This window comes from Streptococcus mitis (assembly GCF_016658865.1).
GTDB classification, from domain to species: Bacteria; Bacillota; Bacilli; order Lactobacillales; family Streptococcaceae; genus Streptococcus; species Streptococcus mitis_BT.
In genome coordinates this window covers 1816618-1930209 of the sequence record NZ_CP067992.1, presented here as the reverse complement: position 1 = coordinate 1930209, position 113592 = coordinate 1816618, and the positions used below count along the sequence as shown (strand labels likewise).

Below are 113592 nucleotides of genomic sequence, written 5' to 3'. Positions count from 1 at the left end.
ATGCCTATGTTGCAGGACGTTACGGTTCATGGTCAGCTGCTAAAAACTTCTGGCTTAACAACGGCTGGTATTAAGAAATAGAAAAAGAGCCTTTGATGGCTCTTTTTGTGTGCTTTTATTTGATAAAAGAAAACTTTTAAATAGTAGTAATAAAAGATTGCTTACGGCTGACGAGATTCTGGAGTTTCTCCAGCTGAATTAGTGCGATTATTACTGTTAGTATCGGGAATCTCAGCATTATTACTATTATTGGTATTCGTATCTCCTTGGGCTCCTGCAGTATCAGTAGCTTGATCTCGTGTATTGACAGCAGTGTTTCCCCCACTTCTAGCACCATCAGATGAATATTGCTCGCTTGCAGGTGCTTGTGAATTATATCTGTTCCCATTTGACTCAGTATAGCTTGGAGTGTAGCTACCTACTTCTGAAGAATAGCTTTCTCTTCCCTCAACGTTACTAGTCGTTTCTGTTTCTTTTTTATTAGACTTCTGCTCTTCTTCTTTTTTGGTCAAGACTTCAACTTGCTTTTGGAATTTTGAAATCAGTTCTTGAATGGGTTTTATTTTTTCATCAATAGTAGCTTGTTCGCTTGTGGAGTTGACACTTTTAATAATTTCTAGTATTTTTTGTAAGGAAGTGATGGCTGTTTCAAGTGTTTGTTTATCTTCAAACTGGCTATCGGATTCCTTTATATCCAATTTTAAAGCTTTTTCAGTATAATGATTAGTGATTTTATCGGCCGTAGAAGTAAGAAAATCTGCTAATGTCTTTTTGCCTTCATCAGAGGTTGGCTTTAATTCTTGAATTTTTTTCCAATCCTCTATAATCGTTTCAGAATCAATATTGAAGTTTTTAATAGCATTTTTTACTTGTTCGATATCTTGTCCATTCTTATGTTGTTTGCTGAGAGCGATATTTCCTCTCTCTGCTTGGATATGTTCTTGATGAATGACTAAACCTATTAAAAGTCCAAGACCTACAACAATAATGATAGTAAAAATAGTATTTTTTGATGTTAGAATATCTTTGTAGTTTTTCACAATCGTACTACGTACATGGATGGTAGTATCTTAAAGGGATCATGTACGACTTCCTCCTCATTACAGTATATCATTTTTAGCTTATTTTATAAATAAGTTTATAAGTAGAATCGAGATTTAACTGTTCATTGCCCTTTTTTAATTATTTTTCTGTTTCTATCAAATAGAATATCAGATTATCAGCCTCTTCCTTGTCTTCTCTAACCAAGCATGTTATAATGAATACTGCTCAAGCGACCTTCAATCGTTGAAGCACACACGACCTTCAATCGTGAATAAACGAATAGATGGGAGACTTACCATGAGTGATAACTCTAAAACACGTGTTGTCGTGGGGATGAGTGGTGGTGTTGATTCGTCGGTGACGGCTCTCTTGCTCAAGGAGCAGGGCTACGATGTGATCGGTATCTTCATGAAGAACTGGGATGACACAGATGAAAACGGCGTCTGTACGGCGACCGAAGATTATAAGGATGTGGCTGCGGTGGCAGACCAGATCGGCATTCCCTACTACTCTGTCAATTTTGAAAAAGAGTACTGGGACCGTGTCTTTGAGTATTTCTTAGCAGAATACCGTGCAGGGCGCACGCCAAATCCAGATGTTATGTGCAACAAGGAAATCAAGTTCAAGGCCTTTTTGGACTATGCCATGACCTTGGGTGCAGACTATGTAGCGACTGGGCATTATGCTCGAGTGGCGCGTGATGAGGATGGCACTGTTCACATGCTTCGTGGTGTGGACAATGGCAAGGATCAGACCTATTTCCTCAGCCAACTTTCGCAAGAACAACTCCAAAAAACTATGTTCCCTCTGGGGCATTTGGAAAAGCCTGAAGTTCGCAGACTAGCAGAAGAAGCAGGACTCGCGACTGCTAAGAAGAAAGACTCGACAGGGATTTGCTTTATCGGAGAAAAGAACTTTAAAAACTTCCTCAGCAACTACCTACCAGCTCAGCCTGGTCGCATGATGACTGTGGATGGTCGCGATATGGGCGAGCATGCAGGCCTTATGTACTATACAATCGGTCAGCGTGGCGGACTTGGTATCGGTGGACAACACGGCGGTGACAATGCCCCTTGGTTCGTTGTTGGAAAAGACCTAAGCAAGAATATCCTCTATGTCGGTCAAGGATTCTACCATGATTCGCTCATGTCAACAAGCCTTGAGGCCAGTCAAGTCCACTTTACTCGTGAAATGCCAGAAGAGTTTACGCTGGAATGTACGGCTAAATTCCGCTACCGTCAGCCTGATTCTAAGGTGACAGTACATGTCAAAGGAGACAAGGCAGAGGTCATCTTTGAGGAGCCGCAACGTGCGATTACACCAGGACAGGCAGTTGTCTTTTACGATGGCGATGAGTGTCTAGGTGGAGGTTTGATTGACAATGCTTACCGCGATGGACAAGTTTGTCAGTACATTTAGATTGACAAATTTTCTCAATTTGCTACAATAATAAAAGCAATAGAAATGATGGTCAAAGCTCATGGATGTTGCAGGCTTTTTGTCCTGCACTTCTTTGGAGTTTTGACTGTTTTTGTGTCGTTTAAGGGAAAGGATAAAAATGACTCAACAAGACTTTCGGACAAAAGTGGGAAATACAGTTTTTGGTGTTCGGGCGACAGCCCTGATTCTCCAAAATCGTAAGCTCCTAGTCACCAAAGATAAGGGCAAGTATTACACTATCGGCGGTGCGATTCAAGTCAATGAAAGCACGGAAGACGCGGTAGTTCGTGAAGTGAGGGAAGAACTGGGTGTCAAAGCTCAAGCTGGGCAGCTAGCTTTCGTGGTTGAAAATCGTTTTGAACAGGACGGTATTTCCTATCACAACATTGAGTTTCATTATCTGGTGGACTTGCTTGAGGATGCGCCTTTGACCATGCAGGAAGATGAGACAAGGCAGCCTTGTGAGTGGATTGACTTGGATAAGCTTGAGGATATCCAGCTAGTTCCAGCCTTTTTAAAAACAGCCCTACCAACTTGGGACGGCCAACTAAGACACATTCATCTTGAGGAATAGGAGAGAAAATGATGGTTAAGCTTATTGCCCATGTACTTGTTCATAGTGGTGATGATTATTTGCTTATTCAGCGTTCGGAAATTAAAAGAGGACAACCCAACGTTTATCCAACTTACTGGGATATTCCTGGTGGTGGGGTTGAAAAGGGTGAACTTCCGCGAGATGGTGCTCTTAGAGAATGCATTGAAGAAGCGGGAGTTAGGCTAGATAGCAGTTCGCTCAAACTTCTTCACGAAGATAGTCAACTGGATACCTCTAAGGATACGGTCTTTACTCGCTTAGTTTATAAAGCAGAGTGGGTTGGGGAGAAGCCAATTATCAGATTAGATCCTGAAGAGCATACACATTTTAAATGGGTTACTATGGATCAAGCTCTAGAGGAGGAGAAGTTAGTTCCTTATTTGCGAGAAATTTTTGAAAGGTTAAGAAATGACATATAATTTTACTGAAGAATACGATATTATTGTAATCGGTGCGGGACACGCTGGGGTAGAAGCATCCCTAGCTGCTAGTCGTATGGGTTGTAAGGTCTTGCTTGCGACTATCAACATTGAAATGCTGGCTTTCATGCCTTGTAACCCCTCTATCGGTGGTTCTGCCAAGGGTATCGTTGTGCGTGAAGTTGATGCCCTCGGTGGCGAGATGGCCAAAACCATTGATAAGACTTACATCCAGATGAAGATGCTTAACACAGGGAAGGGGCCAGCTGTCCGTGCCCTTCGTGCGCAAGCTGACAAAGAGCTTTACTCTAAGGAAATGCGCAAGACAGTTGAAAACCAAGAAAATCTGACACTTCGTCAGACCATGATTGATGAGATTTTGGTGGAAGATGGCAAGGTTGTCGGTGTTCGTACAGCAACCCATCAAGAGTATGCTGCAAAGGCTGTTATTGTGACGACAGGGACAGCCCTCCGTGGGGAAATTATCATCGGAGACCTCAAGTACTCATCAGGTCCTAACCACAGTCTAGCTTCGATTAACCTTGCTGACAATCTCAAGGAATTGGGCCTCGAAATTGGTCGTTTTAAGACAGGAACTCCTCCACGTGTCAAGGCTTCTTCTATCAACTACGACGTGACAGAAATTCAGCCAGGAGACGAAGCACCTAATCACTTCTCATACACTTCACGTGATGAGGATTATGTCAAAGATCAAGTGCCATGCTGGTTGACTTATACCAATGGTACCAGTCATGAAATTATCCAAAATAACCTCCACCGTGCGCCTATGTTTACAGGTGTGGTCAAGGGAGTGGGACCTCGTTACTGTCCATCAATTGAGGACAAGATTGTGCGCTTTGCAGACAAGGAACGTCATCAACTCTTCCTTGAGCCAGAAGGTCGCAATACAGAGGAAGTCTATGTTCAAGGACTTTCAACCAGTCTGCCTGAGGATGTGCAACGTGAACTTGTTCATTCTATCAAAGGTTTGGAAAATGCAGAGATGATGCGAACAGGTTATGCCATTGAGTATGATATGGTCTTGCCTCATCAGTTGCGTGCGACACTGGAAACCAAGAAAATCTCAGGACTTTTCACTGCTGGTCAGACAAATGGAACGTCAGGTTACGAAGAAGCTGCTGGGCAAGGGATTATCGCGGGTATCAATGCCGCTCTGAAAATCCAAGGTAAACCTGAGTTGATTCTAAAACGAAGTGACGGTTATATCGGGGTCATGATTGACGATTTGGTGACCAAGGGAACCATTGAACCTTACCGTCTCTTGACCAGTCGTGCTGAATACCGTCTCATTCTTCGTCATGACAATGCCGATATGCGTTTGACAGAGATGGGACGCGAGATTGGCCTTGTGGATGATGAACGATGGGCTCGCTTTGAAATCAAGAAAAATCAGTTTGATAATGAGATGAAGCGCCTAGACAGTATTAAACTCAAGCCAGTCAAGGAAACCAATGCTAAGGTTGAAGAGATGGGCTTCAAGCCGTTGACAGATGCAGTGACAGCCAAGGAATTCCTTCGTCGTCCAGAAGTTTCTTACCAAGATGTGGTGGCCTTCATCGGGCCAGCTGCAGAGGACTTGGATGACAAGATTATCGAATTGATTGAAACAGAAATCAAGTATGAAGGCTATATTTCCAAAGCCATGGATCAGGTTGCCAAGATGAAGCGCATGGAAGAAAAACGTATTCCAGCTAATATTGACTGGGATGATATTGATTCTATCGCAACAGAAGCCCGTCAGAAGTTCAAACTGATCAATCCAGAAACCATCGGCCAAGCCAGCCGTATTTCGGGAGTAAACCCAGCAGATATTTCTATTTTGATGGTGTATCTTGAAGGTAAAAATCGTAGTATTTCTAAAAATCAAGAAAAGAAAGCATAGAGAAAAACAGCTCCGAGGACGGGGCTGTTTTATAATTTATTCTTCATCTGGTGTGAGGATCATTGGAATAATGATTGGTTCACGTTCTGTATTTTCATAGAGGAAGGGGCGAATGGCGTTGACAATGGCACCATTGACAGATTGCACGCTAGCATCCTTATTTTTTAGTGCGATACGAATTGCATTGAAGAGGATGCGTTGGCTTTGGCGAATCAAGTCACCAGATTCTCTCATGTAGACAAAGCCTCGGCTGAGGATATCTGGACCAGACAGAATCATCTGCGACTTGAAGTCAACAGTTGCGACTGCTAGAACGACACCGTCTTCAGATAAATCACGACGGTCTTTGAGGACAGCAGCGCCGATTTCACCGATACGATTTCCATCGACATAGATGTCTTGGGCGTTGAAATGACCTGCGATACGAGCTGAGTCAGCAGTAAGGGCAAGCACATCACCATTGCTCATGATAAAGATATTGTCCTTCTCAACACCAGTATCCACCGCAAGTCCAGCATGGACTTTTTGCATGCGGTATTCACCGTGGACAGGCATGAAGTATTTTGGCTTAATCAAGCGGAGCATAAGTTTTTGCTCTTGCTGACCACCGTGTCCAGATGTATGGATATTGTTCACTTTACCGTGGATAACTTCGACACCAGCCTCAGAAATGATATTAATCAACTTGTTGACGCTAGTGGTGTTTCCAGGGATTGGACTAGAAGAGAAGATAACCGTATCACCGGGTTGGAGTTGTACCTGACGGTGGGTTCCGTTGGCGATACGAGAGAGAGCTGCCATTGGCTCACCCTGACTACCTGTACAGAGAATCAGAACTTCGCCTGCAGGGTAGTCTTTGATTTCATTTGGCTCGATAAAGGTTCCCTTAGGAGCTTTGATGTAACCAAGGTCGATACCGTTGACAATGGCCTTTTCCATAGAACGACCAAAGACTGCAATCTTGCGTCCAGTCTTAACAGCAGCTTCAGTTGCTTGTTGGAGACGGAAGATATTTGAGGCAAAGGATGCAAAGATGATACGTCCTTCGATGCCTTGGATAATCTTCATGATGGACTGACCAACGACTTTTTCAGAGTTGGTAAAGGTTGGCACTTCCGCATTTGTCGAGTCCGAGAGAAGACAAAGCACGCCTTCTTCACCAAGAGCTGCCATACGGTGCAAGTCCGCAGGTTCTCCCACTGGAGTGAAGTCGAACTTGAAGTCACCCGTACAAACGATTTTCCCTTGAGGAGTATGAATAACAATTCCCAAAGGCTCTGGAATAGAGTGAGTGGTTCTAAAGAAAGTTGCCTTAAGATTTTTAAAGGTCAACTCAGTGTTGTGGTTGATTTCGTAAAGTTTGGCGTTGCGCAAGAGGCCATGTTCTTCGAGTTTTCCACGGATTAAAGCCAAGGCAAGCGGTCCAGCATAGATAGGGACATTTGCTTGCTTGAGCAGGAATGGAATCCCACCGATGTGGTCCTCGTGTCCGTGTGTGATCAAAACAGCCTTGACGCGGTCGATATTGTCTACGATGTAAGAATAATCAGGAATGACATAGTCGATACCCAGCAAGTCATCTTCTGGGAATTTAATCCCAGCATCGACGATGATAATCTCATCTTGGTATTCAATTCCGTAAGTGTTTTTCCCGATTTCTCCCAGACCACCGATGGCAAAAACGCCGACTTCTTCAGGTTTAAGAGTATAGGCCATATTAGAACTCCGTGATTTCGAAGGCGCCAGTTTCTTTTTCGTAATCTAGCAATTTGTCAGACAAGAGTTCGATATACTCGATATTGTACTCTGGGCGATTTTCTTCGACAAGTTGGCGAGCAGCGATACGGCCCTCAAGTTCTGAGCTGGCATCGATGTCTAGGTAAAGTGCGCGTGTTGTTTCACGACGTGGGCTACGTTCTTTTGTTTCTTGATAAAAAACTTTGTAAATCATATAGTTCCTTTCTATTTACAGGTCAGCTTATTCCAAACTTTTAGCATAGATTTGCTTGATTTCATTCCATTTTGTGTCTAGATTGACCTTGATTCGTTACAATTATTTCAATTATACCACAAAATGAAAAATTAGTAAAAGACGGAAACGAGAAAGTCGTGAGGGGAAGAGGGAGCAAAAGATAGATAGGATTCGTTCGGAGAGCGTTTAGGTGTTATAATTAAAGGGGGAATCTATGGAGATAGTAGATTTAAGGAAGAATACAGTTTTAGTTTCATTAATTGTTGGAGTAGATGGTTGGGACAGAATGATATCTTTGAAAAAAGAAAAAGCTCTTGAGAAATCTCAAGAGCAAATAAAAAGACTGAGACAAAACTCGGGGATTTTCCTGGAGCAGTCCAGGTGGCAGCACCTCTACCTGAAGCAAATGCATCGCAACCTTTGAATGACTTGTCACCAAATCAAACTCGATCTCAGCCTTTACTTAATTCTATCATCTATGAGGCTAAGAAGTCAATCTATAAGTATAACGATGTAGAAATAGCAAGATGGAGTGGAGTGCTTACTAAAAGGCAAGCACTTAATTTAAGAGTAAGCAAAAAGAGAGGACCAATGGTAGTCAGGGGTCTTTACAGCTCAAAGCTGAAGGCAGTCCCACACCCGTACCAGAAGTTGGTACCTTTGAACGCTCTGTTACCAGTCGCCCTACGTTATCCTCTCAATATTTATATTTTACTATAACTTACTGAGGGAATCAACCTTAAAAGCATCAAAAAGCTCCTGACCGAAGTCAAGAGCCATCTAACACTGGGGGCGAACTAATCAATCGCAATTCCAGTTCTTTAGAAACCAAAGTTTCAGGGATAGCACCGCAACCCGAAGAGTCAACGACTCAACCTGATTTTCCTACCAGTGTTGAATTACATTTTAACATTGATAGACCAACATAGTCAACAGTTTATATAAAAATAGGAATACCAAAAGTAGGATTAAGAATGTTTAGTTTGTTTGAATTTGCGATAGGGTTGGCCTCTTGGTGTTTATAGTCTTTGTAGCCTGTGTCTAAGGAGGAATGCTCTGTTTGTATATCTGGGACACCGCAAAAAAAATTCCTTTAGAAGCTTGCTTTTGTGACGCTCTATTCAATTTTTATCCTCCTTGTAACCTATGTAGTTTGGTTGGTATTTTACTTTGGATTAAATGCTTAGATTCCCTACTACTAGTAGGGAATTTTTGTTTGAAGATAAAGAAAATTCCCATGCGTTTGCTTTTGTAGTATAATAGTAAGCAGACAAAAAGATAGGAATGTGTTATGAAAGTATTAGCTTTTGATACGTCCAGCAAGGCTCTTTCTCTCGCTATTTTAGAGAACAAGCAGGTTCTTGCCGAGACGACTATTAATATTAAGAAGAATCACAGTATTACCCTCATGCCTGCCATCAATTTTTTGATGGAGAGTTTGGATTGGACACCCAAGGATTTAGACCGAATCGTGGTGGCGGAAGGACCAGGTAGCTACACAGGTTTGCGAATTGCGGTAGCAACTGCCAAGACCTTAGCTCACACTCTGAACATCGAGTTGGTTGGTATGTCGAGTCTCTTGGCTCTGGTGCCATACCAACAAGAAGGCTTGTTCGTCCCCTTGATGGATGCGCGTCGCAACAATGTTTACGCAGGATTTTATGAAAATGCCAAACCTGTCATGCCAGAAGCGCACCTATCTTTTGAAGAGGTATTAGAAAAAGTCAAGGGTGCTAGTCAGGTAACCTTTGTCGGAGAAGTTGCCCCCTTTGTGGAGCAGATTCAAGAGCATTTACCAAGGACTAATTTCAAAGAAACCTTGCCTAATGCAGCCAATCTTGCTCTTTTGGCCTGGGATAAGGAAGCAGACTCCTTGCATGATTTTGTACCGAATTACCTCAAACGAGTCGAGGCTGAGGAAAACTGGCTCAAAAACCACACCGAGTCTGGAGAATCTTACATTAAACGCCTATGATAGAAATCAAACGAATCCAACAGCAGTCTGACTTGGCTCAAGACATCTACGCTGTCATGGCAGCTGTTTACCCAGTCAGTCCTTGGACGCTGGAGCAAATCCAAGCAGACCTGGCTCAAGACCAGACTTGGTATGTTCTGGCTTATGATGAGGCAGAAGTGATTGGCTTTCTAGCCGTGCAGGAGAATCTTTTTGAAGCAGAAGTCCTGCAAATTGCTGTTAAAGGAGCCTATCAGGGTCAGGGTATTGCCTCGGCCTTGTTTGCTCAATTGCCGACAGACAAGGAGATTTTCCTAGAAGTCAGAAAGTCAAACCAACGAGCGCAAGCATTTTACAAGAAAGAAAAGATGGCAGTCATCGCTGAGCGAAAGGCCTACTACCATGATCCAGTCGAGGACGCCATCATCATGAAGAGAGAAATAGATGAAGGATAGATATATTTTAGCATTTGAGACATCCTGTGATGAGACCAGTGTCGCTGTACTGAAAAACGACGATGAGCTCTTGTCCAATGTCATTGCTAGTCAAATTGAGAGTCATAAACGTTTTGGGGGCGTAGTGCCAGAAGTAGCTAGTCGTCACCATGTAGAGGTCATTACAGCCTGTATTGAGGAAGCGCTAGCAGAAGCAGGGATTACGGAAGATGACGTGACAGCTGTTGCAGTTACCTATGGACCTGGCTTGGTCGGGGCCTTGCTAGTTGGTTTGTCAGCTGCCAAGGCCTTTGCTTGGGCACATGGACTTCCGCTGATTCCCGTTAACCACATGGCTGGCCACCTCATGGCAGCTCAAAGTGTAGAGTCTTTGGAGTTTCCCTTGCTAGCTCTCTTGGTCAGTGGCGGTCACACAGAGTTGGTCTATGTTTCTGAGGCTGGTGATTACAAGATTGTTGGGGAAACACGAGATGATGCGGTTGGTGAGGCTTATGATAAGGTTGGTCGCGTCATGGGCTTGACCTATCCAGCCGGTCGTGAGATTGACGAGTTGGCTCATCAGGGGCAGGATATTTACGATTTCCCACGTGCCATGATTAAGGAAGATAATCTGGAGTTCTCCTTCTCAGGTTTGAAATCTGCCTTTATTAACCTTCACCACAATGCCGAGCAAAAGGGAGAAAGCTTGTCAACAGAGGATTTGTGTGCGTCCTTCCAAGCTGCAGTCATGGATATTCTCATGGCAAAAACCAAGAAAGCCCTGGAGAAATATCCTGTTAAAACCCTAGTTGTGGCTGGTGGCGTGGCAGCCAATAAAGGTCTCAGAGAACGCCTAGCAGCCGAAATCACAGATGTCAAGGTTATCATCCCACCCCTACGCCTCTGCGGAGACAATGCAGGAATGATTGCCTATGCCAGCGTCAGCGAGTGGAACAAGGAGAACTTTGCAGGCTTAGACCTCAATGCCAAACCAAGCCTCGCTTTTGATACCATGGAATAAAATGGAGTCTGTCTGATTACAATCAGCAGACTTTTTTCTCTTTCCTGAATGTGTTATAATAGTCCATGCTGTGGCTGGAGCCTTTTCAGCCTACTTATACTCTTCGAAAATCTCTTCAAACCGCGTCAGCTTCTATCTGCAACCTCAAAACATGTTTTGAGCAACCTGCGGCTAGCTTCCTAGTTTGCTCTTTGATTTTCATTGAGTATTATTAAGACAATATGAGGAGAAAGATGAAAGAAAAAGGATTTTGGGAGGGGGCGCAGGCAGCCATGCCAACGGCCCTTGGTTATATCAGTATCGGACTGGCCTGTGGAATTATTGGTGCGCCTTATGTGACACCTGTTGAGATGGGTTTGATGAGCCTCTTTGTTTATGCTGGGAGTGCCCAGTTTGCCATGTTAGCCTTGATTGCAGTTCAGGCGCCTGTGGCAGCTATTGCTATGACGGTTTTTCTAATCAATTTACGTCTCTTTTTGCTGAGCTTGCATGCATCGACCTATTTCCGTCATACCAGTCTCTGGCAAAATATCGGTATGTCTAGTCTCTTGACAGATGAGACTTACGGCGTTTTGATGGGCGAATTGGCCCATACAGACAAGGTCAATCCGATGTGGATGCACGGAAACAATCTCAACAGTTATGTGGCTTGGTTTGTCGGGACAGTGGTTGGAACGGCTCTGGGTGGCTTGCTACCAAATCCAGAAATCTTTGGTTTGGACTTTGCTTTGGTTGGGATGTTCATCGGGATTTTTGCTTCGCAATTCCAGATTATGCAAAGACGGATTCCTGTCCGCAATCTGCTTATTATTCTAGCAGTTGTTGCGGTGTCCTTCTTTTTACTCTTGACAGTGGTGTCTCAGTCTCTAGCTGTTCTGTTTGCGACGCTACTTGGTTGTAGCATGGGGGTGGTTTTAGATGGTCAGTAAGTATCTTTTATTAGCAGTTATTTTCTCTGGCTTGGTGACGTGGATTCCCCGTATGATTCCCTTCATCTTGGTCAAGTATAAGGGCCTGCCTGCAATCGTTGAGCGCTTTTTGAAGTTCTTGCCTGTTTCTATTATCTTTGCCTTGATTCTGTCAAGCGTAGTGACAGGAAAAGTTGGGAGTTTGCCTCAAATCAAGTGGCTGGACTTCTTAGCAGTCTTTCCAACAGCTTGGGTAGCCTTTCGCTACCGCAATCTAGTTGGAACGGTTCTCTTTGGAGTGGTCTTGATTGCAGTATTGCGTTTGGTCTTTTAAATTGGCCATAAAGAAAACCTATCACAGAGATAAATATCATATAATGGCATAATTACTTTTTTTCTGATAAGATAATAAGGTATTCTATTTTGGAGGAAATGAAATGAAAAAAATCGTTAAATACTCATCTCTTGCTGCTCTAGGGCTTGTTGCTGCAGGTGTACTAGCAGCTTGCTCAGGTGGTGCTAAGAAAGAAGGAGAAGCAGCTAGCAAGAAAGAAATTATCGTTGCAACTAATGCTACACCAAAACCATTCAACTATGAAGAAAATGGCGAATTGACTGGTTACGAAATTGAAGTGGTTCGCGCTATCTTTAAAGACTCTGACAAGTATGATGTCAAGTTTGAGAAGACAGAGTGGTCAGGAGTCTTTGCAGGACTTGATGCCGACCGTTACAATATGGCTGTTAGCAACATCAGCTACACTAAAGAACGTGCTGAAAAATACCTTTATGCAGCTCCAACTGCTAAAAACCCTAACGTTCTTGTAGTGAAAAAAGATGACCCTAGCATCAAATCGCTTGATGATATCGGTGGAAAATCAACAGAAGTTGTTCAAGGGACAACTTCTGCTAAACAGCTAGAAGACTACAACAAACAACATTCAGATAATCCAACTGTCCTAAAGTATACTAAAGCAGACTTCCAACAAATCATGGGACGCTTGAGCGATGGCCAGTTTGACTACAAGATTTTTGATAAAATCGGTGTTGAAACAGTCATCAAGGACCAAGGTTTGGACAACTTGAAAGTGATCGAACTTCCAAGCGACCAACAACCTTATGTTTACCCACTTCTTGCTAAAGGTCAAGATGAGTTGAAAACATTTGTAGACAAACGTATCCAAGAACTCTACAAAGACGGAACTCTTGAAAAATTGTCTAAACAATTCTTTGGAGACACTTATCTACCAGCAGAAGCTGATATTAAATAATTTTTTGAAATCATCCATTCTGCATAAGGTGGATGATTTCTCAGTTTTTAGGGATATAGTTTTAAACTATATATCTGACTACATAATAACAATTTGTGAAATCAAACAAATTGTGAGATACTAGTACGGTATTATTTTTAAGGAGAAAGAATCATGAAAATTAAAAAATGGCTTGGTGTAGCAGCCCTTGCTACAGTCGCAGGTTTGGCTCTTGCAGCTTGCGGAAATTCAGAAAAGAAAGCAGACAATGCAACAACTATCAAAATCGCAACTGTTAACCGTAGCGGTTCTGAAGAAAAACGTTGGGACAAAATCCAAGAATTGGTTAAAAAAGACGGTATCACTTTGGAATTTACAGAGTTCACAGACTACTCACAACCAAATAAGGCAACTGCTGATGGCGAAGTAGACTTGAACGCTTTCCAACACTATAACTTCTTGAACAACTGGAACAAAGAAAACGGGAAAGACCTTGTAGCGATTGCAGATACTTACATCTCTCCAATCCGCCTTTACTCAGGTTTGAATGGAAGTGACAACAAGTACACTAAAGTAGAAGACATCCCAGCAAACGGAGAAATCGCTGTACCGAACGATGCTACAAACGAAAGCCGTGCGCTTTACTTGCTTCAATCAGCTGGCTTGATTAAATTGGATGTTTCTGGAACTGCTCTTGCAACAGTTGCTAACATCAAAGAAAATCCAAAGAACTTGAAAATCACTGAATTGGATGCTAGCCAAACAGCTCGTTCATTGTCATCAGTTGACGCTGCCGTTGTAAACAATACCTTCGTTACAGAAGCAAAATTGGACTACAAGAAAGCACTTTTCAAAGAACAAGCTGATGAAAACTCAAAACAATGGTACAACATCATCGTTGCGAAAAAAGATTGGGAAACATCACCTAAGGCTGATGCTATCAAGAAAGTCATCGCAGCTTACCACACAGATGAAGTGAAAAAAGTTATCGAAGAAACATCAGACGGTTTGGATCAACCAGTTTGGTAATAAGAAACAGGGAGGTGGGAGAGAGAATTCCACCTCTTGCTTTTGTATAGAGCATGGATTGTCAGGAAGAGTAGTTCATAGAAAGGTAGAGAGAATATGGTTTTTCCTAGCGAACAAGAACAGATTGAAAAATTTGAAAAGGATCATGTAGCCCAGCATTATTTTGAGGTTTTGCGTACCTTGATTTCTAAGAAATCAGTCTTTGCCCAGCAGGTTGGACTTAAGGAAGTCGCAAACTATCTGGGCGAGATTTTCAAGCGTGTTGGGGCTGAAGTGGAGATTGATGAGACTTATACGGCGCCCTTTGTCATGGCGCATTTCAAGAGTTCACGTCCAGATGCCAAGACCTTGATTTTCTATAACCACTATGACACTGTGCCAGCGGATGGGGATCAGGTCTGGACAGAGGATCCTTTTACGCTTTCGGTGCGTAATGGCTTCATGTATGGGCGTGGGGTTGACGACGACAAGGGTCATATCACAGCTCGTTTGAGTGCTTTGAGAAAATACATGCAGCACCATGATGACCTGCCTGTCAATATCAGTTTTATCATGGAAGGAGCGGAGGAATCGGCTTCAACAGACCTAGATAAGTATCTGGAAAAATATGCGGACAAACTCCGTGGCGCAGATTTGTTGGTCTGGGAACAAGGGACCAAGAATGCCTTGGAGCAGTTAGAAATTTCTGGTGGAAACAAGGGGATCGTGACCTTTGATGCCAAGGTAAAAAGTGCGGATGTGGATATCCACTCTAGTTATGGAGGAGTTGTGGAATCAGCTCCTTGGTACCTCCTTCAAGCCCTACAGTCCCTTCGTGCCGCAGATGGCCGTATCTTGGTTGAAGGTTTGTACGAAGAAGTACAAGAGCCGAATGAACGAGAATTAGCCTTGGTGGATGCCTATGCTCAACGAAATCCTGGGGAAATCAGCCAGATTTATGGCTTGGAATTGCCTCTCTTACAAGAGAACCGTGTAGCCTTTCTAAAACGTTTCTTTTTTGAGCCAGCTCTTAATATCGAAGGGATTCAGTCAGGTTATCAAGGGCAAGGAGTCAAAACGATTTTGCCAGCAGAAGCTAGTGCTAAGCTAGAGGTTCGTTTGGTTCCTGGCCTAGAACCGCATGATGTTCTGGAAAAAATTCGGAAACAGCTAGACAAAAATGGCTTTGATAAGGTAGAATTATACTATACCTTGGGAGAGATGAGCTATCGAAGCGATATGAGCGCGCCAGCCATTCTCAATGTAATCGAGTTGGCCAAGAAATTCTATCCACAGGGCGTTTCAGTCTTGCCGACAACAGCAGGGACAGGGCCTATGCATACGGTTTTTGATGCCCTAGAGGTACCAATGGTGGCCTTCGGTCTAGGAAATGCTAATAGTCGAGACCACGGTGGGGATGAAAATGTGCGAATCGCCGATTATTACACCCATATTGAATTAGTAGAGGAGCTGATTAGAAGCTATGAGTAGAGATATTATCAAGTTAGATCAGATCGATGTGACTTTTCACCAAAAGAAGAGAACCATCACAGCGGTCAAGGATGTGACCATTCACATCCAAGAAGGGGATATCTACGGAATCGTTGGATATTCTGGAGCAGGGAAATCAACCCTTGTACGGGTGATTAATCTCTTGCAAAAACCATCTGTAGGGAAAATTACCATTGACGACGATGTGATTTTTGATGGCAAGGTGACCTTGACGGCCGAGCAGTTGCGTCGTAAACGTCAAGATATCGGAATGATTTTCCAGCATTTTAACCTGATGAGTCAGAAGACTGCAGAGGAGAATGTAGCCTTTGCCCTTAAACATTCTGGACTCAGCAAGGAAGAAAAGAAGGCTAAAGTAGCTAAGTTGTTGGACTTGGTTGGCTTGGCAGACCGTGCTGAAAACTACCCTTCACAACTATCTGGAGGGCAAAAACAGCGTGTGGCCATTGCGCGTGCCTTGGCAAATGATCCAAAAATCTTGATTTCAGACGAGTCAACTTCTGCCCTTGACCCTAAGACAACCAAGCAGATTTTGGCCTTGTTGCAAGATTTGAACCAAAAATTAGGCTTAACTGTTGTCTTGATTACGCATGAAATGCAGATTGTCAAAGACATTGCTAACCGTGTGGCAGTTATGCAGGATGGGCATTTGATTGAGGAGGGTAGTGTTCTTGAAATCTTCTCAGACCCTAAACAATCTTTGACTCAAGACTTTATCTCAACAGCTACAGGTATTGACGAAGCCATGGTCAAAATCGAGAAGCAAGAAATCGTGCAACATCTGTCAGAAAACAGTCTCTTGGTGCAGCTCAAGTATGCGGGTGCTTCAACAGACGAGCCACTTTTGAATGAATTGTATAAGCATTATCAAGTAACGGCTAATATCCTCTATGGGAATATCGAAATCCTCGATGGTACTCCTGTTGGAGAATTGGTGGTGGTCTTGTCAGGTGAAAAAGCAGCGCTAGCAGGTGCCCAAGAAGCCATTCGTCAGGCTGGCGTGCAGCTAAAAGTATTGAAGGGAGGACAGTAAGATGGAATCATTGATTCAAACCTATTTGCCAAATGTCTATAAAATGGGCTGGGCTGGTCAAGCAGGCTGGGGGACAGCCATCTATCTAACCCTCTATATGACAGTTCTTTCTTTCATCATCGGAGGGTTCTTGGGGCTAGTGGCAGGTCTTTTCCTTGTTTTGACAGCGCCAGGTGGTGTCTTGGAAAATAAGGTCGTTTTCTGGATTTTAGATAAGATTACCTCTATTTTCCGTGCGGTACCATTTATCATTCTCTTGGCAGTCTTGTCACCCTTCTCCCATCTAATTGTAGGGACAAGCATTGGTCCAAATGCGGCTATCGTACCGCTATCTTTTGCAGTCTTTGCCTTCTTTGCCCGTCAAGTACAGGTGGTATTGGCTGAGCTAGATGGTGGTGTCATTGAGGCAGCTCAAGCTAGTGGAGCGACCTTCTGGGACATCGTAGGAGTTTACCTATCCGAAGGTCTTCCAGATTTGATCCGTGTGACGACTGTAACCTTGATTTCACTAGTCGGTGAAACAGCCATGGCGGGTGCGGTTGGAGCAGGTGGTATTGGTAACGTAGCCATTGCTTATGGATTTAACCGCTACAATCACGATGTGACCATCTTGGCAACCATCGTTATCATTTTGATTATCTTTGCAATCCAATTCTTGGGAGATTTCTTGACTAAGAAATTGAGCCATAAATAAAAAAGAGCTAGGCCATCTGTACATCAATTCATAGGAGTTGTCGTTATAGTCAAGACTTAAAATTCTCTGTACTAGCTGCTATCAACCGTTACTTTTAAGAGTAAGAGAGTTAAGAATTGTGGGGAGTCAATATGCAAAATCTGGGAGAAGTTTTTAAAGAATTGAGAAAGAGTCGGAATGTATCTCTACAGGAGGCGACGGGAGGAGAGTTTACTTATTCCATGCTAAGCAAATTTGAGCGTGGAGAAGCAGACTTATCATCTATGAAATTGATTGCTGCCTTAGATAATATCCACTCTGATTTGAATGAATTTATGTACTTGGTACGTGGTTTTTCTCAGAAAAAGATTTTGGCTTTTCAAGAAAATCTCTGGGAACTATATGATAGAGAAGGGATTGATTCTCTACACTCCTTGTATGAAGAGACGACTCAAAAGTATAGATTAAGTGGTGAAAAGAGCTATCTTTTACAAATGATTCGTATCAAAAGCCTTCTTGTGTTTTTTGCTTCAGAAATAAGGGCAACGGATGAAGAACTGACTTTTCTCTATGACTATTTTTTTACTATTGATATCTGGGGAAATTATGAATTAGAACTATTTTCAACTATTTCTACTTTGTTTCCTCTGCCCCTCTATTTTAAATATTCTAGGGAGATGTTACAAAAGACAGATTTATTAGGCTCTTTACCTAGTAACAAAGTTGGTATTGACACCATTTTAATTAATGGACTCTTTAAAGCGATAGAGGAAAAGGATAAATTAAAAGCAGACTATTTTGTTTTTCAGATTGAAAAACGAGAATTGCCAGAATCTCAAGCTTATCTTAAAATCATTTATATGATTGCTAAAGGGTATTATGATACTATTTTTAATGTAAAAAATAAGGGTCTTGAAAAAATCCAGAGAGGCATTGCAATCTTACAAGATTTAGAATATGTAGATGGTGCAAGATATTATGAAAACTATTTTGCAAATCAGCTCTCAAATGAAGATTTGTAATATATTCTCATTACATCGATTGACGAAAAATAAATAGGCTTGTAGGTGGATTGATAATTAGTAGTTTCTAGGCTCTAGAGTTTCTATTTGCAGAAAAAATATATTACAAAAAAGTGGGGAGTCCCGCTTTTTTTGTTAGACTGGTTTCAATGAAATACTCTTTGAAATGTGAGAAAGGCCTGTTATGAAACTGTTCTTAAACCACCATTTATTTAGGATACTTACCTTATCAAGGTTTTTGAGCTCAAGTGGAGCTTATATTTATAATCTGGTATTTATCGTTTATGCTGCGAGTCTACCCTTTAAAAATATAGCAGTATTTATGGCTAACATGATTACGATTTTACCTTTCCTATTTACTTTTTATGTTGGGATTAAGGCTGATCATACTCGGAATAAAGCAGGGACAATTATCTGGGTTGGTTGTGTGCAAAGTCTACTATTTCTTTTGATTGCTAGTGTGATTCATGACCAGAACTTCGTAACGTTTGCTTTTATCTGTATGGTTAATATCTGTTCGGATATTTTATCAGATTATACAGCAGGCCTTCGTATGCCGATTATCCAGCATAATATTTCGGAAGATAAGCTCTATGAAGCTTATTCCTTTACTCAGTTTGTTTCCTATTTATCAAATCTAGGAGGTCAAGCCTTAGGAGTGTGGTTACTCACAACAAGCCACCAAAATTTTTCTTTTGTTGCAATTGTGAATGCTGGCTTCTTTTTACTATCTTCTCTTATTTTGTTCAAAAATAGAAGAGAATTGACGTATTTGTCTGTAACGGTAGAGAATGAGTCGATTAGTTTACTTCAACAAGTTAAGGCAATCTATGCGGACATGGATGATATCTTTAGGCAGAGAGAAAGTAAATCATTGCTTAAAATAATCCTTGTCATTTTGGTAATGAATACTTTGGGAGGAGCTGTTGGAGGTATTTATCACTTTTACTTATTAGACCATACTATCTATCATCTCAGTTATGCTCAAGCCCTATTTTTAATTGAATGTGTTAGCTTGGGAGGAGCTATTCTTGGTAGCTTAACTCCCCATGATTATTTTGGGAAATGGTCTTTTTCAAGCTTGTTATCACTCAATGCAATTCTGTTTGTCTTGCTTGCTACTGCTAATATTTTAGATTTTTCTCCTCTAGTAGGTATTGCCTGCTTAGCCTTTGTCATGTATTTGATGTCGAAATCAATGCCTAAATTAGATGCTCTGTTATTGTCTAATTTGAGTGCGGATGTATTAGCTAGAAGTAATAATCTCTTGAGTATGATTTTTTCCCTAACATTACCCTTGGGGATATCTGTATTTTCCTTCTTAGCTTTACAAGATATCAGGCTTTGTTGGTGGGTGTTTTTGGTAGTGAGTGTGATAGGGTTGATTTTATCACTAGAAAAAAGAAGTTTTTCGGGTAAAAAATTTTAACCTAGGAAAATCAGGCTTACTAGAAGGTCTTCCAGATTTGATCCGTGTGACGACTGTGACCTTGATTTCCCTTGTTGGGGAAACAGCCATGGCCGGTGCGGTTGGAGCTGGTGGTATCGGTAACGTGGCCATCGCTTATGGATTTAACCGCTACAATCATGATGTGACTATCTTGGCAACCATCATTATCATTTTGATTATCTTTGCAATCCAATTCTTGGGAGATTTCTTGACCAAGAAATTGAGCCATAAATAAAAAAGAGCCGTGTGGCTCTTTTTTAGTAATCAGATTTTCTGTGCCAATTTTTTACTCAATGCTTGTCCAATCAAGGCACCCACTAGGGCTCCGATGACAATACTTGCGATAAATAGAAGGATGGTTCCAGGGTTTGGCGCAACCATGATACGGTCGATATATTCTTGGGATTTTCCTCTTGCTAGGAGGGTAGCCATATAGGCTTTGGGTGCAATCCACATGATTAGAATTGGTCCTGATGTGCTAAAGGCAAAGAGTATGAAAGAAAGGAAATTCTTAGTTTGGTCCTTGTATTTTCCGAGGTTAGCTACTGCATCTGCTAGCAGGCCACAGATAATTCCAGGAAGGAAGGCACCGGCACCGTGTTTAGTTCCCAAGAAAAAGAGGGCGATGACAAGGCCGATAGTGGTAATGGCTCCAAAGCGCGGAACTTTTGCGACTAGGATCATATAGACGCTACCGCCGACAAGGGCAGTAAAGGCAGGCGCATAAAACATGTTTCCAGCTTGGTCAAAGAAATTGCCCAAAAGGACACCAATCCCCATGGAGAGGAAGTAAAGAACTGCAAAAAGCAGTGTAGTTAAGATAGATTTCTTCATGAATTGTCTCCTGATAATTTTTTCACAATTCTCATTTTACCATGGTTTGGTGGGATTGTAAATGGATAGTCTATGTTTTTGAAAACGCTTGAAATATGATATAATAGTTTCATAGTTATTTTTAGGAGGATATCATGGGGAGATTTTTAGACTTTGTCTTTAATCGTTTCTTTTTAGGGATGATTGCGACAGCCTTCTTTTGGCTATTAACTTTAGCAGGAGGGATTATCCTTGGTCTAGCGCCGGCTAGTGCCACCTTGATGAGCCTATATGCAGAACATGGTTATAGCTTTCGGGAATACAGTTTGAAGGAGGCGTGGTCTCTTTATAAGCAAAATTTCGTCTCAAGCAACCTGATTTTCTATAGCTTTTTAGGAGTGGATTTGGTTTTGGTCTATGGCCTGTATCTCTTGGTGCAATTGCCTCATCAGACTATTATTCATTTGATTGCGACCTTTTTGAATGTCCTAGTAGTTGCCCTGATCTTTTTGGCTTATACAGTATCTTTGAAATTACAAGTTTATTTTGACTTGTCCTATCGAAATAGTCTCAAACTATCCTTGATTGGCATCTTTATGAGTCTAGCAGCTGTGGCTAAGGTTCTTCTTGGAACTGTGCTACTTGTGGCAATTGGTTACTATATGCCTGCTCTTCTCTTCTTTGTAGGAATTGGGATGTGGCATTTCTTTATCAGTGATATGTTGGAACCGGTCTATGAAAGTATCCATGAAAAATTGGCGACAAAATAGAATGAAGCAGTTTTGGCTACATACGCTTCTGCGAACCTACAGTTCAGTTATGATCATTATTATTGCAAGTTTTGCAATCTTACTCTCATACGCTGATTGGGATTCACGGGAAAAGGAAGCTCAAAGAGTGGCCCAGCGTGTAACCACTCGAACAGTCGATGAGGTGGAGTATTATTATCGGGAGTCAGCCCAACTGGCGCAAGATTTAGTAGCCAATCAAGACCGTATACAAGGGGTTTATAAGTACTTTAGTCTATCAACATCTGAGTATTTTTATTGGCTGTTGGAGCATCAAGCGGCTTCTTCAATTTCTATTTCGCTGTATGAAAATATCGATGATCTTTATGTACAAAATGACTATATAACGGGTGTTGCAATCGTCTTACAGGATTTCAAAGATGTTTACGTGTCAACAAGGGATAAAAGAAGTGGGCATGTCTTGCCTGCTGAGGCTTTTAAACCGGAGGCCAATAGCTTTGGGATACCTGTTCTAGACCCGGCAACGGATCAATCTATAGGAGTGATATACATCTCCTTGGATCCAGAAGTTTTATATCATGCCATTGACAATACTCGAGGTCATATCCCGATGGCTGTGACTGTGACATCGCCTTTTGATACGGAGATTTTTCATATTGGTGAGAGGGTCAATAGGGAGCATGAGAACTGGTTTGTTGGTATGACTTCTCATGGATATCAGGTTCAGGTGGCAGTTCCTAAAAACTTTGTATTACAAGGAACAGTTGCCAGCTCTGCTTTGATTGTGGGCTTGAGTCTTCTCTTTATTGTCATTCTCTATCTGACTTTGAGGCAGACCTTTGCCAATTATCAAAAGCAGGTAGTGGATTTGGTGGATTCCATCCATGCTATTGCCCAAGGACAAGAAGGTCTTCGCATTGATACGCTTGAAAAGGATCAGGAATTGCTCCTAATCGCGGAGACGACCAATGATATGTTGGATCGATTAGAAAAGAATATACATGATATTTATCAGTTAGAGCTTAGTCAAAAAGATGCCAATATGCGGGCCTTGCAGGCGCAAATCAACCCTCACTTCATGTACAATACTCTGGAGTTCTTGCGCATGTATGCAGTTATGCAAAGTCAAGATGAGTTGGCAGATATCATTTATGAGTTCAGTAGCCTGTTGCGTAACAATATTTCCGACGAAAGAGAAACACTCCTCAAACAGGAATTAGAATTTTGCCGTAAATACAGCTATCTCTGCATGGTTCGCTATCCCAAGTCCATTGCCTATGGTTTCAAGATAGATCCAGAGTTAGAGAATATGAAGATTCCCAAGTTTACCTTGCAACCGCTAGTAGAAAATTATTTCGCGCATGGTGTTGACCACAGACGGACAGATAATGTGATTAGCATCAAGGCGCTTAAACAGGCTGGTTTTGTAGAAATTTTGGTGGTAGATAATGGCCGTGGAATGTCGACTGAAAAGCTGGTCGATATCCGAGAAAAGTTAAGGCAGAGACATTTTGAACACCAAGCCAGTTATAGTGAACAAAAGCAGTCTATCGGGATTGTCAATGTCCATGAGCGTTTTGTGCTCTATTTTGGGGATCGCTATGCCATTACTATAGAGTCTGCAGAACAAGCAGGTGTTCAGTATCGTATTACAATTCAAGATGAGTAGAAAGGGAGAAAATGTATAAAGTATTATTAGTAGATGATGAGTACATGGTGGCAGAAGGTCTGAAGCGTTTGATTCCCTTTGATAAGTGGGATATGGAGGTCGTCGCAACAGCCAGTCATGCCGATGAAGCCCTAGAATATGTGCAGGAAAATCCAGTAGATGTGATCATTTCCGATGTCAATATGCCCGACAAAACAGGGCTTGATATGATTCGGGAGATGAAAGAAATCTTACCAGATGCTGCCTATATCCTGCTCTCAGGTTATCAGGAGTTTGATTATGTAAAAAGAGCAATGAACCTTAGTGTGGTGGACTATCTGGTCAAACCTGTTGATAAGGTAGAGCTGGGAAATCTGCTGGAAAAGATTGCAGATCAGCTTGGCGAGAGAGGAAAGAAAAGTCAGACCCTCAGTCAAGATTTAGATGAGGCTGGATTTGTTAGTTATTTAGGGGATAAGGAGAATTGGTGGATAGGCCTATCCAAGGAAAAACAAGGTTCCTTCACCATTCCCTACTATGTCTTGGGTCAAGACTGGCAGATTTTCATTTCTGACCAACCCCTAGATGGTTTAGTCGTTACACCCTTTGAAGCCCCTTATCAAGAACACTTTGAACGCTGGAAGCTGAATGCTGAGAAAGCCCTCTTTTACGGTTCTGTAAATCTAAAACAGTCTGAGAGTCTCTTTGCCTATTACGAACCGATTTATAGGGTTATCATTCAGGGAAATCTCAATCAAATCGTAGAAGAGTTAAATCTCTTGGAGAAGGTGGTTCTTGAAAATACACCGCGTGTTCCGATTACCAAACAGCTTTTTATCCAGTTTGTTATGGATGTCTTTCATTTATTTGAACATCTCAAGGCTGATGATTTGACGGATATTGTCAAAACGATTCATGCTATTCAAACCTTCGATGAATTGGTTCCTTATATCAAGGAAACTCTGACTCGATTCTTTGGACAATATCGGATGAATGAAAATGTGGTTAGTGTGCTAGAAGTCATTGGGCGTGATTATCAGAAAGAACTTTCTCTCAAGGATATCAGTAAGGATCTCTTTATCAATCCTGTTTATCTGGGACAGTTGATTAAGCGTGAAACCAATTCGACCTTCGCAGAGTTACTAAATAAACAACGCATTAAGGCTGCCCAGCAGCTCTTGCTTTCAACTAGTGACAGTATTGAAGATATTTGTTATGCTGTTGGTTACAGTAATGTTGGATATTTCTATAAAGTGTTCCGAAAATTGTGCGGAAAATCGCCAAAAGCCTACCGAAAACAGGTGGAAACCACACTATAATATTTGTATCCCTTTACAAAAAGTGCTATAATATCGATAATAATATCAGGAGGTTCTATTATGAAAAAGAAACCAATCTATCTATGGGTATTACTGATTTTTTCAGCCTTACTCTCAGCAATGTCACTATTTGGAATCATATCTCCAGTACCTACTGCGGAGGGTATGAACAATCTAGAAACATCAGCATCAGGTGTTAATGCTACTTATGCTAAGGAGCTCGTTGCTTACACCATTAAGGTATCGGAGCATGGTCATTCTATCTTCAACATTCTCTTGGTTGTTTTATCTGTTATTCTGGTGGTTGTGTCTTTGGTTTTCCTTGTTCGTAAAAACATCCAATTGGCTAACTACACTTATCTTGCTTATGTCTTCGTTGCCATCGTTGGTTCTATCTACAACTTTATCGGCGTTCAGGATGCGGTTTTACTTTTTACAGACCCTAACATCCGTATGGGAGCGGAGCTTGGTGCCAAAGGTTCTGCTATTTTTGGGATCGTACTCAATGTTATCTTCCTAGCAATTGTCTTCTATAAAATGTGGCGTCAGCAAAAAGAATTGACAGAAACTCAAGAAGAGGAAGAACTTGCCTAAGAGTTGACAAAGCATAACTATCAAGATACAATCTTGGTAGTTATTTTTTATGATTTAAAAAAAGGAGGAGAACATGAAAAAAGTTTCCTTGGTCTACATCAGTCTGAGCGGAAATACGGAGAGTTTTGTGACGCGCTTGAAAGACTATCTCTTGTCCCAGTACGAGGGAATTGAGGTTCAAAAGATTCATATCAAGGATTTGGTCAAAGAAGGCCAAGATTTCTATGAAATGGACCATCCCTATGTTGCTTTTTTGCCGACTTACCTAGAAGGTGGGAATGGCGTGGATAACGGAGATGTCGAGATTTTGACGACACCAGTGGGAGATTTTATCGCCTATGGTGACAATGCTAGTAAGTGTTTTGGTGTGGTTGGTTCAGGAAATCGTAACTTTAATAACCAATACTGCCTGACAGCCAAGCAATATAGTCAACGTTTTGGCTTCCCTGTATTGGCTGATTTTGAAATGCGAGGTATGCTGGGAGATATCAAACGTGTCGCAGCTATTATCGCAGATTTGTATGAATTGGAAAGTTAAGCTGAAACCAATCTTTCAATCATTAGAAGAAAGAACTTATTATATCCCCCTCTATAGCAGAGATGAAAATTACCTACAAAATTTTTAATATAAATGTTATTTGCTATAGTTGGAAGATAAAAATTATGCCCTAAAAAAACCGAGAAGCTTTCTTCTCGGTTTTTGATTATTTCAATTGATCTGTAATGTCTTTTGATAGCAACATTCCTAGATGATAAGTTTTATTGATGTAAGCAATGACATCATTGATGTTTTCAGTCGTGTGAATTTTCTCTTTGATGTCAGACCTAAATGTTTCATCCTTTAAAAGTTGTTCTTGGTAGAGTTTTTGCAGTCTCTCCTTCTCGTACTTATTAAGCAGAAAAAGGAAAACCAAGCTAATCACAACGAGGATATAAGCATATTGGCTCATAGGATATCTCCCTGTATGATAAAGAAGTAGTAGTGAGTAGATTGAATTAGTGAGGCGCCTAACCAAATCACCATAGTTACGACGTCATGGCTCCTAAATCGATTATATTTAGGGGCTATGACTAGTGAAGCAGTTAGCTAGTCCGCATATAAGCGGCTAGCGTTTAACAATTAGGAACTTTAGTTCCAATAAATTTAAGATTACGACGTTTTAGGACATAAATCGATCATATTTATGTCTTAAAACTAGTGAAGCACCTAGCCAAATACCTGATAGGATTTGGCATTCGTTACTTAGACTACTTTACAATAAAGTGATTAAAAGATTACGACATGAGCCTAACCAAATCGATATTATTTGGTTAGGTGAATTAGTGAAGCAGTTAGCTAGTCCGCATATAAGCGTCTAGCAATTAGGAGCTTTAGTTCCAATAACTTTAAGGTTACGACGTTTTAGGACATAAATCGATCATATTTATGTCCTAAAACTAGTGAAGCGCCTAGCCAAAGTCCGAATAGGATTTGGCGTTAGTTACTTAGATTGCTCCGCAATCAAGTAACTTTGGCGATTTACATCTTCTCTGGCGCTTCTACTCCAAGCAAGCGAAGGGCTTCTTTGAGAACGACTGCTGTTGCATAGCTAAGGGCTAGACGGCTGTCGCGTTCTGAGCTTTCATCCAAGATGCGCGTATGTGCATAGTATTTGTTAAAGGCTTGAGCCAGGCTAATTGCAAATTTAGCAATGATAGAAGGCTCAAAGTTATCCGCAGCACGGTTGATAATACGTGGGAAGTCTTGGATGAGTTTGATGATTTCCCAGCTTTCAGCATCATTCAAGCTATAGTTGCCAGTTGTTTCTGGTTTGAAGTCTGCTTTGCGCAAGATAGATTGGATACGAGCGTAAGCGTATTGAACGTAAGGTCCAGTTTCACCCTCGAAGGATACCATAGCCTCTAAGTCGAAGTCGTATCCATTTGTACGGTCGGTCTTGAGGTCATAGAATTTAATGGCTCCAACTCCAACAGCATGTGCTACTTGGTTTTTATTTTCAAGTTCAGGATTTTTAGCTTCGATTTGGGCCTTAGCGCGACTAACAGCCTCTGCAACTGTAGGCTCTAGCAAGATAACATTTCCTTTACGAGTAGAAAGTTTTTTCCCTTCTTTTGTAACCAAACCAAAAGGAACGTGAGTGATGTCGTCACTCCAGTCGTAGCCCATCTCTTGTAAGACAGCCTTGAGTTGTTTAAAGTGGGCGGATTGCTCTTGACCAACGACGTAGATAGATTTGGCGAATTGGTATTCGTTTTTACGGTAAAGGGCTGCAGCCAAGTCACGTGTGATATAGAGAGTTGCACCATCAGATTTCTTGATAAGGGCTGGATGTTCAATTCCATATTTCTCAAGATTCACAACTTGGGCACCTTCTGATTCAACAAGTAGTCCTTTTTCAGAAAGAATGTCTACAACTGCATCCATCTTATCGTTGTAGAAGGCTTCTCCGTTGTAGCTGTCAAATTCAACCTTCAGTTCATTGTAAAGGCGGTTAAATTCCACTAAACTTTCATCACGGAACCATTGCCAAAGAGCGAGAGCTTCCTCGTCTCCATTTTCAAGTTTACGGAACCATTCGCGTGCTTCTTCATCCAAGCTAGGGTCATTTTCAGCTTCAGCGTTGATACGGACATAGAGTTTAAGAAGTTCATCAATTGGATGAGCCTTTACAGCTTCCTCGTCACCCCATTTTTTATAGGCAACAATCAACATCCCAAACTGTTTACCCCAGTCTCCCAAATGGTTGACTTTGACCGTTTGATAACCGATTTTTTGGAAAATATGTGATAAGCTATCTCCGATAACAGTCGAGCGTAGGTGACCAATAGAAAATGGTTTAGCGATATTGGGACTAGACATGTCGATAACAACATTTTCTTGTTTGCCAATAGTTTGGTCAGCATAGTGTTCTTTTTGAGTGATAACAGTTTGCAATACTTGAGCAGAAATGGCATTTTTATCAAGGAAAAAGTTGACGTAAGGTCCTGTTGCAACAACTTTTTCAAAGGCTTGGCTGTTAATTTTTTCAGCCAGTTCAGCCGCAATCATTTGAGGTGCTTTACGTTCGACTTTTGCAAGAGAAAAAGCAGGGAAAGCGATGTCTCCCATTTCTGAGTTTTTAGGGGTTTCCAGTAAATTTAAAATAGCCTCTTGGTCTAGGCTATCAATGACGCTAGCCAACTCGCTAGCAATCAATTCTTTTGTATTCATTAAGAGCTCCTTTTTGGACTTTTCTACTATTTTATCACAATTTTAAAGAAAGAAGAAAAAATTTTTGAAATCTCCTATTTTTTTGGTATAATATAGTTATAAAATTAGTTATAAATATGCATATAAGAGGATTTTATGAGAAAAAGAGATCGTCATCAGTTAATAAAAAAAATGATTACTGAGGAGAAATTAAGTACACAAAAAGAAATTCAAGATCGGTTGGAGGCGCACAATGTTTTTGTAACGCAGACAACCCTGTCTCGTGATTTGCGCGAAATCGGCTTGACCAAGGTCAAGAAAAATGATATGGTGTATTATGTACTAGCAAATGAGACAGAAAAGATTGATTTGGTTGAGTTTTTGTCTCATCATTTAGAAGGTGTTGCAAGAGCAGAGTTTACCTTGGTGCTTCATACCAAATTGGGAGAAGCCTCTGTTTTGGCAAATATTGTAGATGCAAACAAGGATGAATGGATTTTAGGAACAGTTGCTGGTGCCAATACCTTATTGGTCATTTGTCGAGATCAGCACGTTGCCAAACTCATGGAAGATCGTTTGCTAGATTTGATGAAAGATAAGTAAGGTCTTGGGAGTTGCTCTCAAGACTTATTTTTGACAAGGAGAGACGGAAAATGGCGACAGAAAAGCTATCACCCGGCATGCAACAGTATGTGGATATTAAAAAGCAATATCCAGATGCTTTTTTGCTCTTTCGGATGGGTGATTTTTATGAATTGTTTTATGAGGATGCGGTCAATGCTGCGCAGATTCTGGAAATTTCCTTAACGAGTCGCAACAAGAATGCGGATAACCCGATTCCTATGGCGGGGGTTCCTTATCATTCTGCCCAACAGTACATCGATGTCTTGATTGAGCAGGGCTATAAGGTAGCCATTGCTGAACAGATGGAAGATCCTAAACAAGCAGTTGGGGTTGTAAAACGAGAGGTTGTTCAGGTTATTACGCCAGGGACAGTAGTCGATAGCAGTAAGCCGGATAGTCAGAATAATTTTTTGGTTGCCATAGACCGCGAAGGCAATCAATTCGGCCTAGCTTATATGGACCTGGTGACGGGTGACTTTTATGTGACAGGTCTTTTGGATTTTACGCTTGTTTGTGGGGAAATCCGCAATCTCAAGGCTCGAGAAGTGGTGCTGGGTTATGACTTGTCTGAGGAAGAGGAACAAATTCTCAGTCGTCAGATGAATCTGGTGCTTTCCTATGAAAAAGAAGGCTTTGAGGACCTTCATTTACTGGATTCACGATTGGCAACTGTGGAGCAAGCGGCCTCTAGTAAGCTCCTCCAGTATGTCCATCGAACCCAGATGAGGGAATTGAACCACCTCAAGCCTGTTATCCGCTATGAAATCAAAGATTACTTGCAGATGGATTATGCGACCAAGGCTAGTCTGGATCTGGTTGAGAATGCTCGGTCAGGCAAGAAGCAAGGCAGTCTTTTCTGGCTTTTGGATGAAACCAAAACAGCTATGGGTATGCGGCTCTTGCGTTCTTGGATTCATCGTCCTTTGATTGATAAGGAACGAATCGTCCAACGCCAAGAAGTGGTGCAGGTCTTTCTCGACCATTTCTTTGAGCGTAGTGATTTGACAGACAGTCTCAAGGGAGTTTATGATATCGAACGCTTGGCTAGTCGGGTTTCTTTTGGCAAAACCAATCCCAAGGATCTCTTGCAGTTGGCGACCACCTTGTCCAGTGTGCCACGGATTCGTGCGATTTTAGAAGGGATGGAGCAACCTGCTCTGGCTTATCTTATCGAACAATTAGATGGAATCCCTGAGTTGGAGAGTTTGATTAGCGCAGCGATTGCTCCTGAAGCTCCTCATGTGATTACGGAAGGTGGCATTATCCGCACTGGATTTGATGAAACCTTAGACAAGTACCGTCGTGTGCTCAGAGAAGGGACTGGTTGGATTGCTGAGATTGAGGCTAAGGAACGCGAAAACTCTGGTATCAGCACGCTTAAGATTGACTACAATAAAAAGGATGGCTACTATTTCCATGTAACCAATTCACAACTGGGAAATGTGCCAGCTCACTTTTTCCGCAAGGCAACGCTGAAAAACTCGGAACGTTTTGGAACTGAGGAATTAGCGCGTATCGAGGGAGATATGCTGGAGGCGCGTGAGAAGTCAGCCAACCTAGAGTATGAAATCTTTATGCGTATCCGTGAGGAAGTCAGCAAGTACATTCAGCGTTTGCAGGCTCTAGCTCAAGGGATTGCGACAGTTGATGTCTTACAAAGCTTGGCAGTTGTAGCTGAAACCCAGCATTTGATTCGACCAGAGTTCGGAGACGATTCGCAGATCGATATCCAGAAAGGGCGCCATGCTGTCGTTGAAAAGGTTATGGGGGCTCAGACCTATATTCCAAATACGATTCAGATGGCAGAAGATAGCAGTATTCAACTGATTACAGGGCCAAACATGAGTGGGAAGTCAACCTACATGCGTCAGTTAGCCATGACGGCGGTGATGGCCCAGCTGGGTTCTTATGTGCCAGCAGAAAGCGCCCATTTGCCGATTTTTGATGCGATTTTTACCCGTATCGGAGCAGCCGATGATTTGGTTTCAGGTCAGTCAACCTTTATGGTGGAGATGATGGAGGCCAACAATGCCATTTCGCATGCGACTAAGAATTCTTTGATTCTCTTTGATGAGTTAGGTCGGGGAACTGCTACTTATGACGGGATGGCTATTGCACAGTCCATTATTGAATACATCCATGAGCATATCGGAGCCAAGACTCTCTTTGCGACCCACTACCATGAGTTGACCAGTCTAGAGTCTAGCTTGGAACACTTGGTCAATGTCCACGTGGCAACCTTGGAGCAGGATGGGCAGGTTACCTTCCTTCACAAGATTGAACCAGGTCCAGCTGATAAGTCCTATGGTATCCATGTTGCCAAGATTGCTGGTTTGCCAGCAGACCTTTTAACAAGGGCGGATAAGATTTTGACCCAACTGGAGAGTCAGGGGACAGAAAGTCCTGCTCCAATGAGGCAAACAAGTGCTGTCACTGAACAGATTTCACTCTTTGATACGGCAGAAGAGCATCCTGTCCTAGCAGAATTGTCTAAACTGGATGTTTACAATATGACACCTATGCAGGCTATGAATGTCTTGGTTGAGTTAAAACAAAAACTATAAAAATAATCCCACTCATGCATTTGTGAGTGGGATTATTGCTATTACTTTCTATGCTCCAAGAGTTGATTGATGTGGTCTACTTTTCTAGCTTCTCTTTTATAGGAAATGGTCCAAATGATGAGATAGACAATCGCAAACTCGATAATGAGCTGGAGATAGAAGATCCAGTGGAAGGGAAACCAACCAGCCAGAGTTGCTAGTGGGACAAAGCCAGCCAGCATAAGGAAGAAATGAGTCAGAGTGGCACGGAGCATGCTCCAGTCACGGCTGAATAATCGCTTGCCAAAGTTGAATAGAATACCAATGGCTGCCCAGATCAGTGTACAGTAGAGCAAGACCAAGGCACCGTGAACCTGATGTTGAAGCATGACTTGTCCGACTAGAGATTCAGGGCTAAGTGGGGCATAAGTACTCGGTGCATAAATGAGTGAAAAGATGATAGAGAGGATGAGGCCGATGAGGACACCAGCAGCTGCGTCGTGAAAGATTTGTTTTTTCATAGTTCTAATTTCTCCTTGATGGTTTTTAGGTAACGGCGTGAAGAGTAGGTGAAGCTTTCATTCTTCAAGAAAATTTCAACTAGACCGTTGGGGGTGAGCTTGAGGTGAGAGATGGAGTCGATATTGATGATTTCTGACTGGGAAATTTGGATAAAATTGCTTGGCAAGAGTTCAAGAACCTGATAGAGCCGTAAATCAACGCTGTATGTCTGAGATGCAGTTTCTGCTAGAACCTTTCGATTTTCTATATAGAAGCGCTGAATCTTGCCAATTTCAACTAGATAGACCTGATCTTCGATTTTCCCTTTGATTTTTTCTTTTTGATCCAGATTTTCTGCGAACTCGATGACTTTTTGGACTTTTTCGGTCTCTTGAGGTGCTTGGACAATCAGTTTTTCCTCCTCGTAAGACTCGCTAATCTGTAGTTCTACTTTCATAAATTTCTCTCCTTTTCAGTTATACAAGGTTGTGATCACTTCCTGTATATCTTTATTAAACACTATTTTATAGCCTATGGCAAGGGACTTTGTCTATGTGGGAGGATTTGGCTTCTATATGGTGGAGCTTTTCTGTCCTGTCTGAAATATGGTATAATAGCACTATCAATTTCTAGGAAAACAGATACAGAAAGGGGCTGAAAGATGTCTCATATTATTGAATTACCAGAGGTGCTGGCAAACCAGATTGCGGCTGGAGAGGTTATCGAGCGTCCAGCTAGCGTTGTTAAGGAGCTGGTAGAAAATGCCATTGACGCGGGTTCTAGTCAGATTATCATTGAGATTGAGGAAGCTGGTCTCAAGAAGATTCAAATCACAGATAATGGTCATGGAATTGCCCACGATGAGGTGGAGTTAGCCCTTCGTCGTCATGCGACCAGTAAGATAAAAAATCAAGCGGATCTTTTTCGGATTCGTACTTTGGGTTTTCGTGGTGAAGCCCTGCCCTCTATCGCATCCGTCAGCGTTTTAACTCTTTTGACAGCAGTTGAGGGCGCAAGTCACGGGACCAAGCTGGTCGCGCGTGGGGGAGAAGTAGAGGAAATCATCCCAGCGACCAGTCCTGTGGGAACCAAGGTTTGTGTGGAGGACCTTTTTTTCAACACGCCTGCCCGCCTCAAGTATATGAAGAGCCAGCAAGCAGAGTTGTCTCATATCATTGATATTGTCAACCGTCTGGGTTTGGCCCATCCTGAGATTTCTTTTAGTTTGATTAGTGATGGTAAGGAAATGACACGAACAGCGGGAACAGGTCAATTGCGCCAAGCTATCGCAGGGATTTACGGTTTGGTGAGTGCCAAGAAGATGATTGAAATTGAGAATTCTGACCTTGATTTCGAAATTTCTGGCTTTGTATCCTTGCCTGAGTTAACTAGAGCCAATCGTAATTATATCAGTCTCTTCATCAATGGCCGTTATATCAAGAACTTCCTACTCAATCGTGCTATTTTGGATGGTTACGGAAGCAAGCTCATGGTAGGCCGTTTTCCGCTGGCTGTCATTCACATCCATATCGATCCTTATCTAGCGGATGTCAATGTGCATCCAACCAAGCAAGAGGTGCGGATTTCCAAGGAAAAAGAACTGATGACCCTGGTTTCAGAAGCAATTGCAAATAGTCTCAAGGAACAAACCTTGATTCCAGATGCCTTGGAAAATCTTGCCAAATCGACTGTGCGCAATCGTGAGAAGGTGGAGCAGACCATTCTCCCGCTTAAAGAAAATACCCTCTACTATGAGAAAAGTGAGCCGACAAGACCTAGTCAAGCTGAGGTGGCTGATTATCAGGTTGAATTAACTGATGAAGGACAGGATTTAACCCTGTTTGCCAAAGAAACCTTGGACCAATTGACTAAGCCAGCAAAATTGCATTTTGCAGAGAGAAAACCTGCTAACTATGACCAATTAGACCATCCAGAGTTAGATCTAGCTAGCCTCGATAAGGCTTATGATAAGCTAGAGCGAGAAGAATCTTCAAGTTTCCCAGAGTTGGAATTTTTCGGGCAAATGCACGGGACTTATCTCTTTGCCCAAGGACGAGATGGGCTCTACATCATAGACCAACATGCAGCTCAGGAACGGGTCAAGTATGAGGAATATCGTGAAAGCATTGGCAATGTTGACCAGAGCCAGCAGCAACTCCTAGTGCCCTATATCTTTGAATTTCCAGCGGATGATGCCCTTCGTCTCAAGGAAAGAATGCCTCTTTTAGAGGAAGTTGGGGTCTTTCTAGCAGAGTACGGGGAAAATCAATTCATCCTACGTGAACATCCTATTTGGATGGCAGAGGAGGAAATCGAGTCAGGCATCTATGAAATGTGCGACATGCTCCTCTTGACCAAGGAGGTTTCTATCAAGAAATACCGTGCAGAGTTGGCTATTATGATGTCCTGCAAACGGTCTATCAAGGCCAACCATCGTATTGACGATCATTCGGCTAGACAGCTTCTTTATCAACTTTCTAAATGTGACAATCCCTATAACTGTCCTCACGGACGTCCTGTTTTGGTGCATTTTACCAAGTCAGATATGGAAAAGATGTTCCGACGCATTCAGGAAAATCATACCAGTCTTCGTGAGTTGGGGAAATATTAAACGAATACGCTTTGAAAATCTCTTCAAACTAGGTCAGCTCTATCTGCAATATCAAAGCTGTGCTTTGAGAAACCTGCGGCTAGCTTTCTAGTTTGCTTTTGATTTTCATTGAGCACAAAAGGAAAACTATGTACGAATATTTAAAAGGAATCATTACTAAAATCACTGCTAAATACATTGTTCTTGAAGTCAACGGTATCGGTTATATCCTGCATGTGGCCAATCCCTATGCCTACTCAGGACAAGTCAACCAAGAAGCTCAGATTTATGTGCATCAGGTCGTGCGTGAGGATGCTCAGCTGCTTTATGGATTTCGCTCAGAAGATGAGAAGAAGCTCTTTCTCAGTCTGATTTCGGTCTCTGGGATTGGTCCGGTGTCAGCTCTTGCTATTATCGCTGCCGATGACAATGCTGGTTTGGTTCAAGCCATCGAAACCAAGAACATCACCTACTTGACCAAGTTCCCTAAAATTGGCAAGAAAACAGCCCAGCAGATGGTGCTGGACTTGGAAGGCAAGGTAGTAGTTGCTGGAGATGACCTTCCTGCTAAGGTGGCAGTGCAAGCTAGCGCTGAAAACCAAGAATTGGAAGAAGCTATGGAAGCCATGTTGGCACTGGGCTACAAGGCAACTGAGCTTAAGAAAATCAAGAAATTCTTTGAAGGAACGACAGATACAGCTGAGAACTATATCAAGTCAGCCCTTAAAATGTTAGTCAAATAGGAGCAGAGCATGACAAAACGTTGTTCGTGGGTCAAGATGACCAATCCTCTCTATATCGCCTATCATGATGAGGAGTGGGGCCAGCCCCTCCATGATGACCAAGCATTGTTTGAGTTATTGTGCATGGAAACCTATCAGGCAGGCCTGTCTTGGGAAACGGTGCTCAACAAACGCCAAGCTTTCCGAGAAGCATTTCATGGCTATCAAATTCAAGCGGTGGTAGACATGACCGACACCGAGTTGGAGGCCTTGCTGGAGAATTCAGCCATCATTCGGAATAGAGCCAAGATTTTTGCTACACGCGCTAACGCCAAAGCATTTTTACGACTACAGGAAGAATATGGCTCTTTTGATGCCTATCTTTGGTCTTTTGTTGAGGGGAAAACTATCGTGAACGATGTTCCCGATTACCGCCAAGCCCCTGCTAAAACAACTTTGTCTGAAAAATTAGCCAAAGACCTCAAAAAACGAGGTTTCAAGTTCACAGGCCCAGTCGCTGTCTTGTCTTTTCTACAAGCAGCAGGGCTAGTTGATGACCATGAGAATGATTGTGAGTGGAAAAGCGGTCACTAGTGTGTACAGGTAACTAGCATATCTGAGAATATAGAAAAAAGCTGAGAAATTCTTCCCAGCTTTTTATATATACTAGTATATTTGTTAGAGTGAAGTCAGAAAAGTGATTCCACCTAAAATAACACCAGCTGAATTTGGAATGATTAGTATCCAATCCTTCTTAGGTTCCTTTGTCCATCCATAAATAACCCAGATTAAGCAAGATATTGCAGCTGATAAAGGTTGAAATGGTTGAGCTTTATTTCCTTGTAAATTAGCGATAATTTGAGGTATGTAGGCAATAAATACTATAATTCCAATAAAGGCACCAATAGAACCTACGATTCGATTAATTTTTTGTTTTGTCATATACACCTCCTTCAAAAGGATACCATAGAAATTAGCGAAATGCAATAAATTCAGATACAAATTGTAACGAAAACCAATACAAAAGCACAAAAATAGAGAAACTATTTATTTTTTGTTATAGTCAAAGCGAATGATTTGCTCCTTTGCATCTACAGAGGCGTGAACGCCAAAGGGAACAATGGCTCTTGGAGTTGCGTGGCCGACATTCAGATTATAGACAATCGGGATATTGCTGTCAATGATATCCAATAGTGCCTCTTTATAGTCGTCATAGAAAGTTTCATCCATAGGTTTCCCGACCAAGAGTCCGCTGATGACCTCGAATATTCCAGTTTCCTTTAAAGTCTGCAACATCTTTTTGAAATCTTCTGGCTCAGGCTTTTCTTCGCTTGTTTCTAGCAAGAGGATTTTTCCTTCCCAGTCTGACAAGTCAGGGAAAAGTTTGTACTCATGGCAGAGGTTCGTGCTATCTGCGTATCGAGAATTGTCAAAGATATCGTAGAGAGATTCGAGGCAACCACCGAGGATTTCTCCATCGAACTGGGCATTTCCTTGCAACAGCTCAAAACCAGTATTTTCATGACTGACACGAGGTGTTCCTAGAGCCTTGGGACTGAAGTCGGTTCGTTCCTCATACCAAACGTGACTAGGGCGGATTTCTGAGATTCTTCCAGTCTCAATCAATTCTTTAAAGTAGTGAAAGCTATAGGGCAACATCTCCTTGTCCAATTCACAAATGTCTGCTAAAAAGGATTGACCATAAAAAGTTTTAACACCTAGTTTATGCAACATGAGATGGTTCATGGTTGTATCTGAGAAACCAAGAAAAATCTTTTGTTTGATAGCTTTTTCTAGTTGGTCATTTTCAAAAAGGTAGGGCAACAAACGATAGGTATCATCCCCACCGATGGCACATAGGATCATTTCGATGCTATCATCAGAAAAGGCCTGCATCAAATCCTCTGCACGCGCTTCGGGATGGTCCTTGATAAAGTCTAAGCCTTTTAACGAATGGGGCAAAAAGATAGGATTAAGTCCCAGATCCTTGAGACGTTGGACACCCAAGTCCACTTCGTGTTTGACAAAATTCTCTCCGAGAATGCCACTAGACAAACTAACAATACCAATAGTAGAAACCATATCTCATCCTCCTAGAAATAGATTGAGCCTATTTTATCACAAAAGATAAGAGAAAGCTATGTGGGATTTCAGAGGAATACTTTTAAATCAGGAAAGTAGTAAAAAGCAACCGCACCTGCAGTTGCTTTTATCGGCTCTTTGTCAACTGTAGTGGGTTGAAGAAAAGCTAAGATCTAGAAAGGACGGATTTCGTCCTTTCTTTTTTGATATTGAGAGCGATAAAAATCCGTTTTTTGAAGTTTTCAAAGTTCCGAAAACCAAATGCATTTCGTTTGATAAGTTTAATGAGATTATTAGTCGCTTCTAATTTGGCATTAGAATAAGGTAGTTGAAGAGCATTGACAATCTTTTCTTTGTCCTTGAGGAAGGTTTTAAAGACAGTGTGAAAAAGAGGATGAACCTGCTTTAGATTGTCCTCAATAAGTCCGAAGAATTTGTCAGGTTCCTTGTTCTGGAAGTGAAAAAGTAAGAGCTGATAGAGATTGTAGTGGTGTTTCAAGTCTTCTGAATAGCTCAAAAGCTTATCTAGAATCTCTTTGTTGGTTAGATGCATGCGAAAAGTAGGGCGATAGAAACGTTTATCACTCAATTTACGACTATCCTGTTGAATGAGCTTCCAGTAACGCTTGATAGCCTTGTATTCATGGGATTTTCGCTCAAACTGATTCATAATTTGGACACGCACACGACTCATAGCACGGCTGAGATGTTGGGCAATGTGAAAGCGGTCGAGAACGATTTTAGCGTTAGGAAAAAGTTTTCTGGAAATATCGTAGTAGGGGCTAAACATATCCATAGTAATGATTTTCACCTGACAACGAACGGCTCTATCGTAGCGCAGAAAGTGATTTCGGATGATAGCTTGTGTTCTGCCTTCAAGAACAGTGATAATGTTGAGATTATCAAAATCTTGCGCAATGAAACTCATCTTTCCCTTAGTGAAGGCATACTCGTCCCAAGACATAATCTCAGGAAGACGAGAAAAATCATGCTTAAAGTTGAAATCATTGAGCTTTCGAATGACAGTTGAAGTTGAAATGGAAAGCTGATGGGCAATATCGGTCATAGAAGTTTTTTCAATCAGCTTTTGAGCAATTTTTTGGTTGATGATACGAGGGATTTGATGATTTTTCTTTATTAGAGGAGTCTCAGCGACCGCTATTTTCGAGCACTGATAGCACTTAAAACGGCGTTTTCTAAGGAGGATTCTAGTAGGCATACCAGTCGTTTCGAGGTAAGGAATCTTAGACGGTTTTTGAAAATCATATTTCTTCATTTGACTTCCACACTCAGGACAAGATGGAGAGTCGTAGTCCAGTTTAGCGATGATTTCTTTGTGAGTATCCCTATTGATGATATCCATAAATTGGATATTAGGGTCTTTGATATCGAGCAGTTTTGTGATAAAATGTAATTGTTCCATATGATTCTTTCTAATGAGTTGTTTTGTCGCTTTTCATTATAGGTCATATGGGACTTTTTTTCTACACAAAAATAGGCTCCATAATATCTATAGAGGATTTACCCACTACAAATATTATAGAGCCCTTTTATCATTCTCTTAATAGCGTGTTGGTCCTGCACTTGCGCTGCGGATGTTCAAGCGTTTCTTGAGATAGAAGCGAAGGGCGAGGAGGACTGCTCCGATAATAGCTAGTGGCAATGGAGCAAGTACTGGGTTAAGGCTAGCTGGTAGGAAGCTTGTTGCAAAGAAAACAAGCAACCAAAGGAACATAGAAGCTAGGATAACCAGTACAGATTTCCAGAAAGGTGGACGTTGACTGCGGTCCATATCTGGTCCATAGTATTGGTAAACAAAGTAGTACATCAAGTAAAAGGCAAATCCACCAACCAGTCCAACCAATAGGAGGGTAATCAAACCGTAACCGATAGCCTGATCTGCTGAGAAGAAGGTTGTAAGGGCGCTGACGAGGGCAAAGAGACTAGTGATGAAAAGGGCTGAGTCCATAATCATGAGTTTTGGATCATCATTTTCTTTTGGATGCTCTTTTTCATATTGCTCTTTGACAGTGAAACTATGAGCCCAATGAGTCGGTGCGCCATAGAGGGAACGAGCAGTCGTACCCTTGGCTTGCTCTTCAAGGATTTGGGGAATAACTTCCTCAAAAATAGCCTTAATTTCAGCATCTGTTTTCCCATCTTTAATGAATTGTTGGGTAGCGATATGGACAAACTCTTGGTTTTTCTTGGTTAATTTTTGTAGATCAATCTGAGACATAGGAACTCCTCTTAGAACCATTTTTTATGGATGAGATAGAGAGTGAGCGAGACACTCATAGCAAAGGCGATAAAGACGATTAACCAGAAGGCATTTGGCTCGCCGTTTAGGGGGATTTCATTATCCTTAAAGTTCATCCCGTAGGCAGAGAAGACCATGGTTGGGATGGACATGACGATGGTCACAAGGGCCAAGGTTTTCATAATGTTGTTCTGGTTGTTGGAAATGATAGAGGCAAAGGTCTCTGTCATGGAATGAAGGACATTTCCGTAAATGTCTGCCATCTCGATGGCCTGTTGGGTTTCAATCAGGGTATCTTCAAGCAGGTCTTCGTCCTCAAGGTATTTTTTGATATTGCTGGTTGAGCTGGTCAATTTCTTAATCACACGCTCGTTTGTTTTGAGGGAGGCCTTGAAATAGACGATGGTTTTTTCCAATTCCATGAGCTCAATCAATTCTTCATTACGAGTTGATTGATGCAGTTGACTTTCGATTTGCTCACTCTTACGGTCGATTGAACGAAGGGCTGTTAGGTAAAGCTCTGCATTGCGATAGAGAATCTGGAAGATAAAACGCGAACGCATGAAAGTATAAAAATTACGCAATCGACGGTTGATAAAGACATCGAGGACTGGTAGAGGTTCCAAACACGTAGTGATAATGGTTTCCTCGGTGATGATAATACCAAGCGGGATGGTTACGTAGTAGGTGCGGTTATTTCTTTCTTCTGTGACCGGCACGTCTACGATAATCAGGGTGTACTCGTCTTCAATGGTAATACGAGACATTTCTTCCGCATCGAGCGGTGCTCGAAGGTCAGCAATATCGATATCGAAGGCATTAGCGATTTCGAGTGATTCATTTTGAGTCGGATTGACGAGATTGATCCAAGTACCCGGTTCAAGCGTATCGATCTCTTTAAATTCAGTTGTTGTAGAGAGAAAAACTTGTTTCATATCCCTTATCCTTTCTCATTTTTCAGATTTTTTCACACCGTACTATTATACTACAAAATCGGCCTTTTTCAAAATAAATCTAACAAAAATCCTGTTGCTATTGGATTTTTACTTTGTCTTGAAACGTTGATTTTTGAATTTGCTCCCCTTTTTGCTCCCCCTATAGTGCTTTTAGTGCAGTTTCGTAGAATGATACTGCTTTTTTTGCGTTCTCTTTTGAGAGGTGACTATATATATCCATGGTCATTGATAAAGTGGAATGACCTAGGCGGTACTGGAGTTCCTTGTATGGTATTCCAGAGTTAAGCAAGAGACTAGCGTGAGTGTGACGGAATCCGTGAAAGCCAATGTTAGGAACGTCAGCACGCTTAAAATGTGTTTGCAATCTTCTTTTAAGTCTTGAACTGCTAGGATACTCATGAATGAAATCAGAAAATACTACACTTTCACGTTGCCCTATCTTCCAAGCCTCTTTAGTTTGGCGTAGTTTGTACTGCTTCAGCATGCTAACAGTCGCTTGATCTATATCTATATCCCGATAACTAGCTTTAGATTTTGGGCTATTGATTTCTAAATCCCGATTTAGTGTTTTGGTAATATGCACAACGGCATTATCTAAGTCTATATCAGACCAGGAAAGAGCTAAAGCTTCATTGATACGGCAACCAGTAGCCAATAGGAACTTATAGAGTGTTGTCTCATAGTAGTAACGATATCTATCGCTATCTAAATTATCGAGATAACCAAGAAACTTTTTTAGTTCTTGATTTTCAAAGTGTTTTACCTTTTGGCGCTTCGCTTTCTGAGTGTTACGAGGTAAAACAACATCACGCGCAGGATTGGACGGTATAGCTTGCATGGTTACGCCATACTGTAAGATACGTTTGTTTAAAGCGTGTATCTTGTCATAATGTAGAAAAGCCCCTTTTTCCCCTCTATTAGTCTTGTCAGCAAGTTCGTTGATAATTGACTGGATAAGTGGAGTAGTGAGCTTATCGAGCTTGTAAGCCCCAAAAATAGGCAATATATGATTATCAATTAGCTTTCTAACATTGCCTTGAGTGTTTGGCTTAACCGTATTCTTATAACTTTCTAACCAGAGATTGGCTAATTCTTGATAGTTTTTTATGGTGCTAGCCTTTTGTCTAGTGGATCCTGCTTTTTGAAAAGCAATTTTTTCTTGAGTAGCTTTCTGCTTAACTTCCTTTTGTGTCCGCCCTGTTACCTTAGTTTTAACTTTCTTTCCTGTTACTTGGTCAATTCCTAGATATACATTAGCACGATAGACTTTACTACCGTCTTTTTTTATAACTTCAGTTATTTTCATGATGATAAACCTTTCTAAAATACATCAGCAGGCAAGCTATTATTAAAAGGGTTTTATATCATGCTAGGGCTTCACAGATTGCCCTGTATTCGATTGTTTTGTGTAAGGTTATAATTTATATAAGCAAAGACTAAAGTATTGTTACGAGCTTAATTATTTCTTTTTCAAATTATCTAAGTTAAATAATTTAACAGTTAGATCATGAATAACTTCTTTTTGGTCATCTTCTAAAGCTAAGAACTTATATATTGTTTCCATTTCTTTATAATTAAAACTAAGTAAACCCAAGAACTCCATTAAACTACTAGATAAGGCTTCACCATATGTTGTTTTGATTTTCTCTAATGGTAATTCTCCAAACTGTGAAACTACACTGCTAACCTTCCAAGCTTTATCAACTGGGTAATTTTCATGAGTTTTTTTTACTAGTTCTTGAGTATCTCTAAAATCACTATACCCCAGCAGATATCCAACGCTTACCCCGAAGAAGTCAGCTAGTTGCTGGGATTTTTCTGGTTTGATTTGGCTTTCTCCGTTTTCCCATCGTGATAGAGTCTTTTCTGATATACTCATTTCTTTTGCTATTTCCTTTTGAGATAGCTTTTTTTCTTTACGTAGCTTTTTCAATCTATTCATTTATATCAACACCTTTCAAACGTATTATATCATTCTTTTTCTCAAAACGGACAAAAAAAGTCCAATTAAATAAAAAATATCCTTGACAAAGACAAAAAATGTCTGTATAATCAAAATAAATCAGACAAAAAATGTCTGTTAAAATCTCCAGCACAACACTTTTCAATCTATTCTGCTGGAGATAGCTTTTAAAGATAATAGAAGGAGGTAAGACATTTGAAAAATAATATGCGTGTTATTTTAGCAAAGCAACGTAAAAAAACTGCTGATGTTGCAGAGGCTACGGGAATTTCAAAAAGCACATTGACTGCTTTGTACTATGAACGTGCAAAGAATCCAAGTCTTGATACGTTAAAAAAAGTATCTAGTTACTTGGGCGTTACGCTGGATGAATTTCTAGATACGAAAGAATAGAAAGGAGCGAACCTATCGCAATACTACACTACATTTACAGATTTCTTAAGTGGTGCTTTACCACTGGGGATTGAACTACTCGGAAGAAATTTCCGGCCAGAATAGAAAGGAGCTATCAGGAAATTAAGTTCACAGTATTCAGAAATAAAAAAACACGCCATAGCCATAGAAGCGCGTGAGAACAACAAAAAAAGGCTTAGCAATAACCACACCGCAAAGCCTTTCACACTAACACTAAAACGAATTTAACAAAGCAGGCAAGCTATTATTAAAAGGGTTTTAGTAAAGATTTATACCTAGATTATAGCATATCTGGGGCAATTTGACCATACGGAGAGCGCTAACTCTTTAAACTGGTACTTTCTCACGCTTTTAATTTGGCGACCGAGAGCGTGAGGCTACGAGCAAGAAACAATGTATAAGAAACAACCATTAAAAATCCCCACGCTCAAATTTTGGTCGAGGAGAGTGTGAGGAAATCATGTATAGTAAACGACAATTAAAAAGCCATCAGGGCAATTACACAACAAAGAAATAGAGGTAAAAAACATGGATACATTTTTAAAAGATTTTGGAAATGAGTTGCAACTCATTGAGGAAAAGCTGGAAATTTTATCAGAGTGGCATAAGTCTAAGAATCATATTGGAGCAACGGAAATTGCTGAAGATTGTAATTCAGTAATCAGTCAGCTATGGGTAAGGTTTTATAAATTATCTGAAGCGTACAAGAAGCAAGAAGCGAGCCATAAAGAGTTTTTCAATGCGAATGTTGAGAACTTACTTGGAGAATTAAAAAAATATGACGATGAATGTGTAACCAGACACGGTAAAGCCCCTGACTGGTTGCTATTCAATCTATTAGACCAAGTTGTAAAAGAGAATAAATTAAGCAATGGTATCATTCACAAGACCGCTTCAACATGGACATATTTACGGGATTTAGTAATTGATGATTTAGATAAAAGAGGGCTATTAAAATGACACTGGACCTAGACAACATGACACAAGCAGAATTTGATGAACAAATGGCTGAAATCAAGGAGAGGAATCCGAACCTCTTCCAGTTTATTGCTGATTTTGTAGATAGAAAGGTAAGCACCGAAGAGGTGGACGAGTTCCTGAAGATGGAGCGAACTGATCAAGTGGACTATATCAAGAATTACAAAGCGAGGGCATGACATGAATGAATTAGATTTAACCAATACACAGGCGGTAATCTTTATGGTGGTATTGATTGGCTTACTGCTTTATATAAACCACCGAGACCGCAAAAAAAGCGCCCAATTTGAGCGAGAAAGCCAACAGACGATAGAAACACCTATAGAAACACCTAGCGAGGATTTAAACCCTGATTATGGGCGATATATCCAGCTTGCAGGGGTAAGAGTTTACGGAGGCACTGAATGAGTCTATCAGAGAATGACAAACGAGTATTAAGACTAATCAAGGTAGGGGCTGAGAACTCTATAACAGGGGCAGAAATCAGCCTGACAACCAAGCTAACAGAAAGAACCGTGCAAGATATTATCAGCCGACTAATCACGCGCCATAGCGTTCCTATTGTTGGGGTTCGACACGGAACATTTAGAGGATATTTTATCCCTGCTAACAAAGAGGAGTTACTGGACGGAGCAAAAGCATTCTATAACCAAGTACAGGAAGAACAGAAACGCCTAACTGTCCTTTTAAATGCTGATTTAGAGAGCTACAAAGAAACCTTGAAGGAGGTGGGCGGATATGTTTAGCCTAAGCCGAGAAAGTGAGCAAGACCTAGCGCATGGCATTCTGGAGGTAGTGGAAAGATACCTGGAAGCGCGTGATAGACTCAAACCACGACTGACAGGGTTAATCTCAGCCCAGGAAGTCATGGATGAGTTAGATATAAAATATATGACACTCCAAAAATGGGAAAAAGCAGGGCTAAGACGGTATCAGCCGCCCCTAGAAGATACTAGGAAAATCTATTATAGAATTTCTGACTTGATGAAGTTTATGGGGGTGGAGAATGGCTAGCTTTGAAAGATTCCCAGGACAGAGAAGATCCGTTCGGACTACCAACGGCTACACTTGGAAAAATAGACAACTAACTCTTGAGCAACGTAAAGAGTTACAACAATTAAAGAAACTGAAAAAGAAACGATTGAAAAGCCAGAAAGGATAACTAATGACAGAAATAAAAAAACTTGGACAAGTTCCTGCTGAGACAATAGGGCCATCTGCTAGCATTTTGACAGGATTGTTGAGACGCGGGCAAGTATTGGGCATAACGGCACCAAGAAGATCCTTAAAGACTAGTGTAGTTATTTCTCTAGCCCTATCTTTAGCTCAGGGGAGTAATTGGTTAGAGTGGAAGAGCAAAAGAGCTTTCAACGTTTTGTATATCAATACGAATCATAAAGAAAACGACTGTTTTAGTAAGTTCATGCAGATTGCCCAACTTTTAGAAGTTGAGCAAAAAGATCTTGACAATATTTCTATCTTAACTCTTCCAAAGTCAACGGCCTTAGAAGATTTGGCCAAGGTTGTAAAAGATAAAGTACCAAACAATGTTTTTCAAGTGGTTATTATTGATAGTATTGATAATTTAAAATTACCACAGTTTGGGGGCTCCTTAGGGGATTATTTACAACAGATTAACCAACACGTAGGCGGTGGCCTGATCTATACACAAAGTCATAGAGATAGACCGAAAGGGACTACGGAAAGTTCAGACTTTGCGCAGTGGTCAGAGTCTCTAGCTCATTGCGATAGCTTGTTAGAATTTTTCAAGATGGAATTAGATCCCGAATTGTTACGCCTAGAGAGATTAGAAGCTGTCTGGGATTTGGCCAAGAATGTAATGACTACGCACAATAAAAGATATTTTCAGCTAAATGTAACAAATGACTATATCAATTTCAAAAACAAGAGAGCAACAAGCGAGGATTTACGAAACCATATAGAGGTAGCGCTGGAACATTTACCTACTGAACAAACGCGAGAAATTCTACAAAATTTTGATAACATAGATTTGCCATTAAAAACACGAACTTATTGGAGACTTGAAGCGGTCACCTCGGAAGTTGATTATGACGGGGAGAAAAATTTTCTTTTCTACTATCCACAGTTGATAAACGATAAGGAGAAAATATTAGCTTACCACGAACCAGGAATACCATTACCAAAGGATATTAAAGAAAAGGTGTGGGCTAATGAAGAAATTAGAGAAAGAGCGACGAATAAATTAAAATCTATGATAGCAGACTTTGAACAGGTAAATAATAGATTACCAAGAAAATCAGAGCTTTCACGTTTCGCAAAAATTAGTAGACCTAGCTTAGATAAACTAATTGAGGAATCTGATAATAATGTGGTGGTTATAGATGGATTGATACAAGAAAACCCAACTTATTAACAATTCAAAATGTGTAAAGACTTGTAAATTTTACAATGTAAAGACTTGTAAAAAGTTGTAAAAAAAGTGTAAAAATTTTACAAGATTTTACACCTTTACAAACGTAAAATTTACAACTCTTTACAACTCGGTGTAAAAGATGTAAAATAGCGTTTTTTTACATTTGTAAACTAATAAATAATACCTTTAAATCATTGGTTTTATGGGGTTTGTTGGAATATGCAAAGACTTGTAAAGCGTTGTAAAATTTTACAATGTAAACAGGGACAAAATCAGGGACACGACTAGAATAGCCTAGCGTCAATTCTAGTTTGTCCAAGTGTCCGTGAATTGTGGAAGTAAGAACAGGTACAGGAACAGGGGCGATTGAGCTACGCCCCCTGTAACCCTGTCCTTCAACACTTCCACGGTGCGCGGGTGTAACTTGTAAAGAAATGGAGTAGGTAACTAGTGGTAAAGAAGAGATTAAAAAAACGAGTTATCCAGGATAAGCACTTTTTAGCATTCAAGACAATGCCCTACATGGAAAATATTGGAGAAGTTATTAAGTGGACTGGTGATAACGAACCGATGAGGTATATTTTTGATAAAGCAAGAAAATATCTAGTGTTCGATAAGCTAACCTGTACATGGCAAGGTATGAACTTTGGAAATCCATCTAGGGAATTGCTGTCTAAAACTCCACGATTAAGGCATAGCACAAAAAGGATATACGAGAAGATGGAGGAAAGAAAGTTGGATCTTCTTTCACCACAAGATGGAGAATCTGCTTCTTATATTTCTGACTGGGAAACTTTTAAAAACAGTGAGCTTATTCAGACTTTGAAGCATGAAGACCAACTACTAAAACATTTTGTAATTATAGCCATACAACAGGGATATATTATCCACGATGAACGTAAAAAACTTGTGGGGATTGACTATCGGAGTATAAAAAAAGGAGGAAAAACAACATGAAAATTAAACTATTTTATCAGAAATACAAGCAAAGCCTAGAGGATTTTGAAAGCCAGGTAAATGGTTTTATGGCAGGCGTTGAAGTTATTGACGTGAAATATACAGAGGCAACAGTGGGGAATAGTGAGGATATGGATACACTAACCAGTATGATGGTTCTATACAAATAGCATGAGAGGCTAAACATGGAAATACAAGAAGGCTTTATTTATTTCAAAAGTTATGGTATAATAAAACTGTTAGAGGTTCCAAGGTTTGGGAGTATCACGCTTAAAATACAAGACGGCGAGATTGTCTCCAGCGTGGAATCTAAAACAACAATATTTAAAAAGAATACTGACTGAAAAAATCAGAGGTATAGCATAAAGTAGAGTAATCTATTTTGGCTATGCCTCTTTTGTTTTTGGAAAGATTGGAGGAAAAAGAAATGCCAACATTGCAAGAAGTCAAAAACCAGATGGACAAAGTACGGACTCAATTAGAGATTTTTGATCGCTTTGATGAGGAAATCAAGAAAACCGAAAAAGAAGTTGAGGCTATTAAATCTAAGAAAGCTGAGTTACAAACTTTTGAAGATTTTAAGGCAGTCAATTCTAAAGAGAAATATATTGCCGATATGAAAGAGCAAAGAACAAAACTCGAAAAAGAACGGATTAACTCAATCGTAGCAGACGCTAGAAAAATCAATGCGTTAGGTTATTTAGAAACAGCATTAGAGCAAGATGAAACAGTGAAACGCCAACGTCAAGAAATCAAACAGAAATCTATTGAGCTTCTGGAGTTGATTGCGAATTATAACGAAAACTACAAAAATACTGCTAAGAGATTGGCGGATGAGGTAAGAGAAACAGGTATCGAAGAGTTATTTGACCGCCTGAATACATCTCCAGAATATAGCGGAGTAAGTAAGCCTTACATTTACAGTGGTGTAGCTGGTTATATGGGAAGTCAATACCGCTATTTAGATCCAAAAGATGATTTAGCGTATTTTGTGAATCGCATCAATTTATTCGAAGGAGAACAATAATGAAAGATGAATATAAACAACTATTTCAAGAAATCGAAGAAGAGAAGAGACAAGCTGACTTACTGCAGGGGCTTGCCAAGAACGTAGAAAGTATTTCAAAATCTTATGAAGAGGAAGCTGTAACCCTTGAAGAGTTTAAAGCTATGGGCTACGAGCGCAGACGTGAACTATATGAGAAGGATAAAGCCCTATATGATAAGCTGCTGGGCAAAGAAAAACGTGGTTTATTAGGTTTGTGATGTGGAGGGGAGCAATCCCCTTTTTTTACATAAATCAGACAGAATTACACACGAGGTAGGGGAATGGTTAGAAGTTTAAAAGCAAGACTAGAAAAGATAAAGGAACACGCATCTCAGACGGAATACGCTACACAAGATGAGTGTATGTCTCTATATGTGGATTGTCTGAGATTAGCTTTTCAAGACAACGGACTGGATATAAACATGGATGATTATATCCCTAGAAAATTTAGTGACGTCAAATCTTCAGATTATAAACGAGCAAAAGAAAAAATAGACGAACTTAAAAGCAAGGTTAAAGAAAGCGAGGTGACTAGTATTTGACAGAATTAAGTAGAAAAAAAGAAATATTTATGGCCAATTATCTCATGACTGGGAATGTAAAAAAAGCTAGTGAATTAAGTGAGATCACTAGAAAGACGGCTTACAATTACTTGAACGATGCAACCTTTAAGAGAATTTACCGTGAAAGACGTAGCGAACAACTAAAGGAGTCTACTACGCTGTTACAGAATGCAAGCGTTGAGGCAGTCAATGTATTAAGGGAAATCATGCTTGATAAGACAGTAAGCCCGTATGCGAGACAACAGAGCGCCCAGAGCATTCTAAACATGGCTTATAAGGCAGTTGAAATGGTTGAGGTAGTGGAGCAATTAGAAGTGTTAGAGGCGAAGATACTAGATGAAGGCGATTAAAAACCGTTTAAATAGGTTGAATAAGTTAGCGGTGGTTGATGAAGTTGATACCGTGTTTTTGACGCAGATTGATACTGGACATTTTGAGGTAAGATATAGGATAGGTGGGAAAAATCCTAAAGATATTATAGAAGTCTATCCGACAAAAGAAGAAGCAGAAAAAGCTATCTCAGAAATTAGAAATACAAAAGGATTGCGGATATTCTGGGATAATATAGGTTTTTGTGATGATTAGCGCTTGTCAGTTATCAATCAGATAAGGAGAGTATCCTTGAACGCCGAGAAAACGAAAAAAAGCCAGCACAACTGACTCCTTTGTGATATGTCTGATAAAAACATTATATCATAAAGGAGCGAACTAATGGAACTGGATAAGTTTAAAACGATGATGAACGTAAGAGAGCGGATGACTTACTTTCTGAGATTCCAGAGGATGGCAGGGAGTGAAAACCAAGTTACGATAGATGAAGAGGCTTGGAAACTTGTCTTACCTGATCAGTGGAATTTGACTAGCAAGCATGAAAAAGCAATCCGTGAGGGGTTGGAAATATTCGCCCAAGACATCAATGGCATAGAGAACAAGCGAGCCAGAAAATACTTTATTATCCATTATTGCTACATGAGGAAGAAAACAGTAAGCGAATGTTTAGAAATTGCTGGGACAAAATCCACTAGCTACCACCGATACAAACAGATAGCCGTCTTAAACTTTGCGAGAATCCACCAGAACGGAGAGCTAGAAGCATATAAGTAGGCAAATGTAGGCTGAGGCTTCATATTCGCCCCCCTATTTCGCTTTGTTTTGGGGTAGACAAAACACCATGGATAAACTAGAAGCCTTTGGAAACGATTCAGGGGGCTTTTGTGGTTGAAAAGGATTAGAAAAGGTGTATAATATAGATAAAGAATAGAAGTAGAGAAATATCGGGAACTACGCCCCCTTTGGGTATCTGAAAAGCGGGGAATTCCCGTCCCGCCTATTCCAGCACCTAGAGAAATCTAAGTGCTTTTTATTTCTTTTACGAATAATAAAGTAGGAGGAAGGAAAATGAAGATTTTAAATATTGAACTTACGAGAATTGAAGAAACTAAACTAGTTTTTGAACATTAGGTAAACGTGACTTATAGTTTACCGATACTAAAGAATGTATACAATCTTAAGTTATTACTCCTATTAGATTTTAAGGTAGAAGATAAAGAGTTACTAGATTACTTAGTATCAACTTGGAAGTATCGTGATCTAGTGCTTCACTTAGTAGAGATACATAAGACAGAAAATTTAAAAAAAAATAGAATTAAACATATTATACTTAACAAGTATGGTATAATAAGAATAATAAAACAATGGAGGTGGCTGTGATGAATATGGAAAAATTTGCAAATCACATTATTGCAGTTGCTAAAGAAAATAAATTACCAATTACTAATCTTCAACTGCAAAAAATTATGTATTTCGCTTTTAAACTAGCAAAAGAAGATGAGATTATTGAAGAATCATTTCTGAGAGAAATGTATGATCAACCTTTTGAGGTTTGGCAGTATGGGCCAGTTGTTCGTGAGCAATATTTGAGGTTTAGAAGGTTTTCATCAGAGATTATTATTGGACATTTTGAAAAATCGCCTTCTTTGAGACTATTAGATCAAATAATCATAGAGTTGTTGAAGACAGATGTATTTACTTTAATTGATATTAGCCACCGTATTCCGTTCTGGTCTATGAACAGTGATAAAATTTGTGGATATACTAGTACAGTAAAATATCGATTTGAGGATATTTAATTATGACTCAATTAGAAAAAAGTTTTACGGGATTAGAGAAAAGTCTCTCAGGAGAACAGCAAGATTTTATTGATTATTTCTCAGAGTTTTTAAAAAAAGCTCCAGATTTTAATTTAAAAACAACAGCAGATGATGATTCTCTAAATACAATTACAAAAAGAATATTATCTAAGGTAAATCAGCCTGGAAGAAAAAAACAGGGCTACGGAACGAAAGAAATAAAAGACGATTTAAGATTATTAATTGAAATTGCAAAAGCGGACGAACTTTACAGGGTTGGTTATGCTGAAATAACTAAAGCTGTTTTGGAAGTAGATAAAAACAGAAAAGATATTCCTGATAAATTGGGCGATTTTTTAGAAGCTATAAAAAACGAATATCTTGATCTTCTAAGAGAATTTAAAGCGTCTATCTCGTCTAAAGCTCAATTATCTCTTATGGATAGCTATCAACAAAAAGCTATTATTTGTGTTGGAAAAGCAATAGAGCATGCTCGATTAGCTCATATTCAATACGATAGTTTGTATTTAGAAACACAAACTAAACTTTCTGGCATACAGAAAAGTTTAAAAGAAGCAGATGAAAAATTAAAAGAAGCAGATGAAAAATTAAATGATTACCAAACCGAAATAGATAGGCTTTCAAAAAAGCAGACGTCTATGTATACAGATTTTATAGCTATTTTAGGTGTTTTCTCAGCTTTTGTATTTGTGATGTTCGGTGGTTTTGATTCATTAGCTAAGATATTAGAAGGGTTACAAAATAAGGATGTATCAATTTGTAAGATATTGCTTATCTCTTCTATTTTAATTAGTTTTTTAATAACAATTCTCTATTCTTTAATGTATTGGGTTTCAGTTATTATTGAGAAACCTATCTTACAAAAAAGTTGTAAGTGTGAGAATGTTTGTTGGAATCTTAAACATCTTTGTGAAAGGCATAGATTCTATTTAACCGTAATGATCGTCTGTGCAATTGTATTTAGTTTTTCACTTCTATGTATTAAGTAGAACTATCTAAAAAATATTATTTCATCTTATATTATTAAGTGTCAAAAAAGCACGTTTGACCGTGCTAGTTTCTTGCCTGCTGAACTCGTCAAATTTTAGCCCTTTTGTGGGGCTTTTTTGCTCCCCTTTTTGCGTACTTTGGGGGAGCAAGTAGTAAAAAGTAATGTTAGTGTTTTTTGTTCAAAAGCGCGTGATATAAGGGTTAGGAAGCCCTAAGGAAACATAAAATAAGAAGTTTTTTATTATACTACAAATTCATCCTTTTGGGTAATAGAATCTCACTTTTTTTGGTATAATGGTAAGCAATAATGGACTAGAAAGAACAAAGATGCAAGATAAAATTGTCATTCATGGGGCGCGTGCCCATAATTTAAAAAATATTGATGTGGAGATTCCACGAGACAAGCTGGTTGTAGTGACTGGTTTGTCAGGTTCAGGGAAATCCAGTCTGGCCTTTGATACCCTCTATGCGGAGGGTCAACGTCGCTATGTGGAGAGTTTGTCAGCCTACGCTCGTCAATTCTTGGGGAATATGGAGAAGCCTGATGTAGATGCTATTGATGGTCTCAGCCCAGCTATTTCCATCGACCAGAAAACGACTAGTAAAAATCCTCGCTCGACGGTGGGAACAACGACTGAAATCAATGACTATCTGCGTCTCCTCTACGCGCGTGTGGGGACGCCTTACTGTATCAACGGGCATGGAGCTATCAAGGCTTCTTCTGTGGAGCAAATTGTGGATAAGGTTTTGGAATTGCCAGAACGCCAGCGCTTGCAGATTTTGGCCCCTGTCATCCGCAAGAAAAAAGGCCGACATAAGAGTGTTATCGAGAAGGTTCAGAAAGATGGTTATGTTCGTGTCCGTGTGGATGGGGAAGTCTATGATGTGACCGAAGTGCCAGAGTTATCTAAGAGCAAGCAACACAATATTGATGTCGTGGTTGATCGTATTGTTATCAAGGAGGGCATTCGTAGTCGTCTCTTTGATTCCATTGAGGCTGCCCTTCGTATTGCAGAAGGTTATGTCATTATCGACACTATGGACGACTCTGAGTTGTTGTTCTCTGAGCATTATGCCTGTCCAGTTTGTGGCTTTACTGTTCCAGAGTTAGAGCCACGTCTCTTCTCTTTCAATGCTCCTTTTGGCTCTTGTAGTGAGTGTGACGGCTTGGGTATCAAGTTGGAGGTGGATACTGATTTGGTAGTGCCAGATGCCAGCAAAACCTTACGTGAGGGAGCGCTAGCACCTTGGAATCCTATCTCATCAAACTATTATCCAAACATGCTAGAGCAGGCTATGACAGCCTTTGGAGTGGATATGGATAAGCCTTTTGAGGACTTGTCAGAAGAAGATAAGAACTTGATTCTCTACGGCTCAGATGGCAAGGAATTCCATTTCCACTATGAAAATGAATTTGGTGGTGTACGCGATATCGATATTCCTTTTGAGGGAGTTGTCAATAATATCAAACGTCGCTACCATGAAACTAATAGTGACTACACCCGCACCCAGATGCGCCTTTACATGAATGAGCTGACTTGCGGAACCTGTCATGGTTATCGTCTCAATGACCAGGCCTTGTCTGTCCGTGTGGGTGGCGAGCAAGGACCACATATCGGAGAAATCTCAGACCTGTCTATCGCTGATCATTTGGAATTAGTCAGTCAGTTGACTCTTTCTGAAAATGAAGCCATCATCGCTCGTCCTATTCTCAAGGAAATCAAGGACCGTTTGACCTTCCTTAATAACGTGGGTCTTAACTATCTGACTCTGTCTCGTTCAGCAGGAACCCTTTCAGGTGGGGAAAGTCAACGTATTCGCTTGGCAACCCAGATTGGTTCTAACCTATCAGGTGTCCTCTATATCCTAGATGAGCCGTCAATCGGTCTTCACCAGAGGGACAATGACCGTTTGATTGCCAGTCTCAAAAAGATGCGTGATTTGGGCAATACTCTCATAGTAGTGGAACATGACGAAGATACCATGCGTGAGGCGGATTATCTGATTGACGTTGGTCCCGGTGCCGGTGTTTTTGGTGGGGAAATTGTTGCGGCAGGTACGCCTAAACAGGTAGCTCGTAACAGTAAGTCTATCACAGGCCAGTACTTGTCAGGAAAACGTGCCATTCCAGTGCCAGAAGATCGCCGTACCGGAAATGGTCGTTTTATCGAAGTGACAGGAGCGCGTGAGAACAATTTGCAAAATGTCACAGCTCGCTTCCCACTAGGAAAATTCATCGCAGTGACAGGTGTATCAGGTTCAGGAAAATCGACCCTAATCAATAGCATTCTCAAAAAAGCCATTGTCCAGAAGCTCAACCGTAATTCAGACAAACCTGGTAAATTTAAGACTATTACAGGGATTGAGCATGTAGACCGCTTGATTGACATTGACCAAAGTCCTATCGGACGAACGCCGAGGTCCAACCCTGCTACCTATACAGGAGTCTTTGACGATATACGTGACCTGTTTGCTCAGACTAATGAAGCCAAGATTCGAGGCTACAAGAAGGGGCGTTTCAGTTTCAACGTCAAGGGTGGTCGCTGTGAAGCCTGCTCAGGTGACGGGATTATCAAGATTGAGATGCACTTCTTGCCAGATGTATACGTGGCTTGTGAAGTATGCCATGGCACCCGCTACAACAGTGAAACCCTAGAAGTTCACTACAAGGAAAAGAATATCTCGCAGGTCTTGGATATGACGGTTAATGATGCGGTGGAATTCTTCCAACACATTCCAAAGATTCAACGCAAACTTCAGACCATCAAGGATGTGGGGCTAGGCTATGTGACACTAGGACAACCAGCTACTACCCTTTCTGGAGGAGAAGCTCAGCGTATGAAGCTGGCTAGTGAACTCCACAAACGCTCGACAGGTAAGTCATTCTACATTCTGGATGAGCCGACGACAGGTCTTCATACCGAGGATATCGCTCGCTTGCTTAAAGTCTTGGCTCGCTTTGTAGACGATGGCAATACAGTCCTTGTTATCGAGCACAATCTAGACGTTATCAAGACAGCAGACCATATTATTGACTTGGGACCTGAGGGCGGTGTCGGTGGTGGAACCATCATCGCGACAGGAACTCCAGAAGAAGTAGCGGCCAACGAAGCCAGCTACACAGGACACTATTTGAAAGGAAAGTTACATCATGAATAAACGCGTACAAGCATTTCTGGCTAAAATGCAAGAAAAAGAACTAGATGGCATTATCATCAATAACCTTAAAAACGTCTATTATTTGACGGGTTTTTGGGGCTCAAACGGAACAGTCTTCATCAGCCGTGACCGACAGGTCTTGGTGACAGACTCTCGCTATATCATTGCAGCTAAGCAAGAAACCAGTGGTTTTGAGATTGTGGCTGACCGTGATGAATTGGCTGTCATTGCCGGAATTGTTAAGGATATGGGCTTGTCTCGTATCGGTTTTGAAGATGAGATTTCGGTCTCTTATTATCACCGTATGCAGGCAGCCTTTGAAGGGTTTGACTTGCTTCCACAAACTCAGTTTGTTGAAGGTCTTCGTATGATTAAGGATGAAGCGGAGATTGCAGCTATTCGCAAGGCTTGTTCTATCTCAGACCAAGCTTTCCGCGATGCGCTTGACTTTATTAAGCCAGGAAAGACTGAAATTGAGATTGCCAACTTCCTTGACTTCCGTATGCGTGAGTTGGGAGCATCTGGCTTATCTTTTGACACTATCTTAGCTAGCGGAATCAACTCTTCTAAGCCCCATGCCCATCCAATGCACAAACCAGTGGAGCTGGGAGAAGCCATTACCATGGATTTCGGATGTCTTTATGACCACTATGTCAGTGATATGACACGGACTATCTATCTGGGGCATGTCAGCGACGAGCAGGCGGAGATTTACAATACGGTTCTCAAAGCCAACCAAGCCTTGATTGATCAGGCTAAGGCTGGCTTAGGTTTCCGTGACTTTGACAAAATTCCTCGTGATATTATCATCGAGGCAGGCTATGGCGACTACTTTACCCACGGTATTGGACACGGTATTGGACTGGATATACATGAAGAGCCTTACTTTAGCCAAACTTCTACAGAAACTATTAAGGCAGGTATGGCCTTAACCGATGAACCAGGTATCTATATCGAAGGTAAATATGGAGTTCGTATCGAGGATGATATCCTGATTACAGAGACCGGTTGTGAATTATTGACCCTAGCTCCAAAAGAGTTGATAGTTATTTAAGAGTTAAACAACTCAAATGATTGACTTTTAAATTTTAAAGGTTTATACTGAAAAACGAAAACGGTAGGTGAGGCTACCATAGGGATACGGATGACTACCGCAAAGCAGTGGAGACACTACTCGTTGGTCAACAGTCCTGGTCGCGAAGGCCAAGACTAAGCTCATTACATTGCCCTATGGAGTTAAAGCTTGAACGAAAAACAGATAATTAGTTTTTTAATCCTGCCATTTTATGGTGGGATTTTCTACTGTTTAAATCAAAGAAAGGAGACAGACGATGCAAATTGACGATCATCCGGAACCGCACATACACAGCCAATCGCTGATTTGTGTCGTTCTGCCCTTATAAAGTGATTGGTCTCTGTGTATGAAACACATCATTCATACAGATAGGAGAAACCAATGAAAACTACAAAAGAAAGATTAGCAACAGCTATTCATACATCTTTAAACGAAACTCTCTCTTTTTATAAGACAAGTCTAACAGGCTTGACTGAGGAGCAGGTGGAGAAAAATCGTGACCTATATGGCGAAAATACCATCACAAAGGGTCAAGAAGACAGTATCCTCAAAAAGATTTACGAATCCATTATCAATCCTTTTACGATTATCTTACTGGTCATCGCCGTGATTTCCTTGGTGACCAATGTCTGGTTGGCAAAACCAGGTCAAGAAGATCCGACAACTTCCATTATCATCGTTGTCCTAGTCCTCATTTCTGGTGGCATACGCTTTGTCCAAGAACTCCGTAGTGATAAGGCTGCGACTAATCTATCAAAAATGATTGTCAACACAGCGACTGTCATTCGTCAAGGAGAAATCCAAGAAGTACCTATCGATGATTTGGTAGTAGGTGATGTGGTTAAATTAAGCGCTGGAGACATGATTCCAGCAGATCTTCTTTTATTTGAGTCGCGCGATTTCTTTGTACAACAGTCGGGCTTGACAGGTGAAAGTGAATCGGTTGAAAAATTGTCCTTGACCAAGGCAACAGTTCAGCAATCTGATAGTCTGCTAGAAGCCGAATCCTTGGCCTTTATGGGAACCAATGTCTTATCTGGTAGTGCCAAGGCTGTGGTTTTAGCAGTTGGTGATGATACCATGATGGGGGCCATTGAACAGACTTTGAACACCTATGACGAGCCTACTTCGTTTGAGCGGGAGATGAATAGTATTTCGTGGCTCTTGATTCGTTTGATGTTGGTCATGGTGCCCATCGTTTTCTTGTCCAATGGTTTAACAGATGGCGACTGGTTGGAAGCTGGCGTATTTGCTTTGAGTGTTGGTGTTGGATTGACACCTGAGATGCTTCCTATGATTATCACGGCTAGTCTAGCAAAAGGCTCCATCATTATGGCCAAGGAAAAAGTGGTTATCAAGAAACTCAATGCTATACAGGACTTAGGGGCGATTGATATCTTGTGTACAGATAAGACAGGAACTCTAACCCAAGACGAAATCGTTCTAGAATATCCCTTGGACATCCACGGACGCTTGGATTTGACCGTCTTGAGACGAGCTTATCTCAATTCTTATTTTCAAACGGGCCTGAAAAATTTGATGGACAGAGCCATCATCAAACGGACTGAAAAGGAAGCAAAAGAACACGCCCTCTTGCAAAATCTGGCTCAAACCTTTCAAAAAATAGATGAATTGCCCTTTGATTTTGAACGTAGACGGATGAGTGTCATCGTCAAGGATGAGAACGAAGTGGTTAGTTTAGTGACCAAGGGTGCCCTAGAGGAAATGTTGACGATTTCCAGTCATGCGGAATACCAAGGAGTGATTACCCCCTTGACAGATTCTATTAGAGAGGAAATATTAGCAGAAGTCAGACAACTCAATCAACAAGGTTTGCGTGTCTTGGGAGTGGCTTATAAGTCAGGTTTGAGGGAAGATCATGCCTATACAGTTGATGACGAAGGGGATATGATTCTAACTGGTTATTTAGCCTTCCTAGATCCTCCTAAACCATCTGCAGCACCAGCAATTAAGGCTTTGTTAGAACATGGAGTTCAAACAAAGATTTTAACGGGAGACAACGAAAAGGTTACCCAAGCAGTCTGTGAAAAGGTTGGTTTGGATATCAATCAGATGCTGTTAGGATCTGAAATTGACCAGATGAGTAATCAAGAATTGGCTCAAGCCGTGGAGGAGGTAACCGTCTTTGCCAAACTTTCTCCTGACCAAAAAGCACGAATTATTTTGCAATTTAAGGCTAATGGTCATGCTGTTGGCTATATGGGAGATGGAATCAATGATGCTCCTTCTATGAAAGTTGCAGATGTGGGGATTTCTGTTGACACAGCGGTAGATATTGCCAAAGAAACAGCTGATGTTATCCTACTTGATAAGGATCTCATGGTGCTTGAAAAAGGACTGGTTGAAGGTCGTAAGGTCTATGCCAATATGACCAAATATATCAAAATGACAGTGAGTTCTAATTTTGGAAATATCTTATCCCTATTGGTCTCTGGAATCTTTTTGCCATTTTTACCAATGGCACCAGTCCATTTGATTATCCTAAATCTAGTCTATGATTTGTCTTGTATTGCCTTGCCTTTTGACAAGGTGGATAAAGATTTTTTGAGAAATCCGCATACCTGGGAAGCTAAGTCCATCACACGTTTCATGGTTTGGATGGGGCCTATCTCTTCTGCCTTTGATATTTTGACCTTCAGTTTGCTTTATTTTATCATTGTACCCATGACAACAGGTCAAGCTTATGTTCATGGAGCGGAGTCTGCCGTAGGATTTATTGTCTTGTTTCAGACAGGTTGGTTTATCGAGTCCATGTGGTCACAGACCATGGTTATCCATATGCTGCGTTCAGCCAAAATTCCCTTTTTACAAAGTCGTCCAGCTTGGCTAGTCCTTGTGACAACCTTATTGGCTGCAGCCTTTGTGACCTTCCTTCCCTATAGTCCACTCGCAATCCTACTTCATCTAACTCCTTTAAAACCGATTTATTTCATCTTTTTACTTTTCATCATTATTTTGTATATGATTAGCGTGACAATTGTGAAAAAAATCTATATCAAAAAATATCAAGAATGGCTGTAAATTTCATTTTGTCAAGAAAAAAGTACGAAAATGACGAAAAAAGTTAAAAAAATTTAAAAATAGGTCGCAAGTCGGATGTTTTTTATGGTATAATAGACTAAACTGATAGTAACATGTAGCGAAAGGGGTAGGTACATGATTAAAATTTATACAGTCTCAAGTTGTACTAGCTGTAAAAAAGCAAAAACCTGGCTCAATGCCCACCAGTTAAGTTATAAAGAACAAAACCTTGGTAAAGAAGGAATTACGAGAGAAGAATTACTGGATATTCTAACCAAAACAGATAACGGAATAGCCAGCATTGTTTCGTCTAAAAATCGCTATGCCAAAGCCCTTGGAGTGGATATTGAAGATTTGAGTGTCAATGAAGTCCTCAATCTGATTATGGAAACACCGAGAATTTTAAAGAGCCCAATCCTTGTAGATGAAAAACGCCTACAAGTTGGCTATAAGGAAGACGATATTCGTGCCTTCCTACCACGCTCTGTCCGTAATGTAGAAAATGCAGAAGCACGTTTGCGTGCGGCTCTATAAACATCAAGGCTGGGAGCAACTCCCAGTCTTATTCTATTTGAATTTCAAAAAGAAAGAAGAAAGAAATGAAAAAAATAGTTCTTGTTAGTCTAGCTTTCCTTTTTGTCCTGGTTGGTTGCGGACAGAAAAAAGAAACTGGAACAGCTACAAAAACAGAAAAGGATACGCTTCAGTCGGCATTGCCAGTTATTGAAAATGCCGAGAAGAATACAGTTGTGACCAAGACTTTGGTCTTGCCAAAGTCAGATGATGGCAGTCAGCAGATTCAAACGGTCACGTATAAAGGAAAACAATTTTTAAGTTTGACTATTATTCAAAAAAGACCAGTTACCGATGAATTGAAGACTTTTGTAACTGAGCATGGTGTAGAGGCTACTCAAAAAGCCCTCATTGAAGCTGAAGGTAAAGATACCTCAATTCAGGAAGCACGCAAGTTGCCAGGTTTTACGCTTGAGACGAAGCTACTAAGTGAAACAGAAATTCAAACAACAACTACTTATGATTTTCAGGTTTTAGATGTAAAAAAAGCTTCACAGGTTGAATATCTAAAGAATATTGGCTTGGAAAATCTTTTGAAAAATGAACCAAGCAAATATATTTCAGATAGATTGGCAAATGGTGCGACAGAACAATAGAAAATCCAAATAAATAGACTGCCTGAATTGTAGAAGGTAAGGAATTATGCTATAATGGTACTATTCTAAGGAAAGAGGGTGTTAGAATGGGATTTACTGAAGAAACAGTACGTTTTAAATTGGACGATTCCAATAAAAAAGAAATTAGCGAAACTTTGACTGATGTCTATGCTTCGTTGAACGATAAGGGCTACAACCCAATTAACCAAATCGTAGGTTACGTATTGAGTGGAGACCCTGCCTACGTTCCTCGTTATAATAATGCACGAAATCAAATCCGTAAGTATGAGCGTGATGAAATCGTTGAGGAATTAGTCCGCTACTACCTTAAAGGACAAGGAGTCGATCTATAACCTATGAGAATTATGGGATTGGACGTCGGTTCAAAAACGGTAGGGGTGGCCATCAGCGATCCGCTCGGTTTTACAGCTCAAGGACTTGAAATCATCCAAATCAATGAGGAGCAAGGCCAGTTTGGTTTTGACCGCGTTCAGGAATTGGTTGATACTTACAAGGTGGAACGATTTGTAGTGGGCTTGCCTAAAAACATGAACAATACAAGTGGACCGCGCGTGGAAGCTAGTCAAGCCTACGGAGCAAAGCTGGAAGAGCTTTTTGGTTTACCAGTAGACTATCAAGATGAACGCTTGACAACAGTTGCCGCAGAGCGCATGTTGATCGAGCAAGCAGATATTAGCCGCAACAAGCGCAAGAAAGTCATTGATAAGTTAGCAGCTCAGCTGATTTTACAAAATTATTTAGATAGAAAATTTTAATATAAAGGAGAGGCTATGTCACACGATCATAACCACGACCACGAAGAACGTGAATTAATTACACTAGTAGATGAGCAAGGAAATGAAACCTTGTTTGAAATCATTTTGGAGATTGACGGAAAAGAAGAATTTGGCAAAAACTATGCTTTTCTAGAACCAGTTAACGCAGAAGAAGACGAAGACGGACAAGTTGAAATCCTAGCTTGCTCATTCATCAAAAACGAAGATGGAACAGAAGACGAATGGCAATTAGTCCCAGAAGACTCAGAAGACGAATGGAACATGCTTGAAGAAGTCTTCAATAGTTTTGAGGAGGAGTGATACAGTCTGGGAGACTGTATCAGCCCAACTCCCAGAAATTGGAAGAGTTGGAACATCTGGGGAGAATTTTTACCCCAGATTAACATTCATAGGAGCTAGTTATTAGCTAACCAGGTAAGAGGTCGAGACGAAAATCCTGACCTCATTTTTTGTTATCTACGGAATTTTGCTAGGTAGTTGATTGAACCTTTAATTAAGGAGATGTATATGTTTGAAGTAGAAGAATGGCTCCATAGTCGGATTGGTTTGAATTTTCGATCAGGTTTGAGCCGAATGCAGCAAGCGGTGGATTTGTTGGGGAATCCCGAGAAGTCTTATCCTATTATCCACGTAACAGGAACTAATGGAAAAGGTTCTACCATTGCTTTTATGAGGGAGTTATTTATGGGGCAAGGCAAAAGAGTTGCGACCTTTACCTCCCCTCATATCGTCTCTATCAATGATCGAATCTGCATTAACGGGCAACCAATAGCTGATGCAGACGTCATCCGTTTGGCTAATCAGGTCAAGGAGATGGAGAAAACGCTTCTGCAAACCCATGATCAGTTGTCCTTTTTTGAATTGCTGACCTTGATTGCTTTTCTTTATTTTAGAGAGCAAGAGGTGGATTTGGTTTTATTAGAAGTGGGAATTGGTGGCTTACTTGACACGACTAATGTGGTAACTGGAGAGCTTGCTGTCATAACCTCCATCGGGCTTGACCATCAGGAGACTCTGGGTGACAGTATAGCAGCAATTGCAGAGCAGAAAGCTGGTATTTTTAAGGCTGGTAAAAAGGCAGTGATTGCTAAGTTGCCTTCAGAAGCTAGGCTTGTTTGTCAGAAAAAAGCAGACTCTTTAGCTGTTGACCTTTATCAGGCAGGTCAGGATTTTTCAACGCTGAATGGGAATTTTTCAAGCTCTTTACTAAATCTTTCGCAGTTGAAAATAGGCTTGGAAGGAGCCTATCAGCAGGAAAATGCAGCCTTGGCGTTGCAAGCATTTCTTCTTTTTATGGGAGAAGGAAAGGAAGTTGTTGATGAGCAGGCTGTAAGACAGGCTTTGAAGCAGACCCATTGGGCTGGTCGCTTGGAGCGTATTCGTTCTCAGATTTACTTGGATGGTGCCCATAATCTCCCTGCCTTGACTCGCTTGGTTGAATTTATCAAAGGAAAAGAGCAGGAAGGTTATCGTCCTAAAATCCTTTTTGGAGCCTTGAAACGTAAGGATTATCAGGGGATGTTAGGCTATCTGGCTGAAAATTTGCCTCAGGTGGAACTCAAGGTGACCGGCTTCGACTATCAAGGTTCTCTGGATGATACAGATGTAACAGGTTACCATGTAATTCCTTCTTATCGCGAATTTATCAGCAGTTTCGAAGAAAGAGCCGATACCCAGGATTTGTTGTTCGTTACAGGCTCACTCTATTTTATCTCAGAAGTACGGAGTCACCTACTGGGGCATGAGCAGATAAATTGACCTCCTTTTTTGAACTTGTTATACTAGGGGAACTGCCAGTTAGGAGGAAATTTCTCTAAATTGGTAGCAGAAAGGAAATTCATCATGAAATTAAAAACATTCACACTTTCTCTTGCTTCTTTAGCAAGTCTTAGTCTCTTAGTAGCTTGTTCACAAAGAGCTCAACAGGTTCAACAACCAGTAGCTCAACCGCAAACACAACAAACTCAACAATCACAAGCAGCTTCATCTTCTACAGAAAATACAAACCAGGCAACGACAAGTTCTTCACAAAATGCGCCTGAGGCTCAACCAACTAACATTGATGGAACTTATACTGGTCAGGACGAAGGAGATCGTATCACTTTAGTGGTAACTGGAACAACTGGCACCTGGACACAGGTAGAAACTGATGGGGAACAAGAAATCAAGCAGGTTAGCTTCGATCCAGCCAATCAACGCATGATTATTGGTGATGATGCCAAGATTTATGCAATCAATGGCAATCAGATGATTATTGACGATATGGATAGAGACGCGTCTGATCGCATTATTTTATCAAAATAGACTAGAAGGAGACTGGATTTTTCGGTCTCTTTTATGATTAGTCAGAAAAATGATCATAAATACTTGCCTTCTATCGAATACCTGAGTTATACTAGTATCAATTACCTGTTTTTACCATTCAAAATATCAAGGAGGGGATATGAAATATAGGAAATTTCAATTATTAATGTCCAAGTATGGCTTTAGTCTTTCGATTATGCTACTTGAACTTTGTCTTGTTTTTGGTCTCTTTCTTTATTTAGGGCGGATGGCTCCTATTCTATGGATTGTTCTCTTAATCTTTATGAGTATGGCGACTATCGTAGCTATTGTCAATCGTTCCATGGCGCCTGAAAGCAAGGTAATGTGGTTAGTGGTGACTTTTGTTCCTGTCATTGGCCCCTTGCTCTATCTGATGTTTGGTGAAAGGCGATTGTCCAAAAAAGAAATCAAGCAGTTGGACAAACTTGGTTCCATGCATTTTCGGGAGGATAATAGCAAAGCTCTCCGCCAGAAATTGAAGGAAGAGGATAAGGCGGCTTATGGAGTTATCAAATCTTTGTTAAGTATGGATAGCAACGCCGATGTCTATGATCGAACAGACTCACAATTCTTTTCTTCGGGTGAAAGCATGTGGCAACATATGTTGGAAGACCTCAAGAAAGCTGAAAAGTTTATCTTTCTAGAGTACTATATTGTCGAAGAAGGTCTGATGTGGAATAGCATACTAGATATACTAGAGCAAAAGGCAGCTCAGGGTGTAGAGGTCAAGATGCTCTATGATGATATCGGCTGTATGGCGACTTTACCTGGAGACTATACTATTCAGCTTCGTAGTCGAGGAATTGAAGCCCATAAATTTAACAAGGTGATTCCTCGTTTGACAGTGGCTTACAACAATAGGGACCATCGTAAAATCCTTGTCATAGATGGTCAGGTAGCCTATACAGGAGGCATTAACTTAGCCGATGAGTACATCAATCATGTAGAACGCTTTGGGTACTGGAAGGACAGTGGGATTCGCATAGATGGTCCTGGTGTCAAGGCTCTAACCCGTCTCTTTTTGATGACTTGGTACATCAATCGTGGGGAAATCAGCGATTTTGACCAGTATCACTTGGAAAATCAGCCTTGTTCTGGCCAAGGGCTCTGCATTCCTTACGGTAGTGGACCCAAGCCTATCTTCCGTACCCAGGTAGGGAAAAAAGTTTATCAAAGTTTGATTAATCAGGCTACTGATTCAGTCTATATCACAACACCCTATTTGATTATTGACTATGATTTAACTGAGAGTATTAAAAATGCAGCCATGAGAGGTGTTGATGTCCGCATCGTGACTCCTTTCATTCCGGATAAAAAATTAATCCAACTCATAACAAGAGGAGCCTATCCGGATTTGTTGTCAGCGGGAGTAAGGATTTTTGAGTATAGTCCAGGCTTCATCCACAGTAAACAAATCTTAGTGGATAAGGACTTTGCTGCAGTTGGAACCATTAACTTAGATTATAGAAGTTTGCTTCATCACTATGAAGATGCAGTTTTGCTATATAAAACGGAATCAATCACAGAGATTCAAAAAGATTTTCAGGAGATTTTTTCAGTATCTCAAGAAATTTTCCCTCATACGATAAAAAATAGCTGGTATCAGAAATTAATTAAGGAAATCGCCCAGTTATTCGCCCCAATCTTATAAGAAATCTAGGACTTAGGATACAACCCAGTCCTATTTTTCTTGCCTTTTACGAATAAGAAGATGTAGGAGGAACGATGCTGACTCAGAAAGAATTGGATTATATCATGTCATTTAAACAGACGCATTTACACCGATTTCGAGAAATTGAAACCTTTGTGAAACTATGCAAAAAATCACTCAAACAGCCATCGCAAGCTGACAATTTTAGGTCTTTTTGATATACTAAGACAGATAAATTGAATAGGAGAAACGATATGGCTGTATATGGCAGAATCGAAGAAGTATCCGAAACGATACAGAGGAATGAAATTGAAAATAGACTGGATAGGAAGCTTGAATCTCATGTAGAAAAAGAAGAACAGGTAGCTTTTCCGTTTTTTAGACTCATCATTGGAAGTACGATTGCAACGGTTTTTTCTGTGGTGATACCTTTACTTTTAGATATGGTAAGTCCTTCTCAGGCTCAGGATTTGTATATAGGGTGGGCTTTACATCAGGGAGGACAGCTCTACAGTAGCTATTATGCTGGTCAAGGTCTTCTTTATTACTTACTACTTTACATCACTCAGGGAGGCATTCTTTTTGCCTTGGTAGAATGGTTGGCTCTCTTAGGAGGAGGTTATTTCCTCTTTTCTTCGACAGAGTATTTGACGGGACAAAGGGAACAAGCCAAGCAACTCCTAACCATATTTTATATTTTGGTATCCGGTCTTGGTTTTGGCGGAGGCTACGCTACGATTTTAGCTCTACCGTTCTTATTTGCAGGATTTTCATTCATAGCAGCTTATCTATCAAATCCTACTCATGACAAGGGATTTTTACGTCTGGGGATTTTCTTGGCCCTATCATTTTTCATAGAGCCTCTTACAAGTCTTCTCTTTATTGCAGTAGTAACGATCGGTTTATTTGTCTTTAATGTTGGGCATGGTCGCCTTGCTCATGGAGTTTATCAGTTTTTTACAGCAGCACTTGGTTTTTCTCTCATCTTTTACCCAGTAGGCTACTATGTCCTTGCTTCAGGTGGCTTTGGAGAAGCTCTAGGAAGTCTTTTATATCCGATTGATTCCCTCCAGATCTCTACCAATCCTCAACTAATGGATAATGTTGTATTCTATGGTTTGTTGACCTTTGGTTTAGGAGCTCTCTTCCTTGTTTTTCTAGGATTGTTCCAATCAAAGGCATCAAGATTATATGTTATTTCCGTACCAGCTAGTTTTGCTTTCATATTTGTACTAGCCTTGTTGCTTTTTTCTCAAGAACCTCTTCACGGTTCGCGTTTGATTCTAATCCTTCCATTTTTACTCCTTCTTTTGATGACCAGTATTCGTGGGAAACATTTAGCTAGAGTAGCTCGACGTAGTAGAAGAGAAGAAGTTCCTACTTTATGGAAAAAATTCATGAAGGGAAATCTCTACCTACCGATCCTAGTGGTGGTTTACCTGATTGCAATTCCTTTTGTGGCTCGTTTTGTCTTGCATCCAGCTTCTTATAGAGAACAACATCAAGTGGTAGATAGAGTCAAACAAGAGACGAGTGATGGTGACCAAATCTATATTTGGGATTCACATGTTCAAATGTATAAAGAAAGCCAGCGTTTGGCTGGATCCATGTTCCCATCACCTCTTCTTTATACGAATACAGAAGCGAATAAAGCCAGCTTGATTCATGACTTGAAAGAAAATCAACCTAAGTTGATAGTGGTGAACGACAAGGTGGCTCTCTGGTCTGAGGCGGAGACACTCTTAAAAGAAAATTACCAACAAGTAATGACTGATTATTCAGAGTTTAAAGTCTATAAAATTAAATAAAAAAATCAATATCTTGTGTGTTTTTAAAAATTTTAGGATTTTTAACACAAGATATTGATTTTTCTTTTTAGAGTGGTATAATACTTTTTAGAAAGAACATTTTAGAAAAGAGCATGCATATGATTGCACTAGAAGAAAAAATTACAATTTTGCCAACTCTCTTCGTTGAAAAACGAGATGGGAGACGTGTTGTATTTGATGTGGACAAGATTGACAAGGCTCTCCACAAGGCGGCTGATAAGGTTATGGAAGTGACACCCTTGGTTGAAAAGCGCCTAAATGCTCTGACCGAGCGTATTGTCACAGAAATTCATAGTCGCTTTCCACAGGGAGTTAAGATTTATGAAATCCAAAATATTGTAGAACATGAACTTCTTGAAGCCAAAGAATATGCGCTGGCTGAGGAGTATATTACTTATCGGACACAGAGGGATTTTGAGCGCTCAAAAGCGACAGATATCAACTTTAGTATCCATAAACTTCTCAATAAAGATCAAGCGGTCGTCAATGAAAATGCCAATAAAGACAGCGATGTCTTTAATACCCAGCGTGATTTGACAGCAGGGATTGTTGGGAAGTCGATCGGACTGCAAATACTTCCCAAGCACGTAGCTAATGCTCACCAAAAGGGAGATATCCACTATCACGATTTGGACTATAGTCCGTATACCCCTATGACCAACTGCTGTTTGATTGATTTTAAGGGGATGTTGGAAAATGGTTTTAAGATTGGAAATGCAGAGGTAGAAAGTCCCAAGTCTATTCAGACTGCAACAGCTCAGATTTCCCAAATCATCGCCAACGTTGCTTCTAGCCAGTATGGAGGCTGTTCAGCTGACCGCATCGATGAAGTCTTGGCGCCTTATGCAGAGAAGAATTACCAAAAACACTTTAAGGATGCGGAAGAGTGGGTTTTGCCTGAAAAACAGGAAGATTATGCCTGGAAGAAAACGCAAAAAGACATCTATGATGCTATGCAATCTCTTGAGTATGAAATCAATACTCTCTTCACTTCAAATGGTCAAACCCCCTTTACTTCACTAGGTTTTGGTCTAGGAACTAGTCGTTTTGAACGGGAAATTCAAAAAGCTATCTTGACCATTCGGATCAAGGGTCTGGGTTCGGAACATCGTACGGCTATCTTTCCTAAACTCATTTTTACTCTGAAACGAGGTCTCAACTTAGAGGAAGGAACTCCCAACTATGACATTAAGCAGTTGGCTCTAGAATGTGCAACTAAACGGATGTATCCAGACGTCTTGTCTTACGATAAGATTATCGAATTGACTGGTTCTTTCAAGGTTCCTATGGGTTGTCGTTCTTTCCTTCAAGGATGGAAAGACGAGAATGGTGTAGAAGTCAATTCAGGTCGGATGAATCTAGGTGTTGTGACGGTCAACCTTCCTCGTATTGCCCTCGAGTCTGAGGGCGACATGACCAAGTTCTGGGAAATCTTCAACGAGCGTATGAATATCGCTGAAGATGCTCTTGTCTATCGTGTCGAACGGACCAAGGAAGCAACACCAGCAAATGCTCCTATCCTTTATCAATACGGTGCTTTTGGTCATCGTCTAGGTAAAGAAGAAAGTGTTGACCAGCTCTTTAAGAATCGTCGTGCGACAGTTTCGCTGGGCTATATTGGTTTGTATGAAGTAGCGACTGTTTTCTTTGGTAACAGCTGGGAAAGCAATTCAGATGCTAAGGAATTCACGCTAGACATTATTCGAGATATGAAACGCCGTGTGGAAGAATGGTCGGATCAATATGGCTACCATTTCTCAATTTATTCAACACCATCTGAAAGTCTGACAGATCGTTTCTGCCGACTAGATACAGAGAAATTTGGCTCTATTCCTGATATTACAGATAAAGAATACTACACCAATTCATTCCACTACGATGTTCGTAAAAATCCAACACCGTTTGAAAAATTAGACTTTGAGAAAGTCTATCCAGAAGCAGGTGCGTCAGGTGGTTTCATTCATTATTGTGAGTATCCAGTCCTCCAGCAAAATCCTAAAGCCTTGGAAGCTGTATGGGACTATGCTTATGACCGTGTAGGCTATCTAGGCACCAATACTCCGATTGACCGTTGTTACAAGTGTGACTTTGAAGGGGATTTTGAACCAACTGAAAGAGGATTTGCTTGTCCAAACTGTGGCAATAGTGACCCTAAAACAGTGGATGTGGTCAAACGAACTTGTGGATATCTGGGAAATCCTCAAGCAAGACCTATGGTCAATGGCCGTCACAAGGAAATCGCTGCGCGTGTCAAACACATGAATGCCTCAACGATTAAAATAGCTGGCCATCAAGTAACAAATTAGAAAGAAATGAAATGGGAAAATATCAATTAGACGATAAAGGGCGTGCACAAGTGACCCGTTATCACGAGAAACACTCTAAAGGTGGAGCTGGTAAGAAAGAACGCTTGCTCAACCTCAGAGAACAATTTTTAAACAAGAATAAGAAAAAATAAAAGTGAGAGTCAACTCTCGCTTTTCTCTTAGTGGGAGGTAAGGATGGAACTACGCAGACCAAGATTAACAGATAAGAAGGCTGTTATAGATATGATGGAGGAATTTGAAAAATATCAGTCGCCTCACGACGGTGGTTTCTGGGATACAGAGAATTTTTCCTATGAAGACTGGTTGGAAACAAATATGCAAAAGGAGATAGGAATTAACTTGCCTGAAAATCGTGTTCCTTCTATTCAATTTGTATCATTTGATGATGTAGGTCGTGCTCTAGGATTTTTGAATCTGCGATTGAGACTGAATGAGGGTTTACTGAATTATGCTGGCCACATTGGATACTCCATCCGACCGTCTGAAAGAGGCAAAGGTTATGCTAAAGGAACTCTCAGTCAGGGCTTGCAACTTGCTAAGGAAAAGAACATCAAGAAAGCTCTTGTTACCTGTAGCGTGAATAATCCTGCTAGTAGAGCAGTCATTCTAGCAAATGGTGGAATATTTGAGAATGCTCGTAATGGAGTCGAGCGTTATTGGATAGAGGTAGCGAATGAATAATCCAAAACCACAAGAATGGAAAAGCGAGGAACTCAGTCAGGGGCGTATCATCGACTACAAGGCCTTTAACTTTGTAGATGGAGAAGGTGTGCGCAACTCTCTCTATGTATCAGGCTGTATGTTTCACTGCGAGGGGTGCTATAATGTTGCTACTTGGTCCTTCAATGCGGGGATTCCCTATACAGCAGAATTAGAAGAACAGATCATGGCAGATCTTGCTCAGCCCTATGTTCAAGGCTTGACTTTGCTAGGAGGAGAGCCTTTTCTCAATACGGGTATTCTCTTGCCTCTCGTTAAACGCATCCGAAAGGAATTACCAGAAAAAGACATCTGGTCCTGGACGGGATATACTTGGGAAGAAATGATGCTGGAGACCTCAGATAAATTGGAACTCTTATCATTGATTGACATTCTTGTTGATGGACGGTATGATCGAACTAAGAGAAATCTTATGCTTCAGTTTCGAGGTTCATCCAACCAACGAATTATCGATGTGCAAAAATCGCTCAAAAGTGGGCAAGTAGTGATTTGGGACAAGCTCAATGATGGAAAAGAAAGCTATGAACAGGTGAAGAGAGAATGAAGAAAAAAGACCTGATAAAACAATTGGTTTCAGAGATAGAAGCTGGAAAAGTCAAAACACTGGGAATATACGGTCATGGAGCTTCAGGTAAATCAACCTTTGCACAGGAATTGTACCAAGCTTTAGATTCTACTACAGTAAATTTGCTAGAAACAGATCCTTATATCACCTCCGGACGCAATTTGGTAGTACCAAAGGACGCGCTAAATCAAAAGGTAACAGCCTGTCTGCCAGTGGCGCATGAACTGGCGAGTTTGGAGCGAGATATCCTCGCGTTGCAGGCGGGTATGGATATCTTAACAATTGAAGAACCTTGGAAAGCTAGTGAGGTCTTGTCTGGAGCAAAACCGATTTTGATTGTCGAAGGGATGTCTGTGGGCTTTTTACCCAAAGAACTCTTTGACAAAACCATCTGTTTCTACACGGATGAGAATACCGAATTAAAGCGGCGCCTAGCTAGAGATACGACTGTGAGAAATCGTGATGGATCCGTTATATTGGCTAGCCATCAGATGAGACGGGATCAGTATCTACAATATTATAAAGAAACTGAGTCAAGAGCGGACATTCTAGTGAAACAATCAGAAGATAAATTTGAGGTCAAGAGAACTTAAATTATATAGAAGAAAATCCGTAATTTTAGAAAGAAAAAATAGGAAAACAGTTTCATAGTAAAAAAACGAAAAAACAGCAACAAATCCCTTGCAATCGCAGGGGCTTTGTGTTATTCTATTATGGTGCTGTAAATTACAGCTTTAGCTTTGATGCAAGAGGTTGCGACACGCTCGGTTGCATTGCCACGCAACACCGCGTCGGTTTTCTTGTGGAGCTAGCCTATTATCTTAAATAGACGAAAAGGAGAAAAAGATGGCAAACAAAAAAATCCGTATCCGTTTGAAAGCTTACGAACACCGTACGCTTGACACAGCGGCTGCAAAAATCGTAGAATCAGCTACTCGTACAGGTGCACAAGTTGCGGGTCCGATCCCACTTCCAACTGAACGTAGCCTCTACACAATTATTCGTGCGACTCACAAATACAAAGACTCTCGCGAACAATTTGAAATGCGTACACACAAACGTTTGATCGATATCGTTAACCCAACTCAAAAAACAGTTGATGCCTTGATGAAATTGGATCTTCCAAGTGGTGTAAACGTAGAAATCAAACTTTAATCTAAAGCTTGATACCTTGAGCATAAAAAACGCTCGTTAAAAACTTTTTGAATAAAAAATATAGAAAAGGAACTATTTTCTCATGACAAAAGGAATCTTAGGGAAAAAAGTGGGAATGACTCAAATCTTCACTGAAGCTGGCGAATTGATCCCTGTAACAGTTATTGAAGCAACTCCAAACGTTGTTCTTCAAGTTAAAACTGTTGAAACAGACGGATACAACGCTATCCAAGTTGGTTTCGATGACAAACGCGAAGTGTTGAGCAACAAACCTGCTAAAGGACATGTAGCGAAAGCTAACACGGCTCCTAAGCGCTTCATTCGTGAATTCAAAAACGTTGAAGGCTTGGAAGTTGGTGCTGAAATCACAGTTGAAACATTCGCAGCTGGAGACGTTGTTGACGTGACTGGTACTTCTAAAGGTAAAGGTTTCCAAGGTGTTATCAAACGCCACGGACAATCACGTGGACCAATGGCTCACGGTTCTCGTTACCACCGTCGTCCAGGTTCAATGGGACCTGTTGCACCTAACCGTGTATTCAAAGGTAAAAACCTTGCAGGACGTATGGGTGGCGACCGTGTAACAATTCAAAACCTTGAAGTTGTACAAGTTGTTCCAGAAAAGAACGTTATCCTTATCAAAGGTAACGTACCAGGTGCTAAGAAATCTCTTATCACTATCAAATCAGCAGTTAAAGCTGGTAAATAATAAAGAAAGGGGAAATCAGTCACAATGGCAAACGTAACATTATTTGACCAAACTGGTAAAGAAGCTGGCCAAGTTGTTCTTAACGATGCAGTATTTGGTATCGAACCAAATGAATCAGTCGTGTTTGATGTGATCATCAGCCAACGCGCAAGCCTTCGTCAAGGAACACACGCTGTTAAAAACCGCTCTGCAGTATCAGGTGGTGGACGCAAACCATGGCGTCAAAAAGGAACTGGACGTGCTCGTCAAGGTTCTATCCGCTCACCACAATGGCGTGGTGGTGGTGTTGTCTTCGGACCAACTCCACGTTCATACGGCTACAAACTTCCACAAAAAGTTCGTCGCCTAGCTCTTAAATCAGTTTACTCTGAAAAAGTTGCTGAAAACAAATTCGTAGCTGTAGACGCTCTTTCATTTACAGCTCCAAAAACTGCTGAATTTGCTAAAGTTCTTGCAGCATTGAGCATCGATTCTAAAGTACTTGTTATCCTTGAAGAAGGAAATGAATTCGCAGCTCTTTCAGCTCGTAACCTTCCAAACGTGAAAGTTGCAACTGCTACAACTGCAAGTGTTCTTGACATCGCAAATAGCGACAAACTTCTTGTCACACAAGCAGCTATCTCTAAAATCGAGGAGGTTCTTGCATAATGAATTTGTATGATGTTATCAAAAAACCTGTAATCACTGAAAGCTCAATGGCTCAACTTGAAGCAGGAAAATATGTATTTGAAGTTGACACTCGTGCACACAAACTTTTGATCAAGCAAGCTGTTGAAGCTGCTTTCGAAGGTGTTAAAGTTGCCAACGTTAACACAATCAACGTAAAACCTAAAGCTAAACGTGTTGGACGTTACACTGGTTTTACTAACAAAACTAAAAAAGCTATCATCACACTTACAGCTGATTCAAAAGCAATCGAGTTGTTTGCTGCTGAAGCTGAATAATCTAAGGAGGAAATATCGTGGGAATTCGTGTTTATAAACCAACAACAAACGGTCGCCGTAATATGACTTCTTTGGATTTCGCTGAAATCACAACAAGCACTCCTGAAAAATCATTGCTTGTTGCATTGAAGAGCAAGGCTGGTCGTAACAACAACGGTCGTATCACTGTTCGTCACCAAGGTGGTGGACACAAACGTTTCTACCGTTTGGTTGACTTCAAACGTAACAAAGACAACGTTGAAGCAGTTGTTAAAACAATCGAGTACGATCCAAACCGTTCTGCAAACATCGCTCTTGTACACTACACTGACGGTGTGAAAGCATACATCATCGCTCCAAAAGGTCTTGAAGTAGGTCAACGTATCGTTTCAGGTCCAGAAGCAGATATCAAAGTCGGAAACGCTCTTCCACTTGCTAACATCCCAGTTGGTACTTTGATCCACAACATCGAGTTGAAACCAGGTCGTGGTGGTGAATTGGTACGTGCTGCTGGAGCATCTGCTCAAGTATTGGGTTCTGAAGGTAAATACGTACTTGTTCGTCTTCAATCAGGTGAAGTTCGTATGATTCTTGGAACTTGCCGTGCTACAGTTGGTGTTGTCGGAAACGAACAACATGGACTTGTAAACCTTGGTAAAGCAGGACGTAGCCGTTGGAAAGGTATCCGCCCAACAGTTCGTGGTTCTGTAATGAACCCTAATGATCACCCACACGGTGGTGGTGAAGGTAAAGCACCAGTTGGTCGTAAAGCACCATCTACTCCATGGGGCAAACCTGCTCTTGGTCTTAAAACTCGTAACAAGAAAGCGAAATCTGACAAACTTATCGTTCGTCGTCGTAACGAGAAATAATATTAAACTAGTCGCTTAAGCAACTAGTAAATCCGCCAGCTCGGTAGCGCTCCATGTGAGCGCAAGCCGCTGTGGTACAACATTTAAAGGAGAAAATATAAAAATGGGACGCAGTCTTAAAAAAGGACCTTTCGTCGATGAGCATTTGATGAAAAAAGTTGAAGCTCAAGCTAACGACGAAAAGAAAAAAGTTATTAAAACTTGGTCACGTCGTTCAACGATCTTCCCAAGTTTCATTGGTTACACTATTGCAGTTTATGACGGACGTAAACACGTACCTGTTTACATCCAAGAAGACATGGTAGGTCACAAACTTGGTGAATTTGCACCAACTCGTACTTACAAAGGTCACGCTGCAGACGACAAGAAAACACGTAGAAAATAAGGAGAACATAAATGGCAGAAATTACTTCAGCTAAAGCAATGGCTCGTACAGTACGTGTTTCACCTCGTAAATCACGTCTTGTTCTTGATAACATCCGTGGTAAAAGCGTAGCCGATGCAATCGCAATCTTGACATTCACTCCAAACAAAGCTGCTGAAATCATCTTGAAAGTTTTGAACTCAGCTGTAGCTAACGCTGAAAACAACTTTGGTTTGGATAAAGCTAACTTGGTAGTATCTGAAGCATTCGCAAACGAAGGACCAACTATGAAACGTTTCCGTCCACGTGCGAAAGGTTCAGCTTCACCAATCAACAAACGTACAGCTCACATCACTGTAGCTGTTGCAGAAAAATAAGGAGGTAAAATCGTGGGTCAAAAAGTACATCCAATTGGTATGCGTGTCGGCATCATCCGTGATTGGGATGCCAAATGGTATGCTGAAAAAGAATACGCGGATTACCTTCATGAAGATCTTGCAATCCGTAAATTCGTTCAAAAAGAACTTGCTGACGCAGCAGTTTCAACTATCGAAATCGAACGCGCAGTAAACAAAGTTAACGTTTCACTTCACACTGCTAAACCAGGTATGGTTATCGGTAAAGGTGGTGCTAACGTTGATGCACTCCGTGCAAAACTTAACAAATTGACTGGAAAACAAGTACACATCAACATCATCGAAATCAAACAACCTGATTTGGATGCTCACCTTGTAGGTGAAGGAATTGCTCGTCAATTGGAGCAACGTGTTGCTTTCCGTCGTGCACAAAAACAAGCAATCCAACGTGCAATGCGTGCTGGAGCTAAAGGAATCAAAACTCAAGTATCAGGTCGTTTGAACGGTGCAGATATCGCCCGTGCTGAAGGATACTCTGAAGGAACTGTTCCACTTCACACACTTCGTGCAGATATCGATTACGCTTGGGAAGAAGCAGATACTACATACGGTAAACTTGGTGTTAAAGTATGGATCTACCGTGGTGAAGTTCTTCCAGCTCGCAAAAACACTAAAGGAGGTAAATAACCAATGTTAGTACCTAAACGTGTTAAACACCGTCGTGAATTCCGTGGAAAAATGCGCGGTGAAGCAAAAGGTGGAAAAGAAGTAGCATTCGGTGAATACGGTCTTCAAGCTACAACTAGCCACTGGATCACTAACCGCCAAATCGAAGCTGCTCGTATCGCCATGACTCGTTACATGAAACGTGGTGGTAAAGTTTGGATTAAAATCTTCCCACACAAATCATACACTGCTAAAGCTATCGGTGTGCGTATGGGATCTGGTAAAGGGGCACCTGAAGGTTGGGTAGCACCAGTTAAACGTGGTAAAGTGATGTTCGAAATCGCTGGTGTATCTGAAGAGATTGCACGCGAAGCGCTTCGTCTTGCTAGCCACAAATTGCCAGTTAAATGTAAATTCGTAAAACGTGAAGCAGAATAAGGAGAAGGCATGAAACTTAATGAAGTAAAAGAATTTGTTAAAGAACTTCGTGGTCTTTCTCAAGAAGAACTCGCGAAGCGCGAAAACGAATTGAAAAAAGAATTGTTTGAACTTCGTTTCCAAGCTGCTACTGGTCAATTGGAACAAACAGCTCGCTTGAAAGAAGTTAAAAAACAAATCGCTCGTATTAAAACAGTTCAATCTGAAGCGAAATAATAGACTAGGGAAGGAGAAATTTCAATGGAACGCAATAATCGTAAAGTTCTTGTTGGACGTGTTGTATCTGACAAAATGGACAAGACAATCACAGTTGTAGTTGAAACAAAACGTAACCACCCAGTCTATGGTAAACGTATTAACTACTCTAAAAAATACAAAGCTCATGATGAAAACAATGTTGCCAAAGAAGGCGATATCGTACGTATCATGGAAACTCGTCCGCTTTCAGCTACAAAACGTTTCCGTCTTGTAGAAGTTGTTGAAGAAGCGGTCATCATCTAATCAAACCTGAAAGGAGAAAACTGAAATGATTCAAACAGAAACTCGTTTGAAAGTCGCAGACAACAGCGGTGCTCGCGAAATCTTGACTATCAAAGTTCTTGGTGGTTCAGGACGTAAATTTGCAAACATCGGTGATGTTATCGTGGCATCTGTAAAACAAGCTACTCCTGGTGGTGCGGTTAAAAAAGGTGACGTTGTTAAAGCAGTTATCGTTCGTACTAAATCAGGTGCTCGTCGTGCTGATGGTTCATACATCAAATTTGACGAAAACGCAGCAGTTATCATCCGTGAAGACAAAACTCCTCGCGGAACACGTATCTTTGGCCCAGTTGCACGTGAATTGCGTGAAGGTGGCTTCATGAAGATCGTGTCACTTGCTCCAGAAGTACTTTAATTTTTAGAAACAAACTAGTCCCCTAGCTTTAAGCTAGGGTGCCCTTATGGGCGTAAGAAAAATCAAGGAGAAACCTAATGTTTGTAAAAAAAGGCGACAAAGTTCGCGTAATCGCTGGTAAAGATAAGGGAACAGAAGCTGTTGTCCTTACTGCCCTTCCAAAAGTAAACAAAGTTATCGTTGAAGGTGTTAACATCGTTAAGAAACACCAACGTCCAACTAACGAGCTTCCTCAAGGTGGTATCATCGAGAAAGAAGCAGCTATCCACGTATCAAACGTTCAAGTTTTGGACAAAAATGGTGTAGCTGGTCGTGTTGGTTACAAATTTGTAGACGGTAAAAAAGTTCGCTACAACAAAAAATCAGGCGAAGTGCTTGATTAATCACGAAGGAAAGGAGAAGTATAATGGCAAATCGTTTAAAAGAAAAATATCTTAATGAAGTAGTTCCTGCTTTGACAGAACAATTCAACTACTCATCAGTGATGGCTGTGCCTAAAGTAGATAAGATCGTTTTGAACATGGGTGTTGGTGAAGCTGTATCAAACGCTAAAAGCCTTGAAAAAGCTGCTGAAGAATTAGCACTTATCTCAGGTCAAAAACCACTTATCACTAAAGCTAAAAAATCAATCGCCGGCTTCCGTCTTCGTGAAGGTGTTGCGATCGGTGCAAAAGTTACCCTTCGTGGTGAACGTATGTACGAATTCTTGGATAAATTGGTTTCAGTTTCACTTCCACGTGTACGTGACTTCCACGGTGTTCCAACAAAATCATTTGATGGACGCGGAAACTACACACTTGGTGTGAAAGAACAATTGATCTTCCCAGAAATCAACTTCGATGACGTTGACAAAACTCGTGGTCTTGACATCGTTATCGTAACAACTGCTAACACTGACGAAGAGTCACGTGCATTGCTTACAGGCCTTGGAATGCCTTTTGCAAAATAATATAGGAGGTAAATCTAATGGCTAAAAAATCAATGATTGCTAAGAACAAACGTCCAGCGAAGTTCTCTACTCAAGCTTATACTCGTTGTGAAAAATGTGGTCGTCCACATTCAGTTTACCGCAAATTTAAACTTTGCCGTGTTTGCTTCCGTGAATTAGCTTACAAAGGACAAATCCCTGGTGTAACAAAAGCATCTTGGTAATTCTAGCTTTCAATCCCGTTGTGATTCGTCGTTATCTTCTTTTGCCTAACTCAAGTTATGCCTGCAAGCAGATGCCTAGACTCACTTAGGAATTGAAACCTAGAAACATATTCTGAGCCTAGCTCAATCATTAACTAGCAAGTGCAACTTGCAAACTACTAGTAAGAGGAGAAAAATAAAATGGTTATGACTGACCCAATCGCAGACTTTCTAACTCGTATTCGTAACGCTAACCAAGCTAAACACGAAGTACTTGAAGTACCTGCATCAAACATCAAAAAAGGGATTGCTGAAATCCTTAAACGCGAAGGTTTTGTAAAAAACGTTGAAATCATCGAAGATGACAAACAAGGCATCATCCGTGTATTCCTTAAATACGGACCAAACGGTGAAAAAGTTATCACTAACTTGAAACGTGTTTCTAAACCAGGACTTCGTGTCTATAAAAAACGTGAAGACCTTCCAAAAGTTCTTAACGGACTTGGAATTGCTATCCTTTCAACTTCTGAAGGTTTGCTTACTGATAAAGAAGCACGCCAAAAGAATGTTGGTGGAGAAGTTATCGCTTACGTTTGGTAATATTTAGCTCCCAATTTCTTTGTGACTCTTCGTTATCGTCTCTTGCCTAACCCAAAGTTATGCCTGCGAGACGATGCCTAGATTCACTTTGAAATTGAAACCTTAAATCGAGAAATCGATTTAGCCCCCGTGAAAACTGGCCGTTATGGCCTGACAATTTAACAGGAGAAAATAAACATGTCACGTATTGGTAATAAAGTTATCGTGTTGCCTGCTGGTGTTGAAATCACTAACAATGACAACGTTGTAACTGTAAAAGGACCTAAAGGAGAACTTACTCGTGAGTTCTCAAAAGATATTGAAATCCGTGTGGAAGGTACTGAAGTAACTCTTCACCGTCCAAACGATTCAAAAGAAATGAAAACTATCCACGGAACTACTCGTGCCCTTTTGAACAACATGGTTGTTGGTGTATCAGAAGGATTCAAGAAAGAACTTGAAATGCGCGGGGTTGGTTACCGTGCACAACTTCAAGGATCTAAACTTGTTTTGGCTGTTGGTAAATCTCATCCAGACGAAGTTGAAGCTCCAGAAGGAATTACTTTTGAACTTCCAAACCCAACAACAATCGTTGTTAGCGGAATTTCAAAAGAAGTAGTTGGTCAAACAGCTGCTTACGTACGTAGCCTTCGTTCACCAGAACCATATAAAGGTAAAGGTATCCGTTACGTTGGTGAATTCGTTCGCCGTAAAGAAGGTAAAACAGGTAAATAAAGTTGAGTGGTTGATTTTCAACCACCAACCTATTTTCCAACTTTGTGCATAGCACACGATTTAAAACTAAAGAGGTGAAAACTGTGATTTCAAAACCAGATAAAAACAAACTCCGCCAAAAACGCCACCGTCGCGTCCGCGGAAAACTCTCTGGAACTGCTGATCGCCCACGTTTGAACGTATTCCGTTCTAATACAGGCATCTACGCTCAAGTGATTGATGACGTAGCGGGTGTAACGCTCGCAAGTGCTTCAACTCTTGACAAAGAAGTTTCAAAAGGAACTAAAACTGAACAAGCCGTTGCTGTCGGTAAACTCGTTGCAGAACGTGCAAACGCTAAAGGTATTTCAGAAGTGGTGTTCGACCGCGGTGGATATCTATATCACGGACGTGTGAAAGCTTTGGCTGATGCAGCTCGTGAAAACGGATTGAAATTCTAATAGGAGGACACTAGAAAATGGCATTTAAAGACAATGCAGTTGAATTAGAAGAACGCGTAGTTGCTGTCAACCGTGTTACAAAAGTTGTTAAAGGTGGACGTCGTCTTCGTTTCGCAGCTCTTGTTGTTGTTGGTGACCACAACGGTCGCGTAGGATTTGGTACTGGTAAAGCTCAAGAAGTTCCAGAAGCAATCCGTAAAGCAGTAGACGATGCTAAGAAAAACTTGATCGAAGTTCCTATGGTTGGAACAACAATCCCACACGAAGTTCTTTCAGAATTCGGTGGAGCTAAAGTATTGTTGAAACCTGCTGTAGAAGGTTCTGGAGTTGCCGCTGGTGGTGCAGTTCGTGCCGTTGTGGAATTGGCAGGTGTGGCAGATATTACATCTAAATCACTTGGTTCTAACACTCCAATCAACATTGTTCGTGCAACTGTTGAAGGTTTGAAACAATTGAAACGCGCTGAAGAAGTTGCTGCCCTTCGTGGTATTTCAGTTTCTGATTTGGCATAAGAAAGGGGATAAAATGGCTCAAATTAAAATTACTTTGACTAAGTCTCCAATCGGACGCATTCCATCACAACGTAAAACTGTTGTAGCACTTGGACTTGGCAAATTGAACAGCTCTGTTATTAAAGAAGACAACGCTGCTATCCGTGGTATGATCACAGCAGTATCTCACTTGGTAACAGTTGAAGAAGTAAACTAATGAATTTTTAGGGGATGTGCAGTATACCATCCCCTAAAACTAGATATAGTCATCTATGATGACGTCGTATAGGCGAGTTGATGGGGGAGACAACCTTTTCTCCCTTATCGGCGCTAGCATTTTACAAAAGAGGAGAAAATAAAAATGAAACTTCATGAATTGAAACCTGCAGAAGGTTCTCGTAAAGTACGTAACCGCGTTGGTCGTGGTACTTCATCAGGTAACGGTAAAACATCTGGTCGTGGTCAAAAAGGTCAAAAAGCTCGTAGCGGTGGCGGAGTTCGCCTTGGTTTTGAAGGTGGACAAACTCCATTGTTCCGTCGTCTTCCAAAACGTGGATTCACTAACATCAACGCTAAAGAATACGCAATTGTGAACCTTGACCAATTGAACGTCTTTGAAGATGGTGCTGAAGTTACTCCAGTTGTTCTTATCGAAGCAGGAATTGTTAAAGCTGAAAAATCAGGTGTTAAAATTCTTGGTAACGGTGAGTTGACTAAGAAATTGACTGTTAAAGCAGCTAAATTCTCTAAATCAGCTGAAGAAGCTATCACTGCTAAAGGTGGTTCAGTAGAAGTCATCTAAGAGAGGTGACCTATGTTTTTTAAATTATTAAGAGAAGCTCTTAAAGTCAAGCAGGTTCGATCAAAAATTTTATTTACAATTTTTATCGTTTTGGTCTTTCGTATCGGGACTAGTATTACAGTTCCTGGTGTGAATGCCAATAGCTTGAATGCTTTAAGTGGATTATCCTTCTTAAACATGTTGAGCTTGGTGTCAGGGAATGCCATGAAAAACTTCTCAGTTTTTGCTCTTGGTGTTAGTCCCTACATTACGGCCTCTATCGTTGTCCAACTCTTGCAAATGGATATTTTACCCAAGTTTGTAGAGTGGGGGAAACAAGGGGAAGTAGGTCGAAGAAAATTGAATCAAGCTACTCGTTATATTGCTCTTGGTCTAGCCTTTGTGCAATCTATCGGGATTACAGCTGGTTTTAATACTTTGGCTGGAGCTCAATTGTTGAAAACGGCTCTTACTCCACAAGTCTTTATCATGATTGGTATCATCTTAACAGCTGGTAGCATGATTGTGACGTGGTTGGGAGAGCAAATTACAGATAAGGGATACGGGAATGGAGTTTCTATGATTATCTTTGCCGGGATTGTTGCCTCAATTCCAGAGATGATTCAGGGAATCTATGTAGACTACTTTGTAAACGTTCCAAGTAGCCGTATCAACTCATCTATCATTTTCGTAATCATCTTGATTATTGCTGTATTGTTGATTATTTACTTTACAACTTATGTTCAACAAGCAGAATACAAAATTCCAATCCAATATACGAAGGTTGCACAAGGTGCTCCATCTAGCTCTTATCTTCCATTGAAGGTAAACCCTGCTGGAGTTATCCCTGTTATCTTTGCCAGTTCCATTACTGCAGCGCCTGCGGCTATTCTTCAGTTTTTGAGCGCTACAGGTCATGATTGGGCTTGGGTAAGAACTGCACAAGAAATGCTGGCAACAACTTCACCAACTGGTATTGTCATGTATGCTTTGTTGATTATTCTCTTTACATTCTTCTATACGTTTGTACAGATTAATCCTGAAAAAGCGGCAGAGAACCTACAAAAGAGCGGTGCCTATATCCACGGAGTTCGTCCTGGTAAAGGTACAGAAGAATATATGTCTAAACTTCTTCGTCGTCTTGCAACTGTTGGTTCCCTCTTCCTTGGTGTGATTTCTATTTTACCGATTGTAGCAAAAGATTTCTTTGGACTTTCAGAAGCAGTTGCTTTTGGAGGAACTAGTCTTTTGATCATTATTTCTACAGGTATTGAAGGAATCAAACAATTGGAAGGATACCTATTGAAACGTAAGTATGTTGGTTTCATGGACAGAACAGAATAAAAGTATTTACTGAATCAGTAAATACTGAGGGAGTGGAGGTTTAAACTCTGACATTTGTGAGAGTTTGGTCTCCCCTCTTCTATTTTGTTTTTAAATAGGGGTGAAAAGACTTTTTGCTTCTATTTAAAAATAAAATAAGGAGATCAAATCATGAATCTTTTGATTATGGGCTTACCAGGTGCAGGTAAGGGAACTCAAGCAGCAAAAATCGTAGAACAATTCCATGTTGCACATATCTCAACAGGTGATATGTTCCGTGCTGCTATGGCAAATCAAACTGAAATGGGTGTTCTTGCTAAGTCATACATTGACAAGGGTGAATTGGTTCCTGATGAAGTTACAAATGGAATCGTAAAAGAACGTCTTTCACAAGATGATATTAAAGAAACAGGATTCTTGTTGGATGGTTACCCACGTACAATCGAACAAGCTCATGCCTTGGATAAAACATTGGCTGAACTTGGCATTGAACTAGAAGGTGTTATCAACATTGAAGTGAATCCAAATAGCCTCTTGGAACGTTTGAGTGGCCGTATCATCCACCGCGTAACTGGAGAAACTTTCCACAAGGTCTTTAACCCACCAGTTGACTATAAAGAAGAAGATTACTACCAACGTGAAGATGATAAGCCTGAGACAGTGAAACGTCGTTTGGACGTTAATATTGCTCAAGGAGAACCAATCATTGCTCACTACCGTGCTAAAGGTTTGGTTCATGACATCGAAGGTAATCAAGATATCAATGATGTCTTCTCAGATATCGAAAAAGTATTGACAAATTTGAAATAAAGCGTTTTTCACACTTGCAAAAATCCGCTACAAATGTTATACTGAGATAGTCTGACTTATAATTGTTGTCTCTGTGTCTAGAGGCATCGAATCGAAATTTATGGAGGTGCTTTTGCGTGGCAAAAGACGATGTGATTGAAGTTGAAGGCAAAGTAGTTGATACAATGCCGAATGCAATGTTTACGGTTGAACTTGAAAATGGACATCAGATTTTAGCAACAGTTTCTGGTAAAATTCGTAAAAACTATATTCGTATTTTAGCGGGAGATCGTGTTACTGTCGAAATGAGTCCATATGACTTGACACGTGGACGTATCACTTACCGCTTTAAATAATCGAAAAACTTGGAGGGATAAGAAATGAAAGTAAGACCATCGGTCAAACCAATTTGCGAATACTGTAAAGTAATTCGTCGTAATGGTCGTGTTATGGTAATTTGCCCAGCAAATCCAAAACACAAACAACGTCAAGGATAATATAGAAAGGAGAAAACATGGCTCGTATTGCTGGAGTTGACATTCCAAATGACAAACGCGTGGTAATCTCATTGACTTATGTTTATGGTATCGGACTTGCAACATCTAAGAAAATTTTGGCTGCTGCTGGAATCTCAGAAGATGTTCGTGTACGTGATCTTACATCAGATCAAGAAGATGCTATCCGTCGTGAAGTGGATGCAATCAAAGTTGAAGGTGACCTTCGTCGTGAAGTAAACTTGAACATCAAACGTTTGATGGAAATCGGTTCATACCGTGGTATCCGTCACCGTCGTGGACTTCCTGTCCGTGGACAAAACACTAAAAACAACGCTCGCACTCGTAAAGGTAAAGCTGTTGCGATTGCTGGTAAGAAAAAATAATATAGGAGGTAAAAGTCTTGGCTAAACCAACACGTAAACGTCGTGTGAAAAAGAATATCGAATCTGGTATTGCTCATATTCACGCTACATTTAATAACACTATTGTTATGATTACTGATGTGCATGGTAATGCAATTGCTTGGTCATCAGCTGGTGCTCTTGGTTTCAAAGGTTCTCGTAAATCTACACCATTCGCTGCTCAAATGGCTTCTGAAGCTGCTGCTAAATCTGCACAAGAACACGGTCTTAAATCAGTTGAAGTTACTGTAAAAGGTCCAGGTTCTGGTCGTGAGTCAGCTATTCGTGCGCTTGCTGCCGCTGGTCTTGAAGTAACAGCAATTCGTGATGTGACTCCAGTGCCACACAATGGTGCTCGTCCTCCAAAACGTCGCCGTGTATAATCATCGCATTACACTGCTTTTCGTTTAAGAGGGAGTAACTAAATGATCGAGTTTGAAAAACCAAATATAACAAAAATTGATGAAAATAAAGATTATGGCAAGTTTGTAGTCGAACCGCTTGAACGTGGCTACGGTACAACTCTTGGTAACTCTCTTCGTCGTGTACTTCTAGCTTCTCTACCAGGAGCAGCTGTGACATCTATCAACATTGATGGTGTGTTACATGAGTTTGACACAGTTCCAGGTGTTCGTGAAGACGTGATGCAAATCATTCTGAACATTAAAGGAATTGCAGTGAAATCGTACGTTGAAGACGAAAAAATCATCGAACTAGATGTTGAAGGTCCTGCTGAAGTAACAGCTGGTGACATTTTGACAGATAGCGATATTGAAATTGTAAATCCAGATCATTATCTTTTTACAATCGGTGAAGGTTCTTCTATAAAAGCGACTATGACTGTTAACAGTGGTCGTGGATATGTACCTGCTGATGAAAATAAAAAGGATAATGCACCAGTTGGAACACTTGCTGTAGATTCTATTTATACACCAGTTACAAAAGTCAACTATCAAGTGGAACCTGCTCGTGTAGGTAGCAATGATGGATTTGACAAATTAACCCTTGAAATCTTGACAAATGGAACAATTATTCCAGAAGATGCTTTAGGGCTTTCAGCACGTATCTTGACTGAACATCTTGATTTGTTTACAAATCTAACTGAGATTGCTAAGTCAACTGAAGTGATGAAAGAAGCTGATACTGAATCTGACGACCGTATTTTGGATCGTACGATTGAGGAACTGGACTTGTCTGTGCGTTCATACAACTGTTTGAAACGTGCCGGTATCAATACTGTGCATGATTTAACAGAAAAATCTGAAGCAGAGATGATGAAAGTAAGAAATCTTGGACGCAAGAGTTTGGAAGAAGTGAAACTCAAACTCATTGATTTGGGTCTTGGATTAAAAGATAAATAAAGGAGGAATAAATGGCTTACCGTAAACTAGGACGCACTAGCTCACAACGTAAAGCAATGCTTCGCGATTTGACAACTGACCTTTTGATCAATGAATCAATCGTGACAACTGAAGCTCGTGCTAAAGAAATCCGTAAAACTGTTGAAAAAATGATTACTCTAGGTAAACGTGGTGATTTGCATGCACGTCGTCAAGCAGCGGCTTTTGTACGTAATGAAATCGCATCTGAAAACTATGATGAAGCTACTGACAAGTACACTTCTACTACAGCACTTCAAAAATTGTTCTCAGAAATCGCACCTCGTTATGCTGAACGTAACGGTGGATACACTCGTATCCTTAAAACTGAACCACGTCGTGGTGATGCAGCGCCAATGGCGATCATCGAATTAGTATAAAATCATCAATTTTGTTGAGTGTTATGATGATGGAGTATTGTGCTCTTAGTCTAGCTCTGGTCTACCGCTAGGATTTCGGTCCTAGCGGGAACACTCATCATAAGTTGGGATAGTAGACGCTTGTTTACGAAATTGTTTTTTGCTTAAGAACAACTTCGTAAGCAGGCGTTTTTGAGTATTTTCGTTAGAATTATGCTATACTATTTGAAAAGAATCCTGTTTAATGTTCAGGTTTCCTATTAAAAGAAGAATTGGAGTTTGCTTATGAAAGCGATTATAACTGTTGTTGGTAAAGATAAATCTGGAATTGTTGCAGGTGTTTCTGGTAAAATTGCAGAATTGGGTTTGAATATTGATGATATCTCTCAAACTGTCTTGGATGAATATTTCACGATGATGGCTGTCGTCTCTAGTGATGAAAAACAAGATTTCACTTATCTTCGTAATGAATTTGAAGCTTTTGGACAAACTTTGAATGTGAAAATCAATATTCAGAGTGCAGCGATTTTCGAAGCTATGTATAATATCTAGGAGGTGCACATGGATATTAGACAAGTTACTGAAACCATCGCCATGATTGAGGAGCAAAACTTTGATATCAGAACCATTACAATGGGAATTTCCCTTTTGGACTGTATCGATCCAGATATCAATCGTGCTGCGGAGAAAATTTATCAAAAGATTACGACTAAGGCAGCTAATTTAGTAGCTGTTGGTGATGAAATTGCAGCTGAGTTGGGAATTCCAATCGTTAATAAGCGTGTATCGGTGACTCCTATTTCTCTGATTGGAGCAGCGACAGATGCAACAGACTATGTGGTTCTGGCAAAAGCGCTTGATAAGGCTGCGAAAGAGATTGGTGTGGACTTTATTGGTGGTTTCTCTGCCTTGGTACAAAAGGGGTATCAAAAGGGAGATGAAATTCTCATCAATTCTATTCCTCGTGCTTTGGCTGAAACGGATAAGGTCTGCTCTTCAGTCAATATCGGCTCAACCAAGTCTGGTATTAATATGACGGCTGTGGCAGATATGGGACGTATTATCAAGGATACGGCAACTCTATCCGATATGGGCGCAGCCAAGTTGGTTGTATTTGCTAATGCGGTTGAAGACAATCCATTTATGGCAGGTGCTTTCCACGGTGTTGGGGAAGCAGATGTTATCATCAATGTCGGGGTTTCTGGTCCTGGTGTGGTCAAGCGTGCCTTGGAAAAAGTTCGTGGGGAGAGCTTTGATGTAGTAGCTGAAACAGTTAAGAAGACTGCCTTTAAAATTACTCGTATCGGTCAATTGGTTGGTCAAATGGCAAGCGAGAGATTAGGTGTGGAATTTGGTATTGTTGACTTGAGTTTGGCGCCAACCCCTGCGGTTGGAGATTCTGTGGCACGTGTACTTGAGGAAATGGGACTAGAAACAGTTGGAACGCATGGAACGACTGCTGCCTTGGCTCTCTTGAACGATCAAGTTAAGAAGGGCGGAGTGATGGCCTGCAACCAAGTAGGTGGTTTGTCTGGTGCTTTTATCCCTGTTTCTGAGGATGAGGGGATGATTGCTGCAGTGCAAAATGGCTCTCTTAATTTAGAAAAACTAGAAGCCATGACGGCTATCTGTTCTGTTGGTTTGGATATGATTGCCATCCCAGAAGATACGCCTGCTGAAACCATTGCGGCTATGATTGCAGATGAAGCTGCAATTGGTGTTATTAACATGAAGACAACGGCTGTTCGTATCATTCCAAAAGGAAAAGAAGGCGATATGATTGAGTTTGGTGGCCTATTAGGAACTGCGCCTGTTATGAAGGTCAATGGGGCTTCGTCTGTTGATTTCATTTCTCGTGGAGGACAAATCCCAGCACCAATTCATAGCTTTAAAAATTAAGAAAATAGGAGAAATTTTAAGTTCTATTTAAGGTTAGCTGTGTATACTATAATCATTAAATAAAGACCTCCTAATATTATTTGAAACAGATAACTCTGATTTAGTTTGAATTTGATTTTCATCTAATATCTTTATTTAATAGAACTCCTAAACTTTTTCATAATAATCTCCTGCAAAAGTCGCCTGTATGGGTGGCTTTTGTTTTATCATCCATGATATAATAGAGACAAACGGAGGACGGAAAATGGTAAAAGTACGATTGTATTTGGTACGTCATGGCAAGACCATGTTTAACACGATTGGTCGAGCGCAAGGTTGGAGCGATACTCCCTTAACGGCTGAAGGTGAGCGAGGGATTCAAGAATTAGGAATCGGTTTACAAGAATCTGATCTACAGTTTGAGCGTGCTTATTCGAGTGATTCTGGTCGTACCATTCAGACTATGGGAATTATCCTTGAAGAACTTGGCTTGCAGGGAAAAATCCCTTATCGCATGGACAAGCGTATCAGAGAGTGGTGTTTTGGTAGCTTTGACGGAGCCTACGATGGTGATCTTTTCATGGGTATTATTCCTCGTATCTTTAATGTGGATCACGTTCACCAATTGTCTTATGCTGAACTGGCTGAGGGCTTGGTGGAGGTTGATACAGCTGGTTGGGCTGAAGGCTGGGAAAAACTCAGTAGCCGAATCAAGGAAGGCTTTGAAGCGATTGCCAAAGAAATGGAAGAACAAGGTGGGGGAAATGCCCTTGTTGTTAGCCACGGAATGACCATTGGAACCATTGTTTATCTAATCAATGGCATGCATCCGCATGGTCTAGATAATGGTAGTGTGACCATCCTTGAATATGAGGACGGCCAGTTTAGCGTAGAAGTTGTCGGCGACCGTAGTTACCGAGAACTAGGGCGGGAGAAGATGGAAGAGACAAATAGTTAATAGAAGTTAGCTCCAAATGGGGGCTAATTTTTTATACTGCTACATAAGCTGGATTTGCGATTCAGGCTTTCTTGTCATACAAGCCTAAAAGAACATTTCTCGTCTTTAAAATTCCCTCAAAAATGGTATAATAGTAACATCACAAAATTGGAGAGAGACCATGAGTTTTTACAATCATAAAGAAATTGAGCCTAAGTGGCAGGGCTACTGGGCAGAACATCATACATTTAAGACAGGAACAGATGCATCAAAACCGAAGTTTTATGCTCTCGATATGTTCCCTTATCCGTCTGGAGCGGGTCTTCACGTAGGACACCCAGAAGGTTATACTGCAACCGATATCCTCAGCCGTTACAAACGTGCGCAAGGCTACAATGTCCTTCACCCAATGGGTTGGGATGCTTTTGGTTTGCCTGCAGAGCAATACGCTATGGATACAGGTAATGACCCAGCAGAATTTACAGCTGAGAACATTGCCAACTTCAAACGCCAAATCAATGCGCTTGGATTTTCTTACGACTGGGATCGTGAAGTCAACACAACAGATCCAAACTACTACAAGTGGACACAATGGATTTTCACTAAGCTTTACGAAAAAGGCTTGGCCTATGAAGCGGAAGTGCCAGTAAACTGGGTTGAGGAATTGGGAACAGCCATCGCCAACGAAGAGGTCCTTCCTGATGGAACGTCTGAGCGTGGAGGCTATCCAGTTGTCCGTAAACCAATGCGCCAATGGATGCTCAAAATCACGGCCTATGCAGAGCGCTTGCTTAATGACTTAGACGAGCTTGATTGGCCAGAGTCTATCAAGGACATGCAACGCAACTGGATTGGTAAATCAACTGGTGCCAATGTAACCTTCAAAGTTAAGGGAACAGACAAGGAATTCACAGTCTTTACCACTCGTCCTGACACCCTTTTCGGTGCGACTTTCACTGTCTTGGCTCCTGAGCATGACTTGGTTGACGCTATCACAAGTCCAGAGCAAGCAGAGGCTGTAGCAGACTACAAACACCAAGCTAGTCTGAAATCAGACTTGGCTCGTACAGACCTTGCCAAGGAAAAAACAGGGGTTTGGACAGGTGCCTATGCTATCAACCCTGTCAATGGCAAGGAAATCCCAATCTGGATTGCGGACTATGTTCTTGCTAGTTACGGGACAGGAGCGGTAATGGCTGTACCTGCCCATGACCAACGTGACTGGGAATTTGCCAAACAATTTGAGCTTCCAATCGTAGAAGTACTTGAAGGTGGAAAGGTTGAAGAAGCTGCCTACACAGAAGATGGGCTTCATGTCAATTCAGACTTCCTAGATGGATTGAATAAAGAAGACGCAATTGCTAAGATTGTGGCTTGGTTGGAAGAAAAAGGTTGCGGGCAAGAGAAGGTGACTTACCGTCTCCGCGACTGGCTCTTCAGTCGTCAACGTTACTGGGGTGAGCCAATTCCTATCATTCATTGGGAAGACGGAACTTCAACAGCTGTCCCTGAAAGCGAATTGCCACTTGTCTTGCCTGTAACCAAGGATATCCGTCCTTCAGGTACAGGGGAAAGTCCATTGGCTAACTTGACAGACTGGCTTGAAGTGACTCGTGAAGATGGTGTTAAAGGTCGTCGTGAAACCAACACTATGCCACAATGGGCAGGTTCAAGCTGGTACTACCTTCGCTATATTGATCCACACAATACTGAGAAATTGGCTGATGAGGACCTTCTCAAACAATGGTTGCCAGTAGATATCTACGTGGGTGGTGCAGAGCATGCTGTACTTCACTTGCTTTATGCTCGTTTCTGGCACAAATTCCTCTATGACCTCGGTGTCGTTCCAACTAAGGAACCATTCCAAAAACTCTTTAACCAAGGGATGATTTTGGGAACTAGCTACCGTGACCACCGTGGGGCTCTTGTGGCAACTGATAAGGTTGAAAAACGTGACGGTTCTTTCTTCCATGTGGAAACAGGAGAAGAATTGGAGCAAGCACCAGCTAAGATGTCTAAATCGCTCAAGAACGTTGTCAACCCAGACGATGTTGTGGAACAATACGGTGCCGACACCCTTCGTGTCTATGAAATGTTCATGGGGCCACTTGATGCTTCAATTGCTTGGTCAGAAGAAGGTCTGGAAGGAAGCCGTAAGTTCCTTGACCGTGTTTACCGTTTGATTACAAGTAAGGAAATTGTTGCGGAAAACAATGGTGCCCTTGACAAGGTTTATAACGAAACCGTTAAAGCTGTCACAGAGCAAATCGAGTCTATGAAATTCAACACAGCTATTGCCCAACTTATGGTCTTTGTTAACGCCGCTAACAAGGAAGAAAAACTTTATGTAGACTACGCTAAAGGCTTTATCCAAATGATCGCACCATTTGCACCTCACTTGGCAGAAGAGCTCTGGCAAACTGTTGCAGCAACAGGTGAATCAATCTCTTACGTGGCTTGGCCAACATGGGACGAAAGTAAATTGGTTGAAGACGAAATCGAAATCGTTGTCCAAATCAAAGGAAAAGTTCGTGCCAAACTCATGGTCGCTAAAGACCTATCACGCGAAGAATTGCAAGAAATTGCTCTGGCTGATGAAAAAGTCAAAGCAGAAATTGACGGTAAGGAAATCGTGAAAGTGATTAGTGTACCAAATAAATTGGTTAATATCGTTGTGAAATAACCAATTTATTTGCTGATTTCCAACCTCAAACAGTTTCCCAAACTGTTTGAGCCAACTAAACTCGTTAATATCGTTGTGAAATAAGATAGGAATCCTTCAGAGTAGAATCTGGAGGATTTTTTGAATCTTCTTATGAAAGTATGATATACTATGGGCAACTATAAAGTTTGAAAAGCGAAACAAGGAGAAAGCTATGACAGTAAATGAATATGGTCAGATGATTGGTGAGTCAATGGAAGGTTATACACATGGTGAATTGCCTGCTATTGATCTCTTAGAAGGGCGTTATGCTCGAATAGAGGCTCTCTCGGTAGAAAAGCATGCGGAGGATTTGCTAGCTGTTTATGGTCCGGATACTCCTCGGGAGATGTGGACCTACCTCTTTCAGGAACCAGTGGCAGATATGGAGGAGCTGGTTACCCTTTTAAATCAGATGTTAGCTCGTAAGGACCGTTTTTACTATGCAATCATAGACAAGGTAACTGGTAAGGTTTTGGGAACTTTTTCTCTCATGCGTATTGACCAGAATAATCGAGTAATAGAAGTGGGAGCTGTCACTTTTTCTCCAAAACTCAGGGGGACACGGATAGGGACAGAAGTCCAGTATCTAATGGCTCGCTATGTCTTTGAAGAGCTTAACTATCGTCGCTATGAGTGGAAATGCGATGCCTTAAATCTGCCATCCAGACGAGCTGCGGAGCGTTTGGGATTTATTTATGAAGGAACCTTCCGTCAGGCAGTGGTTTATAAGGAGCGTACGAGGGATACGGATTGGTTGTCTATGATTGATAAGGACTGGCCCAAAGTCAAATCTCGTTTGATAGCATGGCTGACTCCTGAAAACTTTGATAAAAATGGACAGCAGTACAAGAGCTTGAGAGAGCTTTAAGAGGTGTTGAGATGATTACTATTAAAAAGCAAGAAATTGTCAAGCTAGAGGATGTTTTGCATCTCTATCAGGCTGTCGGTTGGACAAATTATACCCATCAACCAGAGATGCTGGAGCAGGCCTTATCTCATTCATTAGCGATTTATGTGGCACTTGATGGCGATGCTGTGGTAGGCTTGATTCGTTTGGTTGGCGATGGATTCTCATCAGTATTGGTTCAGGATTTAATTGTTTTACCAATCTATCAGCGTCAAGGGATTGGTAGCGCCTTGATGAAAGAGGCTTTAGAGGATTACAAAGATGCCTATCAAGTCCAGCTGGTGACAGACCAGACAGAAAGAACCTTGGGATTCTATCGTTCTATGGGCTTTGAAATCTTATCCACCTATAATTGTATAGGAATGACTTGGATGAATCGAGAAAAATAATAAAATTTGTTTTTTATTAAGCAAAATTTAAGACTGGTCTAGTATTATATAACCATTAAATAAAGACCTCCTAACTTTATTTAATGAAATCCTAAAACTTTTTTTCATCATAATCTCCTAATGAAGTCACCCAATCAGGTGGCTTTTTTGTGAGGTGAAGTGCTAGTGATAGAAATTTTTTTGCAGAATAGTAAAATTTGAGAAAAGTTAAGCTAGTTTTAAGCTTCGTCTTGTAACATATAGTTATTAAATAAAGACCTCCTAACTTTATTTAATAAAATCCTAAACTTTTCTTTTTCATAATAATCTCCCTTAACTCCACCCAATCAGGTGGAGTTTTTTGGCTCTATTTCAGGATTTTTGGGACTATTCTAAAAATCATTTTCCGATAACTTTCGCTTAATCTTGTAAAATTTATTGGACAGATTCTAAAGTTGGAGAAGCTGAATGGATGAGGATATAAACCTTTGACAAATTTTGTGAACTATGGGATAATAAAAAGGAATTGAGTACTAGTTCTATATCATAGGCTAGAAAAGACCCCAAGCTCACGACCAAATAAGCTTGAGGTCTTTTTGACACTATTTGTCCTTGTTTAGCCATTTATCGACTAATCGAAGAACGACACCGACCACAATTGGTCCGATGATAGTTTTGAGTACTAATTCCATCATGGGCTATCTCACCTCCTTTCGTAGGCGGTGTAGAAGTGCCGTATAATATTATACCACATAAGTGCTAAACTCAGGAGTCACCCAATCGGGTGGCTTTTTTGTTTGTGGCTTGGATTTTTGATATAATAGAGCCATGAGTAGAATTTTAGATAATGAGATAATGGGGGATGAGGAGTTAGTGGAACGCACGCTCCGTCCTCAGTATTTACGTGAATATATTGGGCAGGATAAAGTCAAGGACCAGCTCCAAATCTTTATCGAAGCTGCTAAAATGAGAGATGAAGCGCTGGATCATGTGCTCTTATTTGGGCCTCCAGGCTTGGGAAAAACGACCATGGCTTTTGTTATTGCCAACGAACTAGGTGTCAATCTCAAGCAGACGTCTGGGCCTGTCATTGAAAAAGCCGGAGATCTGGTAGCGATTTTGAATGACTTAGAGCCTGGGGATGTTCTCTTTATTGATGAGATTCATCGTTTGCCAATGTCAGTGGAAGAGGTGCTTTATAGTGCCATGGAGGACTTTTACATTGATATTATGATTGGGGCTGGTGAAGGCAGTCGCAGTGTTCATTTGGAGTTGCCACCTTTTACCTTGATTGGTGCGACGACTCGGGCTGGTATGCTCTCAAATCCGCTACGGGCACGTTTTGGGATTACGGGGCATATGGAGTATTATGCTCATGCTGACTTGACAGAAATTGTTGAGCGGACGGCAGATATTTTTGAGATGGAAATCACTCATGAGGCCGCATCTGAGTTGGCATTGCGTAGTCGTGGGACCCCTCGTATTGCCAATCGTCTCCTCAAGCGCGTGCGCGATTTTGCCCAGATTATGGGGGATGGGGTTATTGATGATCTTATTACCGATAAGGCTTTGACTATGCTGGATGTTGACCATGAAGGTTTGGACTATGTGGATCAAAAAATCCTTCGCACCATGATTGAGATGTACAGTGGTGGTCCTGTTGGTCTAGGAACTCTTTCTGTTAACATAGCAGAAGAGCGTGAGACAGTTGAAGACATGTATGAGCCCTACTTGATTCAAAAAGGTTTTATCATGCGGACACGTTCTGGACGGGTGGCGACTGCTAAGGCATATGAGCATTTAGGTTATGAATACAATGAAAAATAAGCAAGAAATTCTAGAGGCTTTTAGAAAAAATCCAGATATGATGGCTATTCTGACGATTATACGAGACCTTGGTTTGAAAGATTCTTGGTTGGCAGCAGGTTCTGTCAGAAATTTCATCTGGAATCTCTTGTCAGATAAATCACCTTTTGACTGTGAAACAGATGTAGATGTAATTTTCTTTGATCCAGATATTTCTTATGAGGAAACCTTGTCCCTAGAGAAAAAGCTGAGAAAGGACTTTCCTCAGTACCAGTGGGAATTGAAAAATCAAGTCTATATGCACCAGCATAGTCCTCATACTGCTCCCTATAGCAGCTCTTGTGATGCTATGAGTAAGTATCCAGAACGGTGTACGGCAGTTGGACTGCGCTTGAATGAAGAATCCGATTTTGAACTCTATGAGCCTTATGGTTTGGAGGATATTTTGAATTTTCAAGTTCGTCCAACTCCTCATTTTTTAGAGAATGAAGACCGAATGGAACTTTATCGAACACGTCTATCCAAGAAAAATTGGCAGGAGAAATGGAAAAATTTGATTTTTAAAAATACTTAAGAAAACTTTAAGCTAGGAAGTGTATACTAAGTTCATAAGTTAAGAAGACCTTAACTTAAACTCCTAAAACTTTTTCATAATAATCTCCCTATAAAAAATAGAGTCGCCCAATCAGGCGACTTATTTTTTTGAAAAATGGGCTTGGTGCCTGAGAATAATACTCAATGAAAACCAAAGTGCAAACTAGGAAGCTAGCCGCAGGTTGCTCAAAACACTGTTTTGAGGTTGCAGATAGAGCTGACGTGGTTTGAATTTGATTTTCGAAGAGTATAAATAGCTTAGTGATAGAAGAAAATGGGGAAATATGGTATAATGAAACGATAGATTTTTGAATAGGAATAAGATCATGTTTGGATTTTTTAAGAAAGATAAGGCTGTGGAAGTTGAGGTTCCGACACAGGTTCCTGCTCATATCGGCATCATCATGGATGGGAATGGCCGTTGGGCTAAAAAACGTATGCAACCGCGAGTCTTCGGACACAAGGCGGGCATGGAAGCATTGCAAACTGTGACCAAGGCAGCCAACAAACTAGGCGTTAAGGTTATTACAGTCTATGCTTTTTCTACAGAAAACTGGACCCGCCCAGATCAGGAAGTCAAGTTTATCATGAACTTGCCAGTAGAGTTTTATGATAATTATGTCCCGGAATTGCATGCTAATAATGTTAAGATTCAAATGATTGGGGAAACGGACCGCCTACCTAAGCAAACCTTTGAAGCTCTGACCAAGGCTGAGGAATTGACTAAGAACAACACAGGTTTGATTCTTAATTTTGCCCTCAACTATGGTGGACGTGCGGAGATTACACAGGCTCTTAAGTTGATTTCTCAGGATGTTTTAGATGCCAAAATCAATCCTGGTGACATTACAGAGGAATTGATTGGCAACTATCTCTTTACCCAGCATTTGCCTAAGGAGTTACGAGACCCAGACTTGATTATCCGTACTAGTGGAGAATTGCGTTTGAGCAATTTCCTTCCATGGCAGGGAGCCTATAGTGAGCTCTATTTTACGGACACCTTGTGGCCTGATTTTGACGAGATAGCCTTGCAGGAAGCCATTCTTGCCTACAATCGTCGTCATCGCCGATTTGGAGGAGTTTAGGAGGAAATATGACACAGGATTTACAGAAAAGAACCTTGTTTGCAGGGATTGCCCTGGCTATTTTCCTACCAATTTTAATGATTGGTGGCCTCTTGCTTCAGATAGCAATTGGAATCATAGCCATGCTAGCCATGCATGAACTTTTGAAGATGAGAGGTCTAGAGACCATGACTATGGAGGGCCTCTTAACCCTCTTTGCAACCTTTGCTTTGACCATTCCCTTGGAGAATTATCTGACTTTTTTACCAGTTGATGGGAATGTGGTTGCCTATAGTGTTTTGATTTCAATTATGTTAGGAACGACTGTTTTTAGCAAGTCTTATACGATTGAGGATGCTGTTTTCCCGCTTGCTATGAGTTTCTACGTGGGCTTTGGTTTTAATGCTCTATTAGATGCTCGCGTTGCAGGTTTAGATAAGGCTCTATTGGCCTTGTGTATCGTCTGGGCTACCGACAGTGGTGCCTATCTTGCTGGGATGAACTTTGGGAAACGGAAACTGGCTCCAACGGTTTCTCCAAATAAAACCTTTGAGGGTGCCTTGGGTGGTATTTTAGGTGCTATTTTAGTAACCATCATCTTTATGATGTTTGACAATACAGTTGCTCTTCCGTATGGAATTTACAAGATGTCAGTCTTTGCTATTTTCTTTAGCATAGCTGGACAATTTGGTGATTTACTAGAAAGTTCGATCAAGCGTCACTTTGGTGTCAAAGATTCTGGGAAATTTATCCCTGGACATGGTGGTGTTTTGGATCGTTTCGATAGTATGCTGCTCGTATTTCCAATCATGCACTTATTTGGGCTCTTTTAATCAAAAGACGGAGGAAATACTATGCTCGGAATTTTAACCTTTATTCTGGTTTTCGGGATTATTGTGGTGGTGCACGAGTTCGGGCACTTCTACTTTGCCAAGAAATCAGGGATTCTAGTGCGTGAATTTGCCATTGGTATGGGACCCAAAATCTTTGCTCATATTGGCAAGGATGGGACGGCTTATACCATTCGAATCTTGCCTCTTGGGGGCTATGTTCGAATGGCTGGTTGGGGTGATGATACAACTGAAATTAAGACAGGAACTCCTGTCAGTTTGACGCTTACTGATGATGGTAAGGTTAAACGCATCAATCTCTCAGGTAAAAAATTGGATCAAACAGCTCTTCCTATGCAGGTGACCCAGTTTGACTTTGAAGACAAGCTCTTTATCAAAGGACTGGTTCTGGAAGAAGAAAAAACATTTGCAGTGGATCACGATGCAACGGTTGTGGAAGCAGATGGTACTGAGGTTCGGATTGCACCTTTAGATGTCCAATATCAAAATGCGACTATCTGGGGGAAACTGATTACCAACTTTGCAGGCCCTATGAACAACTTTATCTTAGGTGTCGTTGTTTTCTGGATTTTAATCTTCATGCAGGGTGGTGTCAGAGATGTCGATACCAACCAGTTCCATATTATGCCTCAAGGGGCTTTGGCTAAGGTAGGAGTACCAGAAACGGCACAAATTACCAAGATTGGCTCACATGAGGTTAGCAACTGGGAAAGTTTGATTCAGGCTGTGGAATCAGAAACCAAAGATAAGACGGCCCCGACCTTGGATGTGACTATTTCTGAAAATGGTAGTGACAAACAAGTCACTGTTAGTCCGGAAGAAAGTCAAGGCCGTTACCTTCTAGGTGTTCAACCGGGGATTAAGTCAGATTTTCTATCCATGTTTGTAGGTGGTTTTACAACTGCTGCTGACTCGGCCCTCCGAATTCTATCGGCTCTGAAAAATTTGATTTTCCAACCAGATTTGAACAAACTAGGTGGACCTGTTGCCATCTTTAAGGAAAGTAGTGATGCTGCTAAAAATGGAATTGAGAATGTCTTGTACTTCTTGGCAATGATTTCCATCAATATTGGGATTTTTAATCTTATTCCGATTCCAGTCCTGGATGGTGGTAAGATTGTGCTCAATATCCTAGAAGCCATCCGCCGCAAACCATTGAAACAAGAAATTGAAACCTATGTCACCTTGGCCGGAGTGGTCATCATGGTTGTCTTGATGATTGCTGTGACCTGGAATGACATCATGCGACTCTTTTTTAGATAATCGAGGAATATTATGAAACAAAGTAAAATGCCTATCCCAACGCTTCGCGAAATGCCAAGCGATGCTCAAGTTATCAGCCATGCTCTTATGTTGCGAGCTGGTTATGTTCGTCAAGTCTCAGCAGGTGTTTATTCTTACCTACCGCTTGCTAATCGTGTGATTGAAAAAGCTAAAAATATCATGCGCCAAGAATTTGATAAGATTGGTGCCGTTGAGATGTTGGCTCCTGCCCTCCTCAGTGCAGAATTGTGGCGCGAATCAGGTCGTTACGAAACTTATGGTGAAGACCTTTACAAACTAAAAAATCGTGAAAAATCAGACTTTATCCTAGGTCCAACTCACGAAGAAACCTTTACAGCTATTGTCCGTGATTCTGTTAAGTCTTACAAGCAATTGCCACTCAACCTTTACCAAATCCAACCTAAGTATCGTGATGAAAAACGCCCACGTAATGGACTTCTTCGTACACGTGAGTTCATCATGAAGGATGCTTACAGCTTTCACGCTAACTATGATAGCTTGGACAGTGTTTATGATGAGTACAAAGCTGCTTATGAGCGTATTTTCACTCGTAGTGGTTTAGATTTCAAGGCAATTATTGGTGACGGTGGAGCTATGGGTGGTAAGGATAGCCAAGAATTTATGGCCATTACACCTGCTCGTACAGACCTTGACCGCTGGGTCGTCTTGGACAAGTCAGTTGCTTCATTTGATGAGATTCCTGCGGAAGTGCAAGAAGAAATCAAGGCAGAATTGCTCAAATGGATGGTCTCTGGTGAAGATACCATTGCTTACTCAAGTGAGTCTAGCTATGCGGCTAACTTGGAAATGGCAACAAACGAGTACAAACCAAGCAACCGTGTTGTCGCTGAAGAAGAAGTGACTCGTGTTGCAACTCCAGATGTTAAATCAATTGATGAAGTTGCAGCCTTTCTCAATGTTCCAGAAGAACAAACGATTAAAACCCTCTTCTACATGGCAGATGGTGAGCTTCTTGCAGCCCTTCTAGTTGGAAATGACCAACTCAATGAAGTTAAGTTGAAAAACCACTTGGGAGCAGATTTCTTTGACGTTGCAAGTGAAGAAGAAGTGGCAAATGTTGTTCAAGCAGGATTTGGTTCACTTGGCCCAGTTGCTTTGCCAGAGAATATTAAAATTATTGCAGATCGTAAAGTGCAAGATGTTCGCAATGCAGTTGTCGGTGCTAACGAAGATGGCTACCATTTGACTGGTGTGAACCCAGGCCGTGATTTTACTGCAGAATATGTGGATATCCGCGAAGTTCGTGAGGGTGAAATTTCCCCAGACGGGCAAGGAGTCCTTAACTTTGCGCGTGGTATCGAAATTGGTCACATCTTTAAACTCGGCACTCGCTATTCAGCAAGCATGGGAGCAGATGTTTTGGATGAAAATGGCCGTGCTGTGCCAATTATCATGGGATGTTACGGTATCGGTGTCAGCCGTCTACTTTCAGCAGTGATGGAGCAACACGCTCGCCTCTTTGTTAACAAAACACCAAAAGGTGAATACCGTTACGCTTGGGGAATCAATTTCCCTAAAGAATTGGCACCATTTGATGTACACTTGATTACTGTTAATGTCAAGGACGAAGAAGCGCAAGCCTTGACAGAAAAGCTTGAAGCAAGCTTGATGGGAGCTGGTTATGAAGTCTTGACAGATGACCGTAACGAACGTGTTGGTGTTAAATTCAGCGATAGCGACTTGATTGGATTGCCAATCCGTATTACTGTTGGTAAAAAAGCGGCCGATGGTATCGTAGAAGTGAAGATTAAAGCGACTGGTGACACTATCGAAGTTCATGCAGATAACTTGCTTGAAACGCTTGAAATTCTCAGCAAGAAATAAAAACTATAATCAGAAGAAAAACAAGGAAAAAATGTAACTAGTTTTTACCTTGTTTTTTCTGTATAATGGGAAAAATGAGTAGATAAAGAGGTAAATGTATGCTAAGATTTCCAAAGGATTTTGTCTGGGGATCCTCTACTTCTGGACCACAAACAGAAGGACGTGTAGCTGGTGACGGTAAGGGAGATAATCTCTGGGATTATTGGTACCAAGTGGAGCCAAATCGTTACTATAATGGGATTGGTCCAGATAAAACATCAACCTTTTATGAAAATTGGGAAAAGGATATCGACCTCTTGTTAGAAACTGGTCACACGGCCTTTCGGACTTCTATTCAGTGGTCACGGATTTTTCCACAAGGGCGTGGGGAAGTCAATCCTCAAGGTGTGGATTTCTATCGTAAGGTTTTTGAGGCTATTAAGGCTAAAGAGATTCGTCTTTTAGTCAATCTTTATCATTTTGATTTACCTTTTGCCCTTCAAGAGGATGGTGATGGTTGGGAAAATAAGGCGACTGTCTCAGCCTATGAAGACTATGCTCGTTTTTGTTTTGAGACTTATGGAGATTTAGTGGATCAATGGATTACCTTTAACGAGCCCATCGTTCCAGTAGAATTTGGCTATTTTTACGATGCCCATTATCCACATAAGGTGGATGCAGAGGCAGCCGTTAAAGTAGCTTATCATACACAATTGGCTAGCAGTCGGGCGGTTAAGGCTTGTCATGAACTCTTGCCTGATTCCAAGATTGGGATTGTCCTCAACTTGACACCGGCTTATCCACGTAGCCAGCATCCTGCTGATGTTAAGGCAGCTCGCATTGCGGACCTTTTTCAGTCCCAATCTTTCTTAGATCCGTCTGTTTTGGGGACTTATCCACAGGAGTTGGTAGAAATCTTGCATGAACAAGGTCTCTTGCCTGATGCTACAGAGGAGGAGTTGAAGCTCATTCGTGACAATACAGTGGACTTCCTTGGTGTCAACTACTATCAACCTTTGCGTGTTATGGCGCCTCGATTTGCTAAGCATCCAGAGAGTCCACTCTTGCCAGAACATTTTTATGAGCCTTATGTGATGCCTGGACGTAAAATTAATCCTCACCGTGGCTGGGAGATTTATGAGCAAGGGATTTATGACATTGCCCAAAATATCAAGGAAAATTATGGCAATATCAAGTGGATGTTGACAGAGAATGGTATGGGTGTTGAAGGGGAAGAAAAATTCCGTGATAATGGAATGATTCAAGATGATTACCGTATTGACTTTGTAAAAGGTCATCTTCGTGAACTGCACCGTGCCATTGAAGACGGAGCCAATTGTAAGGGCTACTTGATTTGGACCTTTATCGATTGCTGGTCATGGCTCAACAGCTATAAAAATCGCTATGGTTTGGTCGAATTAGACTTGGAAACGCAAGAACGTCGTCTGAAAAAATCAGGGCACTGGTTCAAGGAATTAAGCGATAATAATGGATTTTAAAAAGGACTCTGACTGATTATCCTAATTGGTCAGAGTTTTTTGCTTACAGGAGCTTAATTTGAACTATACCAATTTTTACTCTTGACAAGTTAAAGAAACAAGTATATACTGTTTTTGCTGATTCTATAAAAGAGGAATTAGACTATACCAATTTTAAGGAGAAAGCACAGCTGGTCTGTGTCGTATATACTATGTGTGGAATTGTTGGTGTTGTTGGAAACACAAATGCAACTGATATTTTGATTCAAGGACTTGAAAAGCTCGAATACCGTGGCTATGATTCTGCGGGAATTTTTGTCCTAGGTGGTGCTGAAAATCACCTAGTAAAAGCTGTAGGCCGTATCGCAGAATTGTCTGCCAAGACAGCTGGTGTTGAGGGAACAACTGGTATTGGACATACTCGTTGGGCGACTCATGGAAAACCAACTGAAGACAATGCTCACCCACATCGCTCTGAGACTGAACGTTTTGTTTTGGTGCACAATGGGGTGATTGAGAACTACCTTGAAATCAAGGAAGAATACCTTGCAGGTCACCACTTTAAGGGGCAAACAGATACTGAAATCGCTGTTCACTTGATTGGAAAATTTGCGGAAGAAGATGGCTTGTCAGTTCTTGAAGCCTTCAAAAAAGCTCTTCACATCATCCGTGGTTCTTATGCCTTTGCCTTGGTTGACTCACAAGATCCTGAAGTCATCTACGTGGCTAAAAATAAATCACCACTTTTGATTGGTCTTGGGGAAGGCTACAATATGGTTTGTTCAGACGCCATGGCTATGATTCGTGAAACCAACCAATACATGGAAATCCATGACCAAGAATTGGTAATTGTTAAGGCTGATAGTGTGGAAGTTCAAGACTATGATGGCAACAGTCGTGAGCGTGCTAGTTACACTGCTGAACTTGACTTGTCAGATATCGGTAAGGGAACTTATCCTTACTACATGCTCAAGGAAATCGATGAGCAACCAACGGTGATGCGTAAACTCATCCAAGCCTACACAGATGAGGCTGGTCAAGTTGTTGTAGACCCAGCTATTATCAAGGCCGTTCAAGACGCAGACCGTATCTACATCCTTGCAGCTGGAACATCTTACCACGCAGGATTTGCTTCTAAGAAAATGTTGGAAGAATTGACAGATACACCAGTTGAGCTTGGAATTTCATCTGAGTGGGGCTATGGTATGCCACTTCTCAGCAAGAAACCACTTTTCATCTTTATCAGCCAGTCTGGTGAAACAGCGGATAGCCGTCAGGTTTTGGTTAAGGCTAATGAAATGGGAATCCCAAGCTTGACAGTGACAAATGTCCCAGGTTCAACTCTTTCTCGTGAAGCTAATCATACCATGCTTCTTCATGCAGGTCCTGAAATTGCCGTGGCATCAACTAAGGCTTATACAGCGCAAATCGCAGCCCTTGCCTTCCTTGCAAAAGCAGTCGGAGAAGCAAATGGTAATGCTAAAGCGCAAGCCTTTGACCTAGTTCATGAGTTGTCAATCGTAGCTCAATCTATCGAATCAACTCTTTCAGAGAAAGAAGCCATTGAAGCCAAGGTTCGTGAGCTTCTTGAAACAACTCGCAACGCCTTTTATATCGGACGTGGTCAAGATTACTATGTAGCCATGGAAGCAAGTCTCAAACTCAAAGAGATTTCTTACATCCAGTGTGAAGGTTTTGCGGCAGGAGAACTTAAGCACGGGACTATTGCCTTGATTGAAGAAGGAACACCTGTCTTGGCGCTCTTGTCAGATCCAGTTCTTGCCAACCACACTCGTGGAAATATCCAAGAGGTGGCAGCTCGTGGTGCCAAGGTTCTCACTATAGCAGAAGAAAATGTTGCCAAAGATACAGACGATATCGTCCTTACGACTGTACACCCTTACCTCTCACCAATTTCAATGGTTGTGCCAACGCAATTGGTCGCTTACTTTGCAACTCTGCACCGTGGGCTAGATGTGGATAAACCACGTAACCTTGCTAAATCAGTAACGGTAGAATAAGTTAAAAAAGTCTAGTTATCTAGGCTTTTTCTTGTGAGCAAATTGGTTGCTTGTACTCAAGTTTCGTGTTAGAATAATTTTTCAAATTGAAGGACAGAGTAGATAGGGAGAATGGATATGGTAGAATTGGGAATTTCAACATTTGGGGAAACAACGGAGCTTGAAGGAATTGGGCAAACTTACAGTCATGCCGAACGCATTCGTCAGTTGGTGGCGGAGATTGAGCTGGCTGACAAGGTTGATTTGGATGTATATGGGATTGGTGAGCACCATCGAGCGGATTTTGCGGTATCAGCCCCAGAGATTGTCCTGGCGGCTGGGGCAGTCAATACTAAGAAAATCCGTTTGACCAGTGCAGTCAGCATTCTCTCGAGCATGGATCCGATTCGCTTGTTCCAACAGTATGCCACTATCGATGCTTTGTCAAATGGGCGAGCGGAGATTATGGCTGGAAGGGGTTCTTTCACGGAATCTTTTCCCTTGTTTGGATATGATTTGAAAGACTACGAAGTCCTTTTTGATGAGAAATTAGACTTGCTTCAGTTAGTCAATGAAAAGACCAAGTTAGACTGGCAAGGTCGCTTGACCCAAACAATCTCTGGTAAAGAAGTTTATCCTCGTCCGGTTCAGGACAAATTGCCCTTGTGGATAGCGACAGGTGGTCATGTAGAATCAACAGTGAAGATTGCTCAGGCGGGGCTGCCGATTGTCTATGCTATTATTGGTGGCAATCCGCGTTATTTTAAAAAATTGATTCAGGCTTATCGTGAGATTGGTAGAGATGCCGGTCATGCAGAAAAATATCTGAAAGTGGGAGCCCATTCTTGGGGTTGGATTGCTGAAGATGGCAAGCAGGCTGTAAAAGATTATTTCCATCCGACCAATCAAGTGGTGGATGCTATTTCTAAAGATCGTCCACACTGGCAGGAATTGCGTTATGAGCAATATTTGGAGCAAGTTGGGCCAAATGGTGCTATGTTTGTGGGCAATCCAGATCAGGTGGCAGAAAAATTGATTCGCATGATTGAAGACTTAGGTTTGGACCGCTTCATGCTCCATCTACCGCTTGGTTCCATGCCTCATGATCAAGTTCTAAGAGCTATTGAACTCTTCGGAACACAAGTAGCACCCAAAGTTCGGGCTTACTTTGCCATGAAAGAGGCTTAATAAAAAATCCTAATCAGGCTTATTAGGAAAATAAATATTGTACAAAACTCAATCCCCCGAGCGTTAAGGCTTGGGGGATAGTTCTATAGGAGGGCTAGTTTAGTTCTCTTTTTTGTTTTTTAGCAAGAACCCGAGACCTAGAAGAGCAAGGAGACTAATTCCTGCAAACAGGAGTTTGTGATCATTTTTGGTTCCTGTATTTGGTAGTTTAGCTTGTGAATCAGCTGTAGCTTGGTTAGGTTTATTTTCTGAATCAGCTACTTTTGTGTCTGGTTTTGCAGAATCAGGTTTAGTTTGTGGAGCTGGAGTTTGCTGTTCCGGTTTGACTACTCGGTTTGACATATTGTCTTGGCTGTTATTTTGCCCTTGTTCTTGTTTTAAGCTAGAAAGATCAAATTCTGGTTTCTCTTCCACAGCTGGGGCAACGATGGCACCGCCTTGAGCGATTCGAAGAACAGTAGCTGTAAGGGCATTTAATTTCAAGCCTTTTTCGGTCCATTCAAGTCCTTTCGGGTTGGCAATTCCTACTGGTCCTGCTTGGTTTTCATCTGCCAAAACTTCAGCATTTCTGAGGTGGTCGAAGGCAGTTCCCAAATTAAATTCGCGAGCTTTTTCGTCCGCATTGACAAAGACTGCGTAGATATCACCGTTTGGAGCAGTGATTTGGTAACCGATCACTACATCCTCTTTCTCCACACCATTTTGACCTGGGACAGTGATGAGGCGGATACGGTCTTTGATATCTTGAAGACTCTTAAGTCGGAAGGCATCTGTAGATTGACGAAGGGCAATCAACCCTTTCATATAGTCACGGCTCTTGACATTTTCAGGATATGCTTTTCCATCTGTAGCCTTAGTCCAGTCAAACTTGTTGACTGCATCGCTAGAATCGTAAGAGTCATGGATGAAGTAAGGATAGTCAAATGGATTGCCGTCCTTATCACGCAACAAGTGAGATTTGTTTGGTTGTTTGTCCTCTGCTACTGGAGACTTGTAGGCTGGGTCACGGAATTGTTTAGTACGTCCGTATTCCTGACCAGAGTGGATAAATGGAGTTCCTTGAGCTGTCAAGACCATGAGATTTCCAAGTCGCAAACGACGATGGATTTCAGCATAGTTTTCAGCCTTGCTTGGGTCTTTTTTAATAGATTGGGCGATGATGTCAAAGAGGGTCAAGTTATCATGGGCTGCGATGTATTGGATGACATCTCCAGGACTGTCAGCTTCAAAGTTGGTTGGCTGAGCAATGAGATTTTTGAAAATAGTGTTGATATCACGCTTGCCACCTGTGATAAAGGCAGGTTGACCTTCGTTTGGATAACCAGACTTGAGGTTGTTACGGATGTCGTCGGAAAATACTGCTACAGTATCGGTATGTTTCATCCAATCTTGGTCAGCAGCTTTAGTAGGCATATTTTCATCACCAGCATAGGTTCTCCAACCTTCCCCCAGCATGATTAAGTTTGGATTGAGGGCGCGTGCAGCCTTGTACGCTTCTTCGATAGAAGTGGCATCGTGGTCTCCCATCATATCGAAACGGAAGCCATCTACTTTGTAGGTATCAACTAGATATTTGATAGAGTCAACTAGGAGCCGTTTGGTCATATAGTGGGTTGTCCCCAAGCGTCCACCACCAAAGCTAGTTCGAGGTGTTCCATCGGCATCCATAAAGTGATAGTAGTTTGGCTCCAAATCTTCAAAGATATCGACTTTGGCTGTATGGTTATAAACTACGTCCAGGATGGCTCCCATGCCACGTTTGTGGATTTCGTTGATGAGATTTTTGAATTCTGCGATTCGTTTTTCTGGATTCTTAGGATTGCTTGAGTACATACCAGTCAAGGAGAAGTAGTTTTGAGGGTCATATCCCCAGTTGTAGTTGCTGTTGCTTGAAGCATAGTCAGATAAGCGTTCGTGGTTCTTCAACTCATTGACAAAGTAGTAAGACAAGACTGGAAGGAGCTGGATGTGGGTTACACCCAAGTTTTTGAGGTAGTCTAGTTTTTCGATAAAGGCTTCAAAGGTACCAAATGGCTTAGTCAAATCTTTTGCGATGGCAGGATCTGAAGTGAAGTCACGCACATGAGCTTCATAGATGACAGCATCTTCGCGCGATTTGAAGTTGCGAATCTTACCATAAGTCAAGTCTTGAGGTCCGAGTTTAGCTGGATCTACAAAGGCGGCTTTAGCCACTTTATGGGCATCGTCAATCTTAGCATCGTCACTATTCCAAGCAGCGAGGGATTTAGCGTAAGGATCGAGTGCAAGAACAGTTTTACCTTGGCGCTCGATTTGGTAGTGGTAGTAGTAGCCAGTGTAGTTGCTGATGCCGAGACCAGAGTTTTCATTCAGAGTTTGTTTCCAGGTTCCTTTTTCTCCTTTTTCAAGGGCGACAGTTCCAACTACTTTTTCAGGGTCTTTCTTGTCGTAGACAACGACAGAAACCTTATCGGCACTTGGAGACCAGAGGGTGAGGTCAACACGCTTGCCATCTTCTTTCAGAGTTGCGCCGAGTGGCCCATCGTAACTGTAGGACTCATCCTTGAGGCGCCAGCTTGTTTTGGTAGTGAATTTGTCAGAGTTGTAGCTAACGGTATAAGGATGTTTTGTGTCAGAGAAATCTCCGCTGTAGGTCACTTTCTTACCAGCCTCATCGATTGTAACATCAGTGATAGTTACTTTGTTTCCTAGATGATTAGTGATGCTGGAGTGTTTGAGGATATCCTCTTTTTTAACTCCGACAAGTGTTGAAAAACTACTTTCAATGCTAGAAGTTCCTACGTGTTGAGCTCCTGTCATGCGGATATCGTGCACATAGTAGGGGTTGGTGTAGATGGTTTCGTCATCATCTTTTAGGAAAATTTGGCTATGATTTTTCAAATCTGTGAACTTATAATCTTCTTTACGGATTTTCACATCGTCTCCTTGTTTGTTTCTGTCTAGTAATAAAAATCCAAGATCTTTTGCTGCATCTTTGAGTGGAATATCAATATAGCGCCCATATTTGCCTGTAGCCGTAAAGTCTGTTCCGTTAGGCCATTCACCACTACTTGGATTTTTCACATCTCCCCAGTACCAGAGAGATTTCTTGTCATAGTTGCCATCTGTACGGTAGTAGTTGACGCGAATAGTTCCTGCAGGTTGTGGCTCGTAAGAGAAAACCTTGTGATCTTGGTCCAACCAAGCCTCATTCATTTTTGGTGCCAGTTTCTCTACAGATTTATCACCGGTTAGATTTTTCCCAGCTGTATTATTGATGAGGAAGCTAATTTTCTTGGCTTGTTCTCCCTTTAATTTGACATCTAGGTAGTAGCCATAGTCATCTTTTTTGGCATCCTTAAAGGACAAGGCTCCGTTAGGCCAATTTTCAGATGGTTTTTCAACATCGTCCCAAGTCCAAAGACCTTGAGAATCCTTGTTTTCTTCAGGGAGTTTCTTTACATGGATGCGGAAGTGGTTATCTGCGATGGGTTCTTCTGCTTTAGTTTCAGTCGCTGCTGGACTAATAGCAGTAGTTGGCTCATTGGAACGATCTTGTCCGGTTTGTGGTGCTGAATCGGCTGGGCTTGAAACAGGAGTTGTTGGCTCTGTTGCAGGTTTTTCTTCTTTTTTTTCTAGGGAAGCGTTTGCATTTTTAGGCGAAGAAATATCACTTTCGTTCTTATCAGAGTTAACTGCTGTATCAGTAAGAGGTTGGGCAAGGGCAGTAGTAGTTTCGTTACTAGTTCCCTTATTGCTTGTAGTATTTTCGTTGGCTGAGATAGTTGGTGTAGCCATGGCAAGCAGAATAAGGCTTGCTCCAATAAGGACAGAACCAGTTCCATTTTTGAGGGAACGGATGCTGTAAATCATTTTTTTCTCAGTGTGAGATGGTATTTTTCTCATAATGATTCTCCAATCAATAAATTTCTATATCAGTATAGCACTTAGTAAAATAAGATGCAAGCGTTTTCCTAAAATTAAACTAAAAGAAAAAATAGCAACAAATTTTGTTACGATTCAGCCAGTCTTTTTTATAGGAAAAGATTTTGTCAAAAATTCGTCAATCCCCTTGAAAAATCTAGCTAAATAGGGTATAATATGAGTAATCATTTGTCGTAGGTTTTGTCTGAAATATTGTCCAGACAAGGCTCACAGCAGTTAAATCTTCTGAAAAAGTCAGATTTAGCTGCTCTTTTTGTGCTTTTTTTCAGGATTTTGAGTACTTGTAACAAAGACTTAAAGATTCTGAAAATTTATCAAGAGGACACGGTGATAGGGGTTTTTAAAACCATATGACGATTAGAAAAGCCTGATTGACAAGGCTTGGAACTTATTTACAAAGGAGAATCATCTTGGCAGGACATGACGTTCAATACGGGAAACATCGTACCCGTCGTAGTTTTTCAAGAATCAAAGAAGTTCTTGACTTACCAAATTTGATTGAAATTCAAACTGACTCATTCAAAGATTTCCTAGACCACGGTCTTAAGGAAGTGTTTGAAGATGTATTGCCAATTTCAAACTTCACAGACACAATGGAGTTGGAATTTGTTGGATATGAAATCAAGGAACCAAAATATACGCTAGAAGAAGCTCGTATTCACGATGCTAGCTACTCAGCACCAATTTTTGTAACCTTCCGCTTGATCAATAAAGAAACAGGCGAAATCAAAACCCAAGAAGTTTTCTTTGGTGATTTCCCAATCATGACAGAAATGGGTACCTTCATCATCAATGGTGGTGAACGTATCATCGTGTCTCAGTTGGTCCGCTCACCAGGTGTTTACTTTAACGATAAAGTTGATAAAAACGGTAAAGTGGGCTACGGTTCAACTGTTATCCCTAACCGTGGAGCTTGGTTGGAACTTGAAAGTGACTCAAAAGATATCGCCTACACTCGTATCGACCGTACTCGTAAGATTCCATTTACGACATTGGTTCGTGCGCTTGGTTTCTCAGGTGATGATGAAATTTTTGATATCTTTGGTGATAGTGAATTGGTTCGCAACACTGTTGAAAAAGATATCCATAAGAACCCAATGGACTCTCGTACAGACGAAGCTTTGAAAGAAATTTACGAACGCCTTCGTCCAGGTGAGCCTAAGACTGCTGAAAGTTCACGTAGCTTGCTTGTGGCTCGTTTCTTTGACCCACGTCGTTATGACTTGGCAGCTGTTGGTCGTTACAAAATCAATAAAAAACTCAATGTTAAAACACGCTTGCTTAACCAAACTATTGCTGAGCCATTGGTAGACCCTGAAACAGGAGAAATCTTGGTAGAAGCTGGTACAATCATGACTCGTAGCGTGATTGAAAGCATCGAAAGCTATTTGGATGGAGACTTGAACAAGATTGTCTACATTCCAAATGATGCAGCGGTTGTGACTGAGCCAGTTGTTCTTCAAAAATTCAAGGTTGTTGCTCCAACTGATCCAGACCGTGTCGTAACAATCATTGGTAATGCTAATCCAAATGACAAGGTTCGTATCGTCACTCCTGCAGATATCCTTGCTGAGATGAGCTACTTCCTTAACTTGGCGGAAGGACTTGGCCGTGTAGATGATATCGACCACCTTGGAAACCGTCGTATCCGTGCGGTTGGTGAATTGCTTGCCAATCAAGTACGTCTTGGACTTTCTCGTATGGAACGTAATGTCCGTGAACGTATGTCTGTTCAAGATAATGAAGTCTTGACACCACAACAAATTATCAATATTCGTCCTGTAACAGCTGCGGTGAAAGAATTCTTTGGTTCATCACAGTTGTCACAGTTCATGGACCAACACAACCCGCTTTCTGAGTTGTCTCACAAACGCCGTTTATCAGCCTTAGGACCTGGTGGTTTGACACGTGACCGTGCTGGATATGAAGTACGTGACGTGCACTACACTCACTATGGTCGTATGTGTCCGATCGAGACACCTGAAGGACCTAACATCGGTTTGATCAATAACTTGTCATCTTACGGGCACTTGAACAAATATGGTTTTGTTCAAACACCATACCGTAAAGTTGACCGTGAAACAGGTGTTGTTACGAACGAAATCGTTTGGTTGACAGCCGATGAAGAAGATGAATTTACTGTAGCACAGGCTAATTCTCGTCTGAATGAAGATGGAACATTTGCTGAGAAAGTTGTCATGGGACGTCACCAAGGGGTCAACCAAGAGTATCCAGCTAATGTTGTTGACTATATGGACGTATCACCAAAACAGGTAGTTGCCGTTGCGACAGCATGTATTCCTTTCTTGGAAAACGATGACTCCAACCGTGCCCTTATGGGAGCCAACATGCAACGTCAGGCTGTACCATTGATTAATCCTAAAGCACCTTACGTTGGTACTGGTATGGAATACCAAGCAGCCCACGATTCAGGAGCTGCTGTGATTGCTCAGTATGACGGTAAAGTTACCTATGCAGATGCTGACAAGGTAGAAGTTCGTCGTGAAGATGGTTCATTGGACGTTTACCACATCCAAAAATTCCGTCGTTCAAACTCAGGTACTGCTTACAACCAACGTACGCTTGTTAAAGTTGGCGATGTCGTTGAAAAAGGCGATTTCATCGCTGACGGACCTTCTATGGAAAATGGAGAAATGGCGCTTGGACAAAACCCAATCGTTGCCTACATGACTTGGGAAGGTTACAACTTCGAGGATGCTGTTATCATGAGCGAACGCTTGGTTAAAGACGATGTCTACACATCTGTTCACCTTGAAGAATACGAATCAGAAACACGCGATACAAAGCTTGGGCCTGAAGAAATCACTCGTGAAATTCCAAACGTTGGTGAAGATGCCCTTAAAGACCTTGACGAAATGGGTATTATCCGTATCGGTGCTGAGGTTAAAGAAGGTGATATCCTTGTAGGTAAAGTAACACCTAAGGGTGAGAAAGACCTTTCAGCTGAAGAACGTCTCTTGCACGCTATCTTCGGAGATAAATCTCGTGAAGTGCGTGATACTTCTCTTCGTGTACCACACGGTGCCGATGGTGTCGTTCGTGATGTTAAGATCTTTACACGTGCCAATGGAGATGAATTGCAATCAGGTGTTAATATGCTGGTTCGCGTCTACATCGCTCAAAAACGTAAGATCAAGGTCGGAGATAAGATGGCCGGACGTCACGGAAACAAAGGGGTTGTCTCTCGTATCGTTCCTGTAGAAGACATGCCTTACCTTCCAGATGGAACTCCAGTCGATATCATGTTGAACCCACTTGGGGTGCCATCACGTATGAATATTGGTCAGGTTATGGAGCTCCACCTTGGTATGGCGGCTCGTACTCTTGGTATTCATATCGCAACACCAGTCTTTGACGGAGCAAGTTCTGAAGACCTTTGGTCAACTGTTAAAGAAGCTGGTATGGATAGCGATGCCAAAACAATCCTTTACGATGGCCGTACTGGGGAACCATTTGATAACCGTGTTTCTGTCGGAGTCATGTACATGATCAAACTCCACCACATGGTTGACGATAAATTGCACGCGCGTTCTGTCGGACCTTACTCAACTGTTACCCAACAACCACTCGGAGGTAAAGCTCAGTTTGGTGGACAACGTTTCGGTGAGATGGAGGTTTGGGCTCTTGAAGCCTACGGTGCGTCAAATGTCCTTCAAGAAATCTTGACTTACAAGTCTGACGATATCAACGGACGTTTGAAAGCTTATGAAGCCATTACAAAAGGAAAACCAATTCCAAAACCAGGTGTTCCAGAATCCTTCCGAGTTCTTGTCAAAGAATTGCAATCTCTTGGTCTTGACATGCGTGTCCTAGACGAAGATGACCAAGAAGTGGAACTTCGTGACTTGGATGAAGGAATGGACGAAGATGTCATCCACGTAGATGACCTTGAAAAAGCCCGCGAAAAAGCAGCCCAAGAGGCTAAAGCAGCCTTTGAAGCTGAAGAAGCTGAGAAAGCAACAAAAGCGGAAGCAACAGAAGAAGCTGCTGAACAAGAATAAGCAGTTCACTTAGAATAGAAAGGGAAGAAATAGTGGTTGATGTAAATCGTTTTAAAAGTATGCAAATCACCCTAGCTTCTCCAAGCAAAGTCCGTTCATGGTCTTATGGAGAAGTCAAAAAACCTGAAACAATCAATTACCGTACCTTGAAACCAGAACGTGAAGGACTCTTTGATGAAGTTATCTTTGGTCCTACAAAAGACTGGGAATGTGCTTGTGGTAAGTACAAACGCATTCGTTACAGAGGAATTGTTTGTGACCGTTGTGGGGTTGAAGTGACGCGTACAAAAGTTCGTCGTGAGCGTATGGGGCATATCGAATTGAAAGCTCCTGTATCTCACATCTGGTACTTCAAGGGGATTCCAAGCCGTATGGGCTTGACCCTTGATATGAGTCCCCGTGCCCTCGAGGAAGTTATCTACTTTGCGGCTTATGTGGTGATTGATCCTAAGGATACACCACTTGAGCACAAGTCTATCATGACAGAGCGCGAATACCGTGAGCGCTTGCGTGAGTATGGTTATGGATCGTTCGTTGCCAAGATGGGTGCCGAAGCTATCCAAGACCTCTTGAAACAAGTAGATCTTGAAAAAGAAATTGCTGAACTCAAAGAAGAGTTGAAAACAGCTACTGGACAAAAACGTGTCAAAGCCATCCGTCGTTTGGATGTTTTGGATGCCTTTTACAAGTCTGGAAACAAACCTGAATGGATGATTCTCAATATCCTTCCGGTTATTCCACCAGATCTTCGTCCAATGTTGCAGTTGGATGGTGGCCGTTTTGCCTCATCTGACCTGAATGACCTTTACCGCCGTGTTATCAACCGTAACAACCGTTTGGCTCGTTTGCTTGAGTTGAATGCACCAGGTATTATCGTTCAAAATGAGAAGCGTATGCTTCAAGAAGCAGTTGACGCTTTGATTGACAATGGTCGTCGTGGTCGTCCAATCACAGGACCAGGTAGCCGTCCATTGAAATCATTGAGCCACATGCTTAAAGGTAAACAAGGACGCTTCCGTCAAAACTTGCTCGGTAAACGTGTTGACTTCTCAGGACGTTCTGTTATCGCCGTTGGTCCAACGCTTAAGATGTACCAATGTGGTGTGCCACGTGAAATGGCGATCGAGCTCTTTAAAC

The 113592-nt window shown here is 41.2% G+C and carries 127 protein-coding genes, 2 pseudogenes and 1 riboswitch (2 of these 130 cut by a window edge); of the genes and pseudogenes, 112 read left to right on the top strand and 17 right to left on the bottom strand.

Annotation, left to right across the window (positions count from 1 at the left end; genetic code table 11):
- Positions 1-74, top strand: the 3' portion of a protein-coding gene (locus JJN14_RS09520) for a M23 family metallopeptidase (protein ID WP_201058524.1). It extends 577 nt beyond the left edge of the window; only the last 74 of its 651 coding nucleotides appear in the window; its start codon lies off the left edge, out of view; its stop codon occupies positions 72-74.
- 87 nt (positions 75-161) lie between these two features.
- On the opposite strand, the gene JJN14_RS09515 is transcribed toward JJN14_RS09520, so the two are convergent.
- Complete coding sequence (locus tag JJN14_RS09515) at positions 162-1040, bottom strand: hypothetical protein (protein ID WP_201058523.1); 879 nt, start codon at positions 1038-1040, stop codon at positions 162-164.
- A 301-nt stretch (positions 1041-1341) separates the two neighbouring features.
- Between JJN14_RS09515 and mnmA the strand changes: the two genes are divergently transcribed.
- The 4 genes from mnmA to mnmG all read left to right on the top strand — a co-directional run bounded on the left by mnmA (position 1342) and on the right by mnmG (position 5401).
- Positions 1342-2463, top strand: a complete 1122-nt coding sequence (gene mnmA, locus JJN14_RS09510; protein ID WP_201058522.1) for a tRNA 2-thiouridine(34) synthase MnmA — start codon at positions 1342-1344, stop codon at positions 2461-2463.
- A 139-nt stretch (positions 2464-2602) separates the two neighbouring features.
- Positions 2603-3058: an NUDIX hydrolase gene (locus JJN14_RS09505; protein ID WP_201058521.1), complete on the top strand. Its 456-nt coding sequence runs from the start codon at positions 2603-2605 to the stop codon at positions 3056-3058.
- 8 nt (positions 3059-3066) lie between these two features.
- Positions 3067-3498 (top strand): NUDIX hydrolase, encoded by a 432-nt coding sequence (locus JJN14_RS09500; RefSeq protein ID WP_000989467.1) that lies wholly within the window; start codon positions 3067-3069, stop codon positions 3496-3498.
- A complete protein-coding gene (gene mnmG, locus JJN14_RS09495; RefSeq protein WP_000221914.1) occupies positions 3488-5401 on the top strand; it encodes a tRNA uridine-5-carboxymethylaminomethyl(34) synthesis enzyme MnmG in 1914 nt (637 codons plus the stop codon). The genes JJN14_RS09500 and mnmG overlap by 11 nt, the downstream gene beginning before the upstream one ends.
- A gap of 36 nt (positions 5402-5437) precedes the next feature.
- Here mnmG and rnjA read toward each other — a convergent pair whose 3' ends face one another.
- Both rnjA and JJN14_RS09485 read right to left on the bottom strand, forming a co-directional pair.
- Complete coding sequence (rnjA, locus tag JJN14_RS09490) at positions 5438-7117, bottom strand: ribonuclease J1 (protein ID WP_000331983.1); 1680 nt, start codon at positions 7115-7117, stop codon at positions 5438-5440.
- Between the two features lies 1 nt (position 7118).
- A complete protein-coding gene (locus JJN14_RS09485; protein WP_000639572.1) occupies positions 7119-7352 on the bottom strand; it encodes a DNA-dependent RNA polymerase subunit epsilon in 234 nt (77 codons plus the stop codon).
- Between the two features lie 235 nt (positions 7353-7587).
- Between JJN14_RS09485 and JJN14_RS09480 the strand changes: the two genes are divergently transcribed.
- From JJN14_RS09480 to JJN14_RS09415, 15 genes and pseudogenes are all read left to right on the top strand, one after another.
- Complete coding sequence (locus tag JJN14_RS09480; RefSeq protein ID WP_201059162.1) at positions 7588-7797, top strand: hypothetical protein; 210 nt, start codon at positions 7588-7590, stop codon at positions 7795-7797.
- A 550-nt stretch (positions 7798-8347) separates the two neighbouring features.
- Positions 8348-8560 (top strand): annotated as a pseudogene (locus tag JJN14_RS10330) (hypothetical protein).
- Positions 8561-8664: 104 nt separating this feature from the next.
- Positions 8665-9348 (top strand): tRNA (adenosine(37)-N6)-threonylcarbamoyltransferase complex dimerization subunit type 1 TsaB, encoded by a 684-nt coding sequence (tsaB, locus tag JJN14_RS09475; RefSeq protein WP_201058520.1) that lies wholly within the window; start codon positions 8665-8667, stop codon positions 9346-9348.
- Positions 9345-9782 carry a ribosomal protein S18-alanine N-acetyltransferase gene (rimI, locus tag JJN14_RS09470; RefSeq protein WP_201058519.1) on the top strand — a complete coding sequence of 146 codons (438 nt, stop codon included), beginning with the start codon at positions 9345-9347 and terminating at the stop codon, positions 9780-9782. The genes tsaB and rimI overlap by 4 nt, the downstream gene beginning before the upstream one ends.
- Positions 9772-10782, top strand: coding sequence for a tRNA (adenosine(37)-N6)-threonylcarbamoyltransferase complex transferase subunit TsaD (tsaD, locus tag JJN14_RS09465; RefSeq protein WP_201058518.1), 1011 nt, complete (start codon positions 9772-9774; stop codon positions 10780-10782). The genes rimI and tsaD overlap by 11 nt, the downstream gene beginning before the upstream one ends.
- 233 nt (positions 10783-11015) lie before the next feature.
- Positions 11016-11711, top strand: a complete 696-nt coding sequence (locus tag JJN14_RS09460) for an AzlC family ABC transporter permease (RefSeq protein ID WP_201058517.1) — start codon at positions 11016-11018, stop codon at positions 11709-11711.
- The gene (locus JJN14_RS09455) at positions 11701-12024 is read left to right on the top strand and encodes an AzlD domain-containing protein (RefSeq protein WP_000253936.1); all 324 of its coding nucleotides are present in this window, start codon (positions 11701-11703) and stop codon (positions 12022-12024) included. Before JJN14_RS09460 ends, JJN14_RS09455 begins: the two co-directional genes overlap by 11 nt.
- Before the next feature lie 103 nt (positions 12025-12127).
- A complete protein-coding gene (locus tag JJN14_RS09450) occupies positions 12128-12958 on the top strand; it encodes an amino acid ABC transporter substrate-binding protein (protein ID WP_004254995.1) in 831 nt (276 codons plus the stop codon).
- 153 nt (positions 12959-13111) lie between these two features.
- Positions 13112-13966 (top strand): MetQ/NlpA family ABC transporter substrate-binding protein, encoded by an 855-nt coding sequence (locus tag JJN14_RS09445; protein ID WP_042751775.1) that lies wholly within the window; start codon positions 13112-13114, stop codon positions 13964-13966.
- Between the two features lie 96 nt (positions 13967-14062).
- The gene (locus JJN14_RS09440; RefSeq protein ID WP_201058516.1) at positions 14063-15436 is read left to right on the top strand and encodes a M20 family metallopeptidase; all 1374 of its coding nucleotides are present in this window, start codon (positions 14063-14065) and stop codon (positions 15434-15436) included.
- Entirely contained in the window at positions 15429-16490 is a 1062-nt protein-coding gene (locus tag JJN14_RS09435) for a methionine ABC transporter ATP-binding protein (RefSeq protein WP_201058515.1), read from the top strand. Before JJN14_RS09440 ends, JJN14_RS09435 begins: the two co-directional genes overlap by 8 nt.
- Before the next feature lies 1 nt (position 16491).
- The gene (locus JJN14_RS09430; protein ID WP_125386326.1) at positions 16492-17184 is read left to right on the top strand and encodes a methionine ABC transporter permease; all 693 of its coding nucleotides are present in this window, start codon (positions 16492-16494) and stop codon (positions 17182-17184) included.
- A 221-nt stretch (positions 17185-17405) separates the two neighbouring features.
- The gene (locus tag JJN14_RS09425) at positions 17406-18185 is read left to right on the top strand and encodes an Rgg/GadR/MutR family transcriptional regulator (protein WP_236253693.1); all 780 of its coding nucleotides are present in this window, start codon (positions 17406-17408) and stop codon (positions 18183-18185) included.
- A gap of 184 nt (positions 18186-18369) precedes the next feature.
- Positions 18370-19614: a transporter gene (locus JJN14_RS09420; protein WP_201058514.1), complete on the top strand. Its 1245-nt coding sequence runs from the start codon at positions 18370-18372 to the stop codon at positions 19612-19614.
- 16 nt (positions 19615-19630) lie between these two features.
- Positions 19631-19870, top strand: a pseudogene (locus tag JJN14_RS09415) (ABC transporter permease); the annotation flags it as partial.
- A 29-nt stretch (positions 19871-19899) separates the two neighbouring features.
- On the opposite strand, the gene JJN14_RS09410 reads toward JJN14_RS09415, so the two are convergent.
- Positions 19900-20469, bottom strand: coding sequence for an MptD family putative ECF transporter S component (locus JJN14_RS09410; protein WP_201058513.1), 570 nt, complete (start codon positions 20467-20469; stop codon positions 19900-19902).
- A gap of 134 nt (positions 20470-20603) precedes the next feature.
- Between JJN14_RS09410 and JJN14_RS09405 the strand changes: the two genes are divergently transcribed.
- The 5 genes from JJN14_RS09405 to nrdI all read left to right on the top strand — a co-directional run bounded on the left by JJN14_RS09405 (position 20604) and on the right by nrdI (position 25296).
- Entirely contained in the window at positions 20604-21218 is a 615-nt protein-coding gene (locus JJN14_RS09405; RefSeq protein WP_000532348.1) for a YesL family protein, read from the top strand.
- Positions 21196-22866 carry a sensor histidine kinase gene (locus JJN14_RS09400; RefSeq protein ID WP_322107886.1) on the top strand — a complete coding sequence of 557 codons (1671 nt, stop codon included), beginning with the start codon at positions 21196-21198 and terminating at the stop codon, positions 22864-22866. Before JJN14_RS09405 ends, JJN14_RS09400 begins: the two co-directional genes overlap by 23 nt.
- Before the next feature lie 11 nt (positions 22867-22877).
- Positions 22878-24164 (top strand): response regulator transcription factor, encoded by a 1287-nt coding sequence (locus JJN14_RS09395; protein WP_201058512.1) that lies wholly within the window; start codon positions 22878-22880, stop codon positions 24162-24164.
- 60 nt (positions 24165-24224) lie between these two features.
- Positions 24225-24758 (top strand): hypothetical protein, encoded by a 534-nt coding sequence (locus JJN14_RS09390; protein ID WP_049487383.1) that lies wholly within the window; start codon positions 24225-24227, stop codon positions 24756-24758.
- A gap of 73 nt (positions 24759-24831) precedes the next feature.
- Positions 24832-25296, top strand: coding sequence for a class Ib ribonucleoside-diphosphate reductase assembly flavoprotein NrdI (gene nrdI, locus JJN14_RS09385; protein WP_020901834.1), 465 nt, complete (start codon positions 24832-24834; stop codon positions 25294-25296).
- 166 nt (positions 25297-25462) lie between these two features.
- Here nrdI and JJN14_RS09380 read toward each other — a convergent pair whose 3' ends face one another.
- Complete coding sequence (locus tag JJN14_RS09380) at positions 25463-25708, bottom strand: hypothetical protein (RefSeq protein ID WP_042751768.1); 246 nt, start codon at positions 25706-25708, stop codon at positions 25463-25465.
- Between the two features lie 569 nt (positions 25709-26277).
- Positions 26278-27969, bottom strand: a complete 1692-nt coding sequence (gene argS / locus JJN14_RS09375; protein ID WP_201058511.1) for an arginine--tRNA ligase — start codon at positions 27967-27969, stop codon at positions 26278-26280.
- 135 nt (positions 27970-28104) lie between these two features.
- Here argS and argR point away from each other — a divergent pair, with 135 nt between their 5' ends.
- Positions 28105-28551, top strand: coding sequence for an arginine repressor (gene argR / locus JJN14_RS09370; RefSeq protein ID WP_001231476.1), 447 nt, complete (start codon positions 28105-28107; stop codon positions 28549-28551).
- A gap of 50 nt (positions 28552-28601) precedes the next feature.
- Positions 28602-31136 carry a DNA mismatch repair protein MutS gene (gene mutS, locus JJN14_RS09365; protein WP_201058510.1) on the top strand — a complete coding sequence of 845 codons (2535 nt, stop codon included), beginning with the start codon at positions 28602-28604 and terminating at the stop codon, positions 31134-31136.
- Between the two features lie 41 nt (positions 31137-31177).
- On the opposite strand, the gene JJN14_RS09360 is transcribed toward mutS, so the two are convergent.
- Both JJN14_RS09360 and JJN14_RS09355 read right to left on the bottom strand, forming a co-directional pair.
- Entirely contained in the window at positions 31178-31636 is a 459-nt protein-coding gene (locus JJN14_RS09360) for a DUF3021 domain-containing protein (RefSeq protein WP_201058509.1), read from the bottom strand.
- The gene (locus JJN14_RS09355; protein ID WP_201058508.1) at positions 31633-32073 is read right to left on the bottom strand and encodes a LytTR family DNA-binding domain-containing protein; all 441 of its coding nucleotides are present in this window, start codon (positions 32071-32073) and stop codon (positions 31633-31635) included. Before JJN14_RS09355 ends, JJN14_RS09360 begins: the two co-directional genes overlap by 4 nt.
- 204 nt (positions 32074-32277) lie before the next feature.
- Between JJN14_RS09355 and mutL the strand changes: the two genes are divergently transcribed.
- From mutL to JJN14_RS09340, 3 genes are all read left to right on the top strand, one after another.
- Positions 32278-34227 carry a DNA mismatch repair endonuclease MutL gene (gene mutL / locus JJN14_RS09350; protein ID WP_201058507.1) on the top strand — a complete coding sequence of 650 codons (1950 nt, stop codon included), beginning with the start codon at positions 32278-32280 and terminating at the stop codon, positions 34225-34227.
- Between the two features lie 128 nt (positions 34228-34355).
- On the top strand, positions 34356-34949 hold the full coding sequence (ruvA, locus tag JJN14_RS09345) for a Holliday junction branch migration protein RuvA (protein ID WP_084862868.1): 594 nt from the start codon (positions 34356-34358) through the stop codon (positions 34947-34949).
- Positions 34950-34958: 9 nt separating this feature from the next.
- Positions 34959-35522, top strand: coding sequence for a DNA-3-methyladenine glycosylase I (locus JJN14_RS09340; protein WP_201058506.1), 564 nt, complete (start codon positions 34959-34961; stop codon positions 35520-35522).
- 84 nt (positions 35523-35606) lie between these two features.
- Here JJN14_RS09340 and JJN14_RS09335 read toward each other — a convergent pair whose 3' ends face one another.
- The 7 genes from JJN14_RS09335 to JJN14_RS09305 all read right to left on the bottom strand — a co-directional run bounded on the left by JJN14_RS09335 (position 35607) and on the right by JJN14_RS09305 (position 42168).
- Positions 35607-35870: a SemiSWEET family transporter gene (locus tag JJN14_RS09335; protein ID WP_000166114.1), complete on the bottom strand. Its 264-nt coding sequence runs from the start codon at positions 35868-35870 to the stop codon at positions 35607-35609.
- A 105-nt stretch (positions 35871-35975) separates the two neighbouring features.
- Entirely contained in the window at positions 35976-37010 is a 1035-nt protein-coding gene (locus JJN14_RS09330; RefSeq protein WP_201058505.1) for a S66 family peptidase, read from the bottom strand.
- A gap of 166 nt (positions 37011-37176) precedes the next feature.
- Positions 37177-38433, bottom strand: coding sequence for an ISL3 family transposase (locus JJN14_RS09325; protein ID WP_201058285.1), 1257 nt, complete (start codon positions 38431-38433; stop codon positions 37177-37179).
- Between the two features lie 138 nt (positions 38434-38571).
- Positions 38572-39249, bottom strand: a complete 678-nt coding sequence (locus tag JJN14_RS09320; protein ID WP_000078014.1) for a DUF1129 domain-containing protein — start codon at positions 39247-39249, stop codon at positions 38572-38574.
- 11 nt (positions 39250-39260) lie between these two features.
- A complete protein-coding gene (locus JJN14_RS09315; RefSeq protein WP_000815623.1) occupies positions 39261-40205 on the bottom strand; it encodes a magnesium transporter CorA family protein in 945 nt (314 codons plus the stop codon).
- Positions 40206-40365: 160 nt separating this feature from the next.
- Positions 40366-41532: a tyrosine-type recombinase/integrase gene (locus JJN14_RS09310; RefSeq protein ID WP_201058504.1), complete on the bottom strand. Its 1167-nt coding sequence runs from the start codon at positions 41530-41532 to the stop codon at positions 40366-40368.
- A gap of 153 nt (positions 41533-41685) precedes the next feature.
- Complete coding sequence (locus JJN14_RS09305) at positions 41686-42168, bottom strand: helix-turn-helix domain-containing protein (RefSeq protein WP_201058503.1); 483 nt, start codon at positions 42166-42168, stop codon at positions 41686-41688.
- Positions 42169-42384: 216 nt separating this feature from the next.
- Between JJN14_RS09305 and JJN14_RS09300 the strand changes: the two genes are divergently transcribed.
- From JJN14_RS09300 to JJN14_RS08955, 71 genes are all read left to right on the top strand, one after another.
- Positions 42385-42582 (top strand): helix-turn-helix domain-containing protein, encoded by a 198-nt coding sequence (locus JJN14_RS09300; RefSeq protein ID WP_201058502.1) that lies wholly within the window; start codon positions 42385-42387, stop codon positions 42580-42582.
- Between the two features lie 549 nt (positions 42583-43131).
- Entirely contained in the window at positions 43132-43563 is a 432-nt protein-coding gene (locus tag JJN14_RS09295; RefSeq protein ID WP_201058501.1) for a hypothetical protein, read from the top strand.
- Positions 43560-43760: a hypothetical protein gene (locus tag JJN14_RS09290; RefSeq protein WP_057487035.1), complete on the top strand. Its 201-nt coding sequence runs from the start codon at positions 43560-43562 to the stop codon at positions 43758-43760. The genes JJN14_RS09295 and JJN14_RS09290 overlap by 4 nt, the downstream gene beginning before the upstream one ends.
- A 1-nt stretch (position 43761) precedes the next feature.
- Complete coding sequence (locus JJN14_RS09285; protein WP_201058500.1) at positions 43762-43989, top strand: hypothetical protein; 228 nt, start codon at positions 43762-43764, stop codon at positions 43987-43989.
- A complete protein-coding gene (locus JJN14_RS09280; protein ID WP_000058837.1) occupies positions 43986-44327 on the top strand; it encodes a hypothetical protein in 342 nt (113 codons plus the stop codon). Before JJN14_RS09285 ends, JJN14_RS09280 begins: the two co-directional genes overlap by 4 nt.
- Entirely contained in the window at positions 44320-44595 is a 276-nt protein-coding gene (locus JJN14_RS09275; RefSeq protein ID WP_004254862.1) for a hypothetical protein, read from the top strand. Before JJN14_RS09280 ends, JJN14_RS09275 begins: the two co-directional genes overlap by 8 nt.
- 151 nt (positions 44596-44746) lie before the next feature.
- Positions 44747-45976: an AAA family ATPase gene (locus tag JJN14_RS09270; protein WP_201058499.1), complete on the top strand. Its 1230-nt coding sequence runs from the start codon at positions 44747-44749 to the stop codon at positions 45974-45976.
- A gap of 450 nt (positions 45977-46426) precedes the next feature.
- Positions 46427-46933 carry a hypothetical protein gene (locus JJN14_RS09265; protein WP_173219225.1) on the top strand — a complete coding sequence of 169 codons (507 nt, stop codon included), beginning with the start codon at positions 46427-46429 and terminating at the stop codon, positions 46931-46933.
- Positions 46930-47103, top strand: a complete 174-nt coding sequence (locus tag JJN14_RS09260) for a hypothetical protein (RefSeq protein ID WP_201058498.1) — start codon at positions 46930-46932, stop codon at positions 47101-47103. Before JJN14_RS09265 ends, JJN14_RS09260 begins: the two co-directional genes overlap by 4 nt.
- Positions 47104-47118: 15 nt before the next feature.
- Complete coding sequence (locus JJN14_RS10325) at positions 47119-47277, top strand: DUF2292 domain-containing protein (protein WP_080710203.1); 159 nt, start codon at positions 47119-47121, stop codon at positions 47275-47277.
- 83 nt (positions 47278-47360) lie between these two features.
- Positions 47361-47960, top strand: coding sequence for a hypothetical protein (locus JJN14_RS09250; RefSeq protein WP_236253692.1), 600 nt, complete (start codon positions 47361-47363; stop codon positions 47958-47960).
- Positions 47960-48199 (top strand): hypothetical protein, encoded by a 240-nt coding sequence (locus tag JJN14_RS09245; RefSeq protein WP_201058496.1) that lies wholly within the window; start codon positions 47960-47962, stop codon positions 48197-48199. Before JJN14_RS09250 ends, JJN14_RS09245 begins: the two co-directional genes overlap by 1 nt.
- Positions 48200-48262: 63 nt before the next feature.
- Positions 48263-48523 carry a hypothetical protein gene (locus JJN14_RS09240; protein WP_201058495.1) on the top strand — a complete coding sequence of 87 codons (261 nt, stop codon included), beginning with the start codon at positions 48263-48265 and terminating at the stop codon, positions 48521-48523.
- 29 nt (positions 48524-48552) lie between these two features.
- Positions 48553-48894: a replication protein gene (locus JJN14_RS09235; protein WP_119942688.1), complete on the top strand. Its 342-nt coding sequence runs from the start codon at positions 48553-48555 to the stop codon at positions 48892-48894.
- Positions 48881-49129, top strand: coding sequence for a hypothetical protein (locus JJN14_RS09230; protein WP_201058494.1), 249 nt, complete (start codon positions 48881-48883; stop codon positions 49127-49129). The genes JJN14_RS09235 and JJN14_RS09230 overlap by 14 nt, the downstream gene beginning before the upstream one ends.
- A gap of 126 nt (positions 49130-49255) precedes the next feature.
- Positions 49256-49648, top strand: coding sequence for a hypothetical protein (locus JJN14_RS09225; RefSeq protein WP_000417886.1), 393 nt, complete (start codon positions 49256-49258; stop codon positions 49646-49648).
- Positions 49649-50011: 363 nt separating this feature from the next.
- Positions 50012-50254 (top strand): DUF7720 family protein, encoded by a 243-nt coding sequence (locus tag JJN14_RS10355; RefSeq protein ID WP_419991900.1) that lies wholly within the window; start codon positions 50012-50014, stop codon positions 50252-50254.
- Positions 50254-50673: a Panacea domain-containing protein gene (locus JJN14_RS09220; protein ID WP_201058493.1), complete on the top strand. Its 420-nt coding sequence runs from the start codon at positions 50254-50256 to the stop codon at positions 50671-50673. Before JJN14_RS10355 ends, JJN14_RS09220 begins: the two co-directional genes overlap by 1 nt.
- A gap of 2 nt (positions 50674-50675) precedes the next feature.
- The gene (locus JJN14_RS09215) at positions 50676-51683 is read left to right on the top strand and encodes a hypothetical protein (RefSeq protein WP_201058492.1); all 1008 of its coding nucleotides are present in this window, start codon (positions 50676-50678) and stop codon (positions 51681-51683) included.
- A 328-nt stretch (positions 51684-52011) separates the two neighbouring features.
- Positions 52012-54843, top strand: a complete 2832-nt coding sequence (gene uvrA, locus JJN14_RS09210) for an excinuclease ABC subunit UvrA (protein ID WP_201058491.1) — start codon at positions 52012-52014, stop codon at positions 54841-54843.
- Positions 54836-55897, top strand: coding sequence for a M24 family metallopeptidase (locus tag JJN14_RS09205; RefSeq protein ID WP_201058490.1), 1062 nt, complete (start codon positions 54836-54838; stop codon positions 55895-55897). Before uvrA ends, JJN14_RS09205 begins: the two co-directional genes overlap by 8 nt.
- Before the next feature lie 57 nt (positions 55898-55954).
- Positions 55955-56105: riboswitch (M-box (ykoK) riboswitch) on the top strand.
- Between the two features lie 194 nt (positions 56106-56299).
- A complete protein-coding gene (gene mgtA / locus JJN14_RS09200; RefSeq protein WP_201058489.1) occupies positions 56300-58960 on the top strand; it encodes a magnesium-translocating P-type ATPase in 2661 nt (886 codons plus the stop codon).
- Between the two features lie 135 nt (positions 58961-59095).
- Positions 59096-59494, top strand: a complete 399-nt coding sequence (spx, locus tag JJN14_RS09195) for a transcriptional regulator Spx (protein WP_000591165.1) — start codon at positions 59096-59098, stop codon at positions 59492-59494.
- Between the two features lie 65 nt (positions 59495-59559).
- Complete coding sequence (locus JJN14_RS09190; protein ID WP_201058488.1) at positions 59560-60129, top strand: SP0191 family lipoprotein; 570 nt, start codon at positions 59560-59562, stop codon at positions 60127-60129.
- A gap of 86 nt (positions 60130-60215) precedes the next feature.
- The gene (locus JJN14_RS09185) at positions 60216-60482 is read left to right on the top strand and encodes an IreB family regulatory phosphoprotein (RefSeq protein WP_000507059.1); all 267 of its coding nucleotides are present in this window, start codon (positions 60216-60218) and stop codon (positions 60480-60482) included.
- 3 nt (positions 60483-60485) lie between these two features.
- Positions 60486-60905, top strand: a complete 420-nt coding sequence (gene ruvX / locus JJN14_RS09180; protein ID WP_033684419.1) for a Holliday junction resolvase RuvX — start codon at positions 60486-60488, stop codon at positions 60903-60905.
- 15 nt (positions 60906-60920) lie between these two features.
- A complete protein-coding gene (locus JJN14_RS09175) occupies positions 60921-61226 on the top strand; it encodes a DUF1292 domain-containing protein (protein ID WP_201058487.1) in 306 nt (101 codons plus the stop codon).
- Between the two features lie 207 nt (positions 61227-61433).
- A complete protein-coding gene (locus JJN14_RS09170) occupies positions 61434-62684 on the top strand; it encodes a bifunctional folylpolyglutamate synthase/dihydrofolate synthase (protein ID WP_201058486.1) in 1251 nt (416 codons plus the stop codon).
- Between the two features lie 84 nt (positions 62685-62768).
- Positions 62769-63230: an SP_0198 family lipoprotein gene (locus tag JJN14_RS09165; protein WP_201058485.1), complete on the top strand. Its 462-nt coding sequence runs from the start codon at positions 62769-62771 to the stop codon at positions 63228-63230.
- Positions 63231-63369: 139 nt separating this feature from the next.
- Entirely contained in the window at positions 63370-64902 is a 1533-nt protein-coding gene (cls, locus tag JJN14_RS09160) for a cardiolipin synthase (protein WP_201058484.1), read from the top strand.
- Between the two features lie 254 nt (positions 64903-65156).
- Positions 65157-66710: a damage-inducible protein CinA gene (locus JJN14_RS09155; protein WP_201058483.1), complete on the top strand. Its 1554-nt coding sequence runs from the start codon at positions 65157-65159 to the stop codon at positions 66708-66710.
- A 119-nt stretch (positions 66711-66829) separates the two neighbouring features.
- A complete protein-coding gene (nrdD, locus tag JJN14_RS09150; RefSeq protein WP_201058482.1) occupies positions 66830-69037 on the top strand; it encodes an anaerobic ribonucleoside-triphosphate reductase in 2208 nt (735 codons plus the stop codon).
- Positions 69038-69048: 11 nt separating this feature from the next.
- Positions 69049-69189, top strand: a complete 141-nt coding sequence (locus tag JJN14_RS09145) for a hypothetical protein (protein WP_000521618.1) — start codon at positions 69049-69051, stop codon at positions 69187-69189.
- A gap of 43 nt (positions 69190-69232) precedes the next feature.
- On the top strand, positions 69233-69739 hold the full coding sequence (locus JJN14_RS09140) for a GNAT family N-acetyltransferase (RefSeq protein WP_201058481.1): 507 nt from the start codon (positions 69233-69235) through the stop codon (positions 69737-69739).
- Positions 69732-70322, top strand: a complete 591-nt coding sequence (gene nrdG, locus JJN14_RS09135) for an anaerobic ribonucleoside-triphosphate reductase activating protein (RefSeq protein WP_201058480.1) — start codon at positions 69732-69734, stop codon at positions 70320-70322. The genes JJN14_RS09140 and nrdG overlap by 8 nt, the downstream gene beginning before the upstream one ends.
- Positions 70319-70936, top strand: coding sequence for a uridine kinase family protein (locus JJN14_RS09130; RefSeq protein WP_201058479.1), 618 nt, complete (start codon positions 70319-70321; stop codon positions 70934-70936). Before nrdG ends, JJN14_RS09130 begins: the two co-directional genes overlap by 4 nt.
- Positions 70937-71189: 253 nt before the next feature.
- Entirely contained in the window at positions 71190-71498 is a 309-nt protein-coding gene (gene rpsJ, locus JJN14_RS09125; protein WP_001284513.1) for a 30S ribosomal protein S10, read from the top strand.
- 82 nt (positions 71499-71580) lie between these two features.
- On the top strand, positions 71581-72207 hold the full coding sequence (gene rplC / locus JJN14_RS09120) for a 50S ribosomal protein L3 (RefSeq protein ID WP_000160197.1): 627 nt from the start codon (positions 71581-71583) through the stop codon (positions 72205-72207).
- A 24-nt stretch (positions 72208-72231) separates the two neighbouring features.
- A complete protein-coding gene (gene rplD / locus JJN14_RS09115; protein ID WP_000024537.1) occupies positions 72232-72855 on the top strand; it encodes a 50S ribosomal protein L4 in 624 nt (207 codons plus the stop codon).
- Positions 72855-73151 carry a 50S ribosomal protein L23 gene (locus JJN14_RS09110; RefSeq protein WP_001055347.1) on the top strand — a complete coding sequence of 99 codons (297 nt, stop codon included), beginning with the start codon at positions 72855-72857 and terminating at the stop codon, positions 73149-73151. The genes rplD and JJN14_RS09110 overlap by 1 nt, the downstream gene beginning before the upstream one ends.
- Positions 73152-73168: 17 nt before the next feature.
- A complete protein-coding gene (gene rplB, locus JJN14_RS09105) occupies positions 73169-74002 on the top strand; it encodes a 50S ribosomal protein L2 (RefSeq protein WP_000512911.1) in 834 nt (277 codons plus the stop codon).
- Between the two features lie 103 nt (positions 74003-74105).
- Positions 74106-74387: a 30S ribosomal protein S19 gene (rpsS, locus tag JJN14_RS09100; protein WP_000533766.1), complete on the top strand. Its 282-nt coding sequence runs from the start codon at positions 74106-74108 to the stop codon at positions 74385-74387.
- A gap of 11 nt (positions 74388-74398) precedes the next feature.
- Positions 74399-74743: a 50S ribosomal protein L22 gene (gene rplV, locus JJN14_RS09095; RefSeq protein WP_000818137.1), complete on the top strand. Its 345-nt coding sequence runs from the start codon at positions 74399-74401 to the stop codon at positions 74741-74743.
- A gap of 12 nt (positions 74744-74755) precedes the next feature.
- The gene (gene rpsC, locus JJN14_RS09090) at positions 74756-75409 is read left to right on the top strand and encodes a 30S ribosomal protein S3 (protein ID WP_000529936.1); all 654 of its coding nucleotides are present in this window, start codon (positions 74756-74758) and stop codon (positions 75407-75409) included.
- 3 nt (positions 75410-75412) lie between these two features.
- Positions 75413-75826: a 50S ribosomal protein L16 gene (rplP, locus tag JJN14_RS09085; protein ID WP_000960946.1), complete on the top strand. Its 414-nt coding sequence runs from the start codon at positions 75413-75415 to the stop codon at positions 75824-75826.
- Between the two features lie 9 nt (positions 75827-75835).
- Positions 75836-76042, top strand: coding sequence for a 50S ribosomal protein L29 (gene rpmC, locus JJN14_RS09080; RefSeq protein ID WP_000772918.1), 207 nt, complete (start codon positions 75836-75838; stop codon positions 76040-76042).
- A gap of 24 nt (positions 76043-76066) precedes the next feature.
- A complete protein-coding gene (gene rpsQ, locus JJN14_RS09075; protein ID WP_000440801.1) occupies positions 76067-76327 on the top strand; it encodes a 30S ribosomal protein S17 in 261 nt (86 codons plus the stop codon).
- Between the two features lie 25 nt (positions 76328-76352).
- Positions 76353-76721, top strand: a complete 369-nt coding sequence (rplN, locus tag JJN14_RS09070; protein WP_000616545.1) for a 50S ribosomal protein L14 — start codon at positions 76353-76355, stop codon at positions 76719-76721.
- Between the two features lie 77 nt (positions 76722-76798).
- Positions 76799-77104 (top strand): 50S ribosomal protein L24, encoded by a 306-nt coding sequence (gene rplX / locus JJN14_RS09065; RefSeq protein ID WP_000497691.1) that lies wholly within the window; start codon positions 76799-76801, stop codon positions 77102-77104.
- Positions 77105-77127: 23 nt separating this feature from the next.
- Entirely contained in the window at positions 77128-77670 is a 543-nt protein-coding gene (gene rplE / locus JJN14_RS09060; RefSeq protein WP_000013542.1) for a 50S ribosomal protein L5, read from the top strand.
- 17 nt (positions 77671-77687) lie between these two features.
- Complete coding sequence (locus JJN14_RS09055; RefSeq protein WP_001085697.1) at positions 77688-77873, top strand: type Z 30S ribosomal protein S14; 186 nt, start codon at positions 77688-77690, stop codon at positions 77871-77873.
- Between the two features lie 180 nt (positions 77874-78053).
- The gene (gene rpsH / locus JJN14_RS09050) at positions 78054-78452 is read left to right on the top strand and encodes a 30S ribosomal protein S8 (protein ID WP_000245504.1); all 399 of its coding nucleotides are present in this window, start codon (positions 78054-78056) and stop codon (positions 78450-78452) included.
- A 177-nt stretch (positions 78453-78629) separates the two neighbouring features.
- A complete protein-coding gene (gene rplF / locus JJN14_RS09045) occupies positions 78630-79166 on the top strand; it encodes a 50S ribosomal protein L6 (protein ID WP_000086626.1) in 537 nt (178 codons plus the stop codon).
- A gap of 83 nt (positions 79167-79249) precedes the next feature.
- The gene (rplR, locus tag JJN14_RS09040) at positions 79250-79606 is read left to right on the top strand and encodes a 50S ribosomal protein L18 (RefSeq protein ID WP_000624044.1); all 357 of its coding nucleotides are present in this window, start codon (positions 79250-79252) and stop codon (positions 79604-79606) included.
- A gap of 17 nt (positions 79607-79623) precedes the next feature.
- Entirely contained in the window at positions 79624-80118 is a 495-nt protein-coding gene (gene rpsE / locus JJN14_RS09035; protein ID WP_000874202.1) for a 30S ribosomal protein S5, read from the top strand.
- 13 nt (positions 80119-80131) lie between these two features.
- Entirely contained in the window at positions 80132-80314 is a 183-nt protein-coding gene (rpmD, locus tag JJN14_RS09030; protein ID WP_000057241.1) for a 50S ribosomal protein L30, read from the top strand.
- 144 nt (positions 80315-80458) lie between these two features.
- Positions 80459-80899: a 50S ribosomal protein L15 gene (rplO, locus tag JJN14_RS09025; protein WP_000766089.1), complete on the top strand. Its 441-nt coding sequence runs from the start codon at positions 80459-80461 to the stop codon at positions 80897-80899.
- Between the two features lie 12 nt (positions 80900-80911).
- The gene (gene secY / locus JJN14_RS09020) at positions 80912-82222 is read left to right on the top strand and encodes a preprotein translocase subunit SecY (RefSeq protein WP_201058478.1); all 1311 of its coding nucleotides are present in this window, start codon (positions 80912-80914) and stop codon (positions 82220-82222) included.
- Between the two features lie 150 nt (positions 82223-82372).
- A complete protein-coding gene (locus JJN14_RS09015; RefSeq protein WP_201058477.1) occupies positions 82373-83011 on the top strand; it encodes an adenylate kinase in 639 nt (212 codons plus the stop codon).
- 116 nt (positions 83012-83127) lie between these two features.
- Complete coding sequence (gene infA / locus JJN14_RS09010) at positions 83128-83346, top strand: translation initiation factor IF-1 (protein WP_001029883.1); 219 nt, start codon at positions 83128-83130, stop codon at positions 83344-83346.
- A 24-nt stretch (positions 83347-83370) separates the two neighbouring features.
- On the top strand, positions 83371-83487 hold the full coding sequence (gene rpmJ, locus JJN14_RS09005; protein ID WP_001808836.1) for a 50S ribosomal protein L36: 117 nt from the start codon (positions 83371-83373) through the stop codon (positions 83485-83487).
- A 17-nt stretch (positions 83488-83504) separates the two neighbouring features.
- Positions 83505-83870, top strand: coding sequence for a 30S ribosomal protein S13 (gene rpsM / locus JJN14_RS09000; RefSeq protein ID WP_000090781.1), 366 nt, complete (start codon positions 83505-83507; stop codon positions 83868-83870).
- 17 nt (positions 83871-83887) lie between these two features.
- Positions 83888-84271 (top strand): 30S ribosomal protein S11, encoded by a 384-nt coding sequence (rpsK, locus tag JJN14_RS08995; RefSeq protein WP_001118385.1) that lies wholly within the window; start codon positions 83888-83890, stop codon positions 84269-84271.
- A 42-nt stretch (positions 84272-84313) separates the two neighbouring features.
- Positions 84314-85249: a DNA-directed RNA polymerase subunit alpha gene (locus tag JJN14_RS08990; RefSeq protein WP_201058476.1), complete on the top strand. Its 936-nt coding sequence runs from the start codon at positions 84314-84316 to the stop codon at positions 85247-85249.
- A gap of 11 nt (positions 85250-85260) precedes the next feature.
- Positions 85261-85647, top strand: a complete 387-nt coding sequence (gene rplQ, locus JJN14_RS08985) for a 50S ribosomal protein L17 (RefSeq protein ID WP_000331493.1) — start codon at positions 85261-85263, stop codon at positions 85645-85647.
- 264 nt (positions 85648-85911) lie between these two features.
- A complete protein-coding gene (locus tag JJN14_RS08980; RefSeq protein ID WP_000644124.1) occupies positions 85912-86178 on the top strand; it encodes an ACT domain-containing protein in 267 nt (88 codons plus the stop codon).
- Between the two features lie 9 nt (positions 86179-86187).
- Positions 86188-87525 carry a PFL family protein gene (locus tag JJN14_RS08975; protein ID WP_201058475.1) on the top strand — a complete coding sequence of 446 codons (1338 nt, stop codon included), beginning with the start codon at positions 86188-86190 and terminating at the stop codon, positions 87523-87525.
- A 244-nt stretch (positions 87526-87769) separates the two neighbouring features.
- Positions 87770-88462: a histidine phosphatase family protein gene (locus tag JJN14_RS08970; protein ID WP_201058474.1), complete on the top strand. Its 693-nt coding sequence runs from the start codon at positions 87770-87772 to the stop codon at positions 88460-88462.
- A gap of 160 nt (positions 88463-88622) precedes the next feature.
- Entirely contained in the window at positions 88623-91124 is a 2502-nt protein-coding gene (gene leuS / locus JJN14_RS08965; protein ID WP_201058473.1) for a leucine--tRNA ligase, read from the top strand.
- A 193-nt stretch (positions 91125-91317) separates the two neighbouring features.
- Positions 91318-92013, top strand: coding sequence for a GNAT family N-acetyltransferase (locus JJN14_RS08960; protein ID WP_201058472.1), 696 nt, complete (start codon positions 91318-91320; stop codon positions 92011-92013).
- Positions 92014-92024: 11 nt separating this feature from the next.
- Positions 92025-92441: a GNAT family N-acetyltransferase gene (locus tag JJN14_RS08955; protein WP_000628386.1), complete on the top strand. Its 417-nt coding sequence runs from the start codon at positions 92025-92027 to the stop codon at positions 92439-92441.
- 581 nt (positions 92442-93022) lie between these two features.
- Here the strand turns inward: JJN14_RS08955 and JJN14_RS08950 are convergent.
- Positions 93023-93115 carry a type I toxin-antitoxin system Fst family toxin gene (locus JJN14_RS08950; RefSeq protein WP_000970382.1) on the bottom strand — a complete coding sequence of 31 codons (93 nt, stop codon included), beginning with the start codon at positions 93113-93115 and terminating at the stop codon, positions 93023-93025.
- Between the two features lie 133 nt (positions 93116-93248).
- Between JJN14_RS08950 and ruvB the strand changes: the two genes are divergently transcribed.
- From ruvB to JJN14_RS08905, 9 genes are all read left to right on the top strand, one after another.
- A complete protein-coding gene (gene ruvB, locus JJN14_RS08945; protein ID WP_322107885.1) occupies positions 93249-94247 on the top strand; it encodes a Holliday junction branch migration DNA helicase RuvB in 999 nt (332 codons plus the stop codon).
- Positions 94228-94800, top strand: a complete 573-nt coding sequence (locus JJN14_RS08940; RefSeq protein ID WP_201058471.1) for a nucleotidyltransferase family protein — start codon at positions 94228-94230, stop codon at positions 94798-94800. The genes ruvB and JJN14_RS08940 overlap by 20 nt, the downstream gene beginning before the upstream one ends.
- Before the next feature lie 346 nt (positions 94801-95146).
- Entirely contained in the window at positions 95147-95905 is a 759-nt protein-coding gene (locus JJN14_RS08935) for an isoprenyl transferase (RefSeq protein ID WP_000466723.1), read from the top strand.
- Between the two features lie 8 nt (positions 95906-95913).
- Positions 95914-96717: a phosphatidate cytidylyltransferase gene (locus JJN14_RS08930; RefSeq protein ID WP_201058470.1), complete on the top strand. Its 804-nt coding sequence runs from the start codon at positions 95914-95916 to the stop codon at positions 96715-96717.
- Positions 96718-96738: 21 nt separating this feature from the next.
- Positions 96739-97998 carry an RIP metalloprotease RseP gene (rseP, locus tag JJN14_RS08925; RefSeq protein WP_201058469.1) on the top strand — a complete coding sequence of 420 codons (1260 nt, stop codon included), beginning with the start codon at positions 96739-96741 and terminating at the stop codon, positions 97996-97998.
- A 12-nt stretch (positions 97999-98010) separates the two neighbouring features.
- Complete coding sequence (locus JJN14_RS08920) at positions 98011-99864, top strand: proline--tRNA ligase (protein WP_201058468.1); 1854 nt, start codon at positions 98011-98013, stop codon at positions 99862-99864.
- Positions 99865-99962: 98 nt separating this feature from the next.
- Positions 99963-101342, top strand: coding sequence for a 6-phospho-beta-glucosidase (bglA, locus tag JJN14_RS08915; protein ID WP_201058467.1), 1380 nt, complete (start codon positions 99963-99965; stop codon positions 101340-101342).
- 191 nt (positions 101343-101533) lie between these two features.
- On the top strand, positions 101534-103342 hold the full coding sequence (glmS, locus tag JJN14_RS08910) for a glutamine--fructose-6-phosphate transaminase (isomerizing) (protein WP_201058466.1): 1809 nt from the start codon (positions 101534-101536) through the stop codon (positions 103340-103342).
- A gap of 117 nt (positions 103343-103459) precedes the next feature.
- On the top strand, positions 103460-104509 hold the full coding sequence (locus JJN14_RS08905; RefSeq protein ID WP_201058465.1) for an LLM class flavin-dependent oxidoreductase: 1050 nt from the start codon (positions 103460-103462) through the stop codon (positions 104507-104509).
- Positions 104510-104608: 99 nt separating this feature from the next.
- On the opposite strand, the gene JJN14_RS08900 is transcribed toward JJN14_RS08905, so the two are convergent.
- Positions 104609-108394, bottom strand: coding sequence for a pullulanase (locus tag JJN14_RS08900; RefSeq protein ID WP_201058464.1), 3786 nt, complete (start codon positions 108392-108394; stop codon positions 104609-104611).
- Positions 108395-108843: 449 nt separating this feature from the next.
- On the opposite strand from JJN14_RS08900, the gene rpoB reads away from it, so the two are divergent.
- Positions 108844-112455 (top strand): DNA-directed RNA polymerase subunit beta, encoded by a 3612-nt coding sequence (gene rpoB / locus JJN14_RS08895; RefSeq protein WP_201058463.1) that lies wholly within the window; start codon positions 108844-108846, stop codon positions 112453-112455.
- A gap of 32 nt (positions 112456-112487) precedes the next feature.
- Positions 112488-113592 carry the start of a DNA-directed RNA polymerase subunit beta' gene (rpoC, locus tag JJN14_RS08890; protein ID WP_049487426.1) on the top strand. It continues 2573 nt past the right edge of the window, so the window shows 1105 of its 3678 coding nt (coding positions 1-1105); the start codon lies at positions 112488-112490; its stop codon lies off the right edge, out of view.

Excerpts from the sequence above, each read along its gene's own strand:
- mnmA (WP_201058522.1), top strand. The coding sequence starts at position 1,342 with ATGAGTGATAACTCTAAAACACGTGTTGTCGTGGGGATGAGTGGTGGT.
- JJN14_RS09505 (WP_201058521.1), top strand. The coding sequence starts at position 2,603 with ATGACTCAACAAGACTTTCGGACAAAAGTGGGAAATACAGTTTTTGGT.
- JJN14_RS09500 (WP_000989467.1), top strand. The coding sequence starts at position 3,067 with ATGATGGTTAAGCTTATTGCCCATGTACTTGTTCATAGTGGTGATGAT.
- mnmG (WP_000221914.1), top strand. The coding sequence starts at position 3,488 with ATGACATATAATTTTACTGAAGAATACGATATTATTGTAATCGGTGCG.
- rnjA (WP_000331983.1), bottom strand. The coding sequence starts at position 7,117 with ATGGCCTATACTCTTAAACCTGAAGAAGTCGGCGTTTTTGCCATCGGT.
- JJN14_RS09485 (WP_000639572.1), bottom strand. The coding sequence starts at position 7,352 with ATGATTTACAAAGTTTTTTATCAAGAAACAAAAGAACGTAGCCCACGT.
- JJN14_RS09480 (WP_201059162.1), top strand. The coding sequence starts at position 7,588 with ATGGAGATAGTAGATTTAAGGAAGAATACAGTTTTAGTTTCATTAATT.
- tsaB (WP_201058520.1), top strand. The coding sequence starts at position 8,665 with ATGAAAGTATTAGCTTTTGATACGTCCAGCAAGGCTCTTTCTCTCGCT.
- rimI (WP_201058519.1), top strand. The coding sequence starts at position 9,345 with ATGATAGAAATCAAACGAATCCAACAGCAGTCTGACTTGGCTCAAGAC.
- tsaD (WP_201058518.1), top strand. The coding sequence starts at position 9,772 with ATGAAGGATAGATATATTTTAGCATTTGAGACATCCTGTGATGAGACC.
- JJN14_RS09460 (WP_201058517.1), top strand. The coding sequence starts at position 11,016 with ATGAAAGAAAAAGGATTTTGGGAGGGGGCGCAGGCAGCCATGCCAACG.
- JJN14_RS09455 (WP_000253936.1), top strand. The coding sequence starts at position 11,701 with ATGGTCAGTAAGTATCTTTTATTAGCAGTTATTTTCTCTGGCTTGGTG.
- JJN14_RS09450 (WP_004254995.1), top strand. The coding sequence starts at position 12,128 with ATGAAAAAAATCGTTAAATACTCATCTCTTGCTGCTCTAGGGCTTGTT.
- JJN14_RS09445 (WP_042751775.1), top strand. The coding sequence starts at position 13,112 with ATGAAAATTAAAAAATGGCTTGGTGTAGCAGCCCTTGCTACAGTCGCA.
- JJN14_RS09440 (WP_201058516.1), top strand. The coding sequence starts at position 14,063 with ATGGTTTTTCCTAGCGAACAAGAACAGATTGAAAAATTTGAAAAGGAT.
- JJN14_RS09435 (WP_201058515.1), top strand. The coding sequence starts at position 15,429 with ATGAGTAGAGATATTATCAAGTTAGATCAGATCGATGTGACTTTTCAC.
- JJN14_RS09430 (WP_125386326.1), top strand. The coding sequence starts at position 16,492 with ATGGAATCATTGATTCAAACCTATTTGCCAAATGTCTATAAAATGGGC.
- JJN14_RS09425 (WP_236253693.1), top strand. The coding sequence starts at position 17,406 with ATGCTAAGCAAATTTGAGCGTGGAGAAGCAGACTTATCATCTATGAAA.
- JJN14_RS09420 (WP_201058514.1), top strand. The coding sequence starts at position 18,370 with ATGAAACTGTTCTTAAACCACCATTTATTTAGGATACTTACCTTATCA.
- JJN14_RS09410 (WP_201058513.1), bottom strand. The coding sequence starts at position 20,469 with ATGAAGAAATCTATCTTAACTACACTGCTTTTTGCAGTTCTTTACTTC.
- JJN14_RS09405 (WP_000532348.1), top strand. The coding sequence starts at position 20,604 with ATGGGGAGATTTTTAGACTTTGTCTTTAATCGTTTCTTTTTAGGGATG.
- JJN14_RS09400 (WP_322107886.1), top strand. The coding sequence starts at position 21,196 with ATGAAAAATTGGCGACAAAATAGAATGAAGCAGTTTTGGCTACATACG.
- JJN14_RS09395 (WP_201058512.1), top strand. The coding sequence starts at position 22,878 with ATGTATAAAGTATTATTAGTAGATGATGAGTACATGGTGGCAGAAGGT.
- JJN14_RS09390 (WP_049487383.1), top strand. The coding sequence starts at position 24,225 with ATGAAAAAGAAACCAATCTATCTATGGGTATTACTGATTTTTTCAGCC.
- nrdI (WP_020901834.1), top strand. The coding sequence starts at position 24,832 with ATGAAAAAAGTTTCCTTGGTCTACATCAGTCTGAGCGGAAATACGGAG.
- JJN14_RS09380 (WP_042751768.1), bottom strand. The coding sequence starts at position 25,708 with ATGAGCCAATATGCTTATATCCTCGTTGTGATTAGCTTGGTTTTCCTT.
- argS (WP_201058511.1), bottom strand. The coding sequence starts at position 27,969 with ATGAATACAAAAGAATTGATTGCTAGCGAGTTGGCTAGCGTCATTGAT.
- argR (WP_001231476.1), top strand. The coding sequence starts at position 28,105 with ATGAGAAAAAGAGATCGTCATCAGTTAATAAAAAAAATGATTACTGAG.
- mutS (WP_201058510.1), top strand. The coding sequence starts at position 28,602 with ATGGCGACAGAAAAGCTATCACCCGGCATGCAACAGTATGTGGATATT.
- JJN14_RS09360 (WP_201058509.1), bottom strand. The coding sequence starts at position 31,636 with ATGAAAAAACAAATCTTTCACGACGCAGCTGCTGGTGTCCTCATCGGC.
- JJN14_RS09355 (WP_201058508.1), bottom strand. The coding sequence starts at position 32,073 with ATGAAAGTAGAACTACAGATTAGCGAGTCTTACGAGGAGGAAAAACTG.
- mutL (WP_201058507.1), top strand. The coding sequence starts at position 32,278 with ATGTCTCATATTATTGAATTACCAGAGGTGCTGGCAAACCAGATTGCG.
- ruvA (WP_084862868.1), top strand. The coding sequence starts at position 34,356 with ATGTACGAATATTTAAAAGGAATCATTACTAAAATCACTGCTAAATAC.
- JJN14_RS09340 (WP_201058506.1), top strand. The coding sequence starts at position 34,959 with ATGACAAAACGTTGTTCGTGGGTCAAGATGACCAATCCTCTCTATATC.
- JJN14_RS09335 (WP_000166114.1), bottom strand. The coding sequence starts at position 35,870 with ATGACAAAACAAAAAATTAATCGAATCGTAGGTTCTATTGGTGCCTTT.
- JJN14_RS09330 (WP_201058505.1), bottom strand. The coding sequence starts at position 37,010 with ATGGTTTCTACTATTGGTATTGTTAGTTTGTCTAGTGGCATTCTCGGA.
- JJN14_RS09325 (WP_201058285.1), bottom strand. The coding sequence starts at position 38,433 with ATGGAACAATTACATTTTATCACAAAACTGCTCGATATCAAAGACCCT.
- JJN14_RS09320 (WP_000078014.1), bottom strand. The coding sequence starts at position 39,249 with ATGTCTCAGATTGATCTACAAAAATTAACCAAGAAAAACCAAGAGTTT.
- JJN14_RS09315 (WP_000815623.1), bottom strand. The coding sequence starts at position 40,205 with ATGAAACAAGTTTTTCTCTCTACAACAACTGAATTTAAAGAGATCGAT.
- JJN14_RS09310 (WP_201058504.1), bottom strand. The coding sequence starts at position 41,532 with ATGAAAATAACTGAAGTTATAAAAAAAGACGGTAGTAAAGTCTATCGT.
- JJN14_RS09305 (WP_201058503.1), bottom strand. The coding sequence starts at position 42,168 with ATGAATAGATTGAAAAAGCTACGTAAAGAAAAAAAGCTATCTCAAAAG.
- JJN14_RS09295 (WP_201058501.1), top strand. The coding sequence starts at position 43,132 with ATGGATACATTTTTAAAAGATTTTGGAAATGAGTTGCAACTCATTGAG.
- JJN14_RS09290 (WP_057487035.1), top strand. The coding sequence starts at position 43,560 with ATGACACTGGACCTAGACAACATGACACAAGCAGAATTTGATGAACAA.
- JJN14_RS09285 (WP_201058500.1), top strand. The coding sequence starts at position 43,762 with ATGAATGAATTAGATTTAACCAATACACAGGCGGTAATCTTTATGGTG.
- JJN14_RS09280 (WP_000058837.1), top strand. The coding sequence starts at position 43,986 with ATGAGTCTATCAGAGAATGACAAACGAGTATTAAGACTAATCAAGGTA.
- JJN14_RS09275 (WP_004254862.1), top strand. The coding sequence starts at position 44,320 with ATGTTTAGCCTAAGCCGAGAAAGTGAGCAAGACCTAGCGCATGGCATT.
- JJN14_RS09270 (WP_201058499.1), top strand. The coding sequence starts at position 44,747 with ATGACAGAAATAAAAAAACTTGGACAAGTTCCTGCTGAGACAATAGGG.
- JJN14_RS09260 (WP_201058498.1), top strand. The coding sequence starts at position 46,930 with ATGAAAATTAAACTATTTTATCAGAAATACAAGCAAAGCCTAGAGGAT.
- JJN14_RS10325 (WP_080710203.1), top strand. The coding sequence starts at position 47,119 with ATGGAAATACAAGAAGGCTTTATTTATTTCAAAAGTTATGGTATAATA.
- JJN14_RS09250 (WP_236253692.1), top strand. The coding sequence starts at position 47,361 with ATGCCAACATTGCAAGAAGTCAAAAACCAGATGGACAAAGTACGGACT.
- JJN14_RS09245 (WP_201058496.1), top strand. The coding sequence starts at position 47,960 with ATGAAAGATGAATATAAACAACTATTTCAAGAAATCGAAGAAGAGAAG.
- JJN14_RS09240 (WP_201058495.1), top strand. The coding sequence starts at position 48,263 with ATGGTTAGAAGTTTAAAAGCAAGACTAGAAAAGATAAAGGAACACGCA.
- JJN14_RS09235 (WP_119942688.1), top strand. The coding sequence starts at position 48,553 with ATGGCCAATTATCTCATGACTGGGAATGTAAAAAAAGCTAGTGAATTA.
- JJN14_RS09230 (WP_201058494.1), top strand. The coding sequence starts at position 48,881 with ATGAAGGCGATTAAAAACCGTTTAAATAGGTTGAATAAGTTAGCGGTG.
- JJN14_RS09225 (WP_000417886.1), top strand. The coding sequence starts at position 49,256 with ATGGAACTGGATAAGTTTAAAACGATGATGAACGTAAGAGAGCGGATG.
- JJN14_RS09220 (WP_201058493.1), top strand. The coding sequence starts at position 50,254 with ATGAATATGGAAAAATTTGCAAATCACATTATTGCAGTTGCTAAAGAA.
- JJN14_RS09215 (WP_201058492.1), top strand. The coding sequence starts at position 50,676 with ATGACTCAATTAGAAAAAAGTTTTACGGGATTAGAGAAAAGTCTCTCA.
- uvrA (WP_201058491.1), top strand. The coding sequence starts at position 52,012 with ATGCAAGATAAAATTGTCATTCATGGGGCGCGTGCCCATAATTTAAAA.
- JJN14_RS09205 (WP_201058490.1), top strand. The coding sequence starts at position 54,836 with ATGAATAAACGCGTACAAGCATTTCTGGCTAAAATGCAAGAAAAAGAA.
- mgtA (WP_201058489.1), top strand. The coding sequence starts at position 56,300 with ATGAAAACTACAAAAGAAAGATTAGCAACAGCTATTCATACATCTTTA.
- spx (WP_000591165.1), top strand. The coding sequence starts at position 59,096 with ATGATTAAAATTTATACAGTCTCAAGTTGTACTAGCTGTAAAAAAGCA.
- JJN14_RS09190 (WP_201058488.1), top strand. The coding sequence starts at position 59,560 with ATGAAAAAAATAGTTCTTGTTAGTCTAGCTTTCCTTTTTGTCCTGGTT.
- JJN14_RS09185 (WP_000507059.1), top strand. The coding sequence starts at position 60,216 with ATGGGATTTACTGAAGAAACAGTACGTTTTAAATTGGACGATTCCAAT.
- ruvX (WP_033684419.1), top strand. The coding sequence starts at position 60,486 with ATGAGAATTATGGGATTGGACGTCGGTTCAAAAACGGTAGGGGTGGCC.
- JJN14_RS09175 (WP_201058487.1), top strand. The coding sequence starts at position 60,921 with ATGTCACACGATCATAACCACGACCACGAAGAACGTGAATTAATTACA.
- JJN14_RS09170 (WP_201058486.1), top strand. The coding sequence starts at position 61,434 with ATGTTTGAAGTAGAAGAATGGCTCCATAGTCGGATTGGTTTGAATTTT.
- JJN14_RS09165 (WP_201058485.1), top strand. The coding sequence starts at position 62,769 with ATGAAATTAAAAACATTCACACTTTCTCTTGCTTCTTTAGCAAGTCTT.
- cls (WP_201058484.1), top strand. The coding sequence starts at position 63,370 with ATGAAATATAGGAAATTTCAATTATTAATGTCCAAGTATGGCTTTAGT.
- JJN14_RS09155 (WP_201058483.1), top strand. The coding sequence starts at position 65,157 with ATGGCTGTATATGGCAGAATCGAAGAAGTATCCGAAACGATACAGAGG.
- nrdD (WP_201058482.1), top strand. The coding sequence starts at position 66,830 with ATGATTGCACTAGAAGAAAAAATTACAATTTTGCCAACTCTCTTCGTT.
- JJN14_RS09145 (WP_000521618.1), top strand. The coding sequence starts at position 69,049 with ATGGGAAAATATCAATTAGACGATAAAGGGCGTGCACAAGTGACCCGT.
- JJN14_RS09140 (WP_201058481.1), top strand. The coding sequence starts at position 69,233 with ATGGAACTACGCAGACCAAGATTAACAGATAAGAAGGCTGTTATAGAT.
- nrdG (WP_201058480.1), top strand. The coding sequence starts at position 69,732 with ATGAATAATCCAAAACCACAAGAATGGAAAAGCGAGGAACTCAGTCAG.
- JJN14_RS09130 (WP_201058479.1), top strand. The coding sequence starts at position 70,319 with ATGAAGAAAAAAGACCTGATAAAACAATTGGTTTCAGAGATAGAAGCT.
- rpsJ (WP_001284513.1), top strand. The coding sequence starts at position 71,190 with ATGGCAAACAAAAAAATCCGTATCCGTTTGAAAGCTTACGAACACCGT.
- rplC (WP_000160197.1), top strand. The coding sequence starts at position 71,581 with ATGACAAAAGGAATCTTAGGGAAAAAAGTGGGAATGACTCAAATCTTC.
- rplD (WP_000024537.1), top strand. The coding sequence starts at position 72,232 with ATGGCAAACGTAACATTATTTGACCAAACTGGTAAAGAAGCTGGCCAA.
- JJN14_RS09110 (WP_001055347.1), top strand. The coding sequence starts at position 72,855 with ATGAATTTGTATGATGTTATCAAAAAACCTGTAATCACTGAAAGCTCA.
- rpsS (WP_000533766.1), top strand. The coding sequence starts at position 74,106 with ATGGGACGCAGTCTTAAAAAAGGACCTTTCGTCGATGAGCATTTGATG.
- rplV (WP_000818137.1), top strand. The coding sequence starts at position 74,399 with ATGGCAGAAATTACTTCAGCTAAAGCAATGGCTCGTACAGTACGTGTT.
- rplP (WP_000960946.1), top strand. The coding sequence starts at position 75,413 with ATGTTAGTACCTAAACGTGTTAAACACCGTCGTGAATTCCGTGGAAAA.
- rpmC (WP_000772918.1), top strand. The coding sequence starts at position 75,836 with ATGAAACTTAATGAAGTAAAAGAATTTGTTAAAGAACTTCGTGGTCTT.
- rpsQ (WP_000440801.1), top strand. The coding sequence starts at position 76,067 with ATGGAACGCAATAATCGTAAAGTTCTTGTTGGACGTGTTGTATCTGAC.
- rplN (WP_000616545.1), top strand. The coding sequence starts at position 76,353 with ATGATTCAAACAGAAACTCGTTTGAAAGTCGCAGACAACAGCGGTGCT.
- rplX (WP_000497691.1), top strand. The coding sequence starts at position 76,799 with ATGTTTGTAAAAAAAGGCGACAAAGTTCGCGTAATCGCTGGTAAAGAT.
- rplE (WP_000013542.1), top strand. The coding sequence starts at position 77,128 with ATGGCAAATCGTTTAAAAGAAAAATATCTTAATGAAGTAGTTCCTGCT.
- JJN14_RS09055 (WP_001085697.1), top strand. The coding sequence starts at position 77,688 with ATGGCTAAAAAATCAATGATTGCTAAGAACAAACGTCCAGCGAAGTTC.
- rpsH (WP_000245504.1), top strand. The coding sequence starts at position 78,054 with ATGGTTATGACTGACCCAATCGCAGACTTTCTAACTCGTATTCGTAAC.
- rplF (WP_000086626.1), top strand. The coding sequence starts at position 78,630 with ATGTCACGTATTGGTAATAAAGTTATCGTGTTGCCTGCTGGTGTTGAA.
- rpsE (WP_000874202.1), top strand. The coding sequence starts at position 79,624 with ATGGCATTTAAAGACAATGCAGTTGAATTAGAAGAACGCGTAGTTGCT.
- rpmD (WP_000057241.1), top strand. The coding sequence starts at position 80,132 with ATGGCTCAAATTAAAATTACTTTGACTAAGTCTCCAATCGGACGCATT.
- rplO (WP_000766089.1), top strand. The coding sequence starts at position 80,459 with ATGAAACTTCATGAATTGAAACCTGCAGAAGGTTCTCGTAAAGTACGT.
- secY (WP_201058478.1), top strand. The coding sequence starts at position 80,912 with ATGTTTTTTAAATTATTAAGAGAAGCTCTTAAAGTCAAGCAGGTTCGA.
- JJN14_RS09015 (WP_201058477.1), top strand. The coding sequence starts at position 82,373 with ATGAATCTTTTGATTATGGGCTTACCAGGTGCAGGTAAGGGAACTCAA.
- rpmJ (WP_001808836.1), top strand. The coding sequence starts at position 83,371 with ATGAAAGTAAGACCATCGGTCAAACCAATTTGCGAATACTGTAAAGTA.
- rpsM (WP_000090781.1), top strand. The coding sequence starts at position 83,505 with ATGGCTCGTATTGCTGGAGTTGACATTCCAAATGACAAACGCGTGGTA.
- JJN14_RS08990 (WP_201058476.1), top strand. The coding sequence starts at position 84,314 with ATGATCGAGTTTGAAAAACCAAATATAACAAAAATTGATGAAAATAAA.
- rplQ (WP_000331493.1), top strand. The coding sequence starts at position 85,261 with ATGGCTTACCGTAAACTAGGACGCACTAGCTCACAACGTAAAGCAATG.
- JJN14_RS08980 (WP_000644124.1), top strand. The coding sequence starts at position 85,912 with ATGAAAGCGATTATAACTGTTGTTGGTAAAGATAAATCTGGAATTGTT.
- JJN14_RS08975 (WP_201058475.1), top strand. The coding sequence starts at position 86,188 with ATGGATATTAGACAAGTTACTGAAACCATCGCCATGATTGAGGAGCAA.
- JJN14_RS08970 (WP_201058474.1), top strand. The coding sequence starts at position 87,770 with ATGGTAAAAGTACGATTGTATTTGGTACGTCATGGCAAGACCATGTTT.
- leuS (WP_201058473.1), top strand. The coding sequence starts at position 88,623 with ATGAGTTTTTACAATCATAAAGAAATTGAGCCTAAGTGGCAGGGCTAC.
- JJN14_RS08960 (WP_201058472.1), top strand. The coding sequence starts at position 91,318 with ATGACAGTAAATGAATATGGTCAGATGATTGGTGAGTCAATGGAAGGT.
- JJN14_RS08955 (WP_000628386.1), top strand. The coding sequence starts at position 92,025 with ATGATTACTATTAAAAAGCAAGAAATTGTCAAGCTAGAGGATGTTTTG.
- JJN14_RS08950 (WP_000970382.1), bottom strand. The coding sequence starts at position 93,115 with ATGATGGAATTAGTACTCAAAACTATCATCGGACCAATTGTGGTCGGT.
- ruvB (WP_322107885.1), top strand. The coding sequence starts at position 93,249 with ATGAGTAGAATTTTAGATAATGAGATAATGGGGGATGAGGAGTTAGTG.
- JJN14_RS08940 (WP_201058471.1), top strand. The coding sequence starts at position 94,228 with ATGAATACAATGAAAAATAAGCAAGAAATTCTAGAGGCTTTTAGAAAA.
- JJN14_RS08935 (WP_000466723.1), top strand. The coding sequence starts at position 95,147 with ATGTTTGGATTTTTTAAGAAAGATAAGGCTGTGGAAGTTGAGGTTCCG.
- JJN14_RS08930 (WP_201058470.1), top strand. The coding sequence starts at position 95,914 with ATGACACAGGATTTACAGAAAAGAACCTTGTTTGCAGGGATTGCCCTG.
- rseP (WP_201058469.1), top strand. The coding sequence starts at position 96,739 with ATGCTCGGAATTTTAACCTTTATTCTGGTTTTCGGGATTATTGTGGTG.
- JJN14_RS08920 (WP_201058468.1), top strand. The coding sequence starts at position 98,011 with ATGAAACAAAGTAAAATGCCTATCCCAACGCTTCGCGAAATGCCAAGC.
- bglA (WP_201058467.1), top strand. The coding sequence starts at position 99,963 with ATGCTAAGATTTCCAAAGGATTTTGTCTGGGGATCCTCTACTTCTGGA.
- glmS (WP_201058466.1), top strand. The coding sequence starts at position 101,534 with ATGTGTGGAATTGTTGGTGTTGTTGGAAACACAAATGCAACTGATATT.
- JJN14_RS08905 (WP_201058465.1), top strand. The coding sequence starts at position 103,460 with ATGGTAGAATTGGGAATTTCAACATTTGGGGAAACAACGGAGCTTGAA.
- JJN14_RS08900 (WP_201058464.1), bottom strand. The coding sequence starts at position 108,394 with ATGAGAAAAATACCATCTCACACTGAGAAAAAAATGATTTACAGCATC.